The organism is Acinetobacter sp. SCLZS86 (assembly GCF_021560715.1).
In the GTDB taxonomy this organism is placed as follows: Bacteria; Pseudomonadota; Gammaproteobacteria; order Pseudomonadales; family Moraxellaceae; genus Acinetobacter; species Acinetobacter towneri_A.
In genome coordinates this window covers 1,441,788-1,557,130 of record NZ_CP090864.1, presented here as the reverse complement: position 1 = coordinate 1,557,130, position 115,343 = coordinate 1,441,788, and the positions used below count along the sequence as shown (strand labels likewise).

Below are 115,343 nucleotides of genomic sequence, written 5' to 3'. Positions count from 1 at the left end.
CCCAATAAAACCTTTGCATTGAACTGGGCAATTTCCAACTCAAGTATCACCACTTTGCGCTTGGTCGGCAGTGAACCACAACTGTTGAGCTTGAATGAACATCATTTTATTAAAGCTGAAAACTCAAATTTATTGACTTGGATTTAAGGATCAAACCATGACAAAAACAATTCTAATTACAGGTGCAAGTTCAGGTATTGGTGCGGGTATGGCACGTGAATTTGCTCAAATGGGTTATAACCTTGCAATTTGCGCCCGACGTTTAGAGCGTTTAGAAACGCTGAAACAAGAACTGGAAAGCCAGTTTGGTATTCGTGTTATTGCAAAAACGCTGGATGTCACCAATTATGATCAGGTGTTTCAGGTGTTTCGTGAATTTAAACAAGATTTTGGACAAATTGACCGCATTATTGTCAATGCAGGCGTAGGCGAAGGACGTCGCATTGGTAAAGGTAATTTTGCCATCAACAAAGCCACAGTAGAAACCAACTTTATTTCAGCTTTGGCACAGTGTGAAGCCGCGGTTGAAATTTTCCGTGAGCAAAACTCAGGGCATTTGGTGATGATTTCATCTATGAGTGCCATTCGTGGTATGCCAAAACATCTTACTGCTTACGGCGCAAGTAAAGCTGCAGTAGCACATTTAGCAGAAGGAATTCGTGCAGAATTAATTGATACACCTATTCAAGTTACGACTATTTTCCCTGGCTATATTCGTACCGAAATCAACGAAGGTGCAAAAAAACTGCCTTTTGAAGTTGATGAAAAAACAGGTTCTCGCTTACTTGCAGCAGAAATTGAAAAAGCACCAATTAAAGCCTATGTACCTAAATGGCCATGGTTGCCACTAGGTTTTGCTATGAAAGTTTTACCATTAAAATTGGTCAATAAACTCGGCTAAATAGCAGCGATATCATAGTAGTTGAGTAGCATCCTGAAATTTAAAGCTGTTGATGAATGAAATCACTTTTAAATGACACGATGCTATTTTTATATTTAAGTATCTACTTTTGTTTAGGGTTTAAAGTTTGTATTTTCGGTTTTCGTATTTAAGAGTGAAATGTGATGTGGCTTAGAGCAGCAACCCTTGCTTTATTTCCTGCCTTGTTGATTCAGGGAAATCGGGTTAAAAAGAACACGATTCGATTGCCAGAAGCCGAAGGCGAACGTGAAGGTATTACAGGGCAAGGGCAAACGCTGTCATTATTGATTTTAGGAGATTCTGCCGCTGCAGGTGTTGGGGTAGCACATCAAAATGATGCGCTTTTAGGTGCGGTGGTTTCTGCCTTGCAACATCAGTATCAAGTACATTGGCGTTTAGAAGCACAGTCTGGAGAAACGACCTCACAGGTTATTAAAAAAACTAAAAAACTGGTAAATCAAAAATATGATGTCGTGGTTACTTCTGTTGGTGTCAATGATGTGACTCGCTTAATGTCAGCACAGACTTGGATTAAACAACAGCAACAATTTTATCAGCTTATTCAAGCGAAATTCCAACCTGAATTAATCATTGCTACGGGCGTTCCACCGATGCATTTATTTCCTGCATTACCTAATCCTTTGTCATGGCTATTTGGACAATACGCTAAACAAATGAACTTACAATTAAAAAAAATGATAGCACAACAAAAATATATGCAATGGATTGAATATGATATTCAAAAATATCAATCCATGAATTTAGAAATGGCAAAAGATGGTTTTCATCCAAGTAAAGAAATTTACCAAATTTGGGGCAAAGAAGTCGCGGAGATGATTTTAGAACGGTTTTAGGTAGAATTATTATGATGTAAAACTCGGTAATGCGTATAAGAAAGCCCGCTAATAGTGGGCTTTTGCTTAACTTAACTTTGCTTATTAATAGCTTGGAGCGGATATCCAAATCTTATTAGATATTACTTCAGAGCAAGGAGATGTGCTTGCTACAGGCGATTGACTTAACTTAATTAAAGTTGCTGCCTGTAGCTCCATTTCTTTTGCTTTGTCCATAGACAGACTTGAATACGCCAAAGCTACCGATGCACAATTTGCCCAAGTATGAACATTATCACTATCTGTTTCTGCAAGCTTAAAATATTTATCAGCGAGTGCTTTCATTTGATTGCTTTTACCATCATTTGAGGCTGATTGCACCTTTGGTGCTGAAGATTTCAAAGTTAGGATAGTCGACGAGTTTGGAACACCTGGTTTAAAAGCTTCTAAAGTTTTATCGTCCAACACGCGCATACCATAGGTGATATTGTTTGTAGGATTCGTAAAAATATAATCGCCAGAACTATTCTTTAGGTAGGTTGATGTCTTATTCGGCTCAACAATTACAAGTTTGTTTTCTTCAAATCTCGCATCAATTGAATAATATCCATTTTGAATGGAATATGTTCCATTAGTCGCAGCAAATGTACACATGGATATAAATGAAAACACGATTAGTCCAACTATATTTTTTTTCATTTTTGCGTCCCTTTATTGCAGTATTGTTCTTAAATTAATCTACGATCCTTTCAAAAGACATCCCAATATTGGGAGTATCCTTATTTAAATAGTCTTGCTATATATGAATTTTTAAGCAGCATTTCAGAGTTAATTTTTTAAGGGGAATTAAAGATGAAGACTTTAAAATTATTTGCAGCTATAACTATGTGTTTTTCAATTTTTGGATCCACGCAAGTAATAGCTGATGACTCTCCTAATACAGCACTTGCGGTTTGTTGGCAGACCAATTCAGGTAAATATCAATGTGATGGACCAACACAAAGACTATCAACCTCCTATACGACATTATCAGAAGCCTTGAGCTTATCTGGTTGTTCTACTGGAAGAGCGGTACAAACCAATTATCTGACACATGCAAGAACTGGCCGTCAGTATGCAACAGTTTACACCTGCAACTACACACTGAAACCAGGTAACACTGCCTCATATACTACCAACAGAGATGTGCGTGGTTGGTGGGATGGTATTATTTATTAATTTCTTTCTATTAAAAAAGCCCGCTGATTGCGGGCTTCTTTTTAACATTTTACAAGTTTTGTGCTAGCTAATGGCAATATGTACAATCCATTGCGCTCTTTGAAAAGCGTTACATTCATCAATACTGGTTTTTGTTGCTGATCACCATCTTCATCGTAATATGGCGCATACCATCCTGCAGTTGGTAGAGCTTTGTTGTGCATCCAGTCAGCTTCTATAAAAATAGGTTTAAATGTAAAGCTTGATTCCGCATAACTCCCCTCAATAAGCTTTGGAGTAACATTTACAAGGAGCATAAAGTCCCCGTTAGGCTCTTTAGTTTTGCATGTGCGGACGCTATCACCCCAGAGTCCAATATACTCATTTGGAATTGAATTAATTTCTTTTGCCGATGCCCAAGTAGAAAAGAAAAATAAAGCCAAGATAATGAATTTCATAATGTCTATTTATGTGATTAATGATCGCGTGAGAGTATACACCTTGTGGCTTGAATTATTGGAAATCTATAGTAATTCTAGAAGGAATGAACCGTACCAGGTTTGTCGGAGAGTCAATATTCTGAGAGACTATCCCGATGATAAGACCAAGTATCTCTTGGATCATGGCTACAAACCTGCAGATATTGATCGAATGAACCGCATGAAACATAACTCAAATCTACCCAAATAGATAAAGAATTACTTGGGGAAAATGATGTTTAAATTATTGTTGTCTATATTTGGACTAAACGGTGCTGTAGAAATAGGTTGTGAGATAGGTGAGGAGCAGATCGTAGCAAAACAAAATAAAGAATAAAAAATGCCCCCGCTAATGCTGGCTGTTCTTTATAAACTTACTCTTATTATTAGTTTGACCAAATGAGTTTTTTATAAGTACCTTTTACAAAGAGTTAAAAACTCTTCCAACTTTTCAGGGTCAGATTCTTCCGTATTTGCGAATACACGCTCTTTAAGATAAACCTCAATCAAGTGACGCATAAGCCCATTTAGTGCGCCGTCAACTGCTGCAACCTGCTGTAGAATTTCAGTACAAGTAGCATCACTATCCGCTAGGCGACTTTGAATCGCATTAATTTGCCCCTCAATTCTTCTCACTCTGGTTAAAGTGCTTTTAGATCTCATTTCAATTTATAAACTTAAGTATTATTAAACTATCTTTCAAGATATATAAAAATACCTAAAAGAAATATTGAAATTTGTTCAATTTGTGTTTAGAAATTTTAAATACACATAAAATACAAAGCTTTACACCCACCCATAAAGGTTAACTAAACCCACTTAAATTTACTAAACGGTTAATTTTTAGTTTATTTACAAAAAACAGAGTTCTTTTTACTGTGTAAAATGGATAGGGGGCTGTTTGGTTGACAAATTTGGATTTTAGTCCTTTCGGGTAATGTCTATGCGATTTGGCATGTTTGATGTTGACTATGTCATTTATATAGTTGGCGTAAAACGATGTAGCATTCAATAGGAGTTATGACAAGAGCAAAAAAATAATACTATGATTGAAATGATAACTTATTATATGATTGATAAATAATGACATTGACTCTCATTTGAGGTAAAGCATAATAGATCATCAAATCACTTGCCAAAACTTTGTGCATTGTGATTCGAGTATAATCAAATTGTGAGAATCATAATGATTTTTTTAAAAAATTCTAATTTTATTGGGGTGCACTCAGATAAAAGTGTTACTGAGATTTCTTATGCGAAAAGAATGACAATCCTTACTGGCTACAATGGTGCAGGTAAGTCGACAATACTTAATGGTATATTTTTGGCATTAGACGGTGTTGGTCAAAAAGTTCAGCGCCCACTCTTCTCAGCAAGAAAAGATTGGGGCGTTGAATTAACTTTATTAGATGATAAATTCTATGAAAATTATAAAGACTCTATTCCAGGTATTATCACCCCAAATAGCAAAGTAAAAATAACTATAAAAAATATTATTACAAAGCAATATGATTTTGAAAGTGTCCAACGAGTTTCACAAAAGGTTTCAGGTAAAGAAAACTTGGGTATCAAAGAGTATTATGATTATTTGGTAAAGGAGTTAAGCAGCAATCAAGAGTCAGCTAATATAACAAAAAAAGTTGCCAGAGAAGAAAACTCTACAAATATTTTTGCTATAAATGTAGGATTGGAAAAAACAGTGTATTCAGATGTATCACCCATTATGAATCAATACAATCAAGACTTAAAATCTAATATAAGAAAATTGTCTGCGGCATTTTATAAGGATGAGCAATTTTTTTATACAAGAGGTTTAAATACGCCTAATAATTTAAGTGACTTAGATGTTTTTTCACAAAACAATAATTTAGATAAATCAATTTTTTTACTTTTATCAGAATTTAGAAAATGTGTTATATCTAGTGATGACTCATTATCAGAAGATTTAGCAAATGAGTATTTAAAATCAAAAGAAGATTTTAACTATTTTGATAATAATGAAATTAAATCATTTTTTAATAATCTATTATCTAAAAAAAGGTTTACAAAAGAAGCAAATTATTTTTTAGATAAAATAAATTTATTTTTTGAGCAAATCAATAAAAAAGTGCTTTTATCTGATGATGGTTTGATTTATTTTAAAGAAATAATACATAAAAGAAGTGGAGTGCAAGAGAAAGAGATACAGTGGTATGACTGTTCAAAAGGTGAAAAAAATCTAATTTGTTTACTATTAATAGTATTTTTATATAAAGACTCCAATACTATATTTATTTTTGATGAGCCAGATTTAGCTATGCATGTAGAGTGGCAGAGAATCTTGTTGAGCACTTTTCTAGAATTAGCGCCAAAATCTCAGTTCTTTATATCAACACACTCTCCAGCTCTAATTCCGCGCGATATAGAAGATGTTGGATTTATTAATGTTACAAAGTTAAAAAATAGCGTGGAGTTTGAAGAGTGAGTGACATAGCATTTGAAGAATCAAGTGAATATTATGAAAACTTTGATTACTTTACTGATCAAAAACACGTTAAAGTTTTAGTGGAAAATAAAAAAGACGTTCGGTTGTGGAGTGATGCATTTCCAGAGCAAGATAATTTGGTCTTTGATTTTGCTACCGCAATAGATATGTCAGATGAGTTAAGAATATTACCAGCTGAAGGTTGTAAGCAGTTAGAGAAAATAGGGCATTATAATTTGGGTAAATATCTCGTTGTCTGTAAAGATAGTGATTATGACTATATTGTTTTTTTGATGAAAAAAGCCATTAATCCTGACCACGGTGAATATAAAAAATCAGATTATATTTTTGAAACCCTTGTACATTCTGTCGAAAGTATAGAATACCACAAACAGTTTGTTCAAAATTTCTTCGCAAAAAAGTTGTGCATTCATAAGTCCGTGATTTCAAACAATGCACCTTGGTTAGATAGGTTTTATGCTGAATTCTCAAAAATTTTGTATAAGCCGCTTTTGCAAGCTATTTTCCATGATTTTATTTTAAAAGATAAGAATAGGGATGCAAAGTATAGCTTAATATCACTTTATAGTATTTTACAGGATATTAATAAAATTAAGCCTAATAATATTAGTTTTTTTGACGAAAATTTCTTTTCTTGTAATGAATGGCTATCTCTAGTGCAGAAGTTACATTCTTTTGAAAATAATGTTTTACAGCATTTCACTCGCTTTAATGCAATCAAAGATTTTAATAAAGTCATTGATTATATGTGTGTTCAAAATATTAATGAATCAAACTGCTATATGTTTTTTAGAGGTCACAATTTAGAAAATTTGATAAAAGATTTGCTCGCAAAATATTTTTCTAAACTATATGATAACTACATTAATACTGAGTGTGATAAATTGTTTGACCAACAAAAAATAGATAAAAGGAAGGAGCTCTTTAAGAACAAAGGAACATTCGACATAAAAAATGAACAACGAAATATTGAACTTGTTGATCATTTTAATGAAACAGTAAAATCTATATCTATTATGTATGCACAATAAAAGTCATAGCAACTAAATTTGAAACATTAAGCTGTCTCTAAAAAAAGGCCCCCTTGAGGGGCTTTTTTATCCCTAAAACTTTAGGACATCAGGCAATGCCTACAGTCAGTAGTGACTTAATTTTTGCTATTTTTTTATGAAAATTCACCCATTTTTGCACCAAATTTTCATAATTTTATTTTGTCATAATGGTCAATGCGTTCTGTATTTTCCATAATAGTTTTGCAAAAGTTTTGCAGGAATTTTGCAGGAATTAATTAAAAAAGCATTTAATGGAATGGATTGTATCGTTGAGAAACCTGTAATTATGCTAAAATTTAATAAACAATCTTTTGATATTTAGTCAAAATTATTTTTTTAAATTGCATTATAACCAATTGATTTTAAACAATGTCAAAAATAGAAACCCATCCATTAGAACCCTTTTTACCAGCCAATGCCAAGCTGTTAATGCTAGGTAGTTTTCCACCCCCTAAAAGCCGTTGGAAAATGGATTTTTATTATCCGAATTATCAAAATGATATGTGGCGAATTTTTGGCTTATGCTTTTTTCAAGATAAAAACTACTTTTTAGATTTAGAAGCTAAAAATTTTCATCTGCATAAAATTATTGATTTTCTAAACACTACAGGTATTGCTATTTCAGATACGGCGCAGCAGGTGATTCGCTTAAAAGGCAATGCATCAGACAAATTTTTACAGATTGAAAAACCAATGGATATTGCAGCACTTTTAAGCAAGATACCTTTATGTCAAAGCATTATGACCACGGGCGATAAGGCGACAGATACACTTATGTTATCTATGCCTGAATCTGCCGAAAAACCTCAAATTGGGCAGGCGACACATTGTTATTTCGCCAAGCGTGATTTGCATTTATACCGAATGCCTTCATCTTCAAGAGCCTATCCTTTGGCTTTGGAGAAAAAGGCAGAAGCGTATTTTAACTTATTTAAAGAAATAGGCTTACTATAAGAAACTTTAAATAATTGTACACAGTGATGGCAGAGAAAGAAAAATACGCTTCAATCAACTAATGTCTATCTATTGTCATTACATCATCCATTCAATAGGGAATAATGACAGTGTTTTCATCATAAAACGCTGGAACTGTGTGGTTTCAGGATCATGATGATAGGTTTGAATACTGCCATCTGCCTGATGATCTAACCAAATAATTTGATCGTTTTTATCTAATTGCAGTTCATACGCAATTTGTGGCAAATAACGGTCTAAAGATTGAGAAACATCGTTTTGCAATTGTTCAGATTCTAACACCAAGCCAACTTCGGTATTTAAGTAGGCAGAACGAGGATCAAGATTAAAAGAGCCTACAAAGACCATACCATCTATATCAAAGAATTTGGCATGTAAACTTGAGGCATTTTTGCCTTTTGCGGGAATTACGTTACCCGTTGCAACTTCGTACCAAGTACGCTTTTTTCGTTCAATATAAGGCTTAAACTCATACAAACGAATGCCTGATTTAAGTAAATCTACGCGATACTGCTGATAAAAAGAATGTACCAAAGGTACATCATTGGCTGAAAATGAATTGGTTAATACGCGTATCTGTATTCCTTTTTCAGCCAGTTGAGTGAGTGTTTTAAGCCCATCATCCGTTGGAACAAAATAGGCAGAAACCAGTTCTATATGTTGTTTTGGTTCACCCATTAACTTTAACATTTGCTTATAAATGAGTTGCTCGCCTTGTGCTCTACCTCGAATTTTATTTGGCGAATCTGCGACAAAATACGCACATACCCACTGTACAGGATGTTGTTCTAATTTGATGTTGATTTCTTCTTGTGCATTATCCACGCGTTTACGAATTTTATCTTTATATTTGTTATTTAATTCATAGCGATGACGCAATTCACGCAATTGCAAGGCGTTTCCTGTGCCTAATACTTGCTTTACCGAATAACTTAGTTCGTCATTCCAAAATTCTAAAAAAACGGCATTAGCTTGGGGAACAGCGCTGCCATAGAATAGAATATCCATATCTGTAAATTGAAAATTTTCACTGGCATCAAAATATTCACGGCTAATATTGCGCCCACCTGTCACGGCAATTGCACCATCGGCAATAATTAATTTGTTGTGCATACGGCGATTGATTTGTTTAAAACGAAACAAATAATCCATGACACGAAAATGCCGATATTTGTATGGATTGAAAATTTTTATTTCAAAATTAGGATGTTGAGCAAGCTGTTTGAAAGTTTGATCAAGATGTGTACCATTTTGATCGTCAATTAATAAGCGCACTTTTACACCACGATCGGCTGCTTTGAGCAGTTCAGCCAACATCAACTGGCCGATTAAATCATCTTCCCAAATGTAATATTGTAAATCTAAATGATGCCGTGCATTTTGAATCAAATATAAACGCGAGGCGATGCTACCAAAGGCATCATTTAGCGAAAGATAAGCCGTTAAATTTTGGGATAAATGTGCATCAATTTCCTGACCATTCAGCCAATGATCGACATAATGGTCAACAGGGCTATCTTTGCTCGCTTGATTCGTCGGTAAACTGCATCCTGTCAGTAAAATTGCGTAAAAAGCGAACATTCCAAGCCAGTAACAAGATCTTTGGATCTTCATGATTATTCTTAAGTCATTCTGTATTTATACATGGAGATTACCCACATGTTAATGCTTGAAACTCTGAATAGAAAGAGGGTATTGTGAGAGTCTGTTGATATTTTATAAATAGCTTGCGAGATATCTCTCTCACATCGCAAACATAGACGAATTGTCAGCAGCCCCTTATCATCTGTTAATGTATTTTTTAGGGATAATTTGCTCATGAAATCACGTGCAGCCGTCGCATTCGGCCCAGGTCAGCCGCTTGAAATTGTTGAAATTGATGTTGCACCGCCGCAGGCTGGAGAAGTCTTGATCAAAATTACCCACATAAGGGTATGCCATACCGATGCATTTACCGTATCGGGTGAAGATCCTGAAGGTGTTTTCCCTGCAGTTCTTGGGCATAAAGGTGTAGGTATTGTTGTTGAAGTTGGTGAGGGTGTGACCAGTGTTCAACCAGGCGATCATGTGATTCCGCTTTACACAGCAGAATGTGGCGAATGTTTATTCTGTAAATCTGGTAAAACCAACCTATGCGTTTCCGTACGTGCGACACAAGGTAAAGGTTTAATGCCTGATGGCACGACACGTTTTTCTTATAATGGACAACCGATTTATCACTACATGGGCTGTTCAACCTTTAGTGAATATACGGTAGTTGCTGAAGTATCTTTAGCAAAAATTAATCCTGAAGCCAATCATGAGCAAGTTTGCTTATTAGGTTGCGGTGTTACAACTGGTTTAGGTGCAGTTAAAAATACTGCAAAAGTCCAAGAAGGCGATACCGTTGCGGTATTTGGCTTAGGTGGTATTGGTTTAGCAGTTGTGCAAGGTGCGCATAAAGCCAAAGCCAGCCGTATTATCGCCATTGATACCAACCCAGAGAAATTCAAATTGGCAGAACAATTTGGTGCAACCGAATTCTTAAATCCAAAAGATTATGACCGCCCAATTCAGGAAGTCATTGTTGAAAAAACAGGTTGGGGCGTAGATCATTCTTTTGAATGTATTGGAAATACCAATGTGATGCGTTCCGCTTTGGAATGTGCGCATCGTGGTTGGGGACAATCCATTATTATTGGTGTTGCAGGTGCAGGTCAGGAAATTTCAACTCGTCCATTCCAATTGGTGACAGGTCGTACTTGGAAAGGAACTGCGTTTGGTGGTGTAAAAGGTCGTTCGCGATTGCCAGACATGGTTGAAGAGGCTATGAAGGGTGATATTCAACTCGAACCATTTGTAACCCACACCATGGGGCTAGACCAAATTAATGAAGCATATGATTTAATGCATGAGGGTAAATCTTTTTGTGGTGTGATTCACTTTAATCAGTGATAAGTAACGCGCTTAAATAAAGACCCAACAAAAACCAAGCTTCGGCTTGGTTTTTTTAACCCCTGGATTCGCTAAAACAGCAGCTTAATTTTAATAGATACATTCAATAAAAATTATTTTGCAAAAAGGATTGCCAAACGGAACAATACAGCGTATTTTAATTTTAACAGCTCATTTTTTGATGAAAACAAGATGTTAAAGCAACCTTTAATCGCAAACGCTTACTATTACTTTTGGCATTTTCAATGATTGCCTGAGTCGCGTTCGGGCAAAAGGTTGCCCACCAGTTGATACCTGATCGGCAACCCTGATCAGGTTTTTTTATGTCTGGTGTTTTGAATTTTATAGGTTTTTCGGAGATTTAATCATGTATAACGTTAATTATTCATATTTTAACAACTTTTATTGGTTTAACTTTAGTCAATCTATGCCCCAAGCCTTGCAATCCATTAGACCCACAACGCTGAAATAAATGATCGGACTGTAAAAAAGAGAAACAGTCCAAAGGAACAGACCAATGAATGCCTTAAATACTGCCTTACAACAACAAACCAACAATACTGAAATTAGTTTAAGTTTACCGTATCAACTCAAAGCGCAACTCCCAGTTTCATCTGCACTAAAACAACAAGTCGCACAGCATCGACAAATTATTCAGAACATTTTAGCGGGCACAGACCCTCGCTTATTGGTCATTGCAGGACCTTGTTCAATTCATGATCCGCAAGCAGCACTCGAATACGCAGAAAAATTAAAGCAATTACAAAGCCAAGTTTCAGATCAAATTTTCTTGGTGATGCGTGCCTATATCGAAAAACCACGTACCACAATAGGCTGGAAAGGCTTTTTGTATGATCCAAACTTAGATGGCTCAGCAAATATGCAACTAGGCTTAGAAAAATCACGTGAACTGTATCTACAAATTATAGAAATGGGTTTACCAATTGCCTCTGAAATTTTAAGTCCAATGGCAACAGGATATTTTGATGATGTACTGGCTTGGGGTGCAATTGGCGCACGGACCAGTGAATCACAAATTCACCGTGAAATTTCCAGTGCCATGCCTTATAGCATTGGTTTTAAAAACGGAACTGATGGCTCCATTCAAATCGCCTTAGATGCAATTCAATCGGCGAGTCATCCACATCAATTCATGGGAATGAGTCAGTCAGGTTTACCGGCTATTTTGTCTTCACAAGGTAATCCACACGCGCATTTAATTTTACGTGGCACAAATTCAGGACCAAATTATCATTTGGCAGAAATTGAGAAAATTCAGCAAAAAGCCAAAGGGCAGTTGCCTGCATTGATTATTGACTGTAGTCATGGCAATAGCCATAAAGATCCACAACAACAACCGCAAGTCTTGCGTACCATTGTGGCAGAACGTGAACAGACGCAAGTCCGTGGCATCATGTTAGAAAGTCATTTGGTCGATGGGAATCAAAAGATTTCTTGCGATATGACCTATGGTCAATCTGTAACCGATGGCTGCTTGGGTTGGGATAAAACTGAGCAACTGCTCATTGAGGTCGCTGAAAGCTTAAATCGTCAGATTTTGGCTAAAACTGCATAAAAAGAAAACTCCATAAACCCAAAAAACCTTAAATTTCAGGTTTTTTGGGTGGGAGAGTATTTAAAAATCAACTCTTCTTAGATTAGTTTTTAAAATAACAATACTTTTGCTGCCATTAAAAACTAAGCCTGAATGTCTGAATTAGGTTGTTTTGCTACAACAAATTTATAGAAGACTAAACTGATCAATGTCAAAACAGCACACAGCAAATACGCTGCGGTATAGTCATAACCTGCAATAATCCAACCTAGAATTAACGCGCCTAAGGCGATACCAATATCGTAACAACAAAAATACGTAGATGTGGCATGACCAATACGATCTTTAGGGGAGCGTTGAATTGAAATGGTTTGTAAACATGGTTGTGCTGAGCCAAAACCGACACCAATCAATACTGCTGCGAACATAAAACCAATCACACTTTGTACTTGGCTCAAGACTATTAATCCTAAAGCAAATAGGGCAATTGCAGGATAAATCACCACGCTTGGGCCATGACGATCATAAATTTTGCCTGTAATCGGGCGCAAACTCATCATAGAAATTGCAAATACCACAAAGAACAAACTAGCATAAGACAGCATGTGGCGTGATTCTGCAAAAGTTGAAATAAATGACATAATGCTGGCATACGCAAAAGACACCATCATCGCCATCAGTGAAACTGGCAGAGCTTTTTTCTCTACAAAATCATACAGTCCTAATTTACGTTTTGGTGTCGATGCCACTTTTACTTTATTCGCATTTGCCACAAGCGGAATCATCAAACAAAAAGCAAAACCCACCCAAACACTTAAAGACAATAAAGTTGAAATAGCTGAATAGGAAATGGTTTGAATCAAACCTAAACCAACTAAAGGTCCCAATACAATCCCTAAATTCAACGATACTAAGAAATAGCCCATGCCTTCGCCTTTTCGGCTGTCTGGAATAAAGTTATTGGCAATAGGAACGGTAACTGTAGTGACAATGCTGAACCAAATCCCATGTAAAAAGCGTAACACTAAAAGAAACATTAAGTTATCGGCAAAGATATACGCCACGCTACATAAGCAAAACATGATTTCAGATACGTATAAGGTCTTTTTATAACCAAATTTTTCAATAATCAGCCCGCAAAATGGACGAATCGCGATTGCAGATAACATAAACAAAGTCATGGCTAAACCTGCTTGTGACAGGCTACCACCCAGTTCATTCACAATATAAATAGGCAAAATTGTCGTTTGCGCAAAATAAAATATGAATAAGAACAAGTTATTCAATAAGCAGAAAATAAATGACTTATTCCATAAATGTTCGACATTTATAGCTGACATAACTTAAACCTATATATGGTGAGTGAAGCAGCGTGAAATGTGTCCTTTTTTATACAGATGCTTTGTTATTGCAAGTTATCACACAGTAAGATCATACAAAAAATAATAAACCCATTTATGTGAAATGTATAGTTTTTTAATAAAATTAAAACTAAAATTAGATTTTAATTCTATTTTTTTAATTGTTTTATCAAATAAAGATAATTTTATTTATTTCGAAAATTGCAATGCAAAAAAAATCAGCCGAAGCTGATTTCTTTGAATTTGAGCGATTAAACACTGCAAATTTAAGGCTTATAAGCCAGATTCATATTCCGCACTCGATAAAAGTTGTTCTACATCTGCCATATTGTCTGGTTTGATTTTATAAATCCAGCCTTTGCCATACGGTTCATCATTTACAAAGTCAGGGTCATCATCTAAATTGCTATTTACTTCAACAACTTCACCTGAAACAGGTGCGTGAATATCTGAAGCTGTTTTAACAGACTCAACGACACCAGCTTGTTCACCCGCAATGACTTTTTGACCAACTTCAGGCGCTTCTACATAGACTAAATCACCTAAAGCATCTTGTGCGTGGTCTGAAATACCCGTGACGACCAAATCACCTTCAATACGCACCCATTCATGTGTTCTTGCATATTTTAATTCCGCTGGGTGATTCATTAGTTAACTCCTTAAATTGTATCGAACCTTTTTGCCATGTTTTATACATGCTTTTTGCCAAAAACAAAAGTTTATAAATACGGATCTTTACGCCAATTGCTCGGACTGCGCCCACTCCAGCGTTTAAAAGCACGACTAAAATTAGCTACATCGCTATAACCCAATTCATCGGCAATTTGTTCAAGCGTGTAGTCCGTACGGGAAAGCAGGGAAGTCGCATGCCTATAACGGACTTCATCAACCAAGTTTGAAAATGAAGTACCCTCTGCAGCCAGTTGGCGTTTAAGTGTGCGGTCTGACATGTGTAAATAGTCGGCAACATTTTCAATGCTTAAATAATGCTGTTCTGCGTGGGTTAAAATATCACGCACCCGCATAGAAATGCGACGACGTTCACCTAGAGCTGAAAGTTCGGCTTCACATTGATTAATCGCAATTTGACTGGCAATAGGATCGGCATTAATCATTTTTAAGCCCAGATATTGCTTGTCAAAACTTAAACCTAAATAAGGCTGATCAAAACGAAATTGATGATCAGGGAATTTAGTAAAATATTGCTCAAAACCTGCAGGTTTAGGAAAATCAAAATCGACTTCGCCCGTAAAGTGATGGGTACCTGTCATGGCTTTACTCATGGTAATCATGCCAATGATTAAAGCAATGGCGATTTCTGTGCGTAAAGGTTCCATGTGAATGTCGCACTGCAATTGCAGATTGGCTTTTTCACCAAAAGTCGAGAAAAACAACTGTAAAAAGGGCATACGCAGTTGAATAAAACGATTGGCTAAAATCAGTGCATCACTAATTTCATGCGCAGTCATAATTGCATAGCCTATAAAGCCATGAATTGAAATACGCATTTGCGTACCAAGATGATAACCGAGCGTCGATTCACCTGTGAGTTTTAAAGCGTGTTTGACCAATTCATTGGCAAGAGGCGTAGGAATCCGAAATTCTGGGTCTGCCAACATTTCGCTATTGAGTTGAAATGGTGCAAATAAGGTATCTGCGTTATAGCCCCAACGGGATACAACATCTAAAACCAATAAGCCATAGACCCCTGGAACACCTTGTTCCTGACGTGCTGATATTGTTTTCATGCATGTTCCATTGCATTTGCTAATTTTATTTTTAATTTACCTTAGCGACTGTCATCTATGCATATCTTGGTTTGCCAAACGGCGACATCACAATGTAGATGATATATTGCATCTTGGCATGAAAATTAAAGAAATTCTATGAAAATTGTTAGACAAAACAGGCTTTGACTACATGCGATAAATTTGCATCTCATCAAAGCCTGAGTAACAGCAAAGTTGCTGGATATGCTAATGTTTATCTGTTGATGGTTTTACAATTTTATCTTGTTCAACTAAAAAACCACCTGTTTGACGCTGCCAAAGTTGTGCATAAATTCCGTTCATCGCAACTAGCTCATCATGCGTACCTTGTTCTGCAATACGTCCTTGATCAAGCACAATTAAACGATCCATTTGTGCAATGGTGGATAATCGGTGTGCAATCGCGATTACAGTTTTACCTTGCATCAGTTCATCAAGGCTCGACTGAATTGCCGCTTCAACTTCAGAGTCAAGCGCGCTGGTGGCTTCATCTAAAATTAAAATAGGCGCATCTTTTAAGAAAACACGGGCAATGGCAATACGTTGACGTTGTCCGCCTGATAGTTTAACACCCCGTTCTCCCACGTAGGCTTCATAGCCTTTTTTGCCACGTAAATCGGTCAATTGTGGAATAAATTCCTCTGCTTTAGCTTTGCGTACTGCTTCAAACATTTCTGCATCGGTGGCGTCAGGTCGCCCATATTTAATATTTTCAGCCACAGTACGATGTAATAGTGAAGTATCTTGAGTCACAAGTGCAATGTTTTTACGCAAACTGTCTTGGGTCACATCTTCAATATTTTGCCCATCAATCATAATTGAGCCGTGTTTAAGCTCATAAAAATGTAAAAGCAATTGAATTAAGGTCGATTTACCTGCACCTGAGCGTCCCACAATACCAATTTTTTCGCCTGCACCAATATGCAGATTAAACTGGTCAATCACGTTTTTACTGTTATATGCAAAACTTACATCTTTAAACAGAATTTCGCCTTGAGTAACTTGTAATGGCTTCGCATCGGCTTTATCTTGTATCGCAATTGGACGTCCAAGAGTTTTCATACCATCTTGTATAGTGCCGACATTTTCAAACAGGGCAGAGGTCTGCCACATCATAAACTCGGCAATACTGTTCAATTTGAGAATCATGGCTGTGGTGGCAGCAATAATACCTAATTCAGCACGACCATTGAGCCAAAGCCAAATAGCAGTACCTAAAACACCCACATACAGCACCACACTCAGTAAATTAATGCTGATTTCATATTGAGCGCCCAAACGCATTTGTTTATAAACTGTCAACATAAATTCTTGCATTGATGCTTTGGCGTATTGGCTTTCACGACCTGCATGCGCAAATAATTTTACGGTTTGAATATTGGTATAAGCATCCGTCACACGTCCTGTCATCACCGCACGTGCATCGGCTTGTTCATTAGATACTTTGCTCAAACGTGGAACAAAATAAACTGCGGCAAGAATAAATAAAGCCAGCCATAGCAATAATGGCAAAATGAGTATTGGAGAAATTGCGCCCAACACCAGACTAATTGTAATAAAGTAAATGAATACATAGGCAAGCATATCGCCCAAAATGACCCAAAACTCCCGTACGGCTAAAGCGGTTTGCATAACTTTGGCAGACAGTCGTCCTGCAAAATCGTTATGAAAAAAATCTAGGCTTTGTTGCAGCATTAAATTATGGAAACGCCAACGCAAGCGCATTGGAAAACCGCTGTATAGTATCTGATGCTTCACTATCGACTGCGCACTGGCAAAAAAGATATTCGCCAATAAAATACAAAACAGCAAAGTAAGGTTCTGTTGATGTTGGGCAAGGAAAGTGTCTGGCTTACTTTGACTAAGCCATGTGACTAAATCGCCAATTTTTGCATATAACAAAGCTTCAAAGCTGGCAGCGCCTGCAGTACATACAACCAATAACAATAAATATGGGCGCACACCTGAAGTTGCTTGGCAAACAAAGGCAAAAAAAGTGGTTGGCAAGGGTTCGGTCAAACCTTTATTTGGATAAGGATCTATAAGTTTCTCGAACCACTTGAGCATACGATATTACCTTGATGACTAAACTTAAATTTAAAGATAGATAAATTTAAGACAGTAAAAACAAAAACTTAGGATAAAGTTAAGAGCATTCCTGTGAATATTTCTTAACTTATAGTGATACAGCTTGTAGGTCTAGTTTACGCCATAACACAGCAAATGTTGAAAGAAGAAATATAGATGGTTAATTTGCATACAAAACCACGTTACAGATTCACTTTTATGCATAAAGCTGCAACGCATCAAAATTCATCTACCCATAAAAAGCGTATTGGTTCACATTTTTAATGATATTTCATCGAACCAATAGCATATAAATATTTAATTTTTATGAAAAATTTATTTAAACTCAACATTGATTGCTATAATCACGCCCATTTTTAGCACAACCGTGCTGTAAATTGGTTTTAAGTTGATATTTTTATGATGCGTAACTTTTTAGGTGCAATTGCACTATATTTTGGATTTATTTTTCCTGTTCAAGCCATGCCATTTGATCCATTGATTGGTACATGGAAAGTAATTGATGATCATACAGGGCATTATGTTGCGGAAATTGTGATTCGTAAGAACTCTAAAACTTCGGAATATAGTGCTGTAATTACTCGAAATTTATTGTCGGTAGGCACAACTCAATTAGAGGTATGTAGCAAATGCCAAGGCAACTTAAAGAATCAGCCCATAAAAGGCATGCAGGCATTAGAAGGCTTGGTAGCAAATTCAAATCCAAAACAATTTTCGCAAGGACAATGGATTAACCCGAAAGATGGTTATGTCTATAAAATTGATGCTCAATTAAATGCGGCGAATAATCAAATGAAAGTATATGGCAAAGCCAAGAGCGCGAATGCGATTAGCACGATGACTTGGAAAAAACTTTAACAGATTGTACGGCGTATTTTTGAAGCTACTTGATTGAAAGATTGAGTAGCTTTTTATCTTTTTGTGAATGATAAGGTAAATTGAGATACCGAATACTTAAAATAACTTAATACATATCAATTACTTAATATTTATTTGTGGTGGTGTTTCAACTATGTTCCCAGATAGTTGGTCTGCTGATAGGCTTAAGGTTGAGGTAGATGCTGCCTATAAGAATCGTCAGCCTGTTCCTAATAAACCTAATATGTGGCAAGGAAAAACACCAAGTGGGGTTGAAGTTACTGGTTATTTACAACCTAAAACTACTGTTTATCCAAAACCGTCGATGCAATAGAAGATTGGAGCGATATATGAAGATAAAGTTTTATTGGTATTTTGATGGTGTAGAACAACATAAATTAATGCCTGCAGTTGAAATTAAATGTGTAGATGAAAAGACCATTAATTGTTTGCATGGTGTATTAACTGATGATGCAGGAATAAATTCAATCGCATGGCTAGAAAAAGGGGTTGAAATATTTAAGGAAGGTGGAAATAGTTGTAATTCTACAATATGGGATCGTGATGCTTGGGGGAGTGAATATGTTGATGGTAGAGTTAAGCTATATTCACTCTATGACGATGAATACTATGTTTATTTATCTTTAGATTGTTTTATGGAAATTTTAAAGTAAGCATCCGGCTAACACAGCCTTACCAAGCGATCCTATAAGCCTTAATTTAGTTCCCACCTAAAAACAAGTGGGGACTTAATCCATGAACATGGATATATATTCAGCAACACCTCCTGTTGCTAAAAAACGCCGAAAATACAGCAAAGAATTCAAACTCAGTATTGTCAATGCCTGCAAAAATCCTAATACCTCGATCGCTTCGGTCGCACTGCAACATAGTATTAATGCCAACCTTGTCAGTCGTTGGATCAGGATCTTCAGCCATCATGATGGTGCCGTGCAAGATCCTACTCATGTGAATCCAGCATTTATTGCTTTGCCTTACACTGCTGCAATCAGCCAACCTATTGATGAGAGGATCACGTTGTGTATCACCGTGCCTCATACGAATAATGATATTCAGCTAAAATGGCAGACATCAGAAATACCTGCCTTAGCAGAATTACTCAAGGTACTTGCAACATGATCCGCATTGATGAAATCTGGCTCTCCACCCAACCTCTGGATATGCGAGCAGGGATGGATACGGTCATGGCGCAGATTATGAAAGCCTTTGGCTCAATCAAACCGCATTGCGCCTACCTGTTCTGTAATAAACGTGGCCATCGTATGAAAGTGCTGGTACATGATGGACTGGGCATCTGGCTGTGTGCCAGGCGGCTGGAACAGGGAAAATTCCACTGGACTAAAGTTCATCAGGGTGAAAATGTAGCTCTCAGCCCGGAACAGTTACAGGCACTGATCCAAGGTTTGCCCTGGCAGAGAATTGGATTGCAGCAGGTGGTGACGATGCTCTAAACCAAGCTCGACCATTCTGCCATCCTCCAAACGTTCTATTTCATTCTCTTCATGACCTCAGGCATACTGCGGTCATGAATACGCTGCCAGATTTAAGCCAACTGACCCATGAACAACTGCTGGAATTTACCCAGCAGTTGGCGATGCAGCATCAGTCTCTGGCACAATCAAATCAAGAATTAGAAAAATCAAACCAACAATTAGATGCCAAAGTTCAACATCTTGAAGTCACCAATCAGCAATTAGATTCTAAAGTTCAGCATCTTTCTATTCTCAATCAAAAATACGAGCATGAACTGGCGCTGTTTAAACAGCATAAATTCGGCAGTAAAAACGAACATCTCACCGCAAAACAAATCCATCTGTGGGATGAGGCGGTCGAAGAAGATATCGCAGCTGTTGATCTGGAACTGGAACGACTGAATGCAGATAAAACCGATGCAGCGACACACAAAGCCACAGTCAACAAACCTAAACGTCGACTGCTGCCAGATCATCTACACACCATCCGTATTGAGCATGAACCTGCATCAACCCAATGTGCTTGTGGCTGCCAACTCCGTCGTATCGGCGAAGATGTCAGTGAAAAACTGCATTTCAGACCGGCACAGTTCTATAAGGAACAGCATGTGCGTGGTAAATGGGTCTGTGATCAGTGTGACATTCTGACTCAGCAAGCGATGCCTGCCTATGTGATTGATAAAGGCATTGCTTCACCTGAATTGCTCAGCCATGTGCTGGTATCGAAGTATGCCGATCATTTGCCGCTGTACCGTCAACGTCTGATCTATCAGCGGGCGGGAATCGAACTTTCTAGATCAACTTTATCTGACTGGATAGGTCGCTGCGGTGTAGAACTGGAACCTCTGGCCAATGCCTTAAAAGAGGTGGTACTACAACAGCAGGTGCTGCATGCAGATGAAACACCGGTCACCATCATGCGGATGGGTGAGAATGATAAAAAACCGAAGAAAGGTTATGTCTGGGCCTATGCCACCACACAGTACAATCCAGTTCAGGCGGTGATCTATGACTTTCAGGATAGTCGTTCAGGCCAGCATGCTGAAGAGTTCTTGAAAGGCTGGCAGGGCTATCTAGTCTGTGATGATTACAGTGGTTATAAAGCACGCTTTAAATCAGGTCAGGTCATTGAGGTGGGCTGCATGGCGCATGCGCGTCGTAAATTCCATGAACTGCATGTGACCAAAAAAAGTCAGGTCGCTGAACAGGCATTAGTGCTGATTCAGAAACTGTATGCGATAGAAGCAGAGCTCAGGAAAAAGACCGATGGTACAGCGGAAGACCGCCGCGAATACCGACAACAGCATAGTCAACCAGTGATGCAACAACTGTATGAATGGCTCAACCAACATCAACTGACAGTGCCATCGAGTTCTCCCACCGCCAAGGCCATCAATTACACTCTGAAGCGTTGGCCAGCTTTAAGCCGCTATCTGGATGATGGCAATCTACCTATTTGCAATAATTGGGTCGAGAATCAGATGCGTCCCTGGGCGTTGGGGCGCAAGAACTGGCTGTTTGCAGGTTCGCTGCGCAGCGGTCAGCGAGCAGCCAATATTATGACATTAATCCAGTCAGCAAAGCTGAATGGCTTGGATCCGTATGCCTATTTAAGTGATGTGCTGAAAAGGTTACCGACACACAAAGTGACCCAGATTGAAGAGTTACTGCCACACTGCTGGAAACCTAAATCGAATTAAAAAATAGGTATGGGATTCAGCGGACGCTTACATTTTAAATGCATGGGTTGATTTTAATAAATCATCCCCAGATTTGGAAAATTATATTTATTTGGAAATATAATTTTTAATAAAATTTGAGTGGGTAAATAAGCCTGTGCTATCTAAAACCGAGTTAACTTTAGCTCGGTTTTTTCTACGAATATTCGACCAAACTAATTGAAAATTGACTATAGTAACCCGAATCGCGGATAAGAACTTGACTTGAAAAATAAAGGAACTAGAGCCTTTTTATGAGGTTCATTCTTCTTGTAATTCTATTGTTGAATAAAGCCCTAAGTGGCAGACTTGCAACAGGAATTAGTGGTAGGGAACGAATAGGAATAGGTGGTAGGTTTATGCAGGAATATGCAATATTCCTTTAAATGTATTTGAGTTAATCAAATACCAACATGCACATCCAAATTTTTTAACTGAAATATGGCAACTAGCTAATAAACCATTATTTGAAGCTTTGGAGGGTCATACTATGAAAGCCCTAGATCACGATACTGTATTTGCAAAAATAGCCCGATATTAGCAATAGTCACCAACATAATATACATTAAATTGTATAAATTGCTGTGTATATAAGCATACGCGCCAACTTAAGGCTTAAACTGTTGAAATATATTATAATTATCGCTTGAAAAATAAAAAAGGTGGTTGTATTTATTAATGCGCTAACACAAAACACAACCACCGTGGCGTATCATGATTCATTTTCAACAGTTATTACAAGTACTTCCTTCAAATATTGAACAAATGGCGATAAATTGTAATGCTTTTCAACGGGCTAGAAAAATTAAATCGCCTTTAGAACTGTTTAAATTACTTATGCTGTATTGTGGCCTCGATTTGTCTTTAAGAGCATGCGCTGGAAAATTCACTGAAACTTATTCCGCAATCAGCGACGAAGCCGTAAAAAAGAGATTAATATCTTGTGCTGACTGGATTAAATCACTTTTAAAAGAAACTCTTACCACAGATCATAACCATACAGAAGGCGATTTAAAATTTATAGCTGTAGATGGCTCTACCGTTCAGGAACCAGGTGCGACACAAACGAGCTATAGACTACATCTCGGCATAGATTTGATGGATTTAACGCTCACTGATGCTGTTGTTACAACAGACAAAGTTGGCGAAAAACTTCAGCATTATCAGCTTCGTGAGGGTTATGTCTTTGTGGCTGACCGTGGCTATAGTCGAGTTCAAACCATTATGCCGACAGTCGATCAAGGCGCTGATGTCATTGTCAGATATACACCGAACTCCATGCCTCTCTATACATTTAATTCGAATAATCAAAAGCTTAAGATTGATTGGCATCAGCAACTTATATCACGGTCTGAGAAAAATCAGGTGATTGAGTGTTATATGATTTTAGGCGATAAGAGGATCAAGGGTTATGTCCATGCGATAGCTAAAAACACAAAAGTTGCAGAGAATGAACGTCGAGAAATGATGACCTTTGCTAAGAAAAATGGGCGAAAAGTCAGAGCTCAAACACTTTACTTAACGAACTGGATGCTGGTATTTACAACGATTCCGCCGCAGGTTCTTAGTACGCTTCAAGTTCAAAATATTTATAAAGCCAGGTGGCAAATCGAACTATATATAAAACGATTAAAAAGCTTGCTTAACATAGATTTACTAAGGGCTAAAAAAGACGGTAAATTAGCTGAGGTTTATTTACTCGGAAAGCTACTTTACGCAGTTTTAGTAGAGAAAATCTATAAACAACATTATTTTAATCATGGTGTTAGTTTACTCGATAAAAACCGAAACTTAAGTCCTTGGCGGCTAATTCAAGACTTGAATGATCAGATTAAATACAGTTTGTTAGCAGAATATCCAAGCTTTGAAGCCAATCTAGCAAGCAGTATTAAAAGTATGTCGGAGCGGCCTAGGAAGAGGAAATTACAACGATTTACAGATGATATTTCAATGTTATTTAGGAGGCACCAGAGTGTATGAAATATCATCAACATGGCTTAAGTTGGCGCGTATGGTGTATATAAGTACAATAAAATAAACAATTTACGTTTTCAAATATTTTTTATTGGAATTAATTTTTATTAAGATCGTTTAATTGTGGTCACATAAGTTTTTAAAAATTTACCAAATTATCACCAACATAATTTTGTGATGATTAATTAGGTAAACCGAATGGTAAAAAATCAGGTTGATGGAATTATATATGGCCAGCCTAGGCTTTTATCAGCATTAATTAACTGTATAACCCCCAAAAAAAATTAAAACAGACACTCACCATTAAAACTTAGGTGTAGCACGAGAGTTAAGCAGTATCCGTTACGATGATTTATTGAAGTCATTTTATTTCTAACTGCAATTGAGCAGGCCTACCAATGCAAGCCAGATGTAAACAAAATTTAAAAGCCGGTAGTGCTTTGCCTTGTTTTAAGGAATATAGCTGTAAGCGTGCATTATTTTCTTTTGTTGTTGGGTAACCTTCTAGTTTCTGATTTGCCTTGGCAAGTTTGAGTAGATTCGGCGTAATTTCTTTGTTTAAAAAATTAACCATATCTATTCCAAGTAAATGCCACATGTTGGCAGGAAACAGATCTTTGGCCGCATAGTAGAATTTTTCCAGATTCTGAATATTTTTCCGCGTTGAATGTAAACCTGTATGTGAAGCAGTTACGTGATTAATAAAGAATTCTAAGACATACCTAATATTTTCAGGTGACTTTTGATAGCAGGCTTGTAGATGGTTAAAAAAATGTGTTACCAATAAAAGGTCCTCATTAGTATCAATCATTGACGGTTTGATGTATTGCAGTTCGGTTATATGAAAAAGTCTTGGATTGTTTTTTCTAGATTTAAGTTGTTTGAGTTGGATTGCATTGTCATACCAATACTTGATGAGCTCATGAGATAGGCAAAGTTCTTGTGCTACGCGCTCCGTATCATATTTGTATAACTCTAATAAGCAGAGTGCCTTATAAAATAGATCAAGATCGATTTTAGATTCTGGAGTCGCGACAAAATAGTCAAAAATACAATGTTCTTGCGTTTGATTTACCTCTAATTCTGCATGTAGTGTGTGAGCATTGCTCGCTATCCATTTTTCTTGATTGTTTAGAAGGAGTTTACAGAGCGTTGTAGCATGCATTTCAAAATTGAATTCAGACTGATCATTGAGCGATTTTAGAAAATGTAACTCTTGTGTTGAATTGCTTATCCCCAGCATTTTCTTAACCAAACCATTGCTTAGTAATGGGCGATATTTGGAAAATTGATAACCTGCAATAAAGTAAGCTACATGAATATAACTTTTAAAGGTCTCGATGGGTTCGAGATGCCCCAAAAGATGTGCGATGATAATCCAATGATTTTGATCAATTGAATTACGTAATAACTCAGCCCTGAGCTGATTATATTCAACTTCCGTATAGTCTGTGAGGCTATCAGACAAAAAATGATAATCACATTTAAAAATTAATGCTAAATGATTTGCTGCAGAATGTCTAAATGAATGAAATGTATAGTGATGTTGCTTGAATAACTGATCCATAAAATTTTTAAAGGGTGCAGTCAGCATGTGCTGGCTGAGTTTCTTATTCTCATTGAACTGACTGAATAAATAATCATTCGGTTTTTTTGTTAACCGCTGTTTGACAACATATTGATGAAATTGTTGATACTCAGATGCTTTGAGTAAGCAATACACGGGCACGCTACGTTGCGCGCTGTCAGTCTTTAATCTGTGTTCATTGCCTATTTTTTCTGACCCATATGGCTTGACCAATAATGATATTCTGTTTAATCCTTCAGTATCTTTGATACGTAAACCAATCATTTCATTAATTCGCATCCCAGTTCTGTAAGCAAGCGTATAAATAAGACTAAGATTTTCATAGTCATGTTGAGAGATGATATTTTGTAGATGTGCTTGTTGAAGTTTTTTGATTAACAGTTGAAATGTGACTGGGCTGATAATACGTGTGCGTGGTCTGGTTTGTTGATCCAGCGTCTCTAAAGTGAATGCTGGGGCATCGAATAGTTGTTCTTGAAATTGATGAAAACGTTTGAGTGTTTTTACAATTTGAGCAGCCGATTTTTTAACAGTATCTTCGAGCAGACTTTCAGCAATACAGTTATTTTGATAAATCTGTGCATATATTTTTTGCAGGCGTGTTTCTTCATCGTCCTCAGAAAATTGATATTGTAAAGAATAGATTAGCCAAGGCTCACCAATTCGAGTGTAGTATGTGTAAATTGAGCTTTTGGCTAACTGGCTATTGTTGGAAATGATTTTAGCAAAAATTGTAGCGCAAAAATCAAATCTCTGAGCTAGCAGATCTATATCTTCTTGAGGTGGTTTAAAGAGACTAATTAACCACAGGGTGATTCGTTTACTGTATTCATTAAAGAGTTTTGCATTCTCCATACAATAATCGATCATGAGTTGATAGATTGGGGCATCTGTTTGGCGAAGACGAATAATTTTTAATAAGTCTTTATGAATTTTTAGTACATCTTTTAGTGCATCTTGCTCATGATGCAAATAAACAGTTTGTGGAGGTAAATTCTTAGACTGATGAATGACTTCAGTAGTGAGCTCATGCTTATATTTAAATTTTGGTTGCACAAAACGCTCAAACTCTTGTTCGGGTAAACCACAACTGAGTAAATTCCCGATGAGGCATTCAGAGAGCGCCGGATCTATATCTACGTTGGGAAGCTGTAACCAGTTGTAGCGAGCATGCTGAAGTAAATGCAATAAGCTATTTTTTTTAAACTTTTTCTTTATTTTTCGAAAGATATACTCAAGATAGCCCTCTACGGGAAGATGAACATGTCGAATATCTCTCAGATTAAAATGTATTAGCCACAGACGTGTGACGGGGTCTGGAATAAAATTTCTAGATTTTCGAACAGTATATTCATCAATAAAAATATCGCCATAATGATTAGAATGGGATTCTAAAAAAAGAATATTAAGGTCTTTATAATGGCGTACTTTTACTGGATTTCTGAGGTGTTCAAGCAAGGCATTAAGTTCAGCTTTTTCATTTAAGCCACCAAATAGAATGGCAGACAATATAATATTGCCCACGATTTCCTCATTTGAGAATGAGTCACAGCTTTCAGCCAATTCCCAATAATTATAAAGCTGTTGTACGAGGTCATTTATTTCATGACCATCGGCATTCCAGCTCATGGTCACGATAGGCTTATCTCTTTTAATATCTAAAACAGCATGAGGCAGCTCTAAATCCAAGCGATGCTGAGCATTTAACTCTTTGATGTAATCTTCAAAAAAATCATATGCAAACTTGATCCACTTTTTACTCGTAGAGTTTTTCTTGATGTGGCTATAAACCTCGCCGTAATCACCTAGCAAATGTGGATTCTGATCAAACTGCTGTTCTGAAAAATATTTGCGGAGTGAAGCATGAACTTCATTTTGAATTTTTTGTTCATTTAATTGTCGAGTAAGTTCTCGTTTCTTTTCGGCAAACAGTTGATCTGCTTTTTTAAGCGATGAGGACATTTAAATTCACTCCAATAATTTCAAAATATTCCTGCATTTCATTTAAATGTGTTGCGAGCGCGCGATATTGGTTCAGAGACAAACTAGAAAATGGATGTGCGGCTTCCTGTTGGAAGGCTTCATGTCCAAAAAGTGCAAGTATTAAAGGCTCGGGGATTTGTTTGTTGGTGAGAAAGGCACGTGTTGTATGGCGGTGCCAGTTGGGATGTGCTAACCCAACTTCAGGATGAAAGTCACGCACATTGGAAGGTGTAAGCGGAGTGAGTGTGCCATTTTGTAAAAGATTTAACAGAGGCTGTTCATTATTAAATATGGCATCAATTTGGGCTGAGATTTCGCGGTTAATCGCCATGTAATGTTGTTGGATATGTTCGAGGAAACGAAGATATTTCTTTAATTCACCGATGAGAAATGCACAAAGTGGAATCAAGCGTCCAAAGCCACGTCTACCACCGACCTCTTTGTCAGACAGCATAATTGTCTGTTGCTGAAAACTTATATTATTCAAAAAACCTGGAAAGTCCCGAACAGGTCGTGCAGCGGTAAACAAAAGTAGGATATGCCACATCCAAATGCTATAAGCATTAAAACTTTCTACCCAGTCGTTATCTGAAGTCGTATAAATTTTGGTGTAAAGATAGAAAAGGATGTCCTTTATGACATTTTTACTTGGTGCTTTTTGGCTACCAAAGCAGATGGACTGATCACTATAGACAATATCACCGTAGTCATTTTCAGCGAGCTGTGTACATAGTTCAGATAAAACTTTGACATAATTTTTTTGTAATTTATTTACATTGTAATGGCAGTAAGAGCTTGAAGAAGAGTGACTTGCATCTACACCAGTGATGATGTCAGCAAGTTGCCTATTGCCTGTTTTTTGCAAAATAACATGATGCAGTAATGAGCTAGTTTTTGATAAGTTCAGCTGAGGAATTTTGACTTCATCTTTTATTATTCTAATTTTTTTCTTTAGCTCATCTTCAGTGATGATTGGTTCTGCTTTGATACGATCAATAAAGTGATTTGGGATAGGGATATCTAAATGAACGGTGTTATTGATCAGTGACTCCGGATATTCAAACGTTGCATCTTCAAAAATGCTGAATTTGGTTGAGAGATAGTATTGGTCACTTTGCAATTTAATGACTTGGCGATGATTTAATCTTTTTACACGCCTTTTTTGAAAATTTAACCAGTCTTTCTCTGTACACGACAAAAATAGATAACTCATTGAAATAATGTCATAATAATTGTTTTCTAACGACGAATACTATGACACATCTCAATGAGTTATATCTTATCTTAAACAAATATCTAAAATGGAACAAGTCACATTTAAAGTGCTTTGCGCTCATCATGCTTGTGATTATTTTAAAGCAAACATGTAATCTTTCTTCTGCATCTAAAGCCTTGCCCATCAAGTGCTTACCACAATCATTTTATCGACGTATGCAGCGCTTCTTTGCAGGTCAGTATTTTGATTATCGTCAAATTTCTCAGTTGATTTTCAATATGTTTTCATTCGACCAAGTGCAACTGACTTTAGATAGAACCAATTGGAAATGGGGAAAACGAAATATTAATATCCTGATGCTCGCAATCGTTTATCGTGGAATAGCGATACCTATCCTTTGGACATTGCTTAATAAACGTGGAAATTCAGATACGAAAGAGCGTATTGCTTTGATTCAACGCTTTATAGCCATTTTTGGTAAAGACCGTATTGTGAATGTGTTCGCAGACAGAGAGTTTATCGGTGAGCAGTGGTTTACATGGTTAATTGAACAAGACATCAACTTCTGCATTCGTGTTAAAAAAACTTCATTGTCACCAATCATTTAGGAAAGAATCATAAAATTAGTGATTTATTTCGCCATCTTAAAGTTGGTCAAATTGAATGTCGTAAACGACGGATTTTGGTTGGTCGGGTGAAACTATATATAAGTGCACTACAGTTAGAAAATGGAGAGCTTTTACTCGTCGTTTCTCCTCAGTTTAATGCCAATGCTATTCAGGATTATGCATTACGCTGGGAAATTGAAACCTTATTCAGTTGTCTCAAAGGACGCGGGTTTAATCTTGAAAATACGCGCTTGACAGACCCTAGACGAGTGAAAAAATTGATTGCGGTGTTAGCTATAAGCTTCTGTTGGTGTTACTTAACGGGTGAATGGCAACATGATCAAAAAAAAGCGATAAAAATAAAGAAGCATGGACGACTCTCAATGAGTTTATTTCGCTATGGTTTAGACTATGTTCAAATGGCGATTCAGCGTTTAATTGGTTTTGGGAAAAAAGAAGAGTTTAAGGAAATTTTGGCAATTTTAAGAAGGCAGAACCCTGATAGGATAAGGGTTCTGTGAAATTTGTCGTGTACAGAGCCAGTCTTTAAAGCCAACGCCTGTGATTAAGCAAAGTAATACAACGAGCACGCTTTTATCATTATGTTTTTTATCATCATGATACAGGTATGTAATTAGGTCAGAAATAGTATAAACACTTGGGAGTAAACAACTTGCAGTGAGCAAATGATCTTGTCGTTGCATATGTTTTGGAATTAACGAAAGTGCCATACGTTGGGCATTTTTAGAATGTCTGGCAAGTGGTGTAATCTGATCTGCTTGAACAATAACAGCGGGGTCTTCTTGCTCGTCAAGGGCTTGCTCATTAGCTAAACCTCTATTACTTTTTTTAGTCTCAATGATTTCGTTAATAGTTCCATCGGTATCCCATGTACGATATTGCAGTTTACTATCTACACTTGATTTGGCAATTTTTGGACGGCTTTTTAGTACATAATTGAATGCAATACGTAATTCATCACAGAAATTTTTCTGAAAATCATTTAGTTCTTGATCTGCTTCAGGTTGAAGAGCAGACTCTACAAATTGCTCTAATGATAGAAATAAAGCAGGGAATTTAAGAGTTAAGAATGCTTGATAATCTAATGCGTGAGCATCTTTTTTTTTTGCAAAAAAAGACTTGTTTGCAACGCGGAAACGCTGAAATAAGCGCTTAATCGTATTGAGATGCTCTGTATGTTGTTTTTCAAATAAATCTGGTTTGATCTGAGGCAACGCTAATAAATATAGTGCTGCTTTAAGGACGAGCACATTCCAGGTGAGTAGTTCCGTGTGCGCATGATAAATGCTGGCAATACTGTTGATGTAATACGTGATTGGGGAATCACCAATTTTAGATTTTCTAGACGCTTGGAGAGTAGCGGGAATGCGAGGTGGTGAACTTGTAGAAATATCAAACTCAATCTCACTGAGAACAAGCCCCTTAAGATAATCTGAGCAGTCATGGTAAACCAATAGATCTGCGATAAAGTTAATATGTGCATGAAGACACAAATCCTCTGCATTAAAAAGCTTTTTTAATAAGTCTGATAATAAAATTTTGGGTTGAGGAAGGGGCTTAGTTTCACTTTCGTGCATAAGCTGTCATTAAAAAGTAAACATGTATTCTTTTCCGAATTGGTTTGATACTCTCTCCACCCATTGCTCTATTTTATCAGCTGTCATGACTTGAAAATCTCGCCAATAATATTTCATCTGCTTCCATACCATCTCGATTCGATTTAACTCAGGGCTATAAGCTGGAATAAAATACAAATTCGTCGAAAAGTTACTTTTAAGTAGCTCTCTGTAATCAGCCATCTTTTTACTTCTATGAATCGAGGCATTATCAACAATAAGAACCAATGGAAGGTTATAAGTCTGTTTTACTTGTTGAGCTATTCCAGTTAAATAGGCATAAAACCAAGTGCTTGTAACTGACTCTTGTAAACAACTTGTCACCAGTTTCCCCGTTGAAAGCAAACACCCCATGACATTAACTCGTTTTAATCTTATTGCATCAACCGCATGAACATCACCTATCTTTGTCCATGCATAGCGGTTATCAGGTGTAGATGAAAACCCTGTTTCATCAACATAACCTAATATAATTTCACCACGTGCCGCTTGCTCTCGTAATTTTTCAATCTGCTGTGTTGCTTGTTCAAATGCAATCGGATCTCTTTTTTTTCAAGCTATGACGGGTACGCTTGAAGACCATACCTGAATCACGTAAAAACTTACGAATGGTTTCAACAGACACGGACACTTCGTATTCTTCATGTAGTTTGACTCGGATTTGTTCTGCATTGAGTGGACTTGTATTGACCCAATCTAGGATTTTTGCCTGATAGTCTGAGATCAATGTATTGGGCCGACCTGAGCGATGACCTTCTTTAATCGATTCAAACTCATACAATTCCCAACGTCGGCGTTGTAGCCTTATGGTTTCTGGGATACGTTCTTGTAGAGTGGCAACTTCCGCAACACTTTTACCTTCAGAAAGCCAGAGAATAGTTTGGGCACGTTGTCTTTCACGCCAATGTTTTGCATGCTTGGCCAGAAAAATGAGTCGTTCTCGCTGTTCTAAACTAAGTGGTACAGAAACAATTCGAGGCATGTGTGAACATCTGTTAACTAAAAAAACTTTTTCGCATGATTAGTTATTTTTGTCAACTTATAACTATACTTATAAAATTTTAATTTTGTTATAGATATTAAATTACCAATAGCCCAGCATCTTCCACCAAAGTCCGCCCAATACAATAAAAATAGCTATATTGATAATGCTCATAGCAAAACCAGCTTTCCACCATTCACCAAGCGTTGTATAACCTGAACCATAAATAATAGGGGATGTACCTGTCGCATAATGAGTCAGCGTCATCATAATGCTTGATGCTGCTGCCATAATCAGTGCAAAGAACATTGGAGGAGCACCTAGTGCGATACCTGCAATGTAGAATGCTGAAAACATAGCGGTAATATGTGCAGTAGTACTGGCAAAAATATAGTGAGCGTACATATAAGCAAATAGTAAAAGCATGGAAGCAGGAACCCACGTTAAGCCAAGCTGTCCAATGCTAGTTTGTAAAACACCAGAAAACCAAGCGATTAAGCCAAGCTTATTTAAAAAGGTCGCCATCATGACCAATGCAGCAAACCAAGTTACTGTATCCCATGCACTCTTTTGAGTTAAGACATCATCCCAAGTTAAAACTCCTGTAAGCAGAAGGAGTGATAAACCAATAAACGCGGTTGTAGTTGGGTCTAAAGTCCACATATCACCCAACAACATGGCAGGAATACCTGCCCAGAGTAATAATAAAATTCCAAATACAGCCAACATAATCATTTCATGTAAGGTAATGGGACCCATTTCTTGTAAACGGTCTTTGGCAAATTGTGCAGCATTTGGTGTTTTTTTAATTTCAGGTGGGTACATAAAGTAAAGCGCAATCGGCATAAATGCTAATGCAACAACACCTGGTAAAACCATTGCTAATGCCCATGTGGTCCAACTCAAATGGATTTGACTATTGGTCGCTTTCGCAATGAGTTCAACGACTAAAGGGTTGGGTGCAGTAGCCGTAATAAACATGGCAGAAGTAATAGGATTTGAATGGTAATTGACCAAAGCAAGATATTTACCAATTTTACCTTCAGTGCCTTTTTCTGGATCTGAGTCAAAACTCGTTGCAATCGAGCGCACGATAGGGTGAATAATTCCGCCTCCACGTGCTGTATTACTTGGGGTAACAGGTGCAAGAATGAGTTCAGATAATGCAAGGCTATAGCCAATACCAATGGTTCTTTTACCCCAAACTGCAATAAAGTAATAACCTAGTCGTGCACCTAGCCCTGTTTTTTGTAACCCTTTTGAAATCATGATGGATATACCAATCAACCAAATAAGAGGGTTAGCAAAGCCACTTAAAGCATCTTTGATGGCATCGCTAGGGTTATCTGCTGTTACTCGGGTAATCGCGACCAGTGCTATCGCGATAATCGAAATTGCACCAATAGGCATTGCTTTACCAATAATGGCTGAAATAACACCAATAAACATCGCAAATAGAAGCCAAGCATTTGCAGAAACATCTTGCGGAATTGGAATGAGAAACCAAATAATAAGGGTAAGTGATACTGAAATTATGGTTGGTATGAGTTTGAATCCCATTGAATCGTACTCCAAAAATATAGTTATTATGTGATTTCTTTGTACACGACAAAAAAAGATAACTCATTGAAATAATGGCATAATACTTGTTTTCTGACGACGAATATGATGACACATTTCAATGAGTTACATCTCATCTTAAACAAATATCTAAAGTGGAACAAGGGCACTGTTGCAAATAGGCTGACATGATAAGCTAAATATCTTATTTATTTCGAGATACAGCAGATGAATCCCTTCCACGGTCGGCACTTTCAAGGTGAAATCATTCTTTGGGCTGTTCGTTGGTATTGTAAATATGGCATCAGCTATCGTGAACTTCAAGAAATGCTCGCTGAACGAGGCATAAATGTGGATCACAGTACAATTTATCGTTGGGTTCAGCGTTATGCTCCAGAAATGGAAAAACGGTTACGCTGGTATTGGCGTAATCCTACAGATTTACATTCATGGCATATGGATGAGACTTATATCAAAGTGAAGGGGCGATGGACTTACCTGTATCGTGCAGTTGATCAACGGGGTCATACGATTGACTTTTACCTTTCCGCTAGACGGAACAGTAAATCAGCCTATAGTTTTCTAGGAAAGATCTTCAATACGGTGAAAAAATGGCAAATTCCACGGGTCATCAATACAGATAAAGCAGCGACCTATGGCCATGCTTTATCACGATTAAAGCGAGAAGGAAAATGTCCAGTAGATATTGAGCACAGGCAGATTAAGTATAAAAATAATGTCATTGAATGTGATCATGGTAAGTTAAAGCGAATCATCAGGGCCACATTAGGATTCAAATCTATGAAGACGGCTTATGCCACAATTAAAGGTATTGAAGTCATGTGTGCACTACGTAAAGGACAAGCATCGTCATTTTATTATGGTCAGCTCAGGGTGAAGTGTGTCTAATCAACAGGGTTTTCGGTCTCTAAGTACTTTTTAAAGGGAACATCATCGACTCAAATCTCTATTTGCAACAGTGCCGTAAATTTGAGAATGAATCTGTACGTACAGACTCATTCCCTATCTATAAAGATATTAGAAATAGCTACATAGAGTTTATTTCTAGTTTATTCAAATTAGTCGTTCAAATTAGGCGTTACTACGGATGAACAATAATTTTTACAGCAGACTCATTATTATGAATCAATGTTTCAAAGCCTTTAGAAACAAGATCATCTAATGCAATCCGTTGGGTAATAAAAGGTTCTAGATTAATCTTACCTTGCTCAACCAAACGGATAGTTTCCTGATGATCATTTACATAAGCAATCGTGCCACGAATATCTAGCTCTTTCATCACCACACTATGCACATTAATTGTGGCAGGATGGCTCCAAATAGAAACGATAACGACTACACCAGTTGGTTTCATTGCTGCAACGAGTGTATCCATGACTTTATTGACACTACTACATTCAAAAGCGACATCTACACCGCGGTCTTCTGTAATTTTCATTACCTCAGCAACTACATCAACCTTAGATGGGTCTAGTACATAATCGGCAACACCCGCTTCTATCGCTTTTTCTTTACGTTTTGCACTCAGTTCAGTAATGATGACCGTGAGACCTTTAGCCTTTAAAATAGCAGATAAAAGTAAGCCTATTGGGCCTGCTCCACCAACCAGTGCGATATCGCCAGCTTTTGCGCCACTTCTGACATAGGCATGATGACCGACAGATAAAGGTTCTATCAATGCTGCTTGGTCTAAAGGAATATCATTTGAAATAGGATGTACCCAACGCCGCTGAACTGCAATTTTTTCAGAAAGACCACCACCGCGTCCGCCTAAACCAATAAAGTTCATATTTTTTGATAAATGATACTTATCATTGGGGCCAGTCGGCACATCGTCAGCAATGATGTAGGGTTCAACTACGACATGTTGCCCAATTTGGATATCATCTACACCCTCTCCAACTGCATAAACCACGCCTGAAAATTCATGTCCCATTGTTACAGGTGCAGATTCTCCCGAAATTGGGTGTGGGTGACCACAAGGTGGAATAAAAATAGGACCTTCCATGAATTCATGTAAATCTGTACCGCAAATACCACACCACGCAACTTGAATTCCAACTGTGCCTGGAAGTACTTTCGGTTCAGGGATATCTTCAATTCGAATATCCCCTCGGTCATAAAAACGAGCTGCTTTCATTTTATATTCCTTATATTGATGTTAACGGTAAACCATTCTAGACGTAATACCAAATCAGCATATTGTTTTCTTGGAAAAATTTTAAATAATGTGAAGAAGTGGCAAATTCCACAAGTGATCAACACGGATAAAGCACCCACATATGGACGTGCTTTATCACGGTTAAAACGGGAAGGTAAATGTCCACCAGACCTTGAGCACAGGCAGATTAAGTATAAAAATAACGTGATTGAATGTGATCATGGCAAGCTAAAGCGGATCATCAGGGCCACATTAGGATTCAAATCTATGAAGAAGGCTTATGCCACAATTAAAGGTATTGAAGTCATGCGTGCACTACGTAAAGGACAAGCATCGTCATTTTATTATGGTCAGCCTCAGGGTGAAGTGTGTCTAATCAACAGGGTTTTCGGTCTCTAAGTACTTTTTAAAGGGAACATCATCGACTCAAATCTCTATTTGCAACAGTGCCCGATGGACTGCATCTACTCGTAGACTCTACAGGCATGAAGTTTCTAGGTGAGGGCGAATGGAAACGCAAGAAACATGGAGCTGAATATCGTCGCCAATAATGACGTATAAAGTTTTATCTAATTTTTCTTTTTATCCAATTTAAAATTAGGTGCGTACACGGCCTCAACTTTCAATAAAGTATAAAAGGTGTTTGTGTAGGCAATACCCTTACTTTTGATAAGCCAAAAGAAAGCAAAAGCCTTTGTTACCCATACATAACATCCCTATTATGATGGATAACGTGTGGCATCCCTGCCACACTCGTGTATCCAAACGTTGCTTAAATTAAACTATGTAATAGTGGCGACATAAAGGTGCTCTTATCGCTATATATTAAAAACTTAGTGGAACACTGTTTCTAAAGCTTTTAAACCCACTTTGGGATCAAGTAGACCGTTGTAAATTTCAGGGATTTCACGTTCCACCCCAAAAAATTCATAAATGGCAAGCATCGCCCCACGAACTGAATATTCCACAGTAAAGACCACGTCATCTTCAATTTCCACAAACTGTCCAAGGAAAGCAAAGTTTTGTGAGCCTTGTGGAATTACCTGTGGACGATCCCCCGGTTTACGGCAGGCGAATAGGGCAGAGGCGTATGGCATCATGGCGGTAGTAACATCAGTCGTTGCCAAAACATGATCTAAAATGTCGTCAAAACCGAGCTGTTTAATCAGTTCTGTTAGGATTTCTTGCCCCGTGGCTTCGGACATTGGTTTTTTGATGTAATCGCCTATATGGTCAATTTGGAAACCGTAGCCCCATAAGGTATATAAACCTTCAGGTAAGTCGGCAAAGTGTGGCTGTGCAGGAACCACGATGGATAAATGCCAACCCGACTCATACCAAGTCATGAGTGCGCCTGTGCCTGGTTCATTGCCTGTATAGTCAATAATACGTTTAAGTAGCACGTCATCTTTCATGGTCAGAGTGAAAGACTCCCACTTATGTTCATCGACATTGCCATAAAAAGTCATTGGACGGCCAAAGTCTGGGGCTTTTTGTGCCAGCGTTTCCCAAAGCGTCCAGCCATGATCTTCTCGATGACGAATAAGGGCAGGCACGTCATGATTACCGCCATAACGTGAGTCTGCTGTAATAGAGCCTAAAGTGAAAATAGCTAAATCATTGGCTTTCAGATTAATTTGCTCTGAGCCTTCAGGCAATTGTACATATAGGCGTGAAGCGTAGCGTTCTTGAGTTTCAGCATTGGTAATGAAGTCTGCATCTGTGACATAGTGTCCAAAACGCACATCGACGCCTTGTGCGACTAACCAACGCTGTAGGGGCAGAATCATCGAGTCATATTGGTTGTACTTGGTACGTTTCACACCCGCTAAGGTATGAATGCGTGGCAATTCTTGAATAAAACGCAAGAAATAGCGTCTTAACTCTGCTGCACTGTGCCATTTTTGAAAAGCGAAAGTCGTGCGCCACATGCGCCAGAAATTGGTTTCAAAAAAGGTTTCATCAAAAAACTCATCAATGCGGCGACTGCCAATTTTTTCTTCTTTTGAAGCTAATAGGCGCAGCATCTGTGCACGATGTAGCGTATTCAGACCAAGCTTTGCTGCATCCGCAATGACATGTTCGGCATCAATCAACCGTGCATTGGCGTGGGTTTTCACTTTTTCATTAAACTCACGACATTCTTCACGCACCGAAATGTCTGGATTTTCCAAAGATGGAATACTGGAAAATAAGTCCCATAGGCACAAATAAGTTTCATCGGTCAGCATTCGCCCACCACGTGTTACCCAAGCTTGCGCGGCATGCGGTGTATGTCCACCATCCATCGAACCACCTGAAATATCGAGTTCTTCTAAAATATGGATATTTTTGGCAGGGACTTTGGCATCACGGATTGCAAATGCAGCAGCAGCCATACCTGCGATACCACCACCAATAATCCAAAGATGGGACTGTTGTGCGTCTAATGGGGTGCGCTTCTTCTTTTGCATGGTTCACCTTTAATAATGATGTTAAAAACTATAAAGTATAAAATGTGATTTAGAAAAACCTTAAAAATAGTATGACTTTTTATATATGAAAAATGTATGAAATGGGAAGCAATTTACTCATTATATTTTGTAATCAAAAAAATGTAAGTAATGGTTATTTTTAATACACATTTGTATTTTTTTTAAAATAAAATATAATTTAAGCAATTGATTTTATTATTTTATTGAGTAATCACTCTATTTTGATCATATTTGTTTGTGTCTGAAGAATGTGTTTGAAACTAGGCTTTCTATTGATCATTAAAAGATATAATTGAATAATAGATCTCTTTCATAAATCAAAAAACGAGCACCTTTTTGATTGATATTTGTACTCTAATTTTCTTAGCATTCGTGCATAATCTGCGGATGAAATACATTGATTCAAAGAAGCTTTCTGAAACACAGTTTAAGCGATATACAGGCATCTCATGGTCAACCTTTTATTTAAATGGTTGAGCAATTGCAGAAGCATGTTCCAGCTAAAGGCAGAGCACCCAAGTTAAGTGTGGAGGATCAGGTTCTGCTCTGTCTGAACTATTGGCGGGAATACCGAACTTTATTTCACATTGCTACGAGTTATGGGGTTTCAGAGCCTACAGCCTCAAGAATTGTACGTCATGTTGAAGATTGCCTGATTCAGTCCAAGCTGTTTAATTTACCGAAGAATTTGCCCGAAAGCGAAGGCATAGACTGGAATGTGGTGATCCTGGATGCCACAGAAATTCCAATTCAAAGGCCTAAAAAAACAGAAGAAAAACTATAGTGGCAAGAAAAAGACCCATACCTTTAAAGTACAGGCCATCATCCATTATAAAACTCAGCAAATTCTGAGTTTGTGCACTGATCGCGGTACGGTGCATGATTTCGAGCTATTCAAACGCAATTTAAAGCAGATTCCTTCAGGAGCTTTTATCCTTGCAGATAAAGGCTACCTGGGAATTTATGCTGTGTATCCTAATAGCCTGTTGCCGTTAAAAGCCAAAAGACGCTGTAAACTGGATCCTGAACTCAAAATCTATAATCAGGAAATCAACAAAAGAAGAATCGGGATCGAGCATGTATTTGGGCACTGTTGCAAATAACCACGAATGGTAAGCTGAAGACTGTTTTAGCTAAAGATGCAGCATATGAATCCTTTCCATGGTCGGCATTTTCAGGGCGAAATCATTCTTTGGGCTGTGCGCTGGTATTGTAAACATGGCATTAGCTATCGTGAACTGCAGGAAATGCTGGCCGAACGGGGTGTGAATGTTGATCACACGACTATTTACCGTTGGGTTCAACGTTATGCTCCTGAAATAGAAAAACGTTTACGCTGGTATTGGCGTAATCCTACAGATCTGAGCTCGTGGCATATTGATGAAACCTATGTAAAAGTGAATGGACGATGGTCTTATCTGTATCGTGCAGTCGATCAACGTGGCGATACCCTTGATTTTTATCTTTCTTCTAGACGTAATACCAAATCAGCATATTGTTTTCTTGGAAAAATTTTAAATAATGTGAAGAAGTGGCAAATTCCACAAGTGATCAACACGGATAAAGCACCCACATATGGACGTGCTTTATCACGGTTAAAACGGGAAGGTAACTGTCCACCAGACCTTGAGCACAGGCAGATTAAGTATAAAAATAACGTGATTGAATGTGATCATGGCAAGCTAAAGCGGATCATCAGGGCCACATTAGGATTCAAATCTATGAAGAAGGCTTATGCCACAATTAAAGGTATTGAAGTCATGCGTGCACTACGTAAAGGACAAGCATCGTCATTTTATTATGGTCAGCCTCAGGGTGAAGTGTGTCTAATCAACAGGGTTTTCGGTCTCTAAGTACTTTTTAAAGGGAACATCATCGACTCAAATCTCTATTTGCAACAGTGCCGAATATTTTATGCAGCAGTGAGTTCCGTAATTTTCTTTTTCAACACTGATACTTGTACGGCTGAAGATCGAAAGCTATTTCTGCATCTGCATTGAAGGCTGTTAATACCTCGGCTTTTGGAGCTGTTTTTTTAGCCCCTATGATTAACCACGATTGTTTAACTAATATGAACAAAGTCGTGAAACATTGATCAAAGAATAGGCGTGGAACGTGAAAAATCATAAAAAAAGCCCAATCGGGTGTGATTGGGCTATAAACTAGAAACTACAGCATTGATTTCTAAGGAAAATTATAACGCATTTCGTATAACGTGTATTATGTTAATTTTAGAAATAATTAAAAGTTTGGAAATACTAGTGAAATGCAACTTATAGAAATAGAGCCTTATTTTTGGGAACTATATGAGGATAGCGAAAATATATACCTCAATGTTTGTATAAATATGAGTGCAGTTTCTTGGGCGAAAACTATCTGCCTAGATAAACAAACGATTCAGCAATATCAGACTCAAGGAAAAGGTTTTATTGATGACTTAGCTAAAAGAATTGAAAGCAGCCAATTTAGAAAAGATTATGAAAGATTTTATTCATTTCCAGATGCCTCCGCAGAACAAAAAGAGGGAATGCTTCTAGCATTTAATGAATATAGAGCTAAGCAAAATTAAAGCCATTTAACATAATGGTGGTTATACGAAATCCACCTGTAACTCCAAAATAGAAGTGTCCGGTTTCTCCAAAATAGAAATGTCCGCTTTTAGAATATGTACTTTTGCAATTTCCTTAGCGGACGGTTTGATATGTTGGTGTCTATGTCGGATAAAGAACTTAAACGATTGTCGGTCTTGCAGGAAATCTGCGATCAACGCATAACTCAATCCCAGGCTGCTCAGCTACTTCATATTTCAGAACGTCAGATCAGACGCTTACTGCAGAAATACAAAGCTCAAGGTCCAGTTGCATGAGCCCATGCCGGTCGTGGCCAAATCGGCAATTCAAAACTTCCTGAAGAACTCAGACTCAAATGCCTCAATATTGTTTCTGACCAACTCCATGGTTTCGGACCCACTTTAGCGCATGAAAAGCTCACCACTGTACATGGATTCGATCTTTCAGTAGAAACTCTGCGTTCTTGGATGATTGCAGCTGACTTATGGATGCCTCGATCCAAGCGCCTGAAACGCCCGTATCAGCCTCGTTACAACCGGGATTGCTTTGGTGAACTGATCCAAATTGATGGCTCACACCATGACTGGTTTGAAGGACGCGCTGCTAAATGCTGTCTGCTGGTGTTTATCGATGATGCTACAGGAAAATTGCAGCATTTACGCTTCTGTGAGTCAGAATCAACCTTTGACTATATGATTTCAACACGCTTATATGTCGAGCAGCATGGTAAGCCGTTGGCATTTTACAGCGACAAACATTCAGTCTTCAGGGTGAATCAAAGCAGCAAGAAAGACACCAAGATTACCCAGTTTGGACGCGTACTCAGTACCCTGAATATCGATATCATCTTCGCCAATTCACCACAGGCCAAAGGCCGTGTGGAACGTGCCAACAGAACCCTTCAGGACCGTCTGATCAAGGAGATGCGTCTGGAAGGTATCAGCTCGATTGAGCAAGCTAATGCCTGGCTACCCTGCTTCATTGAGCAGTTCAATCAGAAGTTCGCCAAGATGGCTTTTAATCCTAAGGATCTACATCGGCCTATCACTGAAACAGCCGAAGAATTAGATGATATTTTTACTTGGCGTGAACCCCGCAGAGTCACGAATAGCCTGACGATTACTTATGATAAATGCGTATATCTCCTGGAAAACACCGAAGAAAATCAAAGGTTGATCGGTAAGTATCTTGAGTTCCTGGAATACCCGGATGGTACTGTAGCCCTCATGCATGATGGCCGAAAGATCAATTACAGCCTCTTCGATAAATTAAGTCAGCTGAATCAGCGAGAGATTGTTGAGAATAAACGGTTGGGTGCTGTTCTGAATCATATCCAACAACAGCATGAAGAACTGGAACAACAAAACAAACGCAATCGTTCTCAAAAGATGCCAAGCAGACGTGCACAGAAAATAGCAATCAAAGAACGAAATCTAAATCCTGTGCTTGACTTGGAATTGTCCATATAGGACATTTCTATTTGGTTATTAGGTAGGACATTTCTACTTAGGAATAACACCACCACCACCAGTTGTTAGAAACCATTTAAAGTGTCTGTATTCTCACCATTAAAAATGTCTGGTTTATGATGATCTAAATAACTTCTCAGGATATGACTCTATGAACGACACTGAAAATCAAAAAAAACTCCCATTCTCAGAGGATGAATTACTCGAAAATATAGATGAATATAAAGCACATGCAGATGAAATTGCTGTGCTTACAGAAACCGAATTCGATTATTCATATTTCAAACACTCTACTCCATTTTTTCAAAAATAAATTAATTACTGTAGAGACAAAACCCTTGCTACATAAGGTTTTGGAGTCGTTTGTCTAAAAATAATCATAAAACAACCTAGAGCCTGTTTATTTCCTCTTTGTATCCTTAAACGGATAAGATTTTAGAAAAACCGATGGCTCAGAATTAAAAATCATTTAACTTTTATTTGTAATTGTAAACCGAAAGTATCGAGTAATTTCTGCATGGATTTCAAAGTAGGATTGCTCCCTGGTTGCTCCATTTTTTGCAGTGTCTGTGGCGCAATCTTAGTAATTTTAGCCATATCATTCAGTGTTAAATGTAGCTCTGTTCGAATAAATCGAGCAACTTGATAAAAAGACCAGTCTGGATGATTATTGATGGTTTCAAGCACAGATAGTCTTTTTTCCATTTGTTGAATAGGGGTCAATGGTTTAAAACGTTTATCCATGGCTGATCTCCTCCAACTGCTGGCAAATATTGATTATTCGATATTGGCTATTTTCCAGAATTTCATCCGCTACTTGAAGAGCCTGCATCTTTTCTAACAGTCCCCGATAAATTGGTAACTGTTCAATTAATAAAGTTTTAATTTCTTGTGGATCAATCGAAGTGCTTTCAGCTATCTGCTCAATCACACAACTCAAAAGTGGCATACCACCATGATCATCTCTTTCCCAACGAGTAGTACGTGCAATACCATCAGGATGTAACCACATTGGCGCAAAATCAAATAATGGTGTGAGCTGAATTTTACCATTATTGAAGCGTTGGATTGCTGTATTGCGAGTATGGTTATCTTTATTGCCTAAGGCAACATTTGCGAGATCACGCTTCAAATACTCAAATACTTCCTGCTTTGGTTCGGTACAAGCCTCCATAAGCAGGGTACATATTTGATTATGGGTCATTCTAACCCCAAAGCCCGCCTTCCCACCTAGAGATGCAAGGCTTTCCTGAGCAATTCTTTCAACTTTGCCATTAATTACTTTGCGATCAAATCTTGGAATAAACAAAGTCTTGCCATGTAGCTCAAGATCCCGGTGTACACGTAGTTGCAAGTACTGAGCGACTTTCATATACAAAGCTTCGTTCATCAGGATTTTATTCAAATTTTGATCACTGCCGCGGCTAAATTTAACCAACCAATGCTGCTTAACTTGATCATCTGGAAGAGTATGATCTAGATAGAAAAGATCATCATAACCTTGTGTTAACAACAATTTTGGCCACTCACCCTGAATACCAGATGAACCGGCAATAAAAAGTCCATAAGATGCGAGCGATTCAATAAACTTCTCTTTACGTTCAATAATTTTGCTTAGGCTAAATCCCTGATTTTGCAGCTTTGGGAAATGACTCTGTAACCACTCATGAGCCTCTTTGACTCGCAGATTCCCAATTGGATTTCCTGCGCCTGCTTTTAAAAGCGCCCAGTCCGCTTGTTCCTGAACATTCTCAGAAAAATCAAGCTGTCTTAGTAATTCTTTGCGACCGTATCCTTGAGGTAATAGATCCATAAGAAATGCTGGCCAAGTTGATTCCAATCTATTTTGGACGTTCACCGGTAAGTCATAAGCAAGCGCATGACCATCTCTTAGATCCATATATGAAATAGCATATTCGAACAAATATGATGTACGTGTAGCTGCCTGCCATCCAGCATTTTGATCATCCGTAACCTCAACCAAAGCACAGTCATGCCATTCATAGTCTTGGTAGATTTGCAGTGTACAGTATTGCTTCATAATTTTATTAAAATAGTAAAATATAATGATTTTATTGATTATATATCTATTTTAATATAAAAGTATAATTAAACTAAAAATCTCAATGATCACTCTAGGTGCCTAAGAAGAACTTATACATTTCTCAAAATTGCAATAAACTCATCTGATTTGCAGTAGAATTGATCAATATTGGGTTAAATCTTACCTCCTTATATTTTAGCTATCCTTTACATCATGTCAGAACGTCAACAACTCAGCCTTAGTGAATACCTTGCCACTGTACAGGAAGTCATCCAGCTGACTTTTGATGGGGCAGTGTGGGTCAAGGCTGAGATCCGTAATTTAAGTATTAAAGGCGGTCACTATTATCTTGAGTTGGCTGAGAAAGATGAAGAAAGCCATAAGGTGATCGCTAGTTGTAAAGGCACCATTTGGAAATTTACGGCACAAAAAATAATTCTAAAGTTTGAACGAGAAAGTGGTATTGAACTGTCGAAAGACCTGAATGTACTGATCAAGGTCAAAGCTAGATTTGATCCGCAATATGGCTTCTCGGTCAATATCGAAGATATCGACTCTAGCTTTACTCTAGGAGACATCGCCAAACGCTATCAGCAGATTCTGCTGCGACTGACTGAGGAAGGCCTGCTCAATAACAATAAACAGTTGCCGGTACCCTTTGATATTCAGAATGTCTTGGTCATTGCACCGGAAAATGCTGCAGGGTTAGGTGACTTTAAAAAAGATGCGGATGCCCTGGCTCAGGCTGGTGTCTGTCATTTCGTTTATCATTCAGCAACTTTTCAGGGTAATACGGCTTCTGCCAGCATCATTCAGGTTTTGGGTAGTGCCTTAAGACAGTGGGCTCAAGATTACTCGATAGCACCAGACCTTATTGTGATCATCCGTGGAGGCGGAGCCGTGAATGACCTAGCTTACCTGAATGATTATGATCTGGCCGCACTGCTGTGTAAAAGAACTGTGCCGATCTGGGTCGGTATTGGCCACGAGAAAGACCGCACTATTTTGGATGAAATTGCACACCGTTCCTTTGATACCCCGAGTAAAGTGATCGCAGGGATCCGTAACCTGATTGTGGAGCGAGTCAATGAAGTTAGTACTGCTTTGCAGACCATCAAGCTACTGTCACAGCACCAGTTGATCACCTACCAGAGCCAGAGTGATCAGTATCTGAAAACTATCAAAACTCTGACACAGAACCAGATCAATGAAGCCCAGCGTAGCGTTGATATGCTTAAAAGTGATACTCAGTATCTTGCTCAACAACAGATTAAACTAGCTTCACAGCAGGTGGAGTCATTGATGAGGGAAACCTTGCTACAGAATCCTCGTAATGTGATGGCCAAGGGCTATGCAATTGTCCGTAGCCAAGGCAAAGCCATCCGTTCCATCCAGCAGATTACTGACCAGGAATTACAGATTGAACTTAAGGATGGCACCATTGATGCCACCGTGACACAGGTAAACGCACATGAACAATGAAGAACTAAGTTTCAAAAAAGGTTATGAAATTCTCAAGAAAAATGCCGAATTTCTTGAATCTCAGGAAGAACCGGATATTGATAACCTGATGGCGATCGTTGAAGAGTCCATGACTGCCTATAAAGCCTGTAAGTTACGTATTGATGCTGTGCAACAGGCGTTGAATGACACCTTTAAAGAATAAAAATTCTAGGTCGAGAAAAGTCTAGAATGTTCTAGAAATAAAGGACATGAGATGGTGAAAACTGACAGTTAACCCAATAAATTTGCTTGAGCAGAGTTTTATTACTAACCACCTTTTTCCTCTAGAGGTGTTACATGGATCCCAAACAACATACTTAAGTTGTTAAATGGTTGACTGAAGATCAAGCCTGTGTCGATGTGCCGAGTTCTTCATTAAGTTGGCTTAGAGCAAATAGGTGGGGCTAATGAATTTAATGGCCGATCTTTAATAATCCCTGCCAGCTGAAATAGTTCTGGGTCAAATGGGTACGATTCATGGACCACTTTCGTTGTGGCAAGTAGCAGCTGCCAACAGCTAATTTAGTTTTCCCATATCTCGCCTGTACCGCTTCTAAAGTCTGCATGAGGCTTTCATTACTTTCACGCTGGCCGTGGTCTGTCAGCAGGTCAGGAGTAAAGCGCTGCTTAGCGATTAAATCCGTCAGAATTACACCACACTTTTTATATTTCACGTCAGATTTATAAATGTGTTCCAGCAGTTGCATGGCTGTATTAATTACATCCAAAACACAATCCGTCGGTTCAGGAAACTCAAAAGCCAACGATTTACTGTAATAGGGAACCTTTGAATCAAAAGGATTCGATTGCACAAAAGCAATGACACATCCACATAAGGAAGCGTCTGCTCGTAAACGTATGACCGCATCCTGTACATATTTGCCCATAGCCTCTTTGAGATCATCTAGCTCGGTAACTTTTTCACCAAATGAACGACTGGCTATGATTTGCTGTTTGGGGGGAGGGCATCATCCAACTGCATGCAAGAAACGCCTTGTAGCTCCAATACAGTTCTTTGCATTACCACAGAAAAAAGACTCGCCATGCGATGTGCATCTTGCATCACTAAATCTAGCACTGAATAGATTCCCATAGCATTTAGTTTTTTTACCAACTTACGACCAACGCCCCAAACTTCACCGACCTCAATGTCTGAATAAAGCATTTCCTGATCTAGGAAATCCATATTGAGTAAGTTACACACACCCTTGAAACCCTGTCTTTTTTTGGCAAGATGGTTGGCCATTTTGGCTTCAGTTTTACTACGCCCGATACCAATCGAGACGGGTAAGCCAATCCAATCCAACAATCGTTGTTTCATGTGATGCGCATACTGAGTTAAGTCAAAATTTTGTGCATAACTGGTCAGGTCTAAAAAACACTCATCAATTGAATAGATTTCCTGTTCATGTGGCGCAACAAAACTAGCCAAAATTGAATGAAAACGTTTGGACATTTCAGCATATAAAGCATAGTTACTGGATAACACCACGACCTGATGTTGTTGAACAATATCCTGTATTTGAAAGAGAGGAACGCCCATTTTGATGCCTAGCGCTTTGGCTTCATTACTTCTTGCCACAGCACAGCCATCGTTATTGCTGAGCACAATCACAGGTTTATTGTTTAGACTGGGATTAAATACCCGCTCACAACTGACATAACAGTTGTTAATATCAATCAGGGCATAAATCCGCTCGTAACTGCTCATCTGAACTTCTTGATCACACTGGTAACCACACCCCAAATCAGCATGGTTTGATTATCTTTCAAATGGATATCAGCAAAATCAGGATTAGCCGCCTGCAACCAGCATTGATTACCCTCAATCATCAAACGTTTAATCGTAAAATCATTGTCAATCAATGCCAGAACAATATCCCCATGCTTGGCTTCAATACTACGGTCAACGATTAGCTTGTCATTCAGATCAATCCCTGCATCACGCATGGATAAGGATTCCACTTCAACGATAAAGGTTGCCTGTTGGTTTTGAATAAGAAACTCGTTTAGATCAAGGGTCTTATCGATATAGTCCTGAGCAGGGGAAGGGAAGCCTGCAGCAACTTTTTGCAAAGCAACAGGAATCTCATAATGTGTTTTTGTCTCAAGCAATGTAATAGAGGAAATATCGTTAAACTTTGGAGCGTCATTTTTCTTCAGGTATTTCTTGATTTCCAATACACGAGACTCTGGCACCCGAATGACCTTGGTCGGTTCGTTATAGACAAAAGGACGGCCAGAACCTTTGCGTGCACCACCATGCTTATTTTGCGTCATTTTTATTATCAATCTTGATTGTGTAACATAATTAAGATCATATAAAACTCAGTATATAAAAACAAGATTGTCCAACATAGTAAAGCCAATTTATATTTTTTTGCAGCTTAGTAATATTATCTACTACTTAGTGGAGGCGTATATTCAGCACTTACACCAGTATCATTGTTATTAGGGGGAGTACCCTCTATGCTCTCCACAATACTAATCATCACATCAGCACAGTTTTCACGAGCTGCTCTTGCTTTAGAATATTCTTCAGAAAAATAACATGCTTGCGCAGAGGCTAAGTCTGAAAATTCAATAATGATATGACGCTCATATTCAGATCCTTCTAGACAAGTAGATTTACCACCTCGTACAAGAAATTTAGCTCCATATTTTGCAAAGGCTAAAGGCGCTATTGACATATATTGTTTATATTTTTCCATATCATGAATAGTGACATGTGCAATCCAGTATGCGGACATATAAAATTTCCCTATGTTTAATAAGTGTAATACTCATTTTCTAACTATTTATTCATATCATTTGTCTAAAATGTATTTCGCAACTAGAGCTGCTTCATTAATATGTTCAGCCACAGCTTGTTTTGCTTTTTCAGGATCTTGGTGCAGATAAATTGCTTCACACATATTTTTAATACGTTGATAGCCAGAAATTTCACGCTTCGTCGATTTCATGGTAATTGCACGAAGACGACTAATTCGACCATTCAAACGTTGTACTACTTCCCAAGCAATATGATGTTTTGCAGTGGTAAAAATAGTTTCGTAGAGTTTTGAAGAGGTAGAAATAATTAAATTAATATCATCTGCTGCAAAGGCTTGCTCAAGTTCAATCAATAATACTTTCAGTGTTTCTGTTGTTTGAGCAGTTAGGTTTTGGGTGCAATCAGCAACGGCACTTTGTTCGAGTAGTAGTCGAATTTCATAAATTTGTGATGCAATTTCCCAATCCAATAATGAAACAATTGGGCCTTTGTTTGGCAGAATTTCAACTAAACCTTCTGCTTCTAAATAACGAATGACTTCACGTACAACAGAGCGACTTACTCCTAATTCTTCGCACAAGCTTCTTTCGACTAATCTTTTTCCAGAAGGGAAATAGCCTGTAATGATTGCGTTACGTACTTTATTCAAACAAAGCTCGCGTAAAGTCACAGGTGGATTTTCAATTTTAAGATTCATAGATGATTAATCTTTCCTGATTTTAATAAGTCAAAATTTTGTTACATGTTTATAGCTGAAAATTAGCATACCAAACTCTTGCTTTTTTTTCATTATGTATTATGGTATACCATAATACGAATGTAAAAATAAATTCACTCGCAAGGAAATGCCATGAATCTAATCCGTAAAACAGTTCTTCATGTTGAAACGACTTATGTCGATGGCGATAAAGAAGCAACAAAACCGTTAAAAATGGTGGCTGCTGCTGCTGTGATCAAAAACCCATGGGCTGGTCAGGGTTATGTCGAAAACCTAACACCTGAGGTTCGCCGTATTGCTCCGATTCTAAGTGAACATTTAACTCAATTGATTCTTGATGAAGTCGGTTCAGGTGAAGCGGTAGAAGCATTTGGTAAAAGTGCGGTCGTAGGTTTGAATGGTGAGCTAGAGCATGCATCAGCCCTCATCCATACCTTACATTTTGGAAATACATATCGTAATGCGGTCGGGGCTAAGTCTTATCTCGCTTTTAATAATACGCGTGGTCCAGCGAATGCTTCGATTCTTGTTCCAATGATGGATAAAAATGATGAAGGCCGTCGTTCTCATTATTTGACTCTTCAATTTGCAATTCCAGATGCACCTGCTGCCGATGAAATTGTGATTGTAATTGGTGCAGCGACAGGTGGACGTCCACATCATCGTATTGGCGATCGTTATCAAGATTTGGAAGAGTTAGGTCATGATCTCAAAAACCCTGCAGCTGTCAAATAATCGGATTGCTCATTATTTTGAGCAAGGAGAAGGAGAGCCTTTGGTTCTCATCCATGGTGTAGGTATGCAAGCAGCCGCTTGGTATCCACAAATCGAATATTTCTCGAAACATTATCGTGTGATTTCGGTGGATATGCCGGGTCATGGGAAAAGTACAAAACTTGCGGATGGTGCACCTTTAAAAGCATTTGTTGATTGGGCGATCGAATTTATTACAGCATTGAATTTAGGTGCAGTGAATTTGGCGGGTCATTCGATGGGTTCATTGATTACGACAGGGGTAAGCGCAACTCGTCCTGATTTAGTCAAACGAATGGCGGTGTTGAACGGTGTATACAAGCGTACAAGCCAAGCTCGTGATGCTGTTGTGAATCGTGCAGAAGAGTTAAAAAAAGGTCATATTGATGTTGAAACACCACTGCAGCGCTGGTTTGGTAACAGTGAAGCAGAACAAATTGCTGCTGAAAAAGTCAAGTCTTGGTTGGAAAATGTGGACTTGTCTGGATATACCACAGCGTATGCGGCATTTGCACATGGCGATCAAATTTACGCAGATGACTGGAGCAAAATTCAGTGTCCAGCACTGGTTTTAACTGGAACTGATGATCCAAATTCAACAGCAGAAATGGCAGTACAAATGGCAAGCCAAGCGAGAAATGGCACCGCTATTGTGATTGAAAATGAGCGTCATATGGTGAATTTGACTGCACCAGACCAAGTAAATATTGCAATGCAGGCGTGGTTAGAAACCCAAGTCTAAATTGCCACACATTGATGAAGGAATATGACAATGAGTGAAATGGATAGTGTTAATAAAATACGCGAACTACGTGATGCCTTTGGCTCATTTATGACTGGCGTAACCGTCGTAACCACCTGTAAAGATGATGGAACACCATTAGGCTTTACTGCGAACTCTTTTGCTTCGGTGTCTTTGGACCCAGCTTTGCTGCTGGTCAGCATTGCCAAGACATCAAGCAATTATAATAACTTTGCCAATGCTTCACATTTTGCAATTAATATTTTGGCAGAAGAACAAAAGGATATTTCGAATACTTTTGCTCGCCCAAGTGATGATCGATTTGCAAATTTAGCATGGACAAAGAGCGCATCTCATAACCCTATAATTGATCAAGTCAGTGCTTGGTTTGATTGCACGACGTATCAAGTTGTAGATGCAGGTGATCATGCGATTTTAATTGGTAAAGTTGAAGATTTTGGCTCAGCAGGCTTTGCTGGTTTAGGGTATTACCGTGGAGCTTATTTCACACCTGCCAAATCATCTACTGATGTGATTTCGAGTATGAAAGTCATGATGATGGCTTTGATTGGACATGAAAATCAGATCTTGCTTGAACAGACACAGGATCAAAAGTGGACATTACCACATTTGATGGTTGAAAAAGATGGTGCAGAAAAAGCACTTGAAAAAATCTTTGCAGCTTATCAGCCAGAAGCCTCACCAAGCTTTATCTATTCTGTCTATGATGATGTGACTACCCAGCAGCAATATATTGCATTTTTATGTAATACCCCGATCGCACATGCGACCAAAGGTCAATTTGTTGATTTAAATGATTTAGAGCAACTGACTTTTGTGGATAGCGCTTTAGAAAGTATGTTGATGCGTTATCGTAAAGAAAACCACCTTAAAACCTATGGTGTTTATTACGGTAATCAAATTAGCGGTACGGTTCGTCAAATTGTTAAAGAGGAAGTTTAACTATGCGTTTTTCATTATTTGTACACATGGAGCGTGTTTCTGATCAACAAACGCAGAAGCAGCTCTATGATGAGATGATTGAACTTTGCCAGATTGCCGATCAAGGTGGTATGCATGCGATTTGGACAGGTGAACATCATGCAATGAATTTTACGATTGCACCTAATCCATTCATTAACTTAGTTGATATTGCCAATAAAACCCAAAATGTACGTTTGGGCACGGGTACAGTGGTTGCGCCATTTTGGCATCCAATTAAATTGGCAGGTGAAGCTGCTATGACGGATATTATCACCAATGGTCGTTTAGATATTGGCATTGCGCGTGGTGCTTACTCATTTGAATATGAGCGTATGGTGCCTGGTATGGATGCCTGGAGTGCGGGACAGCGCTTACGTGAAATGATCCCAGCGATTAAAAACCTGTGGAAAGGTGATTATGAGCATAATGGTGAGTTTTGGCAGTTCCCAAAAACCACTTCTGCGCCACAACCGTTACAACAACCGTATCCACCGATTTGGGTAGCAGCACGTGATCCAAATAGCCATGAATTTGCGGTGCAAAACGGCTGTAATGTACAAGTCACACCATTACATTTTGGTGATGAAGAAGTTGAAAAACTCATGGGACATTTTAATACTGCCTGTGAAAAGTTTGCTGATATTCCTCGTCCTGAAATTATGTTATTGCGTCATACCTATGTCGCTGATAGTGAAGAAGATGCTCAATTAGCAGCAGATGAAATCAATACATTCTATAACTATTTTGGCGCATGGTTTAAAAATGAGCGTGAAATTACGCAAGGTCTAATCGCGCCATTGAGTGATGAAGAAATTGCAGCTCATCCATTTTATACGCCAGAAGCTATGCGTAAAAATAATGTAATTGGTCAGGCGCAAGAAGTGATTGATCGCCTAAAAGCTTATGAAGCAATGGGTTATAACGAATATTCATTCTGGATCGATACAGGAATGAGCTTTGAGCGTAAAAAAGCATCGTTACAACGTATGATCAACGAAGTGATGCCTGCATTTGCATAGGAGAGAAGACATGACTTCTCAATTCCAGTTGTATATCAATGGTCAATTTGAGGATGGTGCTGCACAATTTGACAGCATTAATCCTGCGACAGGGCAAGTTTGGGCGAAAATGCCTGAAGCACGTACAGATGAAGTCAATCGTGCAGTTGCCGCTGCATCTCAGGCTCTGCAAGATGCGGCTTGGGCAGGTTTAACTGCCTCACAGCGTGGAAAGTTGTTATATAAACTTGCTGATTTAATCGAAAAAGCTGCACCGCAATTGGCTCAATATGAAACCAGTGATACAGGCAAGATCATTCGTGAGACGTCGAGCCAAATTGCTTATGTAGCTGAATATTATCGTTACTATGCAGGGATTGCAGACAAGCTCGAAGGTAGCTATTTACCGATTGATAAACCAGATATGCAAGCATGGACCATCCGTGAACCAGTAGGTGTGATTGCTGCAATTGTTCCGTGGAATAGCCAATTATTTTTGTCTGCGGTTAAAGTTGGTCCAGCATTGGCGGCAGGTTGCAGTATTGTTCTGAAAGCCTCTGAAGAGGGACCAGCGCCTTTACTTGCTTTCGCGCGTTTGGTGCATGAAGCAGGATTTCCAGCTGGTGTGGTGAATGTTATTACAGGTTTTGGCCCTGAATGTGGTGCAGTTTTAAGTAGTCATCCAGACGTGGCTCATGTGGCATTTACTGGTGGTCCAGAAACAGCACGCCATATTGTGCGCAACTCTGCTGAGAACCTTGCCAAAGTCTCATTAGAGTTAGGTGGAAAATCTCCTTTTATTGTATTTGCAGATGCTGATTTACAGAGCGCAGTAAATGCACAAGTCGCAGCGATTTTTGCAGCAACAGGGCAAAGCTGTGTTGCTGGTTCACGGTTGCTGGTTGAAGACAGTATCAAAGATGAGTTTGTTCAACGTTTGGTTGAGCGTGTACAACGTATCAAGATTGGTTTGCCTGATGATATGGCAACTGAATATGGCCCTTTGTGCACCTTACGCCAACGTGAAAAAATTGAGCAAGTCGTTGCTCGCTCGATTGAGCAAGGGGCGAAATTATTGGCAGGTGGGAAAACGCTTGAAAGAGCAGGTTATTACTATCCACCCACAATTTTAGACTGTAGTGATGTACCACAAGCCGATTGCGTCATGACCGAGTTATTTGGTCCTGTCTTGTCTGTAGTGAGTTTTAACACTGAAGCAGACGCGATTCAAAAAGCCAACATTACGCCTTATGGACTCGCAGCTGGTGTCTTTACCAACAATTTAAGCCGTGCGCATCGTATGACCAAAGCAATTCGTTCAGGGATTGTTTGGCTGAATACCTATCGCGCTGTTTCTCCACTTGCACCTTTTGGTGGTCATGGTCTATCAGGACATGGTCGTGAAGCTGGCTCAGATGCGGTGTTGGACTATACCACCACTAAAACTGTGTGGTTGCGTACCTCTGATCAGCCGATTGATGATCCTTTTGTGATGCGTTAATACATCACAACAGTCATTAGGATTTAAATTTCAAGGATGAAAAGATGACGCAGTTGAATTTCAAAATCACATAAATCTGATCAAGGCATACGTAAGATAATATTGGTTGAGCTTCAAGAGCCTCAACAAGATTTCCTTTAACTTTTTTTGCCATTTCTTTAACCAAAATTGATCTGATTCGTCTGTAAAACAAGAGAAATAAAGGTCAGGTCATCTGGATATGGCGCTGATCAGGCAGGTTGTGAAACCTAAGTTTACTCTCACAAATATTTGATATTGAGGAAAATGAAGTCCTCAAAGAGAGATTAAGGATATGAGCCAAAATGAAAATAGTGCTTTCGCCATTGAAAGCAATTCAATTGATTATGTTGATCCATCTCAACGTCACGGAAAAGTACGTGATCTATTCACGCTCTGGTTTTGTACCAATATTGCACCCTTAGCTGTAATTACGGGTGCAATGTCGATGCTAACGTTTAACCTGAGTTTGATAAGTGCGCTAGTAGCGATTTGCTGTGGTCATTTCTTTGGCGCAACAATTTTAGCTTTAACTTCTGCTCAAGGACCCCAAGTCGGCATTCCCCAGATGATTCAAAGCCGAGCACAGTTTGGACGTTATGGTGCATTATTAGTCGTATTATTTACAACACTGATTTATCTCGGTTTCTTTATTTCCAACATTATCTTGTCAGGCAAAACCTTACATACCGTCGTTCCCACAATCCCTGTTCCAACTGCGACGGTGATTGGTGCAATTGCAGCAACGACCATTGGGGTAGTGGGTTATCATCTAATCCATAATTTTAATAAAATTGGGACATGGTTGATGGGCGGTTCATTGCTGATCGGCTTGTTGATTATGTTGCCACAAATTAATGCTGAAGTACTTGCCAAAGGCTCATTTAACCTAAAAGGTTGGTTTGCCATGTTTGGTCTATGTGCAGTTTGGCAAATTAGTTTTTCACCTTATACCTCCGACTATTCACGTTATTTACCTAAGTCGATTGGGATTTTTAAACCATTTATCTTTACTTACTTGGGCGCTTCGCTTGGAACGATCTTTGCGATGGTATTTGGTACAGTAGCGGTGAGTATTGGTTCTGGTACCGATGCGATGGAAGCGGTGAAATCGGGTACAGGTATTTTCGGTTCGATTCTGATGATTTTATTCCTTTGTAATATCATCGGTCACAATGCCATGAATTTATATGGTGCGGTTTTATCGTGTATTACTTCGATCCAAACCTTTGCAGGTCAATGGATACCAAGTAAGAATGTCCGTATTATTTTGTCGATTATGGTCTTAATCCTCGCTACGTTTACAGCACTTTGGGCATCAAGCAATTTTATTAGCTTCTTCCTGAACGTCATTTTTGCCTTACTATTTATTTTAGTGCCTTGGGTATCGATTAACCTATTGGATTTCTATGGGATCAATAAGAAATCTTATGATATTCAGTCGATCTTCGCACAAGATGGTGGCATCTACGGCAAATTTAATGGCAAAGCTTTAACTGCATATTTCATTGGAATCGTTGTTCAAATCCCTTTTCTTACCAATGCATTTTTTACAGGTCCATTCGCAAACGTCATTCAGGATGTGGATATTTCTTGGGTAATCGGATTGGTTGTGAGTTTTGTCGTGTACTACTTCTTGAATCTTGAAAAGATTAAATGCAGCAGCCCAGCACTCAATGTAAAAGTGCAACATTAAACATGCTTAGAATGGAATCGATAACATGAAAAAAAGTTATTTACAATTCACATTGGCAACTGCATTAACCAGTATGATTACACTAAGTTATGCAGGAATTAGTTTTGGCGACAGCAATGCCGACTCAGGCAAGTTAGCGGTTTCTGGTTATGTACGTGCCAACTATCAAGACAAAGATTACGGTGAACCTGCTTCAGAACATAAGATCCGTTTTGATGCTGCACAACTAAAACTTGATTATGAACGCGGCAAACTATTTGGGCATGCTGAATATCGTTGTTATCAATACGATACGCTGTGTGATTTTTCAACCTTGATCGATGCGTATGCAGGTTATCATTTAAATGAAACTGATCAGGTTGTGGCAGGAATGCAAGCTATTCCATTTGGACCAGGACGTTTCTGGGGCAATAGTTTGTACGGTAGTATCAATACTACAGCAGGTTTAGAAGATGTTCATAATTTAGGTTTGAACTATCATTTTGAATTGCCAAGTGCGACTAAGTTTGATGTGAGTTACTTTGCTGTGGATGGTGGGCATTATGTCGGTACAACAAAAGACTCGGGTCGTTATAGTGCTAATTACGTCAGTTCAAATAATGCTGCTAACAATGAGCTGCAAGAAAAAAACATGTGGATTGGGCGCATTACTCAAGACATTAATCTTGGAGTAGAAGGTTTAACTACACAAGTGGGCGGTTCTTACTGGACTTCCGAGATTGAAAATAAAACTACAGCTGAAACAGGTCGCCGTAACGCCTGGGCACTGTTCAGCAAAATCAATTATGGCAATCTGGGACTGACCTTAACGGGCGGAAAAAATGATGTCATTAATAAAGACTTGACTGACCCAGTGGCCTCATTGATGGGGGCATATGATAGTGAATATAGTGTTGCCAACAAAGCCACTTACTATACTGCTGATCTTGGCTATACCTTTAAAAATGTCAAACAGATTGGCAATATTACGCCTTACTTTATGTATAGCAAATATGATAAAGACCTGGCAGGTGCAAAAGACTCTATCCGTAATATTCTGGGCGTATCTGTCGAGCATAAAAAGCTGGCTTTAACTGCAGAATACATCATGAGTAAAAATGATCCATTTATTGGTGGAAATCAGGATTCACTGGCCATGGGTGATGATAATCAATGGAACAAGTTATTAAATTTAACGTTGTTTTATTATTTCTAGATGCAGTGAAATCATTGGGGTGACCAAAAAATTTTTCAAGATTTTTTGGTATTCCATAATACAAATTTGATAAATCATAGCTGTGAGTTGATCACATGACATTCGTGCGATGACTCTTGGTACACTATAAAAGGATAATCGGTATGCAACTCGATCAAATGGCTTTATTTCACCAACAGGCTTTTGTTGCTGGGCAGTGGTGTAATGCAGATAACCAGAACACTTCTAATATTTATAATCCTGCCACACAAGAAATTATAGGTACCGTGCCTAATATGGGGAAAGCCGAGGCAGACCGGGCGATTCAGGCTGCCGTGAGCCATTGGGCGGTATGGAAAAATAAAACCGCCAAGGATCGCTCCACCATTTTAAAAAAATGGTTTGAGCTGATGGTTGCACATGCAGACGAGCTGGCTTTTATTCTAACCAGTGAGCAGGGCAAGCCTTTAGCTGAAGCTCGGGGGGAAATTCTCTATGCGGCCAGCTTTGTGGAATGGTTTGCCGAAGAAGCCAAACGCGTGTATGGCGATATTATTCCCAGCCCGTATCCGGATGCCCGTATCGTGGTCAATAAGCAGCCTATTGGTGTGGTTGCGGCAATTACGCCCTGGAATTTTCCCGCGGCCATGATTACCCGTAAAGTCGCGCCTGCCTTGGCTGCAGGTTGTCCCTGTATTGTTAAGCCGGCACCAGAAACTCCGTATACTGCCTTGGCTTTGGTTGATTTGGCCTTGCAAGCGGGCGTACCTGCCGAAATCTTCAGTGTCATTACCGGTGATGCTGTCACCATTGGAGATGCGATTTTTGAAAGTGATGATGTGCGTAAATTTACTTTTACGGGTTCGACGCAGGTAGGCAAGCTGTTATATCAGCGTTCAGCACAAACATTGAAAAAAGTGTCCCTGGAATTAGGCGGTAATGCACCCTTCATCGTATTTGATGATGCAGACCTAGAAGCAGCCATAGAAGGGGCGTTGATTGCGAAATATCGTAATGCAGGACAAACCTGTGTCTGTGTCAACCGTTTTCTGGTTCAGGCTGGAATTTATGAACAGTTTATTGCAGCATTAAATGAAAAAGTTCAGACATTTGTGGTTGGGAGTGGCCTGCAGGCAGGCAATGATATTGGCCCTTTAATCAATATCAATGCGGTTAAAAAGGTCGAAGCTCACGTTGCGGATGCATTAGAGAAGAATGCACGCCTCATTGCCGGCGGAAAGAGACATGGCGCGGGCGATTTGTTTTATGAGCCGACCATCATCGCCGATGTAACCGCGGAGATGGATGTTGCCACTCAAGAAACCTTTGGTCCACTGGCGGCTATTTTTAAATTCGAGAATGAACAGCAAGCAGTGGAAATGGCTAATGCCACAGAATTCGGTTTGGCTGCCTATTGTTATACTCGAGATCTGGGACGTGCCTGGCGCATGAGTGAACAACTGGAATACGGGATGGTGGGGATCAATAAGGGTCTCATTTCAAATGAAGTTGCGCCTTTCGGTGGAATTAAACAGTCAGGCTTGGGCCGTGAAGGTTCAAAATACGGCATTGAAGATTATCTCGAAATCAAATACACCTTATTTGGAGGATTAACCGGATGAGTAACGAGAAGTTTGAAAAAGGCCTGGCGATTCGCAAACAGGTACTGGGTGAAGACTATGTCAATAACTCGATCAGCAAGGCCGATGACTTTAATTTACCTCTACAGGAACTGGTGACTGAGTATTGTTGGGGAGCGGTCTGGGGGCGTGAGGAACTTAGCAAGCCAGAGCGCAGTCTGATTAACCTCGCCATGATTTCTGCGCTCAATCGCCCGCATGAATTAAAGCTGCATGTCAAAGGGGCTTTGCGCAATGGTGTACCTAAAGACAAAATCCGTGAAGTGCTGTTGCAGGTCGCGATTTACTGTGGGGTTCCTGCGGCTGTCGATAGTTTCCGTATTGCGAAAGAAGCAATTCAAGAATATGAACAGGAAAATAGTTAATAAAATTTTATAATTAATACCTTGAAATTATAACCGCATAATTCAATGCGGTTATTCTATTTGCGATTGCAACCTAGGAATAATTTCAGAATAAGAAACCTTGAAAATTAATATGCTATAAATAATTTGCTCGACGATGTCGAAAAGCCGACTTGTTTCAAAGTCGGATTTTTACGAGTTTTAGGGAATTGTGATAATTTTTAAGTAGATGATTTTTATATTAATATACAAGTGTTGTGTTGTGTTGATTGCGTATAACATTAATTATGTTAAATAAATAACACCTGTCATTTTGTTCATTATTTCTGATGTGGCTTTGATGGCTTAAGTCGTAAAATTGAAATTAGATGTTTTTGTATAGATCCAAGTGTTAAGTCATCATTACGGTTTTTACGTACCACACCATTGGCACGTGAAAAAGTTGAAAGCTTATATTTGTATGTCTTACGTCAAAAAGCCAAACAAAAATCGTAGCTATAAAAACTCAGCATAATATTTTATACCAAACAGAAAACTAAACTTAGTGAATAGCCAATTATTTTGTAGATACCTTTCAATTAGTTAGTGGTAGACTGCCACCACTCTCCTGGCAAAATTTAGTCTATATCCCTATGGTTTATTTAAAAACTTATTTTCTATCTTTACTAGACTGTATGATCAAAATCATACTGGCACTCAACACTGTAAATTTGAGAATGAATCTGTACGTACAGACTCATTCCCTATCTATAAAGATATTAGAAATAGCTACATAGAGTTTATTTCTAGTTTATTCAAATTAGTCGTTCAAATTAGGCGTTACTACGGATGAACAATAATTTTTACAGCAGACTCATTATTATGAATCAATGTTTCAAAGCCTTTAGAAACAAGATCATCTAATGCAATCCGTTGGGTAATAAAAGGTTCTAGATTAATCTTACCTTGCTCAACCAAACGGATAGTTTCCTGATGATCATTTACATAAGCAATCGTGCCACGAATATCTAGCTCTTTCATCACCACACTATGCACATTAATTGTGGCAGGATGGCTCCAAATAGAAACGATAACGACTACACCAGTTGGTTTCATTGCTGCAACGAGTGTATCCATGACTTTATTGACACTACTACATTCAAAAGCGACATCTACACCGCGGTCTTCTGTAATTTTCATTACCTCAGCAACTACATCAACCTTAGATGGGTCTAGTACATAATCGGCAACACCCGCTTCTATCGCTTTTTCTTTACGTTTTGCACTCAGTTCAGTAATGATGACCGTGAGACCTTTAGCCTTTAAAATAGCAGATAAAAGTAAGCCTATTGGGCCTGCTCCACCAACCAGTGCGATATCGCCAGCTTTTGCGCCACTTCTGACATAGGCATGATGACCGACAGATAAAGGTTCTATCAATGCTGCTTGGTCTAAAGGAATATCATTTGAAATAGGATGAACCCAACGCCGCTGAACTGCAATTTTTTCAGAAAGACCACCACCGCGTCCGCCTAAACCAATAAAGTTCATATTTTTTGATAAATGATACTTATCATTGGGGCCAGTCGGCACATCGTCAGCAATGATGTAGGGTTCAACTACGACATGTTGCCCAATTTGGATATCATCTACACCCTCTCCAACTGCATAAACCACGCCTGAAATTCATGTCCCATTGTTACAGGTGCAGATTCTCCCGAAATTGGGTGTGGGTGACCACAAGGTGGAATAAAAATAGGACCTTCCATGAATTCATGTAAATCTGTACCGCAAATACCACACCACGCAACTTGAATTCCAACTGTGCCTGGAAGTACTTTCGGTTCAGGAATATCTTCAATTCGAATATCCCCTCGATCATAAAAACGAGCTGCTTTCATTGTGTATTCCTTATGTTGATATTAACGGTAAACCATTCCACCATCTGTCAAAATAGACTGACCTGTAATATAGTTTGCATCCTCGCTGGCTAAAAATGCAACTAATGCAGCCACGTCATCTGGTGTTTCAGCACGTCCTAAGGCAATACCATCTACATATTTTTTATACGTTTGACCAATTGGTGCACCTGTAATTTCAGAGAACCGCTGATCTATTTCGACCCACATGTCTGTACCAACAACACCCGGACAATAGCTGTTTACCGTAATTTTAGCACTGGCATATTCTTTAGCCGCAGCTTGCGTCAATGCACGAACTGCAAATTTAGTTGCCGAATAAACACCGAGTAAAGCAAAACCTTCATGACCTGCTATTGAGCATGCATTAATAATTTTTCCAGCCTGTTGGCGTTGTTTAAATTTATTTGCTGCGGCTTGAATCCCCCAAAGTACACCACCGACATTGATGTTCATAATTTGGTTAAATTCACTCGGCGTTACTTCTGCCAAAGCTTTGACTTGTGCAATACCTGCATTATTAATCATGATATCAAAACCATTAAGTGTCGATTCTGCATGATTAATAGCGTCACTGATTTGTATTGGATCTGAAATATCCGCAATAAATGTGGTGGCTTTTACACCAAAGGCTTCAACCTCTTGTTGAACAGTATTTAACTTTTCTTGGTGAAGATCGACCAATCCAATATGAACACCTTCTTGTGCTAAACGTAAGGCAATACCGCGTCCAATACCTTGTGCCGCACCCGTAATTAATGCAACTTTATTGTTTAAACCTCTAGGCATGTTGCGACTCCTTAGATATGAATTGCACGTTGCATCGCAGAAAAGACCGACTCATGCATCGCCTCAGATAAAGTAGGATGAGGGAAAATGACCTGTGCTAAGCTTTCATCGGTTGCTTCTAGATATTTTGCGATCGCAAAACCTTGGATGTGTTCGGTGACTTCATGCCCAACCATGTGAGCACCCAACAATTCACCTGTTTCCTGACTAAAAATGGTTTTAACAAATCCTGCGCTATCGCCCAAAGCCAATGCCTTACCATTGGCTTGCAAAGGAAACTTACCCACATTGATATTCAAGCCCGCAGCTTTCGCTTTCTGTTCTGTCAAACCAATACTGGCCACTTGCGGATGGGTAAAAATACAGCCCGGAATTTGTGTACGATCTAAAGCATGTACATGACTTAGGCCTGCAATTTTCTCCACACAAAGAATGGCTTCATGACTGGCTTTGTGTGCCAAACACGGTGCGCCTGCGACATCACCAATTGCATAAATGCCCACTACATTGGTTTTACACCATGAGTCGACTTTAATAAAACCATTCTCAAATTCAATTCCCAAAGCTTCTAGGCCAAGATTTTCAGCATTTGGTTTCACGCCAATAGCTGAAAGCACCTTTTCAACAGTAATGATTTGTACACCTGTGGCAGTTTCAATATGACAATGTACTTGAGCCTGATCAGTTTCTATTTTTTTTACAGTCGCTTCGGTTAAAACCTGCATACCCCGCTGTTCAAATTGCTTTTGTACATACTTCGCAACCTCAATGTCTTCGCTAGGAAGAATCTGCTTTGCAATATCAACCAAGGTGACTTGGCAGCCTAAGTCTTGGTATAGGCTTGCAAACTCACTGCCTATAGCACCCGAACCAATGACTAGTAAAGATTTTGGTAATTGTTCTGGAACTAAAGCCTCTTTATAACTCCAGACCTGATGGCCATCTACAGGAATATGAGGCAAATTGGCCGCACGTGCGCCTGTTGCGACAATAATATGCGGTGCAGAAATCTGCTGTTTTTGACCATTCGCATCTGTAAGCTCTAATTGCTCTTTGGCAATAAACTGGGCTGCTGCGTTAAAAACAGTGATTTGATTTTTTTTCAATAGTTGACCGATACCTTGCACCAGTTGCTCAGAAACCTGTCTGCTATGATGGACCAGTTTTTGAATATCAAAACCAATCGCGTTAAGCGTAAAGCCAAACTGCCCTGCATGTTTGAACTGCTGCGCAAGCACAGCCCCGCTCAATAATGCCTTGGTTGGAATGCATCCCCAATTAAGACATACTCCGCCTAAGTGTTGTTTTTCAACGATTGCCGTTTTTAATCCCAGTTGCGCTGCGCGAATCGCAGCGACATATCCTCCAGGACCAGCACCAATAACCACAAGATCAAATTGTGTATCTGACATGACTATTCCTCCTACACCAAAATTAATGCAGGATTTTCGACAAACTGCTTAAATGCCGATAAGAATTGAGCACCCAACGCACCATCAATGACACGATGATCACAAGACAATGTTGCGGTCACCATTTCACGAACAACAATCTCATCATTTTCAACGACAGCACGTTTCTCTGCTGCACCTAAGGCTAGAATTGCACCTTGAGGCGGGTTAATAATGGCATCAAACTGTTGAATACCAAGCATGCCTAAATTGGAAATACTGAAACTGCCCCCTTGAAACTCATCAGGTGCCAATTTTCCAGTTTTGGCACGTGTCGCCAGATCACGCATATCATTGGAAATTTGCGCCAAAGATTTACGGTTCGCTGCTTTAATAATTGGCGTGATCAGTCCATTTTCGATGGCTACAGCAACCGAAATATCAGCCTGTTCAAACTGTAAAATCTGCTGATTCTCTTCATCAAACTGAACATTAACTTGTGGAACTTTAATCAGTGCAGCAGCAGCAGCTTTAATCAGCATATCGTTAATGGACAGTTTGACTTGCGGTACAGTACTGTTAATTTGCTGACGCAAAACCTGAACCGACTCAACATTTAAGTCTATCGTTAAGCGAAAATGTGGTGCATTGCGTTTTGCCGCTTGTAGCCGTGCAGCGATTGCTTTACGCATACCATTCATAGCTTCGGTGGTGAATTTTGCAGACTCTGTTGGATGCGCATACTCAGTATGTTGAGCTTGTACAGGATTTTCCCGTTGATATACAGCTTCAACATCTTCCTTACAGACTCGTCCACGTGAACCTGATGCGCGACAATCATGCAAATTAATGCCCCATTGTTTTGCCAAACGGCGGGCAACAGGTGTCGCTAGAACATAACTGTCATCTGCTTTAGATTTCGCGGCTTTCGTGCTGGCTTGATGACGTACATCTGGCCAAGAACCACCAGCAGCTTGAACTGCGGCCTGAATATCTTGAACACTGATACGGCCTTCACGTCCAGAACCCGTAATCTGAGCCAAGTTTACATTATGCTTTTCAGCCAATTTCAAGGCATGTGGCGTTGCAAAAATATCATCGCTTTGTTGGTAGCCTTGTAACTCATCAGGAATAGAATATCCGCCCTGAGTCACCGCTTTTGATCCATTACCAACACTGTTCTGTTTAGGAGCAGCTTGTACTTTGGTTTCAACTTGAGCCACATCGACTTTTTCAGGAACCGCTGCTACCGCTTTATTTTCAGTTACAGCAGGTGTTCCACCTAAAGACTGTGCAAATGCTTCAACTTCTGCATCGGAAACTTGAGCGTCTGCACAAATTGCAATGATTCCACCTACGACCAGTGTGTCACCATCTTTAGCAATAATTTTTCGTAGCAGGCCATCAAAAGGTGCTTCTAGAACATTGACGATTTTTGTGGTTTCAATTTCACAAATTTCCTGTCCTTTACTAAATTGGGTACCTTCCTGAATCAGCCATTGGGCAATCGTACCCTCTTCCATGGACAAACCCCATTTTGGGATTTCTAAAGTTTTAATTTCGCTCATCCTAAGCCTCCAACGTCTTGCGTACAGCCTGTTCGATGCGTTCTACACTAGGTAACCATTCTTTTTCTAATACGGGTGAAAATGGTACGGGTGAGTGTGGTGGAGTGACTAACTCGATTGGTGCTTTAAGAAAATGAAAGCCTTTCTGTGCAATGAGTGCAGCCACATCATGTCCGAAACCACAACGTGCTGCTGATTCATCTACAATCACCACACGGCCTGTTGAAGCTACTGACTCTAAAATGCCATCTTCATCTAATGGTGAAATGGTTCTAGGGTCAACCACTTCAACCGAAATGCCTTCTTTTGCGAGCTTATCAGCGACTTCATTGGCACGATGCACCATCAAACTTAAGGCAATAATGGTGATATCTGTGCCTTCACGGGTGTAATTTGCGACACCAAAAGGAATAGTGTAGGACTCATCTGGCACTTCTCCCTTAATGTCGTACAACAACTTGTGTTCACAAAAGACTACTGGGTCGTCATCTCGAATGGCTTGAATCAACAACCCTTTTACATCATAGGCACTTGAAGGCACCACCACTTTTAAGCCTGGCACTGAGGCAAACACGTTATATGGCGACTGAGAATGCTGCGCTGCTGCGGAAAAACCTGCACCGATCATGCCTCGTACAACGAGTGGCGCTTTGGCTTTGCCACCAAACATGTAGCGGAATTTCGCCGCTTGGTTATACAACATGTCATAACACACACCATAAAAATCCATAAACATTAAATCTGCCACAGGTCTTAAACCCGTTGCAGCAGCACCTGCCGCCATACCAATAATCGCAGATTCTGTAATTGGAGTATCAATGACTCGTTCAGAGCCAAATTCAGTCCATAGGCCTTTGGTTACACCAAGTACTCCGCCAAAACCTTCCAGCTTATTATCATCGGTATTTTTGCCACCATGCCCACCACGAACATCTTCACCAACCACAATAACACTTGGGTCTCGGCGCATTTCTAATTCAATTGCTTCTTTAATCGCATTTCGATAACTTTTATTTGGCATTTTTCTACTATTCCTTTAGTAAGAGACGTAAACATCAGTAAGTAACTGAGAGACTTCTGGGTACTTAGCTGCGCGTGCTTTTGCAACGGCATCGTCTACATTGGCTTTAGACTGGGCGTCAATCGCATCGAGTTTGGCTTCGTCAATTTTGCCTTTGACTTTTTCACGGAATATCTTCAATGGGTCTTTATGTTCTTTGACATAATCCAGTTCTTCTTTGGAACGAATAAGTCCCGGATCACCTTCAAAATGTCCATAAAAACGGTTGGTTACTGTTTCAATCACACTCGGACCTTCACCACGGCGGGCACGTTCAATGGCTTTTTGTGCAACTTCATACACAGCAAAAAAGTCTGTTCCATCTACTTTTTCAGCGGGTAAGCCAAAACCTGCTGCTCGGCCTGCAATGTCTTTACTGCCTACGGCATAATCATGTGCAGTACCTTCACCAAAACCGTTATTTTCAAAAACAAAAATCACAGGGAGCTTTAACACCACAGCCATATTCATTGCTTCAAAAGTTAAGCCCTGATTTGAACCACCATCACCGGTAAAAGATAGACCAATCCCACCATTTTTGAGTGTTTTAGCACTTAAAGCTGCCCCAATAGCCAAAGGTGGACCACCACCTACAATACCGTTTGCACCGAGCATGCCTTTATCTAAATCCGCAATGTGCATTGAGCCGCCTTTACCACGACACAAACCATCATCTTTGCCAAAAATTTCTAGCATCATGGCGTGAATGTCACAGCCCTTAGCAATACAATGTCCATGCCCACGGTGTGTTGATGTAATGAAGTCCTTATCTGTTAAATTTTCACAAATCCCTACTGCAACAGCTTCCTCACCGCTATAGAGATGGATGAAACCAGGAATATCACCTGTATTGTTTTCATCGTGAAGTCGATCCTCAAATTCACGAATGTCGCGCATTCTTTTGTATGCTGCTAGCAATTGCTCTTCCGTTAATTGCATATCTTTGTTCCTTATTCACTACGCTTAAAAGAAAATCCAAAATTGAATAATTGGATTTTTAAATCGTATATTTATATAAGAATATTTTTACTTAATTTCATATTAGACTAAAAAAATATAATGCATGAAAAGATGAGATAAATATTAAAAACAGAAGGTTATGAAATTAAAAATTTTTGTAAAATTTTACAATAGTTCAATCACATACAAAAACAAACCTTTAACCAACCTTTGTTTTATATGATAAGTTTTTTGCCCTGTTTTAATATTATCAATGCATTTTAAAGCAGCTTATTTAATATCAGGGTCTATATTAATTATTTTAAACGACGGAGTGTTTGAAATGGATTTAAATAACACAGTATTAACAGGAAAGAAGTTACGTGGCGCTGAAAAAATGGCGCGTATTCCAATTAAATTTGTTCCAACGGAAACGACACCGAAAAAGCCAGAATGGATTCGGACTAAAATTAGTCAACCTGAGGAAGTTCAAATCATTAAGGATTTATTACGACAACAGAAACTACATACCGTTTGTGAAGAAGCGGCCTGCCCTAATTTGCCTCAATGCTTTAGCGGTGGAACTGCAACGTTTATGATCATGGGAGATATTTGTACCCGACGTTGTCCTTTTTGTGATGTTGCTCACGGTCGACCAAATGTATTGGATCTTAATGAGCCCAAGCATCTGGCTGAAACAGTCAAGAATCTAAACTTAAAGTATGTTGTGATTACTTCCGTTGACCGAGATGATTTAAAAGATGGCGGTGCACAGCATTTTGCAGATTGCATTCGAGAAATTCGTCAAACTAGTCCAGACACTTTGATTGAAGTTTTGGTTCCTGATTTTCGTGGTCGCGCAGATATTGCACTTAAAATTTTGAGCAAAAATCCACCTGATGTCTTTAATCACAATATTGAAACCGTGCCACGCCTGTATAAAGCCATGCGACCAGGCGCTGACTATCAGCATTCATTGAATTTACTTAAGAAATTTAAACACTACTGTCCCGATATCCCAACGAAATGTGGTTTGATGGTGGGTTTAGGAGAAGTCGAAGCTGAGGTTATTGTCTTATTAAATGATTTGAAAGATTATCAAGTAGACTATGTCACAATTGGTCAATACTTACAGCCATCTAAGTCTCATGCGCCAATTCATCGTTTTGTTACGTTGCAAGAGTTTAATCATTATCAAACACATGGAGAGCGCTTAGCGTTTAAAAATATTTGGAGTGCGCCATTAGTACGATCAAGTTATTTTGCTGACCGTCAGTATTATGGTGAAGCTGTGCCTAGCCCTTACATGAGCGAATGAATTTTCATCCTATTTACGTTTATTAACATTTCAGATGGAAATAGTCATTTTCAGCCCATAAGAACACTTTTAAAGTAACTCAAGGACTGGTAAAGCCATAAGATATGATTTAACCAAGCAAAGATAAAAGCATTTAAAATTGAAGCAAGAAGAAATGACGTAAATGACTATAAATTTTGAAGCTCATTTCTAAAATTTAAAAATATTACAGTCTCATCATAAAGGAATATGATATGAACCTGTTCAATACCGCACCTGCAAAAAAGCTGCAAACAACCCATTTAATTAATCAACATACTGTACATGCTGCCCCTGTTTTAGCATTGCCTCAAGAAGATAAAACGTCTTTATTCCGCCGCTCTATTCAGCATAATTATGCAGATTTACTCAAAATAGCAAATGATTCAGATATGGCGATTGGTCTTACAGATCATCACGGGACTCTGTTATGGACATGGAGTAGTTCAGCCATGCTTTCTTCTGCTGAACAAGTTCATTTTATTGAGGGCGGACATTGGTCTACACAGGCAGTTGGAACCAATGCGATTGGTATGGCGTTAAACAGCCAAATATCAAGTTGCGTCTATTCTCATGAAAACCAAATGGACAGTGTTAGAGATTGGGTTTGTTATGCAGCACCGATTTGGGACCCAACATCGGGACAATTTCACGGCATTATTAACCTTTCCACAAAATATAAAAAACATACCCCTCTAGGGTTGCTCGCAGTGGAACGCTGTGCAGACTTAATACAGCGTGCCATAAAATTTGAACAGAAAAATTTTTTATACATTAAAGCGCTAGGTTCGCCTTGGGTTCAATTTAATGGGCAAACTTTAAACTTGAGTCACCGTCAAATTGAAATACTTTGCATTTTAGCTTTGCATCCCCATGGAATTGGCTTAGAAGAGTTACACTATGCCCTTTATGGTGAGCGTAGTGTCAGCCTAAAAACCCTAAAGGCTGAGCTTTCACAACTTCGTAGCCTATTACCTCATTCAATTGAGGCTCGCATTTATAGGCTTAGTTGTGAGGTCCAATGTGATTTTTTATGTGCTGAACAATCATTAAATGCAAATCTTATTTCCAGTACATTCTCACTATATAAAGGTAGCTTTCTCTCTAAATCAGAAAGCCCTTTACTCAGCACTTGGAGACATTGTTTTGATGCCCGTTTGAGCCAGTTGATCTATCAAATAAAGGATATCGATCAATTATTAAGAATTATTGGACAAACACATGACCGAATTGATGCGGTACAGCGTTTATTAGAGTTATTACCACAGGACAGTATCCACCGTAATTATTTTTCAAATATGATTTAGATTTGATCTGTTGCTTCAACTCTAAAGTTTTATTGTGAAACAGATTGAAAAGGAAGCTTGATTTTCATACTCCTTTAATGAGAATGTACGATCAAGTCTGAACTAATACAGAATATCGCTTATAAATAAGCTTTTAGTTGTTCAAACAAGTGAGACAACCTCTTTTTGAGTAAACTTTTCTTTATCAATTTTCAGCACGTAGCGGGTATTACGCCCACCACCTTCCAGTTTATACAGCACATCGTTTTCCAAAAGCTCGGTTAGGTGACGTGTTGCTGTAGCCTTACTTACTCCAGTGAGCTTTTGATACTGTGAAGCATTAATTCCTAGAGGGAAATCATTCTCTTCGCCATTGAGTAAGCGATTTAAAACTTTATTCTGGGCTTCATTGAATTCGATATGAGAATAAGTGCTCCAAAATTTCGCTTTAGTGATCGTTCGATCAAGTCGTAGTAAAGACCTATCGATACTTTTTTCTAAGGTGTTTAAAAACCAGACCAACCACTCATTAATTGTATAAGTATCATTCTGGCATTTCTCAAGAACCTCATAATAACTACTACGATTTTCATGAATGGCCACGGACATAGCATATAAACGGATACTTTGGTGATCCATTTGAGCTAATGCTAAATCTGTAATAACACGCGTAATACGACCATTACCATCTTCAAATGGATGTAATGTCACAAACCAAAAATGAGCAAGTGCAGCTCGCAATAACGGATCAAGCATTACATCTTCTCTAGAACTATTGAACCATTCTATAAATTCATTCATTAGTCCCTGTAAATGCTCTCCACCCTCAGGTGCTTCAAAGTAAACCTTGGTAGTAGTGCCATAAAGAGAACCACCAACAACCTGCATTGGTGCCTCGTTATCACGAATTTCTCCTACTTTGATTTTTTGCGCAGCATAATCAAAGCGTTCTATAGTTTGAAAAAGCCAGTTATGCCATTGTAATAAGCGCTCCATTGTTAATGGCGCATTATGATTGCTCACTGCATCCATCATGATATTGGCTAAACCTTCATTTTTATCTTGAATGGGTGCAGGATTTTCTTCTGTTACCCCTAAACGCAGAGCTAATATTGGCTTAAACAGCTCATATAATGAGCCAAATATACAGGTTATTCGGCTCATTTACTTCTTTTAGCCATTAGATTGGTTATGTCAGCATTAACAGCGATTAAATATAATCCACACATTGAAGCTTTATATCAACGATTATTAAGCCAGGTTAAAAATAAAATGTGTGCTTTAGGTGCTGCAATGCGCAAGCTTATACATCTGTGTTATGGCGTTTTAAAACATCAGACTGCCTATCAAAGAGATTATTTATTGGTCGAATAATATCAAAACCTGATTGACTACCAAGACGCTATCTCATCTCAGAATATTGAGTCTCCGACAAACCTGGTACGGTTCACTATAGGGTTCTTGTTTTATCTAGTTGTGGATTGATTGCTGCGCTTTTGACAGTCAATCTCATAGTCTAGTTTGAATAAAAACTTATCTATGTACCTTCAATTTTAAGCATGGTTTGATTCTCTCTTTTCAAATAAATGGCCATGCAATACTCAGTAAAAATAATAGCCCTAATACGGTGCAACTAATTTGCCAAAAACGCAAAGGATCTCGTTCAATGATTGCTGGTGGTTTAGAGTTTAATAATTCTTTGGAAGGATGCATTAGATTATGAATGAGTTCAGATAAGGCCTCAAAACGATGGGTCGGTTCAATACTCAGCGCTTGGCCTAAAATTTTATCTAACCATATAGGTAAATCAGGCCGATATTTCCTGATGGAATAGTATTGAACTTTTTTAAGCTGCTTTAAACTGTTACAGCGAGCTAAATCTGTCCCATAAGGTAATTGTTTGGTCAGTAAATAATAGGCCATTACCGCCAAAGAAAATTGGTCTGAATGTACAGATGGCGAATGATCAATAAAATACTCCGGTGCCATAAATGCTAAGGTTCCGAGTGGTCGATTCGCATTTTTAGGATTAATTTCGACCAGGCCTCTTACTGCTGTTGAACCATAATCAATCAGTTTAATTTTCATGGCACTTTCTGTATTTAAAACAATGATGTTTTTTGGCCGTATATCCTGATGCAGCATCTCCAGCCGGTGCATTGCATTTAAAGCCAAAGCTGTTTGTTGCAAAATTGGTAAAATCTCATCGAGATTTAAAGGCTTTTCCTGGCGATGCAGCCATTGAGCCAAAGTTTCACCCTGTAAATATTCATAACATTGGAATAAATATTTTTTCTCAGTGTTATGTGGATAACACTGCATCAGGTTGTCATGCTTCAGACGTTTTGATACCCAATCTTCGAGTTGAAATTGCTCTACGGCATACTTATCTTGCTGTAAATCTACCCCCAAAGTTTTTATAACCAAAGGCTGCTGCTGAGTATCGTGTGCCAAATACAGGCAACTGCGATGATTTTGGTGCAAAATCTTATCAATCACATAGCCTTCAAAAACTTCACCTTTACTGAGCTGTTGTGGAAATACATAATCCTGCTGAATATGAAACTGATTCAGTTCAGGCAACTGTTCTACACGGATCACCTGGAAACTTAAGTTATCATCACTGCCCTGTTCTAAAGCTTTTTCAACTAATCCTTTGGCAAGTTGATTTAAATCTGCATCTATTAAAGTTAAATCTAATAATTGTTGATCTGTGACAAATTCATAGACCCCATCGGTCATTAGTAAAAAAATATCTTTTTCTTTGAGTTCAATATTTCGATAATCAATTTCAATACGATAATCCGCACCTAAGGCTCGACTAAGATAATGCTCTTTGGAAGACAACCAGACACGATGATCATGGGTTAGTAATTCAATTTCATGATCGCGAATGCGGTAAATACGACTATCACCAACATGAAAAACATGGGCTTGTTGCTGTTTTAAAATCAGTGCAGATAAGGTACAGACATACCCTCGGTCTTTATCAAAACGTCCTTGACTTTGTTGAGTCTGTGCATAAAGCCATGAATTGGTCGCGCGGATCACTCGTTCTGCTGAAGTCTGTGTACTCCAGGCATCTGAAGTAGAATAATAATCAGATAAAAAACTACCAACGGCTGTTTCTGCTGCAAGATGACTGACATTACTGCTACCGATTCCATCCGCTATAACACATGCAATACCTTTCTGTTTCAGCATATGTCCTTCGGGCAGATATACTCCATGGAAATCCTGGTTCTGTTGTTTAACTCCGGCAGTAGAATATTGCCCAATACTGACTTTTAATGTTTTTTTCATGCTGAAAGCTCAAAAAGGGATCTATATGATCCCTTTATAAAATGATGAATGTTAAAATTCTTTTTTAACACCAGTACGGACATGGGTGGTATAAAGTGCCAGACCTGTTAATGCCAAACCACCCACCAGATTACCTAAAGCAACCGGCAGTTCATTCCATAGGAAGTAGTCAGCAATCGAGAAGTCACCGCCCATCATCATGGCAAATGGGAACAGGAACATGTTCACGACAGAGTGCTCAAAGCCCATGGCAAAGAACAGCATAATTGGCATCCACATGGCAATAAATTTGCCACTCACCGTAGTAGACATCATCGCGCCAATGACACCTAATGACACCATCCAGTTACACAGCATGCCACGGATAAAAATAGTCATCCAGCCGGCGAATCCGTATTCGGCATAACCTAATGTCCGCTCCTCGCCAATATGCGCAATTTTTACGCCGACAGGGTTTGGATCCGCTGCAAAACCCATGGTATAAACCGCTGCCATGAGCACCGCAACGACTAAACAGCCTGTAAAGTTCCCTACAAACACCAAGCCCCAGTTTTTTAGAATACGTCCCCATGTCACCCCTGGGCGTTTATCTAGCCATGCCAGCGGCGTAAGTACAAACACCCCAGTTAATAGGTCATAGCCCAATAAATACAACATACAAAAACCAACTGGAAACAGGAGCGCACCAATCAATGGTGATCCTGTTTGCACGGCTATGGTAATGGCAAATACCGCTGCCAAGGCCAGAATGGCCCCTGCCATAAAGGCACGAATCAATACATCACGGGTTGCCATATGCAATTTGGATTCACCCGCATCTACTACTTTTTTTGCAAACTCCGCAGGAGCAAGATATGCCATGTTGTCGTCCTCTTTTTCAATATACGGACCTGTTTTTCGAAAAAAAGACGCCTAAGATCATTGAAGACCTTAGGCGCCGTTGCCTTGAATGCTTGAACAGGTAATGGTGAATGGCGTCGTTGCCATATATCTCAAAGTATAAGCAAAAGCTATGCCATAAAAAATTATTAATCTTTTAATTATTCACTATCTTATTGAGCATAAATTTTAAAATGATAATTGGCATGATATCTGCATCATCTACTCCGCATAACAATTTGTTTAAGAATAATTTGGAGAGGATTATGATTACCCATCGTCAACAAGTAACTGACATGATCATTTCAGCGAAAGTTTTAAAGTCAATTAAGTGGTCAGATGTTGCTAAAGAGATAGATCTTTCTAAAGAATGGGTAACCGCTGCATGTTTAGGTCAGATGGCGTTTAATAAAGAGCAAGCAGAAAAGATTGGTCAGATTTTTGGCTTAAGTGATGAAGCCGTTGCATGGCTACAGATCGTGCCATATAAAGGTTCATTGCCAACTAGCGTGCCGACAGATCCCTTAATTTATCGCTGGTATGAAGTAGTGAGTGTTTATGGTTCGACCATTAAAGAACTGATTCATGAAGAATTCGGAGATGGGATCATGAGTGCTATTGATTTTAGTATGGATATCCAACGCGAAGAAAATCCGAATGGTGACCGGGTAAATGTCGTATTGTCTGGCAAGTTTTTACCTTATAAAACCTATTAATTTGTCTTGTCCTGAAATAGATTGACAGTATTCCACTTCAAACCGAGTTAAGCAATTAGCTCGGTTTTAGTTTGCTCATACGTCTGATTCGGGGTGTTCATATTTAAACTTAAATGTGGTCTATAGCAATTATAAATCATGATAGATTCCGCAATTAAGTGATCTAACTCCTTCATAGTTTGACATCGTGTAGTTAAAAACTCCTGCTTTAATATTCCATTAATCCGCTCTGCTAATGCATTCTGGTATGAGAAACACTGTTTCGCAAGTGCGCCATCTGTCATGGAAGGACATACCCTATAAGGATAATGCCACCTTTCACAAAGCAACAAGGCTTCAGAAGTTGATACGTTGTGCAGGCCATTACATTGTCCCCATTCAGAACGAACTTCGACCAGCTCACCATCCTGAATCCCGTATTTCAGTGCATCATTCGAATGAATTTCACAATACGGTTCGGCACGATGTGTACTGAGATGGGCAGATAATCCAGTGCGGCTCATAGCAGGCTCATGATTTTTTCGGTCTGGGCAAATTTCTGAAAAAATAAGATTAATTTTTCAATAGCAATACCGGTACGTTGAGCCACGCTTTCAATCGATGACTCTGTCAAGCTGCTGGCAAGCGCCTGCTCCAGACCTTGAGTATGTCGCGTAACAAAATCAAGATCGGCATAGCCATTTTGCTGAAGATACTGCAACAAACCATTAAACAGCGCGACATCCTGACCCGGTAAAATCGGCAAGTGTAAGTCTGCCGCTTCACAGGTTGCAGTAAAGCGCGGGTCAATCACCACCACAAATAAATCCCGCTCTTCTTTAGCTTTCATAATGCGCTGATAAAGCACCGGATGGCACCAGGCGGTATTGGAACCCACCAGAACCACCATTTCTGTCTGCTCAAAATCTGTGTAGCTGGTATGTGCCGCCACAGCAGAAGACATACACAGTCTTGAATTGGTATCAATATTGGCAGTACCCAGATAGCCTTTTACAAACTTGTTCACCACATAATAGTCTTCAGTCAAAAGCTGGCCGGAGACATAAAAGGCGATGCTGTCACGTCCATACTGATCAATACATTGCTGAAATTTATTGGCAATACTTGAAATGGCATGATCCCAAGTGCTTATTTGCCGCTGCTCTTTTCGACCTGTTATCGGATGTAGAAGCCGGGTTTTTAAGCCAAGTGTATCGGCAAGATGACTGCCTTTAATACACAACTTGCCCAAGTTCGCAGGATGCTGAACATCGCCTTCAATCTGAACCTTTTCACCCATCGAGGTTTGGCTTACGTGCGCGATGACACCACAGCCTACTCCACAATAAGGACAGGTCGTCTGAGTGGTTTTTATTTGGGATTCAGTAGAGCTATGTAGTTCCATAACCGGAATACTATTCATTGCTGCTGCGCTCCTTAATCATCCAAATTCACTTGTTTCACCAAAACGCTGATATCTAGCTTTTACAGGTTTGATTTAAATTTTTTCTATGTCTCAAAAGCTTTAATCCTCACCAACCCTCCTTTAATAAAGGAGAGAGGTTCCCCTCTTTATCCAAGAGGGGTTGGAGGTGATTGATCCGATTACCCTGCCTTTTTTAATGCAAAATCCCGACCAAAAAGCAGTTTGCTGCGGATATTACTAATCGGTGTCTGATCTGCAATCAGTTCTGCATACCAAGCTCCATCTTCGGTATCGCCAAATAGCACCGCACCAATGACCTTGTCCTGCTGGATAATGATCCGTTTATAGATTTGACGTTTTTCATCATTCAGCACGATATCTTCAAAATCATCCTGAGGTTCAAAATTTCCGGCCGAGAAGACATCACATCCACTGACCTTGAGTTGGGTCGGAACAGTCGGTGCCTTAAAGGTCAGTCGGCCATGTTCAGCCAGATGCGTCGCACAGATAAAGGCTTGTCCCCATAAGGGTTCAACCAATCCAAAAGTCAGACCACGATGCTCAATACATTCACCCACTGCATAAATACTCGGGTCATAGGTTTGCATGGTGTCATTCACCAGTACTCCACGATTGCAGCGCAAGCCAGCCTGTTCAGCCAGAGTTTTATTTGGTCGAATCCCGACGGCAAAAACTACCAAATCAGCATCCAGCACTGTCCCGTCTTTTAAACGCAGTTGAGTCACGTGGCCGTCTATACCGAGCAGCTCTTCGGTGTTGGCTTCAGTGATGATTCGGATGCCTTTATCTTCAATTGATTTTTTCAGCATTTGACTGGCTTTCATATCCAGTTGACGATCCATAATACGGTCCATCAGATGCAGCACAGTTACATTCATCCCCTGCTGCTTCAGTCCATAAGCTGCTTCTAGACCCAGCAACCCACCTCCAATCACGACGGCATTTTGCTTGGTTTTGCAGTAATCCAGCATGTGGTTAACATCCTGAATATCGCGGAAGCTAATCACGCCTTCAAGTTCAGCACCTGAAATTGGTGGTATAAAGGGTTTGGAACCAGTAGCGAGGATCAGACGATCATAAGCAACGATTTCACCTTTTTCGGTATGAACCTGCTTACGTGAACGGTCGATAGAGCTGGCAGCATCTCCAGCGATGAATCGAATGCCTTTTTCGGCATACCAGTCGGCTGAATGCAGCATAATTTCTGCAAAGCTTTTCTCACCAGACAATACTGGTGACAACATGATCCGGTTGTAATTGCCCCATGGCTCTTCCCCAATCACGGTAATGTCATAACGATCTGGCGCCATATCCAGCAAGTCTTCCAGACAGCGCATGCCCGCCAGCCCATTTCCAACCAGTACCAGTTTTAAACGCTCTGTGTTCTGACCATTACTGGAAATATAGGTCTTTTGTGGAGTCGGACTCACCAGAACTTTGCCATTTTCAATTCGGGTTGGAAATACCAGTAATTTCTGGTCTTGTTCTTCCAGACAACGGCCGGTCACCAGACTGAAATGCTGCTTATAAATTGGGGATGCGACTACACGCTCACCTTGCAGATCACCCAGAATGCCACGTGCCATGACATTGGCCAGACTAAATGGATCTTGATTGCTGAGTGCATACACCCGCTGTTCCTGACCCACGCGAAAAATTGCAATCTGCTGATCTTCAATCAGGGCTGCCACACCGGTATTCGAGGTAATCTCATCCAGATTGCAGACTTCGTACCAGTTCAGTTCGTTCATGTCTTTTAAAATTATCATTTTCATTCTCCCTGACTGTGGTATTTAGGCTTCAACCACTGGAATACGGTTTAAATCACGTTCAGCTTCTGTCTTTGGACGAATCTGGCCACGTACAGGTGCAAACTGAATATGCGGGTCATTCTGCTCGGCTGCTTTGGCATTAATAAAAGTCTTAAAGCGTTTGCGTACTTCAGGATCTTCAATCGCGGTGCGCCATTCATCCTGATAAGTGCCAATCACATGCTGCATACGGTTTTCCAGTTCAGCAGCAATGCCTAGTGAATCATGCACAATGACATCTTTCAGATAGTCCAGACCGCCTTCCATATTGTCACGCCATACGCTGGTGCGCTGCAAACGATCCGCCGTCTGGATATAGAACATAAAGAAGCGGTCGATATATTTGATTAGGGTGGAAGTATCCAGATCCGAAGCGAGCAGTTCAGCATGGCGCGGTTTCATGCCGCCATTGCCGCATACATATAGATTCCAGCCTTTTTCGGTGGCAATGACACCGACATCCTTGCTCTGTGCTTCTGCACATTCACGGGTACAGCCGGATACTGCCATTTTGGTTTTATGTGGTGAACGCAGGCCTTTATAACGATTCTCCAGGAAAATCGCCAAGCCGACAGAATCATCGACTCCAAAACGGCACCAGGTACTGCCCACGCAAGATTTCACCGTACGTAAGGATTTGCCGTAGGCATGTCCAGACTCGAAACCGGCATTGATCAGTTTTTCCCAGATTTCAGGCAGTTGATGTACCTGCGCGCCAAACATGTCAATTCGTTGTCCGCCCGTAATTTTGGTATATAGACCATAATCTTTGGCGATCTGACCGATGGTAATCAGGCCATCCGGAGTAATCTCGCCACCTGCCACACGTGGCACAATCGAATAAGAACCATCTTTCTGGATATTGCCGAGGTAGTAGTCGTTGCTATCCTGCAAACCGGCATGGCTAGGTTTTAGGACAAAGTCATTCCAACAGGATGCCAGAATATTGGCTACAGTCGGTTTGCAGATATCACAGCCCATGCCGTGCCCATGTTGCTGAATCAGGTCAGAGAATGTCTTGATCTCATGCACGCGTACCAGGTGATACAGTTCCTGACGTGAATAGGCAAAGTGTTCGCACAGGTGATTGTTCACCGTGACACCCTGACGCTGTAATTCAGATTTGAGAACCTGCGTTACCAATGGCGCACAGCCACCACATGCCGTTGCAGCCTGCGTGCATTTTTTCAGCGCACCCAATGAAGTTGCACCGCCATCAATGGCTGAACAGATATCAGCTTTGGAAACGTTATTACAGGAACAGATGGTCGCACTGTCAGGCAATAAATCGACACCACTACCACCCGATTTGGAAGTTGACTGATCAAAGCCCGGCATGATCAGGCTTTCCGGTTGCTCCGGTACAGCCAGACCATTCAGCATCATTTGTAGAAGATCACTATATTCTTTGGCACATCCCACCAGCACCGCGCCCAGCAGTTTGGTCTTATCTGCTGACACCACAATTTTCTTATAAATCTGTGCAGCTTCATCGGCATAGAAATAGCTTAACGCACCCGGTGTCATGGCATGTGCATCACCAATAGAAGCCACATCCACACCCATCAGTTTCAGCTTGGTACTCATGTCTGCACCGGCGAAGGCATGACTGTCTTGACCGAGGACATGTTTTGCTGCAATACGCGCCATGTCATAGCCTGGTGCCACCAGACCATAAATTTTATTGTCCCAGAGTGCACATTCACCAATCGCATAAATGTCCGGATGTGAAGTCTGGCAATAATCATTGATGATGATACCGCCACGTTCACCAATCAGCAGACCGCTCTGGCGCGCCAGTTCATCACGTGGGCGAATCCCTGCCGAGAACAGGATGATATCGGTTTCAAGCACCGAACCATCTCCGAACTTCATTACATGCTGAGTGCTGTCACCATCTTCAATACTTGACGTGGCCTTTTGAGTATGTACCTTGACACCCAGGTCTTCAATTTTAGAGCGCAGTATCTGGCCGCCCAGATCATCAATCTGTACCGCCATCAGACGTGGCGCAAACTCTACCACATGGGTTTCCAGATTCAGATCTCGCAGGGCTTTTGCTGCTTCCAGCCCTAGCAAGCCGCCACCAATCACCACGCCTGTTTTTGCATTCAGGCTGGCCGCACGAATGGCATCCAGGTCTTCAATGGTGCGGTAAACAAAACAGTTCTGACGGTCGTTGCCCGGAATCGGTGGAACAAAAGCATAAGAACCGGTAGCGAGAATCAGCTTGTCAAAACTCAGCACATCACCCTGGCTGGTGGTGACGGTTTTATGGAGCTGATCAATTTCAACTGCTTTGGTATTAAGACGCAAATCAATGCCATAAGCATCGGCAAAATCACTACGACAAAGACTCAGATCTTTAACTGTCTTGCCGCTGAAATATTCAGTTAAATGTACCCGATCATAAGCCAAATGCGGCTCTTCCGCCAAAATGGTCAACTCGACGTCATCACCGGCCTGTTCAAGTACAGATTCGATGAATTTATGCCCCACCATGCCATGCCCAATCATGAGAATTTTCATATCTGCACTCCAATTATTGTTTTTTTTAAAGATGATAAAAAGCCACATATCAAGTCTAGGCATTGATATGTCTGCTGATTGAATATGTTGTAAAGACCGCGTCCCAGCACTTTGTAATGCTGGACGAAAGGTTGTAACGCTTGTGCGTTTTGTATTGCTGAACAACTGACCATGTCATTTATCCTGTGCTGAACGAAATACCAATCACACTTCTTGAGAGTGCGATTACGATCAGAACGGACATCGTTGGCCGTTGTTAGTATTGAAAGTCATCTTTGACGATTTAATAAAAGCATAAATCGTGCCAACTTTTTTAATAGAAAAATGCCTTGTTTCAGGCAGATGATCTACCTAAATGCTTCATTTTGATCAGCTATCAGCTGAAATCCCTAAAGCTGTGCACTAAATTGAACAGAAAAACGAAATTTTATGCACCAAATTAATGGCATGTTTTTTGCTTTACTCCTGCTTGAATATTCCTTAGGCCTTACTTGAAAATATTCCATGTCCAAATTACGAATTGCTCTTATTGATGATGATCTGGAGCGCGCCCAATTCATCCAGGAATCCTTACTTTCACATGATTTTCAGGTGGTGGCCTGTTTAATCCTGAATGACCTGAATATGGTACATGTTAAGGGTATTCATGCAGATGTGATCCTGCTGAATATGGATCATCCGCATCGGGATATTATTGAAAGCTGTGTCAGCCAATATGAACTTCCGACCGTGCTGTTTACCCAGAACTCCAATAAAGACACCATCAAAAGTGCGATTGATGCCGGAATCACGGCTTATATTGTCGATGGTATTGATCCCACCAAACTAGAAAGCATTCTGGAAATTTCAATTGAACAATTCCGCAAACATAAAAAGCTGCTGAATGATTTAAAAGAAACCCAGGACAAACTGATTGACCGTAAAGATATCGATAAAGCCAAAGCGTTGCTCATCCAGCTGCATGCATTAACTGAAGAGCAAGCTTTTGCTTTATTGCGTAAAAATGCCATGAGTCACCGGATTACCATTGGTGAAATGGCCAGACGCTTACTGGATGCACAGAAGCTGTTATTGGGCCAATAAGGAAAAGCATATGTCCACATTAGAAAAAACTGAACTCAATATTGGCTATATTCCTTTACTTGATTGTGTTGCCATTCTCTGGGCCGAAAAACAGGGGTATTTTGCTGAGCAAGGATTAACCATCAATTTAATCCGTGAAGCCTCCTGGTCTAGTTTGCGTGACCGTCTGGCCTATGGCTTTCTGGATGCTGCACATTGCTTGTCTGCCATGCTGCCCGCTGCTGCCCTGGGTACAGACCAGTTACAGGTGGCTTTGCAAACCCCTCTAGTACTGAGCGTGAATCAGGCTTTTATTAGCCTGCGCCAAGATCTGTGTTATGAACTCGGCATCCAGCCTGGGGATGATGAACAGAATACCTCAAAGAAACTGGTACAGGCTTTACAACAGAATCATTCCATCAATCTGGCCTATGTTTATAAATATTCGATTCACCATTACTGTTTAAAAGAATGGCTGGCGCTGACTGATCCACAACTGGCCAAGAATATCCAGCTGATGACCTCTCCACCGCCTTCCATGGTAAAAGGAATCGCAGAACAGGTATTTGATGGCTTTTGCGTGGGAGAACCCTGGAATATTCAGGCCAAACTTGAAGGCTATAGTTTTATCGTCGCGGCAAGCCAGAATGTCATTCCAAAAGTTGCCGATAAAGTCTTGGCCATGACCCAGGAATGGGCAGAACAGCATCCATTTACTGTAGAGGCAGTGGTCAAGGCAGTACAAAAAGCGCAGGATGATTTAAAGCAGCGCAGTGATTTATCAGAAGTATGGGACATGCTGGTAGACTATCAGATTATTCAGTTTGAATGTTCCGCCCAGCGGCATGTCTATGACTTTTACAAGATCAAGAATATCATCCGGAATTTTGTTGGGGAAAGTGCCGAACCGAAAGTCGATGATTTTATCTGGCTCCTGCAGCAAATGGATAAATGGGAAAATATTGAAATGACCGCAGCCAAAAAAAAACAGATTGCGCAATCCTGTATTTATCAGCAAGAAGTGACCGTTGTTTAAAATATTATCTATTCTCATAAAAAAAGACCCAGAAAAATTTTGGGTCTTTTAGATTTAACGTTTTATTTAGCTGAATGCCTGTTGTAAATCCAGTTGAACCGTACCGGGTTTGTCGGAGAGTCAATATTCTGAGAGACTATCCGACAAACCCAGTACGGTTCAGTTAGCATTAACACGTAGGTTGTCAGTGAATTGATGTTGTGTAATAGCCCAATTAAAACGGACACTTCTCAATTAAGACCTAGTCAATTGTGCTTGAACTGTGTAATCGCTTGAGATGAAGAATGACGTTCATCCTGCTTTTCAGCAGTTATAGTGATGATTGGCAGTTGAAATATTTCTAAATGTACTCCTGTTCCAGCAGCAGAGCTATGTTGTACATTCAAACCATAAATTAAATTGATCGACAATCGCATCTGCAGTAATAACAGAAATAGAGGCAGGCGCTTTTTGTAAACAATCTGTACCCAAACCCTCAGTCTTTACTGTAAAACTAAAATACGGCGTGGTTTCATTGGCTGTGATAACAATCGTATCAAGTTATTGAATGCCATTTCTGCATCAACCTAAGGTACCCAACACAGCGGTGACAGAATGAAGATTTTTAAAGGCGTGGTGAGTATATTCTGTTTGAATTTACAATTGTACATACAAAATCTTGCATTAAAAAGTAGTGATGCTTGAGGCATTTAGCTGTGCAGATTATGACAATTCGCGTTGAAGGAACCGAGTAAAAGTCTGGATAAATTGCTGTCCTTGCTCTGTAAAAAACCAATTTACATGTCCAACAATCCAATCATAATAAGCAGCATCGGCATGTTTCAGGTTTTGGGTAATCCCGACAAAATATTCAAGTTCTGAAAATGCGAAATCCAAATGCACAATTTTTAGCAGTTCTGGCAGAATACTAAAGTCTTGTTGTGAGTGTATTTCTGCACAATACGCTTGTAAAAACGCGCTTAAACCCGCTTCATCAATACTAATTTGTGACGTATGTTCTAAAGCCAGCCAATCTATAAAGTTACGCTCAATCGTTATCGCAAGGTCATACAGCGCTGAATTTCGATCCGATAAGCCAAAATCAATCACCGCTGTAATATTGGCATCGGCACTTTGCGTAGACCAAAACAAATTGGAAGCATGCAAATCATTATGCGTCCAAATTTTAGTCGCCTGCTGCAATACATGCTTAATTTTACGATGCGTCTGGAATATGCGCTCTAAAAAAACAGCATCTAAGTTTTTATCGGCAAAATAACGACTCAATTCAGGGCTATTATCAATACGTTGCTGAATAGCCGTTACAATACTTTCACTTTCTAAAAGCTGCTGATTCGAGACCAAATAACGAGTCGATCTGCCGTGTAACTCAGGAAAATCCTGCATGGCGGTATGCAGTTTCGCAAGTAAACTACCCACTTTAGCGGCATGTTCCGTATAGAAAAAAGGCGTCCACGATTGCTGATCGACATATAGATCAAAGCCTACTGCTTTTTCATAAACCTCATAAGTCCAATCACCCATCTCTAAAGCTGTCAGGCCGCAATTTGAGGCAATTAATGTCGCAACAGGAATATTTTTACTGGCTAAATGTTGCAGGAAGGCATGCTCTTGTAAAATATCTTGGGCATTGCGAAATGAATGATGGCTACGCTTAATAAAATAGGGGTGAAGATTTGTTTGACCCGTGTTAGATAAAACCTGCGTAACTTCAACCAGTACCGCAGAAGAAAATGGGCGCGGACTGCACCACAGAATCTGAACGTTACCTTGCAAACATGGATAATGCAGTTGCAGGCGGTGTAATTCTGGAACTGTAATATGGGCCCAATCTTTATTTTCCCAGTCACTGCCCATGCCATGACCTAAATCATGCGTGATTGTGGCCATTTGAGATATTCCTTAACCTAATCAGCATTGTGTAGTCGTATAATCCCTGTCATCCATCTCAAACAATCATGTTTAGATGGATGCATAGCTATTTAATTAACGGTAGACCAGCCCTGATGTTTAATGAAATCCTGCATCAAAAACTCAGGTTTAAGTTGTGCATTGATGAATTCCAACAGCAAAGATTCAACTTTTTCATTCGATAAATAAATATCTTCAACAACATGCACGCCAATCTTTAAATATGCTGCTGCGATAGAAAAATCCTAACGGAAAGGCTTGTGTTTGTATAGCTATGCAATCGTAGAGTGTGATCTATATCTAGCAATCAACCATACAGGTAGATTGAATCTTAATCACATTTTCAGCTATGCTATCAACACATCAAATTTCACTTCAAACACGCCTCGTTGCGTAGGAGTAATCTCATGTCTAAGAAGTTACCTATTTACTTCTCTGACGCTGCTTGGGCGTCATTACAAAAAATCATGGGTATGGATGGTAAGCCTAGCCCAACCTTGAATGCCATTCTAGAGCAAATAGAACTGCTGAATGAATATGAGTTTCAGCCTGTTTGCAAACGTACCGTTTTACCGCTTCCAGTTGCTGTCGAATCCATTCCTGCAGGTTTTCCTTCGCCTGCTCAAGACTATATTGATAAAAATATTGATCTGAATGAATATCTTATTTCTAATGAAAATGCGACCTTTTTAAATGTGGTACGCACTACCTCTATGGTGAATGCAGGGCTTGAATACGGCGATATTGTACTGGTAGATCGCAGTAAAGAAGCCAAACACCGCAGCATTGTGGTTGCATTAATCGACCAAAAAGACCTGACTATTAAACGCCTGATGATTACAGCCAAAATGTCCAAAAGTGAATTGGCTGAACATTTTGGTGAAGACTATGACCCTGCCACTTTGCCTGAAGCTTGGCTCAAAGCAGAAAGTCCCGACTATGACAGCATTTACCTGAAAGATGGGCAAACGTTTGAAGTCTTTGCGGTGGTGACGTGGAACTTAAAAAACTTGATGGCTTAAACCAGCACACCATAATAAAAGTCAAATAAGCAGAATATACATGAAACCTTTAAAGCAAATTTTTGCGCTGATTGACATCAATAATTGTTATGTGAGCTGTGAGCGGCTGTTTCAACCACATTTGAATCATCGTCCTGTAGTAGTGCTCTCCAATAACGATGGTTGCGTGGTATCACGTTCCGAGGAAGCCAAACAACTTGGCATTAAAATGGCTGTGCCCTTTTACCAAGTTCAAGAATTGATTCAACAACATGATGTTGCTGTCTTTTCAAGTAACTATGCACTCTATGCGGAAATGTCTAGACGTTTTAATAATACGATTCAACAATTTGTTAGTGCCAAAGACATTGAAATTTATTCAATTGATGAAACCTTTATTGAACTGAGTTCATATTCTCAGACCGACTTAAATGAATTAGCGCAAGAAATTAAAGCAACTTTATGGCAATGGCTGGCTCTCCCTGTCTGTGTCGGTATCGGTCACAGTAAAACTGAAGCCAAACTGGCCAATCATCTCGCCAAGAAAAATAGTTATTTCAATGGCGTGTGTAATTTACTCCATATGGACTTATGTAGCAAAGAAGCCTTATTTCAACACATTGATGTCGCTGAAGTCTGGGGGGTGGGCCGAAAACTTGCAAAAAAATTGCACGCTTTAAAGATTCATTCTGTATTTGATTTAGCAATTAGTGATCCTGAGCAAATGCAACGTAAATTTTCAATTTTAATGAAAAAAACCATATTTGAGCTAACAGGTACGCCGTGTATTGAACTTGAACAAACCACAGCGAGTAAACAGCAAATCATCAGCTCACGTTCTTTTGGACAACGAGTCACCGACATTCATGCACTTTCGGAAGCACTGAGCGATTATTTACAATCTGCGGTGCAAAGGCTTAGAAAAGAAAAAAGTTTATGTTCCTGTATGATTATTTTTGCGCAATCCAGTCGTTTTGATCAGCGCCAAGCTTTTTACAATCAATCGGTGACTATTGCCTTTAATGAACCAACAGATTCTGCATTAATCATGAACAAAGCCATCATGAAGCATATCTCTACCCTATTTCAAGAAGGCATTGTCTTTAAAAAATGTGGTGTGATTTTAACAGGACTTGAGCCAAAGCAAGGCTATATTCCCGACCTACTTGCAGATACGCACGTCATTGAAAAACAGGAACAATTACAGCAGGTATTAGATACCGTGAAAAATAAATATGGTATGCAAAAACTTGCTATTGGCGCATGTAAATTACAAGACCGCACGTGGGCAATGCAGCGCAGCCATTTAAGCCCTAATTATTTTAGCTGGGAAGGCTTATTGGCACTTGGCGATTAGTGCTTCTTTAGTTGTGATCTGATTCGTCTTTGATTGCGCTTCTATATACTTCAGTTACATCAAGAAAGGATATTTATAAAACCGTTCATCCAAACAACCATCTTCTTGTGATGATTATTTGGATGAACATGATCTGATTTAAGCAATATCAACCTTCATTTAGTCCGACAAACTTAGCACGTGCTTTATGCAGTTTTTTGTAGCTGTCGATTAAACGTAAGTGACGATCTAAACCTTCAAGCTGCATATTGGTTTCGGTGAGACCATAGAAACGTACGTTGCCTTCAACAGAACCCATAACTGCATCCATCCGTTCATTGCCAAACATACGGCGGAAATTGACTGCATAATCGGCAATATCCATTTCATCATCTAAAATAACTTCAAGCACAACATTCATACACTGATAGAACAAGCCACGTTCTACGGTATTAGTGTTGTATTGTAAAAATGCTTCGACCAAATCTTTAGCTTCTTCAAACTGTTCTAATGCCAGATAAATCAATAGCTTTAATTCAAGGATGGTCAGTTGTCCCCAAACTGTATTGTCATCAAACTCAATACCAATCAGGGTTTTAATTTCGGTATAGTCATCCAGCTCACATACTTCCAAACGCTCAACCAAGGCTTCAAGTTGGGCGTCATCCAAACGGTGTAAATTCAAAATATCTTCACGGTAAAGCAAGGCTTTATTGGTATTATCCCAAATCAAGTCCTCCACCAAATACACTTCTGAATAATCGGGCACTAAAATTCGGCAAGCAGTTGCACCTAAGTGTTCATATACCGCCATATAGGATTCTTTGCCCAAATCTTCCAGAATCGTAAATAAAGCCTCGGCTTCTTCGACATTACTATATTGACCATTGTTGGTGAAATCCCACTCTACAAACTCATGGTCTGCCTGCGCACTAAAGAAACGCCAAGACACTACACCACTAGAATCAATAAAGTGTTCAACGTAGTTATTTGGCTCAGTTACCGCATTTGTACTAAAGGTTGGCTGTGGTAAATCATTTAAACCTTCAAAACTACGCCCTTGCAATAACTCGGTTAAGCTGCGCTCTAAAGCAACTTTAAAGTTTGGATGCGCACCAAACGAAGCAAAAACACCGCCTGTACGTGGGTTCATTAAGGTCACACACATGACAGGGAATTGACCGCCTAAAGACGCGTCTTTCACCAATACGGGGAAGCCTTGCTCTTCTAAAGCCTGAATACCTGCCACAATACTTGGATATTTAGCCAAAACTTCTTGCGGCACATCAGGTAGGCACATTTCTTCCTGAATAATTTCGCGCTTCACTGCACGTTCAAAAATTTCAGATAAACACTGCACTTGAGCTTCTGCAAGCGTGTTGCCTGCACTCATCCCATTACTTAAATATAAATTTTCAATTAAATTTGATGGAAAATATACCGTTTCACCATCTGACCGACGTACAAATGGCAATGAACAAATACCACGCTCAGTATTACCTGAGTTGGTGTCATATAAATGTGTGCCCAGCAACTCATCTTCAGGGTCATAAATTTCTAGGCAATATTCATCTAAAATTTCTTTAGGCAATTCACCATTTGGGCCAGGCTTAAACCATTTTTCATTTGGATAATGCACAAACTCGGCATTGGCAATTTCTTCGCCCCAGAACTGATCGTTATAGAAGAAGTTGCAGTTCAAACGCTCAATGAACTCACCCAAAGCAGATGCCAACGCACTTTCTTTGGTCGCACCTTTACCATTAGTAAAACACATTGGTGATTGCGCATCACGAATATGCAGTGACCAGACATTTGGTACGATATTACGCCATGAGGCAATCTCAATTTTCATGCCCAAACCTGCCAAAATACCCGACATATTGGCAATGGTTTCTTCAAGCGGTAAATCTTTACCCTCAATAAAAGTCGCATGAGATGAAGTCAAGTTTGGCATCAGCAAAGCTTGTGCATCAGCATCAATACTTTCGACTTGCTCAATCACAAATTCAGGACCTGTTTGCACGACTTTCTTTACGGTACAACGGTCAATAGAACGTAAAATCCCCTGACGGTCTTTTTCAGAAATATCTGCAGGTAATTCCACCTGAATTTTAAAAATCTGCTTATAGCGGTTTTCAGGATCGACAATATTGTTTTGTGATAAACGGATATTGTCGGTTGGAATATCACGTGATTGGCAATAAACCTTCACGAAATATGCAGCACATAATGCAGATGACGCAAGGAAATAATCAAATGGACCTGGTGCAGAGCCATCACCTTTATAACGGATGGGCTGATCGGCGATGACAGTAAAATCGTCAAATTTAGCTTCAAGACGCAAGTTGTCTAAATAATTGACTTTAATTTCCATGTAGGCACCTATTGTATGTGCCTACTCAGACACAAAAATTATAAAATATTGATTTATAAGCCGAATCAAGAGGGAGAATTAGACTTAAAAAATAAGGTTTGAAGTCATCGCAGCTATTTAACAGCGACTCCAGAATATGCGACAACATTATAAAGTGATTTAGATGAATTGATAATGCTATAAATACAGTTTTACTGAGTTTGAGCAAAGCTGCTAATTAATATATATAAACATAATATATTTAAATATATGTTATATTATCTTCAGGTTCTAATCGGCTTGATGGTGAAACAACATGAAATATACCGAACTCACTGCTGAAATTTCGTCTAATATCAAATCCATTAAAGAACAATCTCCCGATTTACTTAAAAGTTTTAATGCCCTGTCACAAGTTGCGATGAAAGATGGCGTAATTGATGCCAAAACCAAAGAATTTATTGCACTGGCAATTGGCTTAGCACAACGCTGTGATGGTTGTATCGGTTTTCACGTCAGAACTTTGGTCAAAATGGGTATGACTTTTGAAGAATTGAATGAAATTTTAGGTATTGCTGTTTATATGGGCGGTGGCCCATCACTCATGTATGCCGCAAACGCCGTGGCAGCATTTAAAGAGTTTTCTCCATCTACAGCCGAATAACAGCATCAAATTATTTACCGAGTCGAAACTATGTTAAATATCCATAATGAATGGGATGAACGCTACAGCCAACATGACCATATTTATGGTGAACAAGCCAATGCGTTCATTCAGGACATTACGCAAAAACTGTCTATTCACGGCAAAACTTTGGGCTTGGCCGAAGGTGAAGGTCGTAACTTGTTATATTTGGCCGCTTTGGCACAAGCCAATGGGCAAGCATTTGAAGCAGATTTGTGGGACTACTCGCAAGTTGCTTTAGATAAGGCCCAAGGCTATGCACAGCAACGTGGTTTAAGTCTAAATACACGAAAGCAAGATTTAAGTCAGGTGAATTGGCCAGCGAATCAATATGACAACGTGATTTGCGTATTTGGTCACTTTAACCCTGAAACACAGCAAAAAGTGTTAAATGGCGTGCGCGAAACTTTGGTCAACGGCGGTTTATTTGTTGGTGAGCTGTATTCTACTCGTCAGCTAGAATATAAAACGGGCGGCCCACGTGCAGTAGAAATGCTGTACGATCCTATCGAGTTTTTAAGCCATTTTAAACACGATCATCTGATTCATTTCTTTGTGGCCGATGTAGAACGCTCAGAAGGCAAACTGCATCAGGGCAAATCCCACGTCATTCAATTTGCGATTCGTATTCAGAAATAAAAGACTGAATCTTTTACATCAAAAAGCTTGCTCCAATGCAATTAGAGCAAGCTTTTTTGCGCTTTAGATTTGAATATTCAGTTAGATATTTGCTCGGAAATTTTTAAAATCACTCAAACACATCTTTCATAGATTTTGGCATTCCTTGTACCGACTGTAATTCGCCCTGTTTATTTTTCCAAAGCACAACAGGTGTGGCAAAGAACTCGTATTTATCCATCAGTGCCTGATTCTGTTCTAAGGTTTTTTCTACATGTACAGGCACAGTTTTTTGCTTGATCAGCTTTTTTTGTCCGTATTGACGATGGAACGCATTAAAGGTCTGCTGTGGGTTTTTCGCCATTAATAAAGTCGCGGCCTGCCCTTTGCTTTCAGGTCGGATCACCGCCACAATAATATGTCTTAACTGAACTTTGCCAGATTCTACCCACGGACGTGCCTGCTTCCAAAAGGTATGGCAATACGGACAATTCGGGTCTGAAAACACGTAGACAATTTTTTCAGCACTGGTTTGCCCATCCTGAATCCAAGTAGCGTGTTCCAGACTTTGCCACACATCTTCAAGTACCGACTTTTTCACATAACGGTCTAAAGCATCGACGGTTAAATTATTGCCTTGTGCATCAAACAAAGTGCCTACAATATAGTATTTCTGATCATTGGAAATAAACACTGTCGCAGGACTTTGTTCAATATGCCCTGCCCAACCTGTCATTTGTGCAGGTGCTTGAATTTGTTGCACAAACTTAAAACCTTCTTTTTCAATGTGCTGTTTGAGGTTGTCCTGTGCTTGCAGCATACTCACACTACTGGCAAGACTCATACCTATCGCCAGTTTCAGCATGTTATTTTTGATGTTTGATGTCATATTGATTGTCCTTAATTTTGGCTTCACGGCGGGTTTTCTTTCAAATCGTTAAGAGCGCGTTTATGGATTCGCTTGTATTTTTTTCAGATAATGCTGCAGCATCGGCTTGGTCAATTCACCCATGTGATGATCGACCAATTCTCCTTGTGCATTAAAAAACAAAGTACTTGGCAAACCGAACATATTGAAGTGTTGTCCTAAACGAGCTGCAGGGTCTAATAACACGTGTTCAAACTGAAATCGATGTTTCTGTAAATAGGCTTGAATCTCTGCTGCAAATTCGCCTTGATTGGCAAATACAAAATTGACCTCAGGGAAATCTTGCTGTGCTTGTTGCATAACAGGCATTTCACGATGACAAACTGGACACCAAGTCGCCCAGAGATTAATCACCGTGGGCTGCCCTGAAAATTGAGCTAAATCTTGAGGTTGTTGCGCTAGGTTGTGCAATACTAGATTGGGATAGGCATGCTGCGTCTGCAAAGGTTGGATAAGACTCCAACCTACAACTTGTACTGTAATAAAGAGCGCAACTGCCCATGCCAGAACAACACGTTGAATAGCGCGATTTTTCCAGACAAACCACGCCACACCTGCCATAACTGCGGCAATCAGATGAAAGCCTTTGTCCTGAATTTTTAAAATATCAATCGGGTTGGCAAAGTACAGCTCATAATGCTGCAACACAAAAACTGCCCGCCCAACTAAAGCACCAATCCACAGCGCATTCCATAATGCATCCTGATAACCTGTCCAAGTCTGTGCATTCCATGTATAACGACGCTGAAAAAATTTACCCATTGCAAAGACGACAATCAGTCCTAGCAATAAAAACACCAATGGCCATGGAATCATCAACATGCCTAACTGCAAGACTGCGGATTGAATCATGGCGCAGCCTCTTGCAGTTGATGAATATTTTGAATCAATTGCGCTGCGTTATAAGCACCTGTTAGACGCAATTCACGTTGTTCCCGTTGTGGATCTGCCAAAAATAACAACGTTGGCGGCCCTAAAATCTGCCATTTTTTCAATAAGGCATCTTGTGAAGGATGCTGTTCGGTTAAGTCGAGTTTAATCCGCACCACATGCTTTAAAGCATCTTGCACATCGGTACGAGGAATCACATCACGCTCAATCGGCTGACACGCCACACACCAATCGGCATAGACATCAATCACAATCTTTTGATGAGCATGTGCGGCCAAAGCTGCATTCAACTCTTGTTCTGTGCGTACTTTGATCCATGGCTGTAATTGGTCTGCTTGTACCTGCGCATTGACACTGGCAATACTCTGATTGACATGCCAAATTCCACTACTGGCGATTACTGCCGCCAAAGCCAATAACGAAAAACGCTGTGGACGATGTAACACGTGGCGCAAAATTGCGATTAAATATGCAGCGAAGGCAAATAACACCACGGCAAAAGCAACATAGTACCAAGTCACAGAAAATAGCGGACGAGCAAAATACAAAGCCATTGCCAACATGATAAAACCAAAGCTAAATTTTAGCCGTTCCATCCACAAACCTGGCTTTGGCAAATATTTCGTGCCAAACACGCTGGCAATAAGTAAAGGAATTCCCATACCTAAACCGAGCAGGAACAAATATAAACCACCCAATGCTGCTTGATCCAAATGTGAGACGTACAGCAATGCTCCCGCTAAAGGCGCACTCATACATGGCCCGACAATCAGTGCAGAAATCACCCCCATAACGCCCGCACCCAATAAAGTACCGCCTTTTTGATATTGCTGAATACGATCTAAACGCTGTAACACTGCTTGTGGTAATGAGAACTGATACAGTCCAAACAGGTTTAAAGCAAAGAGCACAAACAACATAGCAAAAACTGCAATCACTACGGGATTTTGGAACCAACGCTGTACGCTATAACCAATGTGTGACGCAACAACGCCCATCAAGCCATAGACTAGCGCCATACTGACGATAAAGGTGATCGCAATTGCTGCCGCTTTATAGCCTGTGTTGCGCTGCACCAAAATGCCAGAAAGAATTGGAATCAGCGGCAATGAACACGGTAAAAAAGCCAGTAATACCCCAAAACCTAAAAAGATAAACGCATTCAGTAACAACCCTTGCCCAGACAATAAATTCAGGAAAAATTGATCATTGTTCCATTGCTGATTCAGACTCGTACTACTGGCTGTTTCCGTATTGCTTGAATTGGCTGATGCAGCGAATGTATTGTCTGTCAACGCCGTATCTGTATTTTCAATCTCTAAGGAATTTGCTAAATCAACGTTTTCTACTGGTTCAGGGGTAAGTTTAGGATCAGCTTGTGTTACAGCAACCGCATTTTCAGCAAGCTGTGCTTTGTTTTCTAGCGTTTGCTGTTCAAGTTTGAGTTCTTTTGTCGTTACAGTATTTGCAGTTGTCGTAACTTGTTTTTGTGTACTAGAACCATTGGCTTGATGCTTATCTGCATCATTTAAGTTAGTGTTTAAAGCAGCCTGATTATTCTGATTGAGTTGCTGAAGTAAATTACCTTTGCCCGCACTTAAATTATGCTGTGGCAATAAACCATCGGCATCGGTTTGAATCGTTTTACGCTGTACGGGATAACACAAACCATCTTCAGCGCAGCCTTGCCAAGTAATTTGATATTGCTGATTAGGCTTCACCTGAATCTGTGTTGTCACTTGCCCATAATGCACACGTGTCAGCCCGAAAGTCGGATCATCTTTTTCCTGCCCTGCAGGCAATTTAAAAGCAAGCGGCTTTTGAGCCTGACTGACTTTGAATTGATCGTGATATAAATAGTAATGCGGTACGACATCCCATTTCAGTTCAACCGTTTGTTCAGACAATGACGTCGCCTGAAACTTAAAAGCTTGATCGGACGCTAAAAATTCATTGGCAGCATTGACCCACACCGCACACAGACTCAACACAAAATAAGCAATGACGCGAATAAAAATCATGTATTTATACTAAAAATTAAAAAACTGACTGTATTATCGGTAAGTGTAGATTAAGAGAACATTAATAAAGATTTTTCTTTGTAAACTTGAGCATTGTAGGTGCCTAATCTAAATTTGTGGCGTGATCGAGATGTGTCATATATTGGGCTGACTGTGGTATAGGAGCAAATATGTTCGTCGTTTTGGTGGAAGATGATCCTTATATTGCCCAAAGTATTGTGGCAGCACTCGAATTTTTAAGTATTTCAGTCGAACACGTGAATAACGCGCGCGATGCCGATTACTTCATACGTCATAGTGCGGTAGATCTGTGCCTGCTCGATTTAGGTCTGCCTGACCAAGATGGTTTACAGTTACTCGAAAACTGGCGTAAAGATGCCATTCATATTCCAGTATTGGTATTAACCGCGCGGAATCATACTCAAGACTGCGTACAGGCGCTCAACTTAGGAGCAGATGACTACCTAACTAAACCTTTTGAATTAAATGAACTGATTGCCCGTGTATATGCATTAAGCCGCCGTCATCGTGGTTATTCATCGAACCAACTGCAAAGTGGTCAGTTACACATGAACCTCGATACACAAGAAGTCAGTTGGCATTCACAAAACATTCAGCTTTCACGCCGTGAATATAGCCTATTGGAAACCTTTTTACGGCATCCGAACCAAATCTTAAAAAATGAAGAACTGATAGATAAAGTGTATGGCTTTCAAGACAGTATCGAAAGCAATGCCTTAAATGTGCATATCTACCATTTACGGCATAAAATCCACCCCGATTTTATTCAAACGGTGCGTGGTGTCGGCTACATCTTTAAACCTGAGCTGCTGACATGAAAAACTACAGTCTGAAATGGCGTTTGGTATCGACCATCAGTTGTGCATTTATTTTGCTGTGGGTGATTGTCTTTGCATGGCTCTACCATGACTTGGAACAACGCTTACAAAATACGCTGGATGAACGACTTTCTACCTCAGCCCGTATGGTCGCCCGCCTGATTCAGCAACTGCCCCTAGAACAACTCACAGAAAGTTTGCATGCCGAATCAGAAAATGCCTTGCTACATAGTTTAATTGCTTGTGAAGTCTCTATTTTCCGTGCCGATGTTTCATTACCACAGCATGTGATTGCACGCACTCAAGGCGCACCGAAAAATTTAAAAAACCAACAAGTCGGTTTCAGCACATGGACAGAAAATGGACTGCAATGGCGTAGTTATGTACTGCGTGAAGGTGAAGTTCAGGTGGTGGTGGCTGAAAAAATTCAGTTACGGCAAAACCTACTTAAACAAATTTTACAGTCGGTACTGATTCCTTTACTGCTTACTTTGATTATTTGTATTTTGCTAATTTTGTGGATTATCCGTCTGGAGTTTTTACCGCTCGATCACATCACCCGCCACTTAATTCAGAAAAAACAATCTTTAGATGAAGCTTCTCGTTATTTAATTGAACTGAGATCACAAAAAATTCCTAAAGAAATTCAGCCTTTTGTCGATAACTTATTGATGCTGATTGAACGCCTACACAAAAGTCTGGAACACGAAAAAAACTTTAGTGCTTTTGCTGCGCATGAACTGCGCACGCCGTTAACGGCTATTAAAACGCATGTGCAACTGAGCCAATTGATGTTGAATCAAACCGCATCTGCCCAAGATACAGCCAAAGTCATCGACAATTTAAAACACGCAGAACGCAGCATCCAACGTTATCAACAACTTTTGGAACAACTGTTATTGCTCAGTCAAACTGAAGCAGGTATTCAAGCGGCACATAGCCATGCAGATATGCGTAGCGTATTAGAAACAGTCTTGTCGGAACTGACTGTGGAATATCCCAATCTATCAGCGAAATTACAGATTGATTGGGCGAGTTTGGTAGCACAACACATTAATATTCCAGCGCCTGCGTTGCACATGGTACTGAAAAACTTGATTCAAAATGCTTATTTGCATGCAGAGGATGCGCCAAACATTCAAATTTATATGCAAGACCTGCAATTGATCATTGCAGACCAAGGCAAAAGCCTGAATGAAGATGATTTTACCATTCTGACTCAGCGTTTTTGGCGTAAATCTGCGCATAAACAAGGCTATGGCTTAGGTCTAACTCTAGTCAAAGTATTATTAGAGCAATATGGCTACCTACTTCAATTTCAGGCTAACCAACCGCAAGGTTTAAAAGTGATTGTCAGTTTTGATGCAGCACCTTCTGCAACAGAGAAACAACAGACTGACTAAGCTTTTGCGAGCGTTATTCGCAATTCAGGCGAGATTCAAAACAAGATCACATAACTTTTGCCAATACCGAACATAGGGTTCAACTTTACAATAACGATATTTTTAAGAGGTTTTTTGAAATAAAAGGTCAATGCGTTCTAAAATTTTATCCATGATGTAAATGCTGCGGGCTATTGAGCAGAAGAACATTGGCTAGAAAAAATAGCTGAAACTTTCATCACCTTTTTTGTTCAATTCCACTTCATATTTTTAAATGAGGTAGATATCCATGCAGATCGTGCTAATGCTAGGTCTTGTGATCAACTTACAACTTAATTGAAGCGTATATAAAACCAACTGCGCCACACTCAAAATCTAATACACAGCGCAAGTACCCATGACAGCCTAAAATATAGATAAATACATCAATCAAAATATTCAACTTAAACTTATGTTTTATTTAAATAAAGTCAGATTTTTAAAATATCTTGTTGTTGCTATAAGCTTTCTATCGAATCCACTTCCGCTTGAACAATGATTATAAAACATATCAACTGATCTACTGCGGTTTATGTGGTCATCTACTTTGCATGAACTGAAAAAAATGGAGAAAGCATTTTTTATAAACGGCAATGAAATATCATGCTATAAAGAAATATGAAATTGATGTTGATTGTTTTCTGGCTTAGGCATTCCGAATCAAACGTCCTTAAGTTAGTCGCTTGCTCTGTCGTTACAGAAAACAAATGAATAGATTTGGTCAGTTGTTTTAGAATATAAATATCGGCAAAAAAAACTAAAAATGTAATTTTTTAACATTGCGAATTCCCTGCAAAGTTTTCATTATAGAGCCTCATTTTGGCACACGCTTTCTACGTCAAATTAAACAAATTACAAAAAAAATGTGGAATTTTATGCCATAATTAGCAAACTTTGCAGACATCTTGCAAAGTATTATTGCAATTATTTATTGGAGCAAGCGGAATGAGTTCGACCATTTTGGTTATTCATGGACCGAATCTAAATTTGCTAGGAAAGCGTGAACCCGAAGTTTATGGTTACCTCACTCTTGAGGATATAAATCAACAGCTCATTTCACAAGCACAAAAAGCATCAATTTCTATGGATACTTTTCAAAGTAATTGGGAAGGCGCAATTGTAGACCGAATTCATCAAGCTGCGTTAGATGGCACACAATATATCATTATTAACCCTGCTGCATTGACACATACCTCTGTTGCTGTACGTGACGCTTTGTTAGGGGTCGCTATTCCATTTATTGAAGTCCATTTGTCGAATGTGCATGCACGTGAGGCGTTTAGACATCATTCATATTTATCAGACAAAGCCGTTGGTGTAATTTGCGGTTTAGGTGCAAAAGGCTATGCCGTAGCACTCGACTTTGTTCTTGAAAAAATTCAATCTACTACACAATCTTAAACTAGGGATACTGTCCATGGATATTCGTAAAATCAAGAAACTCATCGATTTGATGATTGAATCTGACTTACAAGCGATTGAAGTTAAAGAAGGCGATCAGTCGATTGCATTAACTCGTCGAAATCCAGTAGTGGCGGCAGCAGTTCCTGCAATGCCTACACCTTCTGCAGAAGTACCATCTGCACCTAAATCTTCACCACGTGGTGCAGTTGAAACTTCTCCAATGGTTGGCGTGTTCTATGCAGCACCAAGCCCAGGTGAAGCACCATTCATTAAAGTGGGTCAAACTGTTTCTGCTGGTGAAACGCTTGGTATTATCGAAGCAATGAAAATCATGAACCCAATTGAAGCAACTCAAAGTGGGGTGATTGAAGAAATTCTAGTTAAAAATGGCGAAGTGATTCAATTTGGTCAACCACTCTTCCGTTACCGCGCTTAAGACCTCGGGGATTCACAATGTTGCAAAAAGTTTTAATTGCAAACCGTGGTGAGATTGCCCTGCGCATCACCCGAGCTTGCAAAACTTTAGGGATCAAAACCGTGGGTATCTACTCAGATGCCGATAAAGACCTGATGCACTTACGCTTTTGTGATGAAGCCGTATGTATTGGTCCGGGTGCGAGCAGCGAAAGTTACCTAAATATTCCTGCAATTATTACTGCAGCAGAAATTACAGGTGCAGATGCCATTCACCCTGGTTATGGTTTCCTTGCTGAAAATGCCGAATTTGCTGAAATTGTAGAAAGTTCGGGTTTCATTTTCATTGGTCCACGCCCTGAGCATATTCGCTTAATGGGTAACAAAGTTTCTGCAATTACTGCAATGCGTAAAGCTGGCGTACCGACTGTACCAGGTTCAGCACATGCCGTTACACCACACAATGCTTTAGCTGAAGCCAAAGAAATTGGTTTCCCGCTCATCGTAAAAGCTGCGGCGGGTGGTGGTGGTCGTGGTATGCGTATTGTAGAACGCGTAGACACCTTGCTTGAATCGGTTCAGGCGGCTCAACGTGATGCAGAAATGTGGTTTGGTGATGACACGGTCTATATGGAACGTTTCTTACAAAAGCCACGCCACGTAGAAGTGCAAGTATTGGCTGATGGTAACGGTCACGCAATTCACCTATATGACCGCGACTGTTCTTTACAACGCCGTCACCAAAAAGTACTTGAAGAAGCGCCAGCGCCTAACTTACCAGAGCAAGCGCGTGCCGATATTTTAGAAGCGTGTGTTAATGCATGTAAGTTAATGCAATACCGTGGTGCAGGTACTTTCGAATTCTTATTTGAAGATGATGAATACTTCTTTATTGAAATGAATACACGTGTTCAAGTTGAGCACCCTGTAACTGAAATGGTGACAGGTATTGATATCATTGAACAACAATTGCGTATTGCTGCAGGTCTAGGTTTAGACATTGAGCAAGATCAGGTTGAAATTCGTGGTCACGCAATCGAATGTCGTATTAACGCAGAAGACCCAATCACTTTCTTACCTTCACCGGGTAAAATTGAACACTTCTATGCCCCAGGTGGTGCAGGTGTTCGTGTAGATTCACACATCTACCAAGGTTATAGCATTCCGCCGTATTACGACTCAATGATTGCTAAACTGATTGTGCATGGTAAAGATCGTGAAACCAGTATTGCGCGCATGCGTCAAGCCTTGGATGAAACCATCTTAACAGGAATTAAAACCAATATTCCTTTGCACAAAGACTTGATTCTGCAAGATAAAAACTTCTGCAAACAAGTGATGGATATTCACTATCTTGAAAAGCATTTGCTGAAGCAACTTGCTGGCAATGAAGAAGAAAAAGCATAAGCAATTTAAGTTTGCTCATGTTTAAAATGAAGAGCTGATGATTCAACATCAGCTCTTTTTTATTGCTAAAGATAAAAGCTAAACCATTAATCTATGCAGATCAGTACGAATAAAAATCAATACTCCAAATGTAGTATTGGCTTAAAAATTGATTCAAAAAATCGGGATCATTTTAGATCATTGAGTACTACAAACTGCGCGACAAGATTAATCTAGAAACTCCGTCATTAATGCCAATACTTCTGCGGTTTTTTCAGCATGTAACCAATGCCCTGCATGCGCGACAGTTTCAACTTTCGCATGCGGGAACTGTGCTTGAATGGCAGCATAATGCTCAGGCTTCTCAATATAAGGCGAATTACCACCACGAATAAATAAAGTATCGACATCACTATGCACAGTCTGCCATGACAAAATTTCTGCATAATGTTCATGTAACGCATTTAAGTTAAATAGCCATTGCCCTTTGCTAAATGACTTCATTAAAAATTGCACGACCATTTCTTCATGAAGATGCTCACGCATAATTTCCATCGCCGCTTGGCGGCCTTCAACTTGTGCATCTTGCACAGCAAACAAAGCGGTAAAAATTTGATCGTGACGATTTTCAGGATAAGCAAAAGGACAAATGTCCAATAAAACCAATTGTTGTAAACGCTCTGCTGCTAGAGGTGCTAAAGTCATTGCAACCTTGCCCCCCATTGAATGCCCAACTACAGAAAAATGTTCAATATTCAAACTATTCAGCGTTTCTAAAACATCGTGTGCCATTACTGCATAATTCATGTCATCACGGTGTGCAGACTTACCATGATTGCGTACATCTAATTGAATTACGGTACGCTGTTCTTGAAATGCACGTGCGAGCATGCCTAAATTACTCAAACTACCAAATAAACCATGAATAAAAACCAAAGGTGGCAACGTAGATTCAGGCTGATTTTGCGTGATTTGATAATTTAACAACATAAAATAAACTCTAAACTTGAATACAAATGATTGATCTATTTAATGAGTTTTGAGTTTATAAATCAAATTTTATATGTGCTTTTTATAGTGAAACCTATAATATTGCTTAGGCTATTTGTATAAACCTAAGCAATAACATACAAGATGAGCTTTTCTTAAAATTTTATTTAAAGTAATTCAAAGGCAACTTCAAATAACGAATGCCGTTGGCCTCAGGTTGTGGAAACTTACCTGCATCCATATTGATTTGAATAGATGGCAAAATCAATTTAGGCATCGTTAAAGTGGCATCACGCTGGGTTCGCATCTCAATGAATTCAGCTTTGCTTACCCCTGTATGAATGTGAATATTCTGCTCTTTTTGAGTTTTGAGCAGTGTTTCATGTTCATATTGTTCACGTGATTCTGGTAAATAGTCATGGCATAAAAACACACGCGTTTCTTCAGGCAATGCATATAGTGTTTGCACAGAATCAAACAATTGCCCTGCACTGCCTTTCGGGAAATCACAACGTGCCGTACCATAATCAGGCATAAACAAAGTATCACCTACAAATACAGCATCACCGATCACATAGCTTAAACAAGCAGGCGTATGTCCTGGTGTAGGGATGTTATAGGCTTGTAATTCACCAATTGTAAAAGCTTCATGATCGTCAAACAGATAATCAAACGATTGATGTGAATTGAAATATTTAATATCCAAGTTATAGATGGCACTAAATGTTTCTTGCACAATCGAGATTTTATGGCTCATGGCAATTTTACCACCCAACTGCTCTTTTAAATATTGAGAAGCTGTCAGGTGATCGGCATGCACATGCGTTTCTAAAATCCATTCAACCGTTAATTCATTTTTTTGGATGTAAGCAATGATTTCATCGGCATGAATTGTTGAAGTAGTCGCAGATGCAGGGTCATAATCCAACACGCTGTCAATAATGGCACATTGACGCGTTACAGGATCACTTACCACATAACTGAATGTATTAGTATTTTCATCAAAAAAATGCTGAATATCTGCGTGCATCTTATGCTCCTGCAACCTTACGATGAATGAGAATCCCCACCAACATTGCAACAATGAAATAGATTGCTTGATAATAACCTAAACCAATCAAGGTTAGACTTGGCGCTGGACAAATTCCTGCAACGCCCCAACCGATACCAAAAATAAAACTACCTGTGATCAGTTTAGAGTCAATTTGAGTTTGTTTAGGCAAATCAATTGGTTCATTTAAAATGGTTTTTGGTTCAGCTTGGCGCATAATTCTTTGGAATGGAATAAAGGCAACCGCAATTGCACCCATCATAACAAATGCCAGACTTGCATCCCATGTACCGAAAAGATCGAGGAAGTTTAAAACTTTTTCAGGATTCGACATACCAGAAAGAATCAATCCAACTGAAAAAATACCACCAAAAATAAAGGCTAAGAAATTTTTCATTTAGAATGCTCCTGTGATATGGCGGATAACATAAACGGTAATAAAGCCAGCTAACATAAAGGTAGCTGTTGCTGCAATGGAGCGCTTAGATAAACGACTCATGCCACAAATACCATGTCCACTGGTACAACCCGAACCCAAACGAGTACCGAAACCAACCAACAATCCCGCCACAATCATCATCAATGGGCTTGCATTCAATTCAACTTTAGGTAGAGCCACAATGCCGTAGAAAAAAGGCACAATGAAAATACCTAACACAAACCACAATGCAGGCGTTTTGAACAGCGTTTGCGGATTTAATACTTGAGCCAGTAAACCACTAATGCCTGCAATACGACCATGAACATATAAATAGCCCACGACTGCAAGACCAAGCAATCCACCACCGATTAATGCCAGCAGATAATCATGCATTTTGAACACCCAAAACAATATATGTTTTTATAATATATTATTGTAATTATTATTCAACTATTCTCTTGTAAGTTTTGTAAACTTCATCTGACTATTCGTCTATGTTTGCGATGTGAGAGAGATTTCGCAAGTTTTTGGCTGATATTAAGTCATAAGGCAGAAAATTTAGTCATTCTAAATGACTGCCTCATAACGTAATAAAGATATATCAAAATAGACAGCAACGACAAAAGTTGAGGGCATTAGACTCATTTGTGAGCAAGCGCAATAAGTTCTTTTTTATGCCGACGAATTACACGTTTAGCAGCATCTAACATAATGCGATTGGTAGTCTCATCATCACCAAAGTCAATAGGTTTAGCTGGACACATTGGACGAGCTTTTCGATCTTCGATTGTGTAGTCTTTAAGACGCTTACCCATACTGCACCTCTCAGAATTTCTTAACTTTCACTAATATAACATAAAATTTAGTTTGTTAAAAAATCATCAATACGAGTTTTTAATTACCCTATTTATTGCTTAAAGATAACTTTTTTTGTTATTAAATGGTCGCTTGGAACAAGAATCACTGAGATGAAACGAATAGGAATAGTTGCTACATTCATACAAGAACAAGCATCTGTGTGCTTTGGACTCAAAACAATATAAAGTTCAACATATCATGCATCTACGATATCGACAAAACTGGCATTTAAAACTTTTGCCAAATCGCTTGGCGCTAAACCAATATCCAATCCACGCTTCCCTCCACTCACATACATAGTTGTAAGCTGTTGAGCGGATGCATCAATCACCGTTTTCAGTTGTTTCTTCTGCCCGATTGGACTTATGCCCCCAACCAAATAACCTGTCAAACGTTCAGCATCTTTAGGATCAGCCATGTGTACTTTTTTACACAGAAAAGCAGCCGCAACTTTTTTTAGATTTAATTGGTGATGGACAGGTAATATCGCGACAAAATAATGTTTATCATCACGGACCAATAATGTTTTAAATACTTCTTTGACATCTAAGCCTAACTTTTCCGCAGCTTCCAAACCAAAACTTTTAGCATTATGATCATGTTCATATTCATGTATAGAAAATTGAATTTTCTTGGCTTTTAAAAGTTTAGCTGCTGGTGTCATTGAAAAAATACTGAAAAAAACGATGCTCAAATTATACACTTGATTAAGATTAAAAGTGAATTTGCTTAGGCCATTTTTAAATATAAAAGTAACTATCGAAAAAATAGCCTAAAATAATTAACTTGGTTTACGTGAATTCTCGACCAACACGTTGGCTAAGCGCTGTGCATGCGCAATCACGCGATCCAACCAACGCTGCGCTGCTAACAATTCTAAACCTGTCGCAGCATTGAGTTGATTCACAGCAGTATACTGCAACACTTTTTCACGGTTTTCGGCACGTTGATCTTCTGTCCATTTTTTCAAATTAGACAGTTCAGTATGTAGACTTAGTACGTGTTTATACACATCAAAATCATCCACTTCTTTTAAATGTTCATCGAGAATTTGCACAAAATCTAAACCAACTTGGTAAATTGCGGGTTGGGTGCGTATTTCTTTAGCCAACGTAATATTTTCCAAATCACTTCGTAAAACACGTAAATAAACCATCAAACGAAGCATCGCCATTAAACGCTGTTGATCGGCTTCATTTTCTGAAATCGACATTTCTTCCAAATAGCGTTGGACTTGAATGAGTACTTCATCTAGCTGTAATAAACGTACTTTTGAAGGTAATCTTCCCTCTTGGATAGCCAGTTTTAGCATCACCAAAACGTCATACAAACTATGGTAAATCACCTTTGATGCAGCATGAATAGCCAAGGCGGGCACAGATAAACTCGCTTGATCGAGATAACATAAAACCGATTGAGTTTGATCTGGGATAATTTTCATAATCAGTTTTTCGAACTGACGGATAAAAGGCAAAATAATCAAAGTACCAGAAATACTGAATGCTGTATGGAATGCAGCAACAATCACCACATTGTCCCAGGTTACCATAAGACGTTGATTCTGTGTTAGCTCAAGAAATAGCGGTTTTAAAATAATAAAAGCAAAAATGGCTGAAATGATATTAAAAAACACATGAACCGCTGCAGTACGTTTGGCATTCGCAGTTGAACCAATCGCAGCAATAATTGCTGTTGCTACCGTACCAACATTCTGTCCAATCACTAAACCTAAGGCTTGTTGCAAATCAATCGCACCACTTGCCAATGCTGCTAAGGTCGCGGTAATTGCAGCACTTGAAGATTGCAACAGAATAGTCATGATAATACCGACCAAAACCAAACTGAGTTGCGCAATCAGAGATCGACTTGAAAATACTGATAAATCGACACGTTCTGCAAAACCTGACATGGCAACTTGCAACATATCAATACCAAGAAAAATCAGGCTAAAACCTGCCAGTGTCATCCCAAATAATGCAACTCGCCCCTGACTAAATAATTTGAGCATTGCACCCAAACCCAGCAAAGGTAATGCAAAACTGGTGATGGAAAATTTAACACCTAAAAATGCCACCATCCAACCCGTACTGGTTGTGCCAATATTCGCGCCAATAATGACACCAATTGCCTGAGCAAAAGTAAGAATCCCCGCACTAACAAAACCAATCGTGGCTAAAGTTGTTGCCATAGAAGACTGTACAATTAAAGTTAAACCGATGCCTGAAAGCACAGCTTTAATGGGTGAACCTGTGAACTTAGACAACCAAATACGCAAGGTTTCCCCTGCCATATCTTTTAAGCTGTCCGTCATCATGGTCATACCAATCAAAAATAGGCCAATACCACCACATAATTGTACAAAGACTTCTAACACACTTACTCCCTGTGCAATAAGCAATTTTCAAAGTGCTAAAAAGCAGATATTGTACGTACTTTTATCTTAGAATTGCAGTTTATTTCTTCTTTTCCAAAAGTTTATATAAAATAAAAAACTTGTCATCAATTTGACACATTATTAAACCTAAGGATAGATCCGACACCATTGGTTTATCCAATCATTCGATAAAACAAAACGAAACCTCTGTATTATGCTGACACGATACAATTCAAATCTGTGAATGGCTTGACTAGGTCAATCGCTCACCTCAAAATCAGTATATATACTCACATACGCCAAAATGACAGATATAGTTTTAATATGATTTTTAATGCCTTTAGAAAATATCCATCTATTAAAATATTCAGTATTGGTTTTACTGTTTTAACGCTAGCAGCTTGCTCTCCACTAGGAGGTGGTTCTCTTGCAAAACGCTCAGCTAAACTTTCTACAGGGATTCAAAAGGCCTACGCTGTGCATCCTGATACAGCAAATCGTGTAGCACCAATCATTGTACAAAGTGCCGAACAACATAATGTTGACCCTCTGCTTGTTGCTGCAGTTATTAGACAAGAATCTAACTATCATGGCTATGCTGTTTCACCTTCAGGCGCAGTTGGGTTTACACAAATTATTCCACGTTATTGGCAGCAGACTTGTCCTGGCGATTTATTCCACGAACATACCAATATCAACTGTGGTACATATATTTTAAATCATTATAAAAATCAGTCTGGTAAATGGCCTAAAGCTTTAGCCTATTACAATGTGGGACCTACAGGCTACAATAATAATAGAAAAATGAAAAAACAAGGTAAACGCTATGCGAAACAAGTCAAACAGCACCAAAAAAAATTAAAAGATGCACTTTAATGTTGACTTACTAGCTTAATAAAGTAGCCAATACCCGTTGAGTTAAAACCATCCACAGATGGTTTTATTTTCCTTTCTTTTTCTACTTTTCTTCTTAATATTTTCTTTCCCATATAAAAAACACCCTCAACGCTAGTTGAGGGTGTTTTGAATAATGAGCTGGCGATGACTTACTCTCACATGGGTAACCCCACACTACCATCAGCGCGAAGAGGTTTCACTTCTGAGTTCGGGAAGGGATCAGGTGGTTCACTCTTGCTATGGTCGCCAGCACAACTGTTTACGGAGACTTGCATTGGTCTTACTCACGACTGTGATGCACTGCGTTTTCCGAATCTGTAACAGATTGGGCTGTATTGGGTCTGAATTTTATTGTTTAGCGTTAACTAAATCAAGATCAGTCTGAATTGACTGATTGGATTTGAATCGATTGAGCATACAACGCCAACTGTTTGGGTGTTGTATAGTCAAGCCTCACGAGCAATTAGTATTGGTCAGCTTCACATATCGCTATGCTTCCACATCCAACCTATCAACGTCGTAGTCTTCAACGGCTCTTTAGGAGGCATAAAGCCTCGGGGAAATCTTATCTTGAGGTAGGCTTCCCGCTTAGATGCTTTCAGCGGTTATCCCTTCCGAACATAGCTACCCGGCGATGCGACTGGCGTCACAACCGGTACACCAGAGGTTCGTCCACTCTGGTCCTCTCGTACTAGGAGCAGATCCTCTCAAATTTCCAGCGCCCACGGTAGATAGGGACCGAACTGTCTCACGACGTTCTAAACCCAGCTCGCGTACCTCTTTAAATGGCGAACAGCCATACCCTTGGGACCTGCTTCAGCCCCAGGATGAGATGAGCCGACATCGAGGTGCCAAACACCGCCGTCGATATGAACTCTTGGGCGGTATCAGCCTGTTATCCCCAGAGTACCTTTTATCCGTTGAGCGATGGCCCTTCCATACAGAACCACCGGATCACTAAGACCTACTTTCGTACCTGCTCGACTTGTGGGTCTCGCAGTTAAGCGCGCTTTTGCCTTTATACTCTACGCGTGATTTCCGACCACGCTGAGCGCACCTTCGTACTCCTCCGTTACTCTTTAGGAGGAGACCGCCCCAGTCAAACTACCCACCAGACATGGTCCTCGTCCCGGATAACGGGACAGAGTTAGAACCTCAACATTACCAGGGTGGTATTTCAAGGACGGCTCCACTCGGACTAGCGTCCAAGTTTCAAAGCCTCCCACCTATCCTACACAAGTAAGGTCAAAGTTCAATGTCAAGCTGCAGTAAAGGTTCACGGGGTCTTTCCGTCTAGCCGCGGGTACACCGCATCTTCACGGCGAATTCGATTTCACTGAGCCTCTGCTGGAGACAGCGCCGCCATCATTATGCCATTCGTGCAGGTCGGAACTTACCCGACAAGGAATTTCGCTACCTTAGGACCGTTATAGTTACGGCCGCCGTTTACTGGGGCTTCGATCAAGAGCTTCGCTTACGCTAACCCCATCAATTAACCTTCCAGCACCGGGCAGGCATCACACCCTATACGTCCACTTTCGTGTTTGCAGAGTGCTATGTTTTTAATAAACAGTTGCAGCGGCCTGGTTTCTGAGGCTGTCGACAGCTCAAGGAGCGAGTCCTATCACCATCAACAGCGTACCTTCTCCCGAAGTTACGGTACCATTTTGCCTAGTTCCTTCAGCAGAGTTCTCTCAAGCGCTTTGGTCTACTCGACCTGACCACCTGTGTCGGTTTCGGGTACGATTCCAGTGTAACTGAAGCTTAGAGACTTTTCCTGGAAGCAGGGTATCAGCCACTTCACTGTACAAGTACAGCTTGCTATCAGATCTCAGCATAGAGCACCCCGGATTTGCCTAAGATGCATGCCTACTTCCTTTCACCTGGACAACCAACGCCAGGCTGACTTAACCTTCTCCGTCCTCTCATCGCATTACACTGAAGTATTGGAATATTAACCAATTTCCCATCGACTACGCCTCTCGGCCTCGCCTTAGGGGTCGACTCACCCAGCCCCGATTAACGTTGGACTGGAACCCTTGGTCTTTCAGCGAACGGGTTTTTCACCCGTTTTGTCGTTACTCACGTCAGCATTCGCACTTCTGATACCTCCAGCAGACTTCTCAATCCACCTTCTTCGGCTTACAGAACGCTCCCCTACCACGCATAATAAATTATGCATCCGCAGCTTCGGCACATAGTTTTAGCCCCGTTACATCTTCCGCGCAGGCCGACTCGACTAGTGAGCTATTACGCTTTCTTTAAAGGGTGGCTGCTTCTAAGCCAACCTCCTAGCTGTCTATGCCTTCCCACATCGTTTCCCACTTAACTATGATTTTGGGGCCTTAGCTGGCGGTCTGGATTGTTTTCCTCTTGACTACGGACGTTAGCACCCGCAGTCTGTCTCCCGGATAGTACTCATTGGTATTCGGAGTTTGCATCGGTTTGGTAAGTCGGGATGACCCCCTAGCCGAAACAGTGCTCTACCCCCAATGGTATTCGTCCGAGGCGCTACCTAAATAGCTTTCGGGGAGAACCAGCTATCACCGAGTTTGATTAGCCTTTCACCCCTATCCACAAGTCATCCCCTGGCTTTTCAACGACAGTGGGTTCGGTCCTCCAGTTAGTGTTACCCAACCTTCAACCTGCTCATGGATAGATCACCCGGTTTCGGGTCTATACCCAGCAACTAGACGCCCTATTAAGACTCGATTTCTCTACGGCTCCCCTATTCGGTTAACCTCGCTACTGAATATAAGTCGCTGACCCATTATACAAAAGGTACGCAGTCACCAAACAAGTTGGCTCCCACTGCTTGTATGCATGCGGTTTCAGGATCTATTTCACTCCCCTCACAGGGGTTCTTTTCGCCTTTCCCTCACGGTACTGGTTCACTATCGGTCAGTCAGGAGTATTTAGCCTTGGAGGATGGTCCCCCCATATTCAGACAAGGTTTCACGTGCCTCGCCCTACTCGTCATCATTATGTGTGCCTTTTCGTGTACAGGACTATCACCCACTATGGTTGCACTTCCCAGAGCATTCCACTAAAACACACATAACTTAATGGGCTTTTCCCCTTTCGCTCGCCGCTACTGAGGGAATCTCAATTGATTTCTTTTCCTACGGGTACTGAGATGTTTCACTTCCCCGCGTTCGCTTCGTATGACTATGTATTCATCATACGATACCTACCTTAAGGTAGGTGGGTTTCCCCATTCAGAAATCTCCGGATCAAAGGATATTTGCCGCCTCCCCGGAGCTTTTCGCAGGCTATCACGTCTTTCTTCGCCTCTGACTGCCAAGGCATCCACCACATGCACTTAATTACTTGACTATACAACCCCAAACAGTCGTTAACCCCTACAAGTAGGATTAAGACAATTAAATAAATCAATGATCTATTTAATCTACAGTTCAAAGTCTTGTGCACTTAAGCACTGTACAGCTTCAATCTAAATTCATATACCAAAACGCTTGATTCAGTTAATTTGCTAGTTCTCATTTCAATTCGTAATTAAACCGTAACACCGAAGCATTATTGTCAATCTTGAATTAAATGAGTTGAACAATTTATTTCAGACTCAATTTTTGCCAATCTGTTAATGAATTAATGCATCCTCGTCGGACTGCACTAAATACTGTGATATTTAAATCACAGAACTTAATAAGCTTATACTTACTAAATTCTGTAATCTATGGTGGAGACTAGGAGAGTCGAACTCCTGACCTCCTGCGTGCAAAGCAGGCGCTCTACCAACTAAGCTAAGTCCCCAGCTTATCATCTGTGATTCGATGTATCGTAGACTGTGTTAAGGCGAATGCTTAACTCGAGCATAGCTCTCGTCTTGCGCTCGGGCGAAACATGTTTCGCTGACCCTCGCTCATGGTGGGTCTGACAAGACTTGAACTTGTGACCCCACGCTTATCAAGCGTGTGCTCTAACCAACTGAGCTACAGACCCTCAGATACATCAATGAAGAACAACTTGTTGTGGATTCTTACCAATCGTCAATCTTTCGTTAAGGAGGTGATCCAGCCGCAGGTTCCCCTACGGCTACCTTGTTACGACTTCACCCCAGTCATCGGCCACACCGTGGTAAGCGTCCTCCTTGCGGTTAGACTACCTACTTCTGGTGCAACAAACTCCCATGGTGTGACGGGCGGTGTGTACAAGGCCCGGGAACGTATTCACCGCGGCATTCTGATCCGCGATTACTAGCGATTCCGACTTCACGCAGTCGAGTTGCAGACTGCGATCCGGACTACGATCGGCTTTTTGAGATTAGCATCCTCTCGCGAGGTAGCAACCCTTTGTACCGACCATTGTAGCACGTGTGTAGCCCTGGCCGTAAGGGCCATGATGACTTGACGTCGTCCCCGCCTTCCTCCAGTTTGTCACTGGCAGTATCCTTAAAGTTCCCATCCGAAATGCTGGCAAGTAAGGAAAAGGGTTGCGCTCGTTGCGGGACTTAACCCAACATCTCACGACACGAGCTGACGACAGCCATGCAGCACCTGTATGTAGATTCCCGAAGGCACCAATCCATCTCTGGAAAGTCTCTACTATGTCAAGGCCAGGTAAGGTTCTTCGCGTTGCATCGAATTAAACCACATGCTCCACCGCTTGTGCGGGCCCCCGTCAATTCATTTGAGTTTTAGTCTTGCGACCGTACTCCCCAGGCGGTCTACTTATCGCGTTAGCTGCGCCACTAAAGGATCAAATCCCCCAACGGCTAGTAGACATCGTTTACGGCATGGACTACCAGGGTATCTAATCCTGTTTGCTCCCCATGCTTTCGCACCTCAGTGTCAGTATTAGGCCAGATGGCTGCCTTCGCCATCGGTATTCCTCCAGATCTCTACGCATTTCACCGCTACACCTGGAATTCTACCATCCTCTCCCATACTCTAGCTAACCAGTATCGAATGCAATTCCCAAGTTAAGCTCGGGGATTTCACATTTGACTTAATTAACCACCTACGCGCGCTTTACGCCCAGTAAATCCGATTAACGCTCGCACCCTCTGTATTACCGCGGCTGCTGGCACAGAGTTAGCCGGTGCTTATTCTGCGAGTAACGTCCACTTATCCCAGGTATTAACCAAGAGAGCCTCCTCCTCGCTTAAAGTGCTTTACAACCAAAAGGCCTTCTTCACACACGCGGCATGGCTGGATCAGGGTTCCCCCCATTGTCCAATATTCCCCACTGCTGCCTCCCGTAGGAGTCTGGGCCGTGTCTCAGTCCCAGTGTGGCGGATCATCCTCTCAGACCCGCTACAGATCGTCGCCTTGGTAGGCCTTTACCCCACCAACTAGCTAATCCGACTTAGGCTCATCTATTAGCGCAAGGTCATAAAGAGCCCCTGCTTTCTCCCGTAGGACGTATGCGGTATTAGCATCCCTTTCGGAATGTTGTCCCCCACTAATAGGCAGATTCCTAAGCTTTACTCACCCGTCCGCCGCTAGCTCAGTTACCGAAGCAACCTCGCCCGCTCGACTTGCATGTGTTAAGCCTGCCGCCAGCGTTCAATCTGAGCCATGATCAAACTCTTCAGTTAAAATCATTTTGAAGTTTTAATCTAAACTTCCAAATCTGGCTCATCAATTTTCTGACTTAAATTTCGCTCAAATAAACTTCGAGTAATTTAAACCAATCAATCAATGAAAATATTTTCGATCAATCAATCAGTAAAAATCCACACAAGTTGTTCTTCATAATCTCTTAATGATTTCCTGTTATTTCGTCAATAACAGCACCAACTCATTCAACACTGCGTTGGTGTGCTGCGTATTCTATACAGTTTTTGAATAGACGCAATATATTTTTTAGTTTTTTTTCAAAAAAGGCATCATCCGCCCAAGTTTTAGATGCATTTGATACTTTTATCACACTTTTCTTATGATTTGTCTTTTTTTCGCACGTTGCTAAATTGGTTTTTAAATAAATCCTTTTAAGGCGATAACAAAAAACAACCAGCTCAATTGAACTGGTTGCAAATCAACATTAATTGGCTTGTTCTGCAAGCCATGACATGAATTTTTGTCGCTCTGCTTTACTGGCTTGTTGCCACAATTGAATCAATTGTTGCTCTTTGCCCTGTGTTTGTTTTGCTGTAGGCAATGTGACTGGGGTAGTTTTCTCAGATGGCAATACTGCTGCCGCGGTATACACTGCCGCTGGCTGATTGACCGCAGCACTATTTTGAGTGGTATCTACAGTTTTATTAAGCCAACTACCACCTAACCAACCAGTTGAACTTGCTTTGGCACCTGTTTGTTGTACTAACAATTGATTCTTTTGATTATATAAGCCAACGCTAGGTTGATCTTTAAATTCTTTTGCAGCATCGAAATCTTTAGGTGGATTTACCAAAGCAAGTCGATAGTTTTCACCATCTTGAAGAATTGGAGTTTTGAGCGTAATAACACCCGATTTTAAAATATCGTGCGCACCATTATGATGTTCAAAATATTGTTGATACCGCAAGTTAATGACATTTTCACCCGCATTGACTTTCACTTGTTGTGCAGAACTGAATAAACCTGAACGAATTTCTTGATCATTTACAGCGAGTAACTTAATTTCTTCTGGTACTGCAATGGTTACTGCTGAAAATGCTGAACTACAAGCCATCAATGCAATACTTGCTACGCCTAATTTAAATGCCATATTTCACTCTGTATCATTTATTAAAGTTTGATTGCACTATGCAATGTATAAATGACAGTTTTATGACAATTAATGGGTTCAGGCATTTTCACATGAATAAGTAAGTTGTAAGACACATCACTACCCCCAGAAACAAAAAAGTAGGATGAATCATCACCCTACTTTTTAGTTTGTGCAGTAAGTATTGCTAGAGCTTAGTTAAAGCTTTTGAAACGTTCTGCATCATCCATAAATTTTTTTTCACCCGCAGGTGCTTCAATTGAACCAAACACCAATTGAGCACGCAGTTTCCAATTTGCTGGAATGTCATAAGTTTGAGCAACTTCTTCATCTACGATTGGGTTGTAGTGCTGTAATGATGCACCTACATTGATCTCTGACAACGCTGTCCACACTGCGAATTGCGCAATCCCTGTTGAATGCTCTGACCATACTGGGAAGTTGTCTGCATATAGCGGGAATTGTTCTTGTAGACCTTTTACAACATCCTGATCTTCGAAAAATAATGCTGTCCCAAAACCTGCACTAAAGCTGTTAATTTTTGCTTCTGTGTTTTCAAATGCGTCTGCAGGAACTATTTTACGTAAAGTTTCTAAAACGATATTCCAGAATTGCGTATGCGAAGCACCGTATAAAGTCACAACACGTGATGTTTGCGAGTTAAATGAAGATGGGCTTAAGCGAACCGCTTGTTTAATTGTACTTTCAATAGTTGCCTGATCTACAGGAACGTTTTTACCAAGTGCGTAGATTGAACGACGTTTTTCTAATTGATTCAAAAAAGACATTTTTGATTCCTCTGCAGTATTTTGTATAAATTAATTGATACAGCGATATTAAGCTTTTTATTCAGCATAAACATTACATAAAATACGACAGTGTGTTTTATGTATAGAACGATTATAGTTTTATAAAGTGACAAATGAATGTGACTGCATCTATATACCTCTAATTCTACAGATACAGCCTTTTGCAACATAAATATGCTGCGGTTCGCTCTTTGTGGCGCATAATAAGAAGCTGATTTGACCAATCTTAATCAAATGCTGTCATTTAGGCATAAACTTTAAATTGATTTTGATAGTGTGCATGACTCCGCTCGGTTGCTTCTTCTTCAATTGATCCAAAAACAAGTTGTGAGCGTAATAGCCATGTATCTGGAATATCAAAATGCTCTGCCACAGCGCGGTCCATGCTTGGATGATAATGTTGTAAAGATGCACCCACACCTGAATCTGACAGTGCTGTCCACACCACAAATTGCGCCATGCCTGAAGTTTGCTCCGACCAAATTGGAAATTCTGCAGCATGAAATGGAATTTTCTTTTGCAATTGACGAATCACTTGTTGATCTTCATAGAACAATACCGTGCCAAAAGCTGCTGCACATTGTTCGATTTTCATTTTAGTACCTGCTAAAACCTGTTTGGGTACAAATTGGCGTTGCACGTCCTGCACTAAATTCCAAAATTTTTTATGTGATTCAGAAAATAAAATAACTACGCGCGTACTTTGAGAATGATGTGCCGATGGACAGGTACGCACAGCTTCCTGAATCAGCTCGGCCCTATACGTTTGGCTAAAATGGATGCGTTTAACTAAAGCATAAATACTACGGCGCTTTTTCAATTGATCGATGAAAGTCAGTTCATGTGCATCATGGCTCGGCTTTTTCTTAAGCTTAAAGTCTTTCGTGATATCTGCTGTAAGCACATGACCAATTTTATTTAACAGTGTCATTTTAACTTCCCCAAAAAATCAATCAAAATCAATCTAATATTTTTTCTTATTCTATCTAGACGGATGTGCTTTTATTCACATTCGTATTTTTAGCTGCTGCTTTATAAAACACTCAAACCCGCTAAAAACAACAAACTCCGCATTTTGCGGAGTTTGTATCAAACTTACAGCATTTTTACATTTTAGCTTTAAACTTATTTTAAAACTTATTTCTCAGTTTCAAACAGTGCCGCAACAAATGCTTTGGCCGAGAATGGACGTAAATCATCAATTTTTTCGCCCACACCAATAAAGCGAATTGGCACATGGGTACGGCTTGCAATGTTAAATAACACGCCACCTTTTGCAGTACCGTCCAGTTTGGTGATGGTGATACCTGTTAAGCCAACAGCCTCATCAAACATTTCAACTTGATTAATCGCATTTTGACCTGTGCCTGCATCTACCACCAACATTACTTCATGCGGTGCGGTCGCATCAATTTTTTGCATTACACGCTTAACTTTAGTCAATTCTTGCATCAGGTTGCTTTTGTTATGCAACCGTCCTGCAGTATCTGCAATTAACACATCAATGCCTTTGGCACGCGCACTTTCAAAAGCATCGAAAATAACAGAAGCACTGTCTGCACCGTGACCTTGTGCAACAACGGCAACGTCGTTACGCTCACCCCAGATTTGCAATTGTTCAGTCGCTGCGGCACGGAAAGTATCCCCTGCGGCCAACATGACTTTTTTTCCTTCGCCTTGTAAGCGTTTCGCCAACTTGCCAATGGTTGTGGTTTTACCTACACCATTCACACCCACGACTAAAATCACATAAGGGGTTTTATTGGCATCAATATGTAAAGGTTTTACCCGTGGCGCAAGCAAAGCCACCAATTCTTCTTGCAAAGCTTTATATAAAGAATGCGAATAAATTAAGTCACCACGCGCTGTACGCTCGGTCAAATTGGCAATAATGGTTTTCGTTGCATCTACACCAATATCTGCAACCAACAGTTGTTCTTCGACTTCTTCTAATAATTCATCATCAATTTCTTTACCGCCAATCAGAATATTCACCATGCCATCGGCAAAGTTTTTACGGGTTTTGGTTAACCCTTCTTTCATGCGACTAAAGAAACCACTTTTCGAAGGTGCTTCCGTGTCTGATGATGTTTCTGCGGCAGGTTCAGACGTTTCTGCTTGTTGTAGAGGTGTTGTTTCAACAATCGGAACATTTACCGCTGGCAAATTCGGTAATGTGAC

General features: G+C 39.9%; 97 protein-coding genes, 2 tRNA genes, 3 rRNA genes and 12 pseudogenes (2 of these 114 cut by a window edge). 55 read left to right on the top strand and 59 right to left on the bottom strand.

What is annotated here, in order from left to right:
* The 3 genes from LZP46_RS07445 to LZP46_RS07435 all read left to right on the top strand — a co-directional run.
* A protein-coding gene (locus LZP46_RS07445; protein ID WP_236093416.1) for a histidine phosphatase family protein crosses the window boundary here: on the top strand, positions 1-147 show its end. 552 nt of this gene lie to the left of the window's left edge; the window shows 147 of its 699 coding nt (coding positions 553-699); its start codon lies off the left edge, out of view; the stop codon is at positions 145-147.
* Positions 148-157: 10 nt separating this feature from the next.
* Complete coding sequence (locus LZP46_RS07440; RefSeq protein WP_236093415.1) at positions 158-901, top strand: SDR family oxidoreductase; 744 nt, start codon at positions 158-160, stop codon at positions 899-901.
* Between the two features lie 164 nt (positions 902-1,065).
* Entirely contained in the window at positions 1,066-1,776 is a 711-nt protein-coding gene (locus LZP46_RS07435) for an SGNH/GDSL hydrolase family protein (protein ID WP_236095188.1), read from the top strand.
* A gap of 84 nt (positions 1,777-1,860) precedes the next feature.
* Here LZP46_RS07435 and LZP46_RS07430 read toward each other — a convergent pair whose 3' ends face one another.
* Positions 1,861-2,454 carry a hypothetical protein gene (locus LZP46_RS07430; RefSeq protein WP_178319056.1) on the bottom strand — a complete coding sequence of 198 codons (594 nt, stop codon included), beginning with the start codon at positions 2,452-2,454 and terminating at the stop codon, positions 1,861-1,863.
* A 153-nt stretch (positions 2,455-2,607) separates the two neighbouring features.
* Here LZP46_RS07430 and LZP46_RS07425 point away from each other — a divergent pair, with 153 nt between their 5' ends.
* On the top strand, positions 2,608-2,973 hold the full coding sequence (locus tag LZP46_RS07425; protein ID WP_178319057.1) for a hypothetical protein: 366 nt from the start codon (positions 2,608-2,610) through the stop codon (positions 2,971-2,973).
* A 41-nt stretch (positions 2,974-3,014) separates the two neighbouring features.
* Here the strand turns inward: LZP46_RS07425 and LZP46_RS07420 are convergent, their stop codons facing one another.
* Together LZP46_RS07420 and LZP46_RS07415 are read right to left on the bottom strand one after the other, a co-directional pair.
* Positions 3,015-3,410 (bottom strand): hypothetical protein, encoded by a 396-nt coding sequence (locus LZP46_RS07420; RefSeq protein WP_178319058.1) that lies wholly within the window; start codon positions 3,408-3,410, stop codon positions 3,015-3,017.
* Between the two features lie 429 nt (positions 3,411-3,839).
* Positions 3,840-4,067 carry a metal-sensing transcriptional repressor gene (locus LZP46_RS07415; protein WP_394804447.1) on the bottom strand — a complete coding sequence of 76 codons (228 nt, stop codon included), beginning with the start codon at positions 4,065-4,067 and terminating at the stop codon, positions 3,840-3,842.
* Between the two features lie 550 nt (positions 4,068-4,617).
* On the opposite strand from LZP46_RS07415, the gene LZP46_RS07410 reads away from it, so the two are divergent.
* From LZP46_RS07410 to LZP46_RS07400, 3 genes are all read left to right on the top strand, one after another.
* The gene (locus LZP46_RS07410) at positions 4,618-5,895 is read left to right on the top strand and encodes an AAA family ATPase (protein ID WP_236093414.1); all 1,278 of its coding nucleotides are present in this window, start codon (positions 4,618-4,620) and stop codon (positions 5,893-5,895) included.
* Positions 5,892-6,947, top strand: coding sequence for a hypothetical protein (locus LZP46_RS07405; protein WP_236095147.1), 1,056 nt, complete (start codon positions 5,892-5,894; stop codon positions 6,945-6,947). The genes LZP46_RS07410 and LZP46_RS07405 overlap by 4 nt, the downstream gene beginning before the upstream one ends.
* A 390-nt stretch (positions 6,948-7,337) precedes the next feature.
* A complete protein-coding gene (locus LZP46_RS07400; protein WP_236095146.1) occupies positions 7,338-7,922 on the top strand; it encodes a uracil-DNA glycosylase family protein in 585 nt (194 codons plus the stop codon).
* Between the two features lie 78 nt (positions 7,923-8,000).
* Here the strand turns inward: LZP46_RS07400 and LZP46_RS07395 are convergent, their stop codons facing one another.
* The gene (locus LZP46_RS07395) at positions 8,001-9,524 is read right to left on the bottom strand and encodes a phospholipase D family protein (protein ID WP_236095145.1); all 1,524 of its coding nucleotides are present in this window, start codon (positions 9,522-9,524) and stop codon (positions 8,001-8,003) included.
* Between the two features lie 237 nt (positions 9,525-9,761).
* Here LZP46_RS07395 and LZP46_RS07390 point away from each other — a divergent pair, with 237 nt between their 5' ends.
* Together LZP46_RS07390 and LZP46_RS07385 are read left to right on the top strand one after the other, a co-directional pair.
* Entirely contained in the window at positions 9,762-10,877 is a 1,116-nt protein-coding gene (locus tag LZP46_RS07390) for an S-(hydroxymethyl)glutathione dehydrogenase/class III alcohol dehydrogenase (RefSeq protein WP_236095144.1), read from the top strand.
* A gap of 517 nt (positions 10,878-11,394) precedes the next feature.
* Positions 11,395-12,453 carry a 3-deoxy-7-phosphoheptulonate synthase gene (locus LZP46_RS07385; RefSeq protein WP_236095143.1) on the top strand — a complete coding sequence of 353 codons (1,059 nt, stop codon included), beginning with the start codon at positions 11,395-11,397 and terminating at the stop codon, positions 12,451-12,453.
* Between the two features lie 122 nt (positions 12,454-12,575).
* Here the strand turns inward: LZP46_RS07385 and LZP46_RS07380 are convergent, their stop codons facing one another.
* From LZP46_RS07380 to LZP46_RS07365, 4 genes are all read right to left on the bottom strand, one after another.
* Positions 12,576-13,772, bottom strand: coding sequence for an MFS transporter (locus LZP46_RS07380; protein ID WP_236095142.1), 1,197 nt, complete (start codon positions 13,770-13,772; stop codon positions 12,576-12,578).
* Positions 13,773-14,066: 294 nt separating this feature from the next.
* Complete coding sequence (gcvH, locus tag LZP46_RS07375) at positions 14,067-14,441, bottom strand: glycine cleavage system protein GcvH (RefSeq protein ID WP_070155698.1); 375 nt, start codon at positions 14,439-14,441, stop codon at positions 14,067-14,069.
* A gap of 71 nt (positions 14,442-14,512) precedes the next feature.
* Positions 14,513-15,541 carry a helix-turn-helix transcriptional regulator gene (locus LZP46_RS07370; RefSeq protein ID WP_236095141.1) on the bottom strand — a complete coding sequence of 343 codons (1,029 nt, stop codon included), beginning with the start codon at positions 15,539-15,541 and terminating at the stop codon, positions 14,513-14,515.
* 228 nt (positions 15,542-15,769) lie between these two features.
* A complete protein-coding gene (locus tag LZP46_RS07365; protein ID WP_236095140.1) occupies positions 15,770-17,629 on the bottom strand; it encodes an ABC transporter ATP-binding protein in 1,860 nt (619 codons plus the stop codon).
* 420 nt (positions 17,630-18,049) lie between these two features.
* On the opposite strand from LZP46_RS07365, the gene LZP46_RS07360 reads away from it, so the two are divergent.
* From LZP46_RS07360 to LZP46_RS07325, 8 genes and pseudogenes are all read left to right on the top strand, one after another.
* Positions 18,050-18,508: a DUF2147 domain-containing protein gene (locus LZP46_RS07360; RefSeq protein ID WP_096902547.1), complete on the top strand. Its 459-nt coding sequence runs from the start codon at positions 18,050-18,052 to the stop codon at positions 18,506-18,508.
* A gap of 154 nt (positions 18,509-18,662) precedes the next feature.
* A complete protein-coding gene (locus LZP46_RS07355; RefSeq protein WP_236095139.1) occupies positions 18,663-18,842 on the top strand; it encodes an EndoU domain-containing protein in 180 nt (59 codons plus the stop codon).
* Between the two features lie 16 nt (positions 18,843-18,858).
* Positions 18,859-19,182 (top strand): hypothetical protein, encoded by a 324-nt coding sequence (locus LZP46_RS07350; RefSeq protein WP_236095138.1) that lies wholly within the window; start codon positions 18,859-18,861, stop codon positions 19,180-19,182.
* Between the two features lie 82 nt (positions 19,183-19,264).
* Positions 19,265-19,648 carry a transposase gene (locus LZP46_RS07345; RefSeq protein WP_163169974.1) on the top strand — a complete coding sequence of 128 codons (384 nt, stop codon included), beginning with the start codon at positions 19,265-19,267 and terminating at the stop codon, positions 19,646-19,648.
* Between the two features lie 65 nt (positions 19,649-19,713).
* Positions 19,714-19,980 (top strand): IS66 family insertion sequence element accessory protein TnpB, encoded by a 267-nt coding sequence (gene tnpB / locus LZP46_RS07340; protein ID WP_236095137.1) that lies wholly within the window; start codon positions 19,714-19,716, stop codon positions 19,978-19,980.
* 74 nt (positions 19,981-20,054) lie between these two features.
* Positions 20,055-21,701, top strand: a complete 1,647-nt coding sequence (gene tnpC, locus LZP46_RS07335) for an IS66 family transposase (protein ID WP_236095136.1) — start codon at positions 20,055-20,057, stop codon at positions 21,699-21,701.
* Positions 21,702-22,092: 391 nt separating this feature from the next.
* Positions 22,093-22,248 (top strand): annotated as a pseudogene (locus LZP46_RS07330) (phage/plasmid replication protein, II/X family); the annotation flags it as partial.
* Between the two features lie 185 nt (positions 22,249-22,433).
* Positions 22,434-23,699, top strand: a complete 1,266-nt coding sequence (locus tag LZP46_RS07325; RefSeq protein WP_178319675.1) for a transposase — start codon at positions 22,434-22,436, stop codon at positions 23,697-23,699.
* A 355-nt stretch (positions 23,700-24,054) separates the two neighbouring features.
* Here the strand turns inward: LZP46_RS07325 and LZP46_RS07320 are convergent, their stop codons facing one another.
* Both LZP46_RS07320 and LZP46_RS07315 read right to left on the bottom strand, forming a co-directional pair.
* Complete coding sequence (locus LZP46_RS07320) at positions 24,055-27,243, bottom strand: tyrosine-type recombinase/integrase (protein WP_136143948.1); 3,189 nt, start codon at positions 27,241-27,243, stop codon at positions 24,055-24,057.
* Complete coding sequence (locus LZP46_RS07315) at positions 27,227-28,462, bottom strand: hypothetical protein (RefSeq protein WP_236095135.1); 1,236 nt, start codon at positions 28,460-28,462, stop codon at positions 27,227-27,229. The genes LZP46_RS07320 and LZP46_RS07315 overlap by 17 nt, the downstream gene beginning before the upstream one ends.
* Positions 28,463-28,518: 56 nt before the next feature.
* Here LZP46_RS07315 and LZP46_RS07310 point away from each other — a divergent pair.
* Positions 28,519-29,609, top strand: a protein-coding gene (locus LZP46_RS07310) for an IS4-like element ISAba1 family transposase (protein ID WP_085940413.1) whose coding sequence is annotated in 2 segments (ribosomal slippage) — positions 28,519-29,059 and positions 29,059-29,609 — 1,092 coding nt in all. Because the reading frame shifts where the segments join, the coding sequence is not laid out codon by codon here.
* Here LZP46_RS07310 and LZP46_RS07305 read toward each other — a convergent pair.
* The 4 genes from LZP46_RS07305 to LZP46_RS07290 form a co-directional block, all read right to left on the bottom strand.
* Positions 29,571-30,686, bottom strand: coding sequence for a hypothetical protein (locus LZP46_RS07305; protein ID WP_236095134.1), 1,116 nt, complete (start codon positions 30,684-30,686; stop codon positions 29,571-29,573). The two genes, LZP46_RS07310 and LZP46_RS07305, sit on opposite strands and share 39 nt — an antisense overlap.
* Positions 30,687-30,695: 9 nt before the next feature.
* Complete coding sequence (locus LZP46_RS07300; protein WP_141730351.1) at positions 30,696-31,235, bottom strand: IS630 family transposase; 540 nt, start codon at positions 31,233-31,235, stop codon at positions 30,696-30,698.
* Positions 31,236-31,251: 16 nt separating this feature from the next.
* Complete coding sequence (locus LZP46_RS07295; RefSeq protein WP_004973749.1) at positions 31,252-31,707, bottom strand: helix-turn-helix domain-containing protein; 456 nt, start codon at positions 31,705-31,707, stop codon at positions 31,252-31,254.
* 102 nt (positions 31,708-31,809) lie between these two features.
* A complete protein-coding gene (locus tag LZP46_RS07290; RefSeq protein ID WP_004695721.1) occupies positions 31,810-33,267 on the bottom strand; it encodes a DASS family sodium-coupled anion symporter in 1,458 nt (485 codons plus the stop codon).
* A 228-nt stretch (positions 33,268-33,495) separates the two neighbouring features.
* Between LZP46_RS07290 and LZP46_RS07285 the strand changes: the two are divergent.
* Positions 33,496-34,199, top strand: a pseudogene (locus LZP46_RS07285) (IS6 family transposase).
* 170 nt (positions 34,200-34,369) lie between these two features.
* Here the strand turns inward: LZP46_RS07285 and LZP46_RS07280 are convergent.
* Complete coding sequence (locus LZP46_RS07280; protein WP_004281883.1) at positions 34,370-35,428, bottom strand: 2,3-butanediol dehydrogenase; 1,059 nt, start codon at positions 35,426-35,428, stop codon at positions 34,370-34,372.
* Positions 35,429-35,464: 36 nt separating this feature from the next.
* Between LZP46_RS07280 and LZP46_RS07275 the strand changes: the two are divergent.
* Both LZP46_RS07275 and LZP46_RS07270 read left to right on the top strand, forming a co-directional pair.
* Positions 35,465-35,848: pseudogene (locus LZP46_RS07275) on the top strand (IS6-like element IS1006 family transposase); the annotation flags it as partial.
* 53 nt (positions 35,849-35,901) lie between these two features.
* Positions 35,902-35,997 (top strand): annotated as a pseudogene (locus LZP46_RS07270) (IS5/IS1182 family transposase); the annotation flags it as partial.
* A gap of 285 nt (positions 35,998-36,282) precedes the next feature.
* On the opposite strand, the gene LZP46_RS07265 reads toward LZP46_RS07270, so the two are convergent.
* On the bottom strand, positions 36,283-37,902 hold the full coding sequence (locus LZP46_RS07265) for an oleate hydratase (RefSeq protein ID WP_004726755.1): 1,620 nt from the start codon (positions 37,900-37,902) through the stop codon (positions 36,283-36,285).
* 490 nt (positions 37,903-38,392) lie between these two features.
* On the opposite strand from LZP46_RS07265, the gene LZP46_RS07260 reads away from it, so the two are divergent.
* From LZP46_RS07260 to LZP46_RS07235, 6 genes and pseudogenes are all read left to right on the top strand, one after another.
* Entirely contained in the window at positions 38,393-38,707 is a 315-nt protein-coding gene (locus LZP46_RS07260; RefSeq protein WP_236095133.1) for a transposase family protein, read from the top strand.
* A complete protein-coding gene (locus tag LZP46_RS07255) occupies positions 38,655-39,026 on the top strand; it encodes a transposase (RefSeq protein ID WP_024160689.1) in 372 nt (123 codons plus the stop codon). Before LZP46_RS07260 ends, LZP46_RS07255 begins: the two co-directional genes overlap by 53 nt.
* Positions 39,027-39,071: 45 nt before the next feature.
* Positions 39,072-39,776 carry an IS6-like element IS1006 family transposase gene (locus LZP46_RS07250; RefSeq protein ID WP_236095132.1) on the top strand — a complete coding sequence of 235 codons (705 nt, stop codon included), beginning with the start codon at positions 39,072-39,074 and terminating at the stop codon, positions 39,774-39,776.
* A gap of 413 nt (positions 39,777-40,189) precedes the next feature.
* The gene (locus tag LZP46_RS07245) at positions 40,190-40,492 is read left to right on the top strand and encodes a hypothetical protein (protein WP_004280001.1); all 303 of its coding nucleotides are present in this window, start codon (positions 40,190-40,192) and stop codon (positions 40,490-40,492) included.
* A gap of 144 nt (positions 40,493-40,636) precedes the next feature.
* Positions 40,637-41,962 (top strand): annotated as a pseudogene (locus tag LZP46_RS07240) (ISNCY family transposase).
* Between the two features lie 151 nt (positions 41,963-42,113).
* A complete protein-coding gene (locus tag LZP46_RS07235) occupies positions 42,114-42,275 on the top strand; it encodes a hypothetical protein (RefSeq protein WP_002046470.1) in 162 nt (53 codons plus the stop codon).
* 152 nt (positions 42,276-42,427) lie between these two features.
* Here the strand turns inward: LZP46_RS07235 and LZP46_RS07230 are convergent, their stop codons facing one another.
* Both LZP46_RS07230 and LZP46_RS07225 read right to left on the bottom strand, forming a co-directional pair.
* Positions 42,428-42,706, bottom strand: coding sequence for a helix-turn-helix domain-containing protein (locus tag LZP46_RS07230; protein ID WP_000361155.1), 279 nt, complete (start codon positions 42,704-42,706; stop codon positions 42,428-42,430).
* Complete coding sequence (locus tag LZP46_RS07225) at positions 42,699-44,003, bottom strand: type II toxin-antitoxin system HipA family toxin (protein ID WP_178319625.1); 1,305 nt, start codon at positions 44,001-44,003, stop codon at positions 42,699-42,701. Before LZP46_RS07225 ends, LZP46_RS07230 begins: the two co-directional genes overlap by 8 nt.
* A gap of 216 nt (positions 44,004-44,219) precedes the next feature.
* On the opposite strand from LZP46_RS07225, the gene xseA reads away from it, so the two are divergent.
* Together xseA and xseB are read left to right on the top strand one after the other, a co-directional pair.
* Entirely contained in the window at positions 44,220-45,488 is a 1,269-nt protein-coding gene (xseA, locus tag LZP46_RS07220; RefSeq protein ID WP_179994478.1) for an exodeoxyribonuclease VII large subunit, read from the top strand.
* Positions 45,478-45,672, top strand: coding sequence for an exodeoxyribonuclease VII small subunit (xseB, locus tag LZP46_RS07215; RefSeq protein ID WP_001058302.1), 195 nt, complete (start codon positions 45,478-45,480; stop codon positions 45,670-45,672). Before xseA ends, xseB begins: the two co-directional genes overlap by 11 nt.
* Before the next feature lie 250 nt (positions 45,673-45,922).
* Here the strand turns inward: xseB and LZP46_RS07210 are convergent.
* The 4 genes and pseudogenes from LZP46_RS07210 to LZP46_RS07195 form a co-directional block, all read right to left on the bottom strand.
* Positions 45,923-47,220, bottom strand: a pseudogene (locus LZP46_RS07210) (Y-family DNA polymerase).
* On the bottom strand, positions 47,217-47,789 hold the full coding sequence (locus LZP46_RS07205; RefSeq protein ID WP_236095131.1) for a LexA family protein: 573 nt from the start codon (positions 47,787-47,789) through the stop codon (positions 47,217-47,219). The pseudogene LZP46_RS07210 and the gene LZP46_RS07205 overlap by 4 nt, the downstream one beginning before the upstream one ends.
* 116 nt (positions 47,790-47,905) lie before the next feature.
* Entirely contained in the window at positions 47,906-48,259 is a 354-nt protein-coding gene (locus LZP46_RS07200) for a DUF1330 domain-containing protein (protein ID WP_178319628.1), read from the bottom strand.
* Between the two features lie 57 nt (positions 48,260-48,316).
* Entirely contained in the window at positions 48,317-48,979 is a 663-nt protein-coding gene (locus LZP46_RS07195) for a GntR family transcriptional regulator (RefSeq protein ID WP_236095130.1), read from the bottom strand.
* A gap of 153 nt (positions 48,980-49,132) precedes the next feature.
* On the opposite strand from LZP46_RS07195, the gene LZP46_RS07190 reads away from it, so the two are divergent.
* The 10 genes and pseudogenes from LZP46_RS07190 to LZP46_RS07145 all read left to right on the top strand — a co-directional run.
* Positions 49,133-49,735, top strand: a complete 603-nt coding sequence (locus LZP46_RS07190) for an amino acid synthesis family protein (protein ID WP_178319636.1) — start codon at positions 49,133-49,135, stop codon at positions 49,733-49,735.
* The gene (locus LZP46_RS07185) at positions 49,704-50,495 is read left to right on the top strand and encodes an alpha/beta fold hydrolase (protein WP_236095129.1); all 792 of its coding nucleotides are present in this window, start codon (positions 49,704-49,706) and stop codon (positions 50,493-50,495) included. The genes LZP46_RS07190 and LZP46_RS07185 overlap by 32 nt, the downstream gene beginning before the upstream one ends.
* Before the next feature lie 30 nt (positions 50,496-50,525).
* Positions 50,526-51,458, top strand: coding sequence for a flavin-dependent trigonelline monooxygenase reductase component (gene tgnA, locus LZP46_RS07180; protein WP_178319634.1), 933 nt, complete (start codon positions 50,526-50,528; stop codon positions 51,456-51,458).
* A 2-nt stretch (positions 51,459-51,460) separates the two neighbouring features.
* On the top strand, positions 51,461-52,498 hold the full coding sequence (gene tgnB, locus LZP46_RS07175; RefSeq protein WP_005161501.1) for a flavin-dependent trigonelline monooxygenase oxygenase component: 1,038 nt from the start codon (positions 51,461-51,463) through the stop codon (positions 52,496-52,498).
* A 10-nt stretch (positions 52,499-52,508) separates the two neighbouring features.
* On the top strand, positions 52,509-53,978 hold the full coding sequence (tgnC, locus tag LZP46_RS07170; RefSeq protein WP_236095128.1) for a (Z)-2-((N-methylformamido)methylene)-5-hydroxybutyrolactone dehydrogenase: 1,470 nt from the start codon (positions 52,509-52,511) through the stop codon (positions 53,976-53,978).
* A 313-nt stretch (positions 53,979-54,291) separates the two neighbouring features.
* Positions 54,292-55,692, top strand: coding sequence for a purine-cytosine permease family protein (locus LZP46_RS07165; RefSeq protein WP_178319609.1), 1,401 nt, complete (start codon positions 54,292-54,294; stop codon positions 55,690-55,692).
* Positions 55,693-55,717: 25 nt separating this feature from the next.
* Positions 55,718-56,887 (top strand): hypothetical protein, encoded by a 1,170-nt coding sequence (locus tag LZP46_RS07160; protein ID WP_178319608.1) that lies wholly within the window; start codon positions 55,718-55,720, stop codon positions 56,885-56,887.
* Positions 56,888-57,030: 143 nt separating this feature from the next.
* The gene (locus LZP46_RS07155; protein WP_178319607.1) at positions 57,031-58,488 is read left to right on the top strand and encodes an NAD-dependent succinate-semialdehyde dehydrogenase; all 1,458 of its coding nucleotides are present in this window, start codon (positions 57,031-57,033) and stop codon (positions 58,486-58,488) included.
* On the top strand, positions 58,485-58,871 hold the full coding sequence (locus tag LZP46_RS07150; protein ID WP_178319606.1) for a carboxymuconolactone decarboxylase family protein: 387 nt from the start codon (positions 58,485-58,487) through the stop codon (positions 58,869-58,871). The genes LZP46_RS07155 and LZP46_RS07150 overlap by 4 nt, the downstream gene beginning before the upstream one ends.
* A gap of 312 nt (positions 58,872-59,183) precedes the next feature.
* Positions 59,184-59,345 (top strand): annotated as a pseudogene (locus tag LZP46_RS07145) (VF530 family DNA-binding protein); the annotation flags it as partial.
* A gap of 327 nt (positions 59,346-59,672) precedes the next feature.
* Here the strand turns inward: LZP46_RS07145 and LZP46_RS07140 are convergent.
* The 6 genes and pseudogenes from LZP46_RS07140 to LZP46_RS07115 form a co-directional block, all read right to left on the bottom strand.
* Positions 59,673-60,730: pseudogene (locus tag LZP46_RS07140) on the bottom strand (2,3-butanediol dehydrogenase).
* A 21-nt stretch (positions 60,731-60,751) separates the two neighbouring features.
* Complete coding sequence (locus tag LZP46_RS07135; protein WP_075166716.1) at positions 60,752-61,537, bottom strand: acetoin reductase; 786 nt, start codon at positions 61,535-61,537, stop codon at positions 60,752-60,754.
* A gap of 11 nt (positions 61,538-61,548) precedes the next feature.
* Entirely contained in the window at positions 61,549-62,949 is a 1,401-nt protein-coding gene (lpdA, locus tag LZP46_RS07130; RefSeq protein WP_236095127.1) for a dihydrolipoyl dehydrogenase, read from the bottom strand.
* An 11-nt stretch (positions 62,950-62,960) separates the two neighbouring features.
* The gene (locus LZP46_RS07125; RefSeq protein WP_236095126.1) at positions 62,961-64,496 is read right to left on the bottom strand and encodes a 2-oxo acid dehydrogenase subunit E2; all 1,536 of its coding nucleotides are present in this window, start codon (positions 64,494-64,496) and stop codon (positions 62,961-62,963) included.
* A gap of 1 nt (position 64,497) precedes the next feature.
* Positions 64,498-65,517: an alpha-ketoacid dehydrogenase subunit beta gene (locus LZP46_RS07120; protein WP_236095125.1), complete on the bottom strand. Its 1,020-nt coding sequence runs from the start codon at positions 65,515-65,517 to the stop codon at positions 64,498-64,500.
* Positions 65,518-65,532: 15 nt separating this feature from the next.
* Complete coding sequence (locus tag LZP46_RS07115) at positions 65,533-66,495, bottom strand: thiamine pyrophosphate-dependent dehydrogenase E1 component subunit alpha (RefSeq protein ID WP_016167939.1); 963 nt, start codon at positions 66,493-66,495, stop codon at positions 65,533-65,535.
* A 343-nt stretch (positions 66,496-66,838) separates the two neighbouring features.
* Here LZP46_RS07115 and lipA point away from each other — a divergent pair, with 343 nt between their 5' ends.
* Positions 66,839-67,813 (top strand): lipoyl synthase, encoded by a 975-nt coding sequence (gene lipA, locus LZP46_RS07110; RefSeq protein WP_236095124.1) that lies wholly within the window; start codon positions 66,839-66,841, stop codon positions 67,811-67,813.
* 233 nt (positions 67,814-68,046) lie between these two features.
* Positions 68,047-69,138, top strand: coding sequence for a transcriptional regulator (locus tag LZP46_RS07105; RefSeq protein WP_236095123.1), 1,092 nt, complete (start codon positions 68,047-68,049; stop codon positions 69,136-69,138).
* Positions 69,139-69,279: 141 nt separating this feature from the next.
* Here the strand turns inward: LZP46_RS07105 and LZP46_RS07100 are convergent, their stop codons facing one another.
* On the bottom strand, positions 69,280-70,281 hold the full coding sequence (locus tag LZP46_RS07100) for a Fic family protein (RefSeq protein WP_236095122.1): 1,002 nt from the start codon (positions 70,279-70,281) through the stop codon (positions 69,280-69,282).
* Positions 70,282-70,302: 21 nt separating this feature from the next.
* Between LZP46_RS07100 and LZP46_RS07095 the strand changes: the two are divergent.
* A pseudogene (locus tag LZP46_RS07095) lies at positions 70,303-70,491 on the top strand (IS110 family transposase); the annotation flags it as partial.
* 204 nt (positions 70,492-70,695) lie between these two features.
* Here LZP46_RS07095 and LZP46_RS07090 read toward each other — a convergent pair.
* Both LZP46_RS07090 and LZP46_RS07085 read right to left on the bottom strand, forming a co-directional pair.
* Complete coding sequence (locus tag LZP46_RS07090) at positions 70,696-72,420, bottom strand: bifunctional protein-serine/threonine kinase/phosphatase (protein ID WP_178867728.1); 1,725 nt, start codon at positions 72,418-72,420, stop codon at positions 70,696-70,698.
* 51 nt (positions 72,421-72,471) lie between these two features.
* Positions 72,472-73,281 carry a formate/nitrite transporter family protein gene (locus tag LZP46_RS07085; protein ID WP_008303564.1) on the bottom strand — a complete coding sequence of 270 codons (810 nt, stop codon included), beginning with the start codon at positions 73,279-73,281 and terminating at the stop codon, positions 72,472-72,474.
* Positions 73,282-73,565: 284 nt separating this feature from the next.
* Between LZP46_RS07085 and cynS the strand changes: the two genes are divergently transcribed.
* Positions 73,566-74,015 carry a cyanase gene (gene cynS / locus LZP46_RS07080; protein WP_236095121.1) on the top strand — a complete coding sequence of 150 codons (450 nt, stop codon included), beginning with the start codon at positions 73,566-73,568 and terminating at the stop codon, positions 74,013-74,015.
* Positions 74,016-74,062: 47 nt separating this feature from the next.
* On the opposite strand, the pseudogene LZP46_RS07075 reads toward cynS, so the two are convergent.
* The 5 genes and pseudogenes from LZP46_RS07075 to nirB form a co-directional block, all read right to left on the bottom strand.
* A pseudogene (locus LZP46_RS07075) lies at positions 74,063-74,305 on the bottom strand (integrase core domain-containing protein); the annotation flags it as partial.
* Between the two features lie 132 nt (positions 74,306-74,437).
* Positions 74,438-74,518, bottom strand: a pseudogene (locus LZP46_RS07070) (hypothetical protein); the annotation flags it as partial.
* Between the two features lie 2 nt (positions 74,519-74,520).
* Positions 74,521-75,417 (bottom strand): annotated as a pseudogene (locus tag LZP46_RS07065) (molybdopterin-dependent oxidoreductase); the annotation flags it as partial.
* Positions 75,418-75,599: 182 nt separating this feature from the next.
* The gene (gene nirD, locus LZP46_RS07060; RefSeq protein WP_236095120.1) at positions 75,600-77,210 is read right to left on the bottom strand and encodes a nitrite reductase small subunit NirD; all 1,611 of its coding nucleotides are present in this window, start codon (positions 77,208-77,210) and stop codon (positions 75,600-75,602) included.
* 24 nt (positions 77,211-77,234) lie between these two features.
* On the bottom strand, positions 77,235-79,781 hold the full coding sequence (gene nirB, locus LZP46_RS07055) for a nitrite reductase large subunit NirB (RefSeq protein ID WP_236095119.1): 2,547 nt from the start codon (positions 79,779-79,781) through the stop codon (positions 77,235-77,237).
* A gap of 504 nt (positions 79,782-80,285) precedes the next feature.
* Between nirB and LZP46_RS07050 the strand changes: the two genes are divergently transcribed.
* Together LZP46_RS07050 and LZP46_RS07045 are read left to right on the top strand one after the other, a co-directional pair.
* On the top strand, positions 80,286-80,864 hold the full coding sequence (locus LZP46_RS07050) for an ANTAR domain-containing response regulator (RefSeq protein ID WP_004280362.1): 579 nt from the start codon (positions 80,286-80,288) through the stop codon (positions 80,862-80,864).
* Between the two features lie 10 nt (positions 80,865-80,874).
* Positions 80,875-81,879: a CmpA/NrtA family ABC transporter substrate-binding protein gene (locus tag LZP46_RS07045; RefSeq protein WP_070154218.1), complete on the top strand. Its 1,005-nt coding sequence runs from the start codon at positions 80,875-80,877 to the stop codon at positions 81,877-81,879.
* Between the two features lie 245 nt (positions 81,880-82,124).
* Here LZP46_RS07045 and LZP46_RS07040 read toward each other — a convergent pair whose 3' ends face one another.
* From LZP46_RS07040 to LZP46_RS07030, 3 genes are all read right to left on the bottom strand, one after another.
* On the bottom strand, positions 82,125-82,289 hold the full coding sequence (locus tag LZP46_RS07040; protein WP_158006186.1) for a hypothetical protein: 165 nt from the start codon (positions 82,287-82,289) through the stop codon (positions 82,125-82,127).
* Positions 82,290-82,581: 292 nt separating this feature from the next.
* Positions 82,582-83,769, bottom strand: a complete 1,188-nt coding sequence (locus LZP46_RS07035) for a phosphotransferase enzyme family protein (protein ID WP_236095118.1) — start codon at positions 83,767-83,769, stop codon at positions 82,582-82,584.
* Between the two features lie 92 nt (positions 83,770-83,861).
* A complete protein-coding gene (locus tag LZP46_RS07030; RefSeq protein WP_236095117.1) occupies positions 83,862-83,999 on the bottom strand; it encodes a hypothetical protein in 138 nt (45 codons plus the stop codon).
* 198 nt (positions 84,000-84,197) lie between these two features.
* Here LZP46_RS07030 and LZP46_RS07025 point away from each other — a divergent pair, with 198 nt between their 5' ends.
* Both LZP46_RS07025 and LZP46_RS07020 read left to right on the top strand, forming a co-directional pair.
* Complete coding sequence (locus LZP46_RS07025; protein ID WP_178319299.1) at positions 84,198-84,812, top strand: LexA family protein; 615 nt, start codon at positions 84,198-84,200, stop codon at positions 84,810-84,812.
* A 40-nt stretch (positions 84,813-84,852) separates the two neighbouring features.
* Positions 84,853-86,148, top strand: coding sequence for a Y-family DNA polymerase (locus LZP46_RS07020; RefSeq protein WP_236095116.1), 1,296 nt, complete (start codon positions 84,853-84,855; stop codon positions 86,146-86,148).
* Positions 86,149-86,296: 148 nt separating this feature from the next.
* On the opposite strand, the gene LZP46_RS07015 is transcribed toward LZP46_RS07020, so the two are convergent.
* A complete protein-coding gene (locus LZP46_RS07015; RefSeq protein WP_236095115.1) occupies positions 86,297-88,504 on the bottom strand; it encodes an OsmC domain/YcaO domain-containing protein in 2,208 nt (735 codons plus the stop codon).
* 295 nt (positions 88,505-88,799) lie between these two features.
* Here LZP46_RS07015 and LZP46_RS07010 point away from each other — a divergent pair, with 295 nt between their 5' ends.
* Together LZP46_RS07010 and LZP46_RS07005 are read left to right on the top strand one after the other, a co-directional pair.
* Positions 88,800-89,147: a carboxymuconolactone decarboxylase family protein gene (locus LZP46_RS07010; protein WP_236095114.1), complete on the top strand. Its 348-nt coding sequence runs from the start codon at positions 88,800-88,802 to the stop codon at positions 89,145-89,147.
* Positions 89,148-89,177: 30 nt separating this feature from the next.
* A complete protein-coding gene (locus LZP46_RS07005; protein WP_236095113.1) occupies positions 89,178-89,807 on the top strand; it encodes a class I SAM-dependent methyltransferase in 630 nt (209 codons plus the stop codon).
* A gap of 109 nt (positions 89,808-89,916) precedes the next feature.
* Here LZP46_RS07005 and dsbG read toward each other — a convergent pair whose 3' ends face one another.
* The 3 genes from dsbG to dsbD are packed head-to-tail and all read right to left on the bottom strand — an operon-like array spanning position 89,917 to position 93,626.
* Positions 89,917-90,675, bottom strand: coding sequence for a thiol:disulfide interchange protein DsbG (gene dsbG, locus LZP46_RS07000; protein ID WP_178319302.1), 759 nt, complete (start codon positions 90,673-90,675; stop codon positions 89,917-89,919).
* Positions 90,676-90,735: 60 nt separating this feature from the next.
* Positions 90,736-91,566 (bottom strand): TlpA disulfide reductase family protein, encoded by an 831-nt coding sequence (locus tag LZP46_RS06995; protein WP_104851946.1) that lies wholly within the window; start codon positions 91,564-91,566, stop codon positions 90,736-90,738.
* Positions 91,563-93,626 (bottom strand): protein-disulfide reductase DsbD, encoded by a 2,064-nt coding sequence (gene dsbD / locus LZP46_RS06990; protein ID WP_236095112.1) that lies wholly within the window; start codon positions 93,624-93,626, stop codon positions 91,563-91,565. The genes LZP46_RS06995 and dsbD overlap by 4 nt, the downstream gene beginning before the upstream one ends.
* Before the next feature lie 170 nt (positions 93,627-93,796).
* Between dsbD and LZP46_RS06985 the strand changes: the two genes are divergently transcribed.
* The 5 genes from LZP46_RS06985 to accC all read left to right on the top strand — a co-directional run bounded on the left by LZP46_RS06985 (position 93,797) and on the right by accC (position 99,111).
* The gene (locus LZP46_RS06985) at positions 93,797-94,465 is read left to right on the top strand and encodes a response regulator transcription factor (RefSeq protein WP_104851944.1); all 669 of its coding nucleotides are present in this window, start codon (positions 93,797-93,799) and stop codon (positions 94,463-94,465) included.
* Entirely contained in the window at positions 94,462-95,868 is a 1,407-nt protein-coding gene (locus LZP46_RS06980) for a sensor histidine kinase (protein ID WP_104851943.1), read from the top strand. Before LZP46_RS06985 ends, LZP46_RS06980 begins: the two co-directional genes overlap by 4 nt.
* A gap of 963 nt (positions 95,869-96,831) precedes the next feature.
* On the top strand, positions 96,832-97,287 hold the full coding sequence (gene aroQ / locus LZP46_RS06975; RefSeq protein WP_236095111.1) for a type II 3-dehydroquinate dehydratase: 456 nt from the start codon (positions 96,832-96,834) through the stop codon (positions 97,285-97,287).
* Positions 97,288-97,303: 16 nt separating this feature from the next.
* Positions 97,304-97,726: an acetyl-CoA carboxylase biotin carboxyl carrier protein gene (gene accB / locus LZP46_RS06970; protein WP_070154208.1), complete on the top strand. Its 423-nt coding sequence runs from the start codon at positions 97,304-97,306 to the stop codon at positions 97,724-97,726.
* 17 nt (positions 97,727-97,743) lie between these two features.
* On the top strand, positions 97,744-99,111 hold the full coding sequence (accC, locus tag LZP46_RS06965; protein WP_236095110.1) for an acetyl-CoA carboxylase biotin carboxylase subunit: 1,368 nt from the start codon (positions 97,744-97,746) through the stop codon (positions 99,109-99,111).
* A gap of 207 nt (positions 99,112-99,318) precedes the next feature.
* Here accC and LZP46_RS06960 read toward each other — a convergent pair whose 3' ends face one another.
* The 7 genes from LZP46_RS06960 to LZP46_RS06930 all read right to left on the bottom strand — a co-directional run bounded on the left by LZP46_RS06960 (position 99,319) and on the right by LZP46_RS06930 (position 104,784).
* Positions 99,319-100,080: an alpha/beta fold hydrolase gene (locus LZP46_RS06960; protein WP_236095109.1), complete on the bottom strand. Its 762-nt coding sequence runs from the start codon at positions 100,078-100,080 to the stop codon at positions 99,319-99,321.
* A 163-nt stretch (positions 100,081-100,243) separates the two neighbouring features.
* Positions 100,244-101,110 (bottom strand): MBL fold metallo-hydrolase, encoded by an 867-nt coding sequence (locus tag LZP46_RS06955; protein ID WP_236095108.1) that lies wholly within the window; start codon positions 101,108-101,110, stop codon positions 100,244-100,246.
* A 1-nt stretch (position 101,111) separates the two neighbouring features.
* Positions 101,112-101,528, bottom strand: a complete 417-nt coding sequence (locus tag LZP46_RS06950) for a DUF6691 family protein (RefSeq protein ID WP_236095107.1) — start codon at positions 101,526-101,528, stop codon at positions 101,112-101,114.
* Positions 101,529-101,945, bottom strand: coding sequence for a YeeE/YedE family protein (locus LZP46_RS06945; RefSeq protein ID WP_236095106.1), 417 nt, complete (start codon positions 101,943-101,945; stop codon positions 101,529-101,531).
* A gap of 248 nt (positions 101,946-102,193) precedes the next feature.
* A complete protein-coding gene (locus tag LZP46_RS06940) occupies positions 102,194-102,367 on the bottom strand; it encodes a hypothetical protein (RefSeq protein WP_004973856.1) in 174 nt (57 codons plus the stop codon).
* Positions 102,368-102,606: 239 nt separating this feature from the next.
* Positions 102,607-103,074 carry a Cys-tRNA(Pro) deacylase gene (gene ybaK, locus LZP46_RS06935; protein WP_236095105.1) on the bottom strand — a complete coding sequence of 156 codons (468 nt, stop codon included), beginning with the start codon at positions 103,072-103,074 and terminating at the stop codon, positions 102,607-102,609.
* A 117-nt stretch (positions 103,075-103,191) separates the two neighbouring features.
* Positions 103,192-104,784, bottom strand: coding sequence for a Na/Pi cotransporter family protein (locus LZP46_RS06930; RefSeq protein WP_236095104.1), 1,593 nt, complete (start codon positions 104,782-104,784; stop codon positions 103,192-103,194).
* 324 nt (positions 104,785-105,108) lie between these two features.
* Here LZP46_RS06930 and LZP46_RS06925 point away from each other — a divergent pair, with 324 nt between their 5' ends.
* Entirely contained in the window at positions 105,109-105,660 is a 552-nt protein-coding gene (locus LZP46_RS06925; RefSeq protein WP_236095187.1) for a lytic transglycosylase domain-containing protein, read from the top strand.
* Between the two features lie 157 nt (positions 105,661-105,817).
* Here the strand turns inward: LZP46_RS06925 and rrf are convergent.
* The 9 genes from rrf to ftsY form a co-directional block, all read right to left on the bottom strand.
* Positions 105,818-105,932: ribosomal RNA gene (gene rrf / locus LZP46_RS06920) — 5S ribosomal RNA — on the bottom strand.
* A gap of 191 nt (positions 105,933-106,123) precedes the next feature.
* Positions 106,124-109,017, bottom strand: a 23S ribosomal RNA gene (locus LZP46_RS06915).
* A 362-nt stretch (positions 109,018-109,379) separates the two neighbouring features.
* Positions 109,380-109,455: transfer RNA gene (locus LZP46_RS06910), tRNA-Ala, on the bottom strand.
* Between the two features lie 112 nt (positions 109,456-109,567).
* Positions 109,568-109,644: transfer RNA gene (locus LZP46_RS06905), tRNA-Ile, on the bottom strand.
* Between the two features lie 59 nt (positions 109,645-109,703).
* Positions 109,704-111,241: ribosomal RNA gene (locus LZP46_RS06900) — 16S ribosomal RNA — on the bottom strand.
* The 16S, 23S and 5S rRNA genes sit together here with 2 tRNA genes alongside, the layout of an rRNA operon.
* 446 nt (positions 111,242-111,687) lie before the next feature.
* Entirely contained in the window at positions 111,688-112,353 is a 666-nt protein-coding gene (locus tag LZP46_RS06895; protein ID WP_236095103.1) for a DUF2057 domain-containing protein, read from the bottom strand.
* Between the two features lie 194 nt (positions 112,354-112,547).
* Entirely contained in the window at positions 112,548-113,141 is a 594-nt protein-coding gene (locus LZP46_RS06890; protein WP_236095102.1) for a nitroreductase family protein, read from the bottom strand.
* A 265-nt stretch (positions 113,142-113,406) separates the two neighbouring features.
* Positions 113,407-114,093, bottom strand: coding sequence for a nitroreductase family protein (locus LZP46_RS06885; protein ID WP_236095101.1), 687 nt, complete (start codon positions 114,091-114,093; stop codon positions 113,407-113,409).
* A 206-nt stretch (positions 114,094-114,299) separates the two neighbouring features.
* A protein-coding gene (gene ftsY, locus LZP46_RS06880; protein ID WP_236095100.1) for a signal recognition particle-docking protein FtsY crosses the window boundary here: on the bottom strand, positions 114,300-115,343 show its 3' portion. The gene runs 63 nt beyond the window's last position; 1,044 of the gene's 1,107 nt are visible here — the last part of the coding sequence; its start codon lies off the right edge, out of view; it ends in the stop codon at positions 114,300-114,302.

What these genes read in the sequence shown, in the direction of transcription:
- dsbG (WP_178319302.1), bottom strand. Translation starts at nt 90,675, where the DNA reads ATGACATCAAACATCAAAAATAACATGCTGAAACTGGCGATAGGTATG.
- LZP46_RS07165 (WP_178319609.1), top strand. Translation starts at nt 54,292, where the DNA reads ATGAGCCAAAATGAAAATAGTGCTTTCGCCATTGAAAGCAATTCAATT.
- LZP46_RS07265 (WP_004726755.1), bottom strand. Translation starts at nt 37,902, where the DNA reads ATGCAAAAGAAGAAGCGCACCCCATTAGACGCACAACAGTCCCATCTT.
- LZP46_RS07420 (WP_178319058.1), bottom strand. Translation starts at nt 3,410, where the DNA reads ATGAAATTCATTATCTTGGCTTTATTTTTCTTTTCTACTTGGGCATCG.
- LZP46_RS06950 (WP_236095107.1), bottom strand. Translation starts at nt 101,528, where the DNA reads ATGAAAAATTTCTTAGCCTTTATTTTTGGTGGTATTTTTTCAGTTGGA.
- LZP46_RS07305 (WP_236095134.1), bottom strand. Translation starts at nt 30,686, where the DNA reads ATGCACGAAAGTGAAACTAAGCCCCTTCCTCAACCCAAAATTTTATTA.
- LZP46_RS07195 (WP_236095130.1), bottom strand. Translation starts at nt 48,979, where the DNA reads ATGAATCTTAAAATTGAAAATCCACCTGTGACTTTACGCGAGCTTTGT.
- LZP46_RS07015 (WP_236095115.1), bottom strand. Translation starts at nt 88,504, where the DNA reads ATGGAAATTAAAGTCAATTATTTAGACAACTTGCGTCTTGAAGCTAAA.
- tgnB (WP_005161501.1), top strand. Translation starts at nt 51,461, where the DNA reads ATGCGTTTTTCATTATTTGTACACATGGAGCGTGTTTCTGATCAACAA.
- LZP46_RS07115 (WP_016167939.1), bottom strand. Translation starts at nt 66,495, where the DNA reads ATGCAATTAACGGAAGAGCAATTGCTAGCAGCATACAAAAGAATGCGC.
- LZP46_RS07105 (WP_236095123.1), top strand. Translation starts at nt 68,047, where the DNA reads ATGAACCTGTTCAATACCGCACCTGCAAAAAAGCTGCAAACAACCCAT.
- gcvH (WP_070155698.1), bottom strand. Translation starts at nt 14,441, where the DNA reads ATGAATCACCCAGCGGAATTAAAATATGCAAGAACACATGAATGGGTG.
- LZP46_RS07290 (WP_004695721.1), bottom strand. Translation starts at nt 33,267, where the DNA reads ATGGGATTCAAACTCATACCAACCATAATTTCAGTATCACTTACCCTT.
- LZP46_RS07185 (WP_236095129.1), top strand. Translation starts at nt 49,704, where the DNA reads ATGATCTCAAAAACCCTGCAGCTGTCAAATAATCGGATTGCTCATTAT.
- LZP46_RS07025 (WP_178319299.1), top strand. Translation starts at nt 84,198, where the DNA reads ATGTCTAAGAAGTTACCTATTTACTTCTCTGACGCTGCTTGGGCGTCA.
- LZP46_RS07020 (WP_236095116.1), top strand. Translation starts at nt 84,853, where the DNA reads ATGAAACCTTTAAAGCAAATTTTTGCGCTGATTGACATCAATAATTGT.
- LZP46_RS07085 (WP_008303564.1), bottom strand. Translation starts at nt 73,281, where the DNA reads ATGGCATATCTTGCTCCTGCGGAGTTTGCAAAAAAAGTAGTAGATGCG.
- LZP46_RS07260 (WP_236095133.1), top strand. Translation starts at nt 38,393, where the DNA reads ATGGTTGAGCAATTGCAGAAGCATGTTCCAGCTAAAGGCAGAGCACCC.
- LZP46_RS07430 (WP_178319056.1), bottom strand. Translation starts at nt 2,454, where the DNA reads ATGAAAAAAAATATAGTTGGACTAATCGTGTTTTCATTTATATCCATG.
- LZP46_RS07440 (WP_236093415.1), top strand. Translation starts at nt 158, where the DNA reads ATGACAAAAACAATTCTAATTACAGGTGCAAGTTCAGGTATTGGTGCG.
- xseB (WP_001058302.1), top strand. Translation starts at nt 45,478, where the DNA reads ATGAACAATGAAGAACTAAGTTTCAAAAAAGGTTATGAAATTCTCAAG.
- LZP46_RS06925 (WP_236095187.1), top strand. Translation starts at nt 105,109, where the DNA reads ATGATTTTTAATGCCTTTAGAAAATATCCATCTATTAAAATATTCAGT.
- lipA (WP_236095124.1), top strand. Translation starts at nt 66,839, where the DNA reads ATGGATTTAAATAACACAGTATTAACAGGAAAGAAGTTACGTGGCGCT.
- LZP46_RS07350 (WP_236095138.1), top strand. Translation starts at nt 18,859, where the DNA reads ATGAAGATAAAGTTTTATTGGTATTTTGATGGTGTAGAACAACATAAA.
- LZP46_RS07255 (WP_024160689.1), top strand. Translation starts at nt 38,655, where the DNA reads ATGCCACAGAAATTCCAATTCAAAGGCCTAAAAAAACAGAAGAAAAAC.
- LZP46_RS07245 (WP_004280001.1), top strand. Translation starts at nt 40,190, where the DNA reads ATGCAACTTATAGAAATAGAGCCTTATTTTTGGGAACTATATGAGGAT.
- tgnC (WP_236095128.1), top strand. Translation starts at nt 52,509, where the DNA reads ATGACTTCTCAATTCCAGTTGTATATCAATGGTCAATTTGAGGATGGT.
- LZP46_RS07295 (WP_004973749.1), bottom strand. Translation starts at nt 31,707, where the DNA reads ATGCCTCGAATTGTTTCTGTACCACTTAGTTTAGAACAGCGAGAACGA.
- LZP46_RS07385 (WP_236095143.1), top strand. Translation starts at nt 11,395, where the DNA reads ATGAATGCCTTAAATACTGCCTTACAACAACAAACCAACAATACTGAA.
- LZP46_RS06985 (WP_104851944.1), top strand. Translation starts at nt 93,797, where the DNA reads ATGTTCGTCGTTTTGGTGGAAGATGATCCTTATATTGCCCAAAGTATT.
- cynS (WP_236095121.1), top strand. Translation starts at nt 73,566, where the DNA reads ATGATTACCCATCGTCAACAAGTAACTGACATGATCATTTCAGCGAAA.
- LZP46_RS07190 (WP_178319636.1), top strand. Translation starts at nt 49,133, where the DNA reads ATGAATCTAATCCGTAAAACAGTTCTTCATGTTGAAACGACTTATGTC.
- LZP46_RS07135 (WP_075166716.1), bottom strand. Translation starts at nt 61,537, where the DNA reads ATGCCTAGAGGTTTAAACAATAAAGTTGCATTAATTACGGGTGCGGCA.
- LZP46_RS06890 (WP_236095102.1), bottom strand. Translation starts at nt 113,141, where the DNA reads ATGTCTTTTTTGAATCAATTAGAAAAACGTCGTTCAATCTACGCACTT.
- tnpB (WP_236095137.1), top strand. Translation starts at nt 19,714, where the DNA reads ATGGCGCAGATTATGAAAGCCTTTGGCTCAATCAAACCGCATTGCGCC.
- LZP46_RS07045 (WP_070154218.1), top strand. Translation starts at nt 80,875, where the DNA reads ATGTCCACATTAGAAAAAACTGAACTCAATATTGGCTATATTCCTTTA.
- aroQ (WP_236095111.1), top strand. Translation starts at nt 96,832, where the DNA reads ATGAGTTCGACCATTTTGGTTATTCATGGACCGAATCTAAATTTGCTA.
- accB (WP_070154208.1), top strand. Translation starts at nt 97,304, where the DNA reads ATGGATATTCGTAAAATCAAGAAACTCATCGATTTGATGATTGAATCT.
- accC (WP_236095110.1), top strand. Translation starts at nt 97,744, where the DNA reads ATGTTGCAAAAAGTTTTAATTGCAAACCGTGGTGAGATTGCCCTGCGC.
- LZP46_RS07100 (WP_236095122.1), bottom strand. Translation starts at nt 70,281, where the DNA reads ATGAGCCGAATAACCTGTATATTTGGCTCATTATATGAGCTGTTTAAG.
- LZP46_RS07230 (WP_000361155.1), bottom strand. Translation starts at nt 42,706, where the DNA reads ATGGATAAACGTTTTAAACCATTGACCCCTATTCAACAAATGGAAAAA.
- LZP46_RS07370 (WP_236095141.1), bottom strand. Translation starts at nt 15,541, where the DNA reads ATGAAAACAATATCAGCACGTCAGGAACAAGGTGTTCCAGGGGTCTAT.
- LZP46_RS07200 (WP_178319628.1), bottom strand. Translation starts at nt 48,259, where the DNA reads ATGTCCGCATACTGGATTGCACATGTCACTATTCATGATATGGAAAAA.
- LZP46_RS06940 (WP_004973856.1), bottom strand. Translation starts at nt 102,367, where the DNA reads ATGGGTAAGCGTCTTAAAGACTACACAATCGAAGATCGAAAAGCTCGT.
- dsbD (WP_236095112.1), bottom strand. Translation starts at nt 93,626, where the DNA reads ATGATTTTTATTCGCGTCATTGCTTATTTTGTGTTGAGTCTGTGTGCG.
- LZP46_RS06980 (WP_104851943.1), top strand. Translation starts at nt 94,462, where the DNA reads ATGAAAAACTACAGTCTGAAATGGCGTTTGGTATCGACCATCAGTTGT.
- LZP46_RS07010 (WP_236095114.1), top strand. Translation starts at nt 88,800, where the DNA reads ATGAAATATACCGAACTCACTGCTGAAATTTCGTCTAATATCAAATCC.
- lpdA (WP_236095127.1), bottom strand. Translation starts at nt 62,949, where the DNA reads ATGTCAGATACACAATTTGATCTTGTGGTTATTGGTGCTGGTCCTGGA.
- LZP46_RS07250 (WP_236095132.1), top strand. Translation starts at nt 39,072, where the DNA reads ATGAATCCTTTCCATGGTCGGCATTTTCAGGGCGAAATCATTCTTTGG.
- LZP46_RS07365 (WP_236095140.1), bottom strand. Translation starts at nt 17,629, where the DNA reads ATGCTCAAGTGGTTCGAGAAACTTATAGATCCTTATCCAAATAAAGGT.
- LZP46_RS07435 (WP_236095188.1), top strand. Translation starts at nt 1,066, where the DNA reads ATGTGGCTTAGAGCAGCAACCCTTGCTTTATTTCCTGCCTTGTTGATT.
- LZP46_RS06895 (WP_236095103.1), bottom strand. Translation starts at nt 112,353, where the DNA reads ATGGCATTTAAATTAGGCGTAGCAAGTATTGCATTGATGGCTTGTAGT.
- tgnA (WP_178319634.1), top strand. Translation starts at nt 50,526, where the DNA reads ATGAGTGAAATGGATAGTGTTAATAAAATACGCGAACTACGTGATGCC.
- LZP46_RS07325 (WP_178319675.1), top strand. Translation starts at nt 22,434, where the DNA reads ATGATTCATTTTCAACAGTTATTACAAGTACTTCCTTCAAATATTGAA.
- LZP46_RS06995 (WP_104851946.1), bottom strand. Translation starts at nt 91,566, where the DNA reads ATGATTCAATCCGCAGTCTTGCAGTTAGGCATGTTGATGATTCCATGG.
- LZP46_RS07280 (WP_004281883.1), bottom strand. Translation starts at nt 35,428, where the DNA reads ATGAAAGCAGCTCGTTTTTATGACCGAGGGGATATTCGAATTGAAGAT.
- LZP46_RS07390 (WP_236095144.1), top strand. Translation starts at nt 9,762, where the DNA reads ATGAAATCACGTGCAGCCGTCGCATTCGGCCCAGGTCAGCCGCTTGAA.
- LZP46_RS06960 (WP_236095109.1), bottom strand. Translation starts at nt 100,080, where the DNA reads ATGTTGTTAAATTATCAAATCACGCAAAATCAGCCTGAATCTACGTTG.
- LZP46_RS07425 (WP_178319057.1), top strand. Translation starts at nt 2,608, where the DNA reads ATGAAGACTTTAAAATTATTTGCAGCTATAACTATGTGTTTTTCAATT.
- LZP46_RS07410 (WP_236093414.1), top strand. Translation starts at nt 4,618, where the DNA reads ATGATTTTTTTAAAAAATTCTAATTTTATTGGGGTGCACTCAGATAAA.
- xseA (WP_179994478.1), top strand. Translation starts at nt 44,220, where the DNA reads ATGTCAGAACGTCAACAACTCAGCCTTAGTGAATACCTTGCCACTGTA.
- LZP46_RS07355 (WP_236095139.1), top strand. Translation starts at nt 18,663, where the DNA reads ATGTTCCCAGATAGTTGGTCTGCTGATAGGCTTAAGGTTGAGGTAGAT.
- LZP46_RS07160 (WP_178319608.1), top strand. Translation starts at nt 55,718, where the DNA reads ATGAAAAAAAGTTATTTACAATTCACATTGGCAACTGCATTAACCAGT.
- nirD (WP_236095120.1), bottom strand. Translation starts at nt 77,210, where the DNA reads ATGATAATTTTAAAAGACATGAACGAACTGAACTGGTACGAAGTCTGC.
- LZP46_RS07120 (WP_236095125.1), bottom strand. Translation starts at nt 65,517, where the DNA reads ATGCCAAATAAAAGTTATCGAAATGCGATTAAAGAAGCAATTGAATTA.
- LZP46_RS07395 (WP_236095145.1), bottom strand. Translation starts at nt 9,524, where the DNA reads ATGTTCGCTTTTTACGCAATTTTACTGACAGGATGCAGTTTACCGACG.
- nirB (WP_236095119.1), bottom strand. Translation starts at nt 79,781, where the DNA reads ATGAAAATTCTCATGATTGGGCATGGCATGGTGGGGCATAAATTCATC.
- LZP46_RS07225 (WP_178319625.1), bottom strand. Translation starts at nt 44,003, where the DNA reads ATGAAGCAATACTGTACACTGCAAATCTACCAAGACTATGAATGGCAT.
- LZP46_RS07345 (WP_163169974.1), top strand. Translation starts at nt 19,265, where the DNA reads ATGAACATGGATATATATTCAGCAACACCTCCTGTTGCTAAAAAACGC.
- tnpC (WP_236095136.1), top strand. Translation starts at nt 20,055, where the DNA reads ATGAATACGCTGCCAGATTTAAGCCAACTGACCCATGAACAACTGCTG.
- LZP46_RS06945 (WP_236095106.1), bottom strand. Translation starts at nt 101,945, where the DNA reads ATGCATGATTATCTGCTGGCATTAATCGGTGGTGGATTGCTTGGTCTT.
- LZP46_RS06955 (WP_236095108.1), bottom strand. Translation starts at nt 101,110, where the DNA reads ATGCACGCAGATATTCAGCATTTTTTTGATGAAAATACTAATACATTC.
- LZP46_RS06885 (WP_236095101.1), bottom strand. Translation starts at nt 114,093, where the DNA reads ATGACACTGTTAAATAAAATTGGTCATGTGCTTACAGCAGATATCACG.
- LZP46_RS07380 (WP_236095142.1), bottom strand. Translation starts at nt 13,772, where the DNA reads ATGTCAGCTATAAATGTCGAACATTTATGGAATAAGTCATTTATTTTC.
- LZP46_RS07400 (WP_236095146.1), top strand. Translation starts at nt 7,338, where the DNA reads ATGTCAAAAATAGAAACCCATCCATTAGAACCCTTTTTACCAGCCAAT.
- LZP46_RS07150 (WP_178319606.1), top strand. Translation starts at nt 58,485, where the DNA reads ATGAGTAACGAGAAGTTTGAAAAAGGCCTGGCGATTCGCAAACAGGTA.
- LZP46_RS07005 (WP_236095113.1), top strand. Translation starts at nt 89,178, where the DNA reads ATGTTAAATATCCATAATGAATGGGATGAACGCTACAGCCAACATGAC.
- LZP46_RS07090 (WP_178867728.1), bottom strand. Translation starts at nt 72,420, where the DNA reads ATGAAAAAAACATTAAAAGTCAGTATTGGGCAATATTCTACTGCCGGA.
- LZP46_RS07205 (WP_236095131.1), bottom strand. Translation starts at nt 47,789, where the DNA reads ATGACGCAAAATAAGCATGGTGGTGCACGCAAAGGTTCTGGCCGTCCT.
- LZP46_RS07235 (WP_002046470.1), top strand. Translation starts at nt 42,114, where the DNA reads ATGAACGACACTGAAAATCAAAAAAAACTCCCATTCTCAGAGGATGAA.
- LZP46_RS07035 (WP_236095118.1), bottom strand. Translation starts at nt 83,769, where the DNA reads ATGGCCACAATCACGCATGATTTAGGTCATGGCATGGGCAGTGACTGG.
- LZP46_RS07050 (WP_004280362.1), top strand. Translation starts at nt 80,286, where the DNA reads ATGTCCAAATTACGAATTGCTCTTATTGATGATGATCTGGAGCGCGCC.
- LZP46_RS07125 (WP_236095126.1), bottom strand. Translation starts at nt 64,496, where the DNA reads ATGAGCGAAATTAAAACTTTAGAAATCCCAAAATGGGGTTTGTCCATG.
- ybaK (WP_236095105.1), bottom strand. Translation starts at nt 103,074, where the DNA reads ATGACACCAGCAGCTAAACTTTTAAAAGCCAAGAAAATTCAATTTTCT.
- LZP46_RS07320 (WP_136143948.1), bottom strand. Translation starts at nt 27,243, where the DNA reads ATGTCCTCATCGCTTAAAAAAGCAGATCAACTGTTTGCCGAAAAGAAA.
- LZP46_RS07360 (WP_096902547.1), top strand. Translation starts at nt 18,050, where the DNA reads ATGATGCGTAACTTTTTAGGTGCAATTGCACTATATTTTGGATTTATT.
- LZP46_RS07155 (WP_178319607.1), top strand. Translation starts at nt 57,031, where the DNA reads ATGCAACTCGATCAAATGGCTTTATTTCACCAACAGGCTTTTGTTGCT.